This is a genomic window from Mucilaginibacter sp. P1_D10 (assembly GCF_056406215.1).
Genome location: NZ_JBFUAP010000002.1, coordinates 403,701 through 517,457, shown reverse-complemented (window position 1 = coordinate 517,457; position 113,757 = coordinate 403,701). Strand labels below are relative to the sequence as shown.

Below are 113,757 nucleotides of genomic sequence, written 5' to 3'. Positions count from 1 at the left end.
GATGACCAATGGTACAGAGTTCGTAGAAAAAGGGATACAAGACTATGAGAACAGGTTACAAGAACAAAAAAGAAAGCAACTTGAAAAAATGGCAGTGCAGTTCAATATGCAGCTAGTTCCTGTGTAAAAAGAGAATGTGTCCTCAGGATAGTAGTGGAAACCCCGGAATGAAGCACCGCTTCTATCAGCGGTGCGGAATGAGGAGTTGGAACGGATAGCGCGGGCCGCAGGCAACGCCCAAATCATTCTGAACCATGATGCGCTTGATTAAAGGATTCCACGATTCATAAAGCATCAAGAAATCATAAAATCCCATAAATCATGGTTCAGACAAAAATTGATTGCAAGCCGGAGACGCAAAATATTGCGTCTCTACAAAAAATCCTGTCCAATCTTTCAATCGCTAAATCCTGTCTGTAGTTAATTATTGTTAATTATCCCGCATAAACTTTTACCTTTAGGGCAGGTTTGTTATTTTCGCAAACTATGGTGATAGCTATGAGCCTGTTTGGTCTCATACCTGCCTGCCGGCAGGCAGGTCTAAAATCTTACATCTCATATCTAAAAATATGGAAGAATTCGAAACAAGCGCATCGGCCAGGAAAACCAAAACGATATACATTTCTACCGTTTTTGGTATTGCCATGGTTTTATTGATGATAGGGCTGCTGGGGCTGATATTGGTGAAAGCGAATAACCTCTCGCGCTATGTAAAGGAGAACATCGTGGTAAATATTTTTATGGACGATGCCGCCCACGAAACCGACGTGCTGCAATTTCAAAAACAACTGGAAGGCAACCCCATGGTGAAGCAAACCCAGTACGTAAGCAAGGAACTTGCCGCGCGCAACCTGCAGAAGGACCTTGGCGAAGATTTCGTGAAGTTCCTGGGCTATAACCCGCTGTCGCAATCGCTGGATGTGTACCTCAAGGCCGATTACGCCAACAATGCCGGCATCGAGAAATTCAAAGCCGAGCTGATGAAGAACCCCTTGGTGAAAGAAGTAAAATACCAGCAAAGTTTGGTTGACCAGATGAACCAGAACCTTAAATCCATCATCCTGGTGATACTGGCATTCGCCAGCATATTCGTGGTGCTATCGGTGGCGTTGATCAATAACACCATCAGGCTGGCCATCTATTCGCAAAGGTTTTTAATCAAATCGATGCAATTGGTTGGCGCTACGAAAGGTTTCATCCGCAAGCCGTTTTTGCTTTATGGTATATGGCATGGCCTGTTAGGCGGCTTGATTGCTATATTGATCCTTATCGGCACGCTTTACCTGGCTTACCAGCAAATACCCGATCTGGTTATCCTGCGCAACTATACCGAGTTTGGCATCGTGTTCCTGGGGGTTATCGGCATCGGCGTCATCATGTCGGCCGTGAGCACTTACCTGGCGGTAAACAAATTCCTGCGCCTAAAAATATACGACCTTTACAGGTAGTTTATTAGTTCACAGGTTCATTAGTCATTAGTTCATTGGTGTAGCTGAATCAACAAATCAGCCACTAATTCAATAAATCATTATTCAAAAATTGCTCATTCACTAATTAATAAAATGGCACAAGTATCAAAACCGGTTGCCCCGGCTAAAACAACCGCTCCGGCAAAAACACAGCCGGTAAGTACCGCCCCACAGGCGCAGTTCGTATTCGGCAAAGAGAACTACCTTTGGCTTATCATCAGCATTGCTGTAGTAACCTTAGGTTTCGTACTGATGAGCGGCAAAACAGATATTTACAGCACCACTAAAATAGTGATTGCCCCCGTGGTAGTGCTGGCAGGCTTTGGTTTAGGTTTTTATGCGATCCTAAAAAAACCAACCGCTAAAGCATGAACGATCTTTTACACGTAATTGTATTAGCAATAGTTGAGGGTATTACCGAGTTTTTGCCTGTATCGTCCACCGGGCACATGATTATTGCCTCCTCTATAATGGGTATCCAAAGCAATGATTTTATAAAGCTGTTTACGGTAGCCATACAGTTAGGCGCTATACTTTCGGTAGTGGTGCTGTACTGGAAACGTTTTTTCCAAACCCTCGATTTTTATTACAAACTGTTCGTCGCCTTCCTTCCGGCGGCTGTCTTCGGCTTGCTGTTCAGCAAAAAAATCGACGAGCTGATGGAGAGCGCCCTAACCGTAGGCATCACTTTATTTATTGGCGGTATTATATTGCTGTTTGTTGATAAATGGTTTAACCAACCCGATGTTAAAGAAGAAAAAGAGATAAGCTATTTAACTGCCCTTAAGATCGGTCTCTTCCAGTGCTTATCTATGATACCCGGCACCTCGCGTTCTGCCGCTACCATCGTAGGTGGCATGAGCCAAAAGCTGAGCCGTAAGGCTGCTGCCGAGTTTTCGTTCTTCCTGGCGGTGCCTACTATGTTTGCAGCAACTGCCAAAAAACTATTCGATTTCATTCACGACGGCCATGTTTTTACCGGCGAAGAAATAAAGCTGCTGGCCATTGGCAACGTAATCGCCTTTATAGTGGCTTTGCTGGCTATAAAAACATTCATCACTTTCCTGGAGAAACGCGGCTTCCAGTTATTTGGCTGGTACCGTATTTTGGTAGGCGGTATTATCATTATCCTGATCCTTACCAAACACGACCTGCAAGTTATATAAAGCCCTCTTAATAATATTTACTGATAGCGATGCGCCAAAAGCCATCGCTATTTTTTTGGTGGCTATTGGTCTGAACTCGAATTTTATGAAATTTATAGAACTTTACAGAATTAATGAATAACAGCAATGTGAGCACAAATTCTGGCTATTCTCAAAATTCCTTAAAATTCGAGTTCAGACACTTACCTTTGCCGCTTAAATTCTTACATTGAGCACTACTTCTTTTACCAATATACAGCAATTTGCCGATGGCCAGCTTTTGCTGGTAAACAAACCCTACCAATGGACCAGCTTTGATGTAGTTGGCAAACTGCGCAATGCCTTTAAGCCCTTAAAGCTAAAGGTGGGCCACGCCGGCACGCTGGATCCTCTGGCTACCGGCCTGCTCATCATCTGCACCGGCAAAATGACTAAGCAGATAGATACCTTCCAGGCCGAAGAAAAGGAATACACCGGCACCATGGTATTAGGAGCCACCACCCCCACCTACGATTTGGAGAGCGAACCGGAGATTAAATTCGATACCGCACACCTTACCGATGAACAAATAAGGGCCGCCTGCGCGCAGTTTACCGGGGATATACAGCAGTACCCGCCGGCCCACTCCGCCATAAAAATTGATGGCGAACGCCTGTACGAAAAGGCCCGCCGCGGCGAGGAAGTAGAGCTGCGCCTGCGCAACGTTACCATTACCCAATTTGAGATAACCCGCATAGAGCTGCCCGAGGTTGATTTTAGGGTAGTGTGCAGCAAGGGCACTTACATCCGCTCGCTGGCGAACGATTTTGGCGTAGCCCTTAACAACGGTGCCTACCTATCGCGCCTTTGCCGCACCCGCAGCGGTAATTACCATATAGAAGATGCACACGAAGTATTGGAATTGGTAAATACAATTAGGGAATTAAAAAGTGTTGGTTCGATAAGCGATGCATCAATTACGGGTCATTAATTTTGAGGGACAACAAAAACGTTTCTCGTTTAGGCTTTCTGCGGTTACATTTGCGCTAACACTACTATGAAGATTTACCATCACATCGATGAGTTCGTTCCAGTAAAAAATGCCGTGGTTACCATTGGCACGTTTGACGGCGTGCATATCGGGCACCGCAAAATCATTTCGCGCTTAAAAGAATTAGCCACAGCATCTGATGCGGAAACGGTTATCCTTACTTTTTTTCCGCATCCGCGGATGATACTACACCCCGAAGACGAAAACATCAAGCTCATCACCACCATTGCCGAAAAAGCTACATTGATGGAGCAGCTGGGGGTTGACCATTTGATCATCACCCCTTTTTCCAGGGACTTCAGCAATCAGAGTGCCGAAGAATACATCCGCGACGTGCTGGTGAAGAAAATTGGCACCAAAACCATCGTAATCGGCTACGACCACCGCTTCGGCAAAGACCGCAAAGGCGGGCTGGAAGATTTGCTGCGCCTTGCGCCCGAATACGGTTTCGAGGTGTTGGAAATACCCGAGCAGGATATCAACGATGTGGCTATCAGCTCTACCCGCATCCGCACTGCCCTGCTCGATGGGGAGATTGATATTGCTAACGAATGCCTGGGCTACCCTTTCTTCATCACCGGCAAGGTTATCCGCGGCGACCAATTGGGCCGGCAGCTGGGCTACCCTACCGCCAACCTTATGCTGGAAGAAAAGTATAAACTTATCCCATCAGACGGCATCTACGCCGTGCGCGTAAATGTGGAAGGCAAGGACTACAACGGCATGGCTTACATAGGCCACCGCCCCACGGTTAACGGCATGACGCGCAACATCGAGGTGAATATTTTCGATTTCAATCGGGAAATTTACAATAAGCAGCTCCGTATGGAGTTCCTTCACTTCGTCCGCGAGGATATCCACTTCGCATCGCTGGATGAATTGGTGGTGCAGTTGGGTAAAGATAAAGAAGATGTACTGGCCCTGCTGATTCTGGATAAACCGCAGTTTAATACCTAGGGCAAGGGCTACAAATAAATGGACAACGACAAATCTGCCCCGGTAATACTGCAAACAAAACAACACTTCCACATCCTCGACGGTTTAAGGGGCGTAGCAGCTTTATCTGTAGTTACCTTTCATTTTATGGAATGGGCCTATGGTGATTACAGTAAGGATTTCATAGGGCATGGTTTCCTGGCTGTAGATTTCTTTTTCTGCCTTTCGGGCTTTGTTATCGGGTACGCGTATGACGACCGTATAGGAAAAATGGGCGTGCTGGAATTCTTCAAATCGCGCATCATCAGGCTGCACCCGCTGGTTATATTAGGATCGGTATTGGGCCTGATGGCCTTTCTGTTCGACCCTTTTGGCGGCCACCCCGAATTATACAGTGCAGGCAAAATTGCCCTCACCTTTATCTGCTCGCTGCTGCTCATACCCCTGCCCGTAATAGCCGACCGTGGCTTTAACCTGTTCAGTTTCAATGCACCGGCGTGGTCGCTCTTTTGGGAATATATTGCCAATATTGCATATGCCTTCGTCCTTTGTAAAATAAACCGGCGCTACCTGCTGCTTCTAGCCATTTTGGCGGCGCTGGGTATTTGCCTTGTGGCCTACCGTTCGGGTAATTTAATGGGTGGCTGGAGCGGCCCAACCTTTTGGGATGGCAGCGCCCGTATAACCTATTCCTTTTTAGCAGGGCTGCTTATTTACCGCGCCAACTGGATCATCAAAAACAAGTTGGGATTTATCGGCATAGCCATATTGTTGTTCCTGGCTTTTGTGATGCCCTTTTCTAAGTGGAACTGGTTGTCAGAACCTTTGGTAGTACTCTTCTACTTCCCTTTGCTGATAGCCCTGGGCGCAGGGGCTACGTTAACGCCCGGCTTAAAAAAGATATGCATCTTCTCGGGGGAAATATCCTACCCCTTGTACATGACGCATTACGCTGTGCTGTGGATGTTTGGCAACTATTATGGCAGCCATAAACCGGGCACCTGGCAATTGGCGCTCATCATCATCACCTCATTGATACTACTAGTGAGTGCGGCGTACCTGGTAATGATAATTTACGATATCCCGGTAAGGAAATATTTGAGCCGGAAACGTAACGAAAAGCTTGCCGCAAAAATGCAGGATAGCGTATCTAAAACTGCAGTTAAATAAAAATAGCGATGGGCAAATCCATCGCTATTAAAAACTTCTGCTCCCCCTTGCGCCACCGCTATAGCTAAGGCGACACGCGGTTAGGGGGCCATGCCGCTAACCCCTCACCTCAAATCGCTCCTTTAAAAACTCCCCGGTAAAGCTATCTTCTTTTTTAATCAAATCTTCTGGCACGCCCTCGAATACCACGTTACCGCCGCGGTTGCCGCCGCCCGGACCGATGTCTATCACCCAGTCGGCGCATTTTATTACGTCCATATTGTGTTCTATCACGATGATGGTGTTGCCATGATCCAGCAGGGCATCGAATGATTTCAGCAGCTTCTTGATATCGGCGAAGTGTAGGCCGGTGGTTGGCTCATCGAATATAAAGAGCGTTTTATGCGTGTTATTGCCTTTCACCAGGAACGATGCCAGCTTGATGCGCTGCGCCTCGCCGCCCGATAGGGTATTGGATGATTGCCCTAACTGCACATAACCCAACCCCACATCAACCAGTGGTTTTATCTTGGCCAGTATTTTAGGCTCTTTGCCGAAGAACTCCAGTGCTTCATCAATAGTGAGCTCCAATACTTCGGATACGTTCTTTTCATTATAAGTAACATCCAATATATGCTGCTTGAAGCGTTTGCCGCCGCAGGATTCGCAGGTTAAAAAGATATCAGCCATAAACTGCATTTCTATCTTCACTTCGCCTTCGCCCTGGCAAACATCGCAACGACCACCTTCTACGTTGAAGGAGAACGCAGATGGCTTCAGCCCCGCCGCTTTGGCCACAGGTAGCGCTGCATACAGGTTACGTATCTCATCCCAGGCTTTAACATAAGTGACCGGGTTTGAGCGGGATGAACGACCGATGGGGTTTTGGTCAACCAATTCAACTTGTTCTATTTTTGCTATATCACCGTCGAGGCCGTCGAAGCTGCCGGTTTGCTCGCCGTTGTAGTTGCCCAATGCTTTCTGCAGTGCAGGGGCCAATACGCGCTTTACCAAACTTGTTTTACCCGAACCAGATACGCCGGTTACAACGGTAAGCACACCCAGCGGGAATTTAGCATCTACATGGTTCAGGTTGTTCTCGCGTGCGCCTTTAATCTCTATGTAATCGTTCCATTTGCGGCGATGAGCAGGGATTGCGATTGACTCGCGGCCGCTGAGGTATTTGCCGGTAAGGCTGTTATCATCTACGATAATCTGCTCATAAGTGCCGGTGAAGATGAGGTTGCCGCCATGCGTACCCGCTTCGGGGCCGATATCGATGATATGGTCCGCGGCCTTCATTATTTCCTCTTCGTGCTCTACTACCAATACCGTGTTGCCTACATCGCGCAGCGATTTTAACACCCCAACCAAACGCTGGGTATCACGCGGGTGCAAGCCGATGCTCGGTTCATCTAACACGTAAACCGAACCTACCAGGCTGCTGCCCAAAGAGGTAGCAAGGTTTATACGCTGCGATTCTCCGCCGGATAAGGTATTGGAGAGGCGGTTAAGGGTGAGGTAGCTGAGGCCTACATCATTTAAAAATTGCAGGCGGTTGTTAATTTCCAGCAGCAGTCGTTTGCCTATCTTAACATCGGTAGGGCTAAGGTTAAGGCTACTGAAGAATGCCAACGCGGTATCCAAAGGCATCAATACGATATCCGTAATCGATTTGCCATCGATTTTTACGTACGATGCATCCTTGCGCAGGCGGCTGCCTTTGCACTCGGGGCAGGTGGTTTTGCCCCGGTATCGCGATAGCAGCACCCTGTACTGTATCTTGTAGGTTTGCTCCTCCATCTCCTTAAAAAAGTCATCCAACCCACGGAAGTATTGGTTACCGCTCCATAGCAGTTGTTGCTGCTCGGGTGTAAGTTGGTTGTATTGGCGGTGGATAGGGAAGTCGAATTTTATAGAACTTTTCACCAGTCTGTCGTTCCACTCGCGCATCTTTTCGCCTCGCCAGGGGGCAATGGCACCTTCGTAAACGGTTTTGCTTTTATCGGGGATAACCAGGTCCTCGTCTATACCGATAACCTTGCCGTAGCCTTCGCAACGCTTGCAGGCACCATAAGGATTATTGAAGCTGAAGAAATTTGGCGATGGCTCCTCGAAACGAATGCCATCAAGCTCGAAACGGTCGCAGAAGAAACGCTCCTGCTCTACAGCCCCACCTAAATCCTCCCCGGTAGGGAGCACTTCAGAGGATTCGGGCAATTTATATCTTACATAGCAATCACCCTTGCCTTCAAAAAAGGCAGTCTGGATACTATCGCCAAGGCGGCTGATGGTTTCGTCCTCGTCGTTTTTAATCACACGGTCTATAACGATGCGCAATGCATCGTAGGTAGTAGTCTGCGAGTGGTCGGCTTCGGACTCTGCGGCAACTTTTTTGGTTTTTGCTTTCCCTTTTACCTGCTCCACTTCGCCTTTTGCGCCGAAAGCGGTATTATCGATACTGTCATCTTCCAGCATGCTCTCTATGCGGTTCAGCTGACCATTGTACTCTACGCGGATAAAACCTTTCTGCATCAATACCGCCAGCTCCTCTTTAAGGCTGCGGTTGTTGTGCGGATGCAGCGGGCAAAGGATGGTTACCTGCGTATCTGTAGGCAAGCCCATGATAAAGTTGATAACATCGGTAACGCTATCTTTTTTTACCACACCGCCCGATACGGGCGAAATAGTTTTGCCTATGCGCGAAAACAGCAGCTTAAGGTAATCGTATATCTCGGTACTGGTGCCCACGGTAGAGCGTGGGTTGCTGGTAATTACTTTTTGCTCAATAGCTATAGCAGGCGCAATACCTTTGATATAATCTACGTCGGGCTTATTCATACGGCCTAAAAACTGGCGCGCATAACTGCTCAGGCTTTCTACATACCTGCGCTGCCCTTCGGCGTAAAGGGTATCGAACGCCAACGATGATTTGCCCGAACCCGACATGCCGGTGATAACCACCAGCTTGTTCTTAGGGATGGCCACATCCATATTCTTGAGGTTGTGCACCCTGGCCCCTTTTATGATGATATGTTTCTGCGGGTCTTTTTCGGCTTCTTCGATCATATTTATGCGTTCATAGTTGATGGCTCATGGATAATGGTTAAGCACTGAAATTTAGTTGACAGGCGATTAAACCTTCTTGATAATCAGCGTCTAAACCATAATAACCAAAGAGCCATTAACTGATATTTTATTTGTTTTTTGGGCTATTAACTATGATCTATAAACCATGAACCGTGCCCAATCGCAAAAATCCTAAAATATTTAGCTTTTTCCAAATGGGTTGTACATCAATATAGCGATAATGTAGTGTTTGGGTGAATACTTGCAATGGGCTGACATGGGTTTAAAATGATGATGGCATGACATTGCACCCCCTTAAAAAATATTTGTTTTTATTTCTAAGATTATTATATTTGAGGGTAACATTTTTTAACCCCTAAAAGAAACGCTATAGACACAACTCTACTCAATAAATAACGATAAAGATTTTAATTTAGTTTATTAGTAGTTTCTATGGATTTTCAATTGAAAAGTGATCAGGATCTAATCCATCTCTATGTCGGCGGTGACGAAGCAGGGCTTGTAGAGCTCATCCGCAGATACCAAGCCAAAATTTATACTTCTATTTACCTGCTCGTTAAAGACGAAGCACTGGCCGAAGATATTTTCCAGGATACGTTCATAAAAGTTATTAATACGCTAAAAGCCGGCAAATACAACGAGGAAGGCAAGTTTTTGCCATGGGTAACCCGTATTGGCCATAACCTGGTGATAGACCATTTCCGCCGCGAAAAACGTGCGCCTATGGTAAGCAACGGCGACGACTTCGATATCTTCGAGGTGCTGGGCAATTACGATGAAAGTGCCGAGGACCGCCTGGTGCGCGAACAAACCCATAAGGATCTAAAATCGTTGATACAGCTGCTACCATCAGAACAGAAGGAAGTGCTGATTATGCGCCACTTCGGCGATATGAGCTTCAAAGAAATTGCCGATGTTACCGACGTTAGCATCAATACCGCCCTTGGCCGTATGCGCTACGCACTGAACAACCTGCGCAAGATGATGCAGACCAAAGAGTTGAGTTTGAAAAATTGAGGATTAGCCATTTGGCGAAACGATAAAACGCGATGGGATACCTGTAATGGCATTTCCATCGCGTTTTTTTTGCGTAGTGGGAACAACTCTAGCTACCCACCTTATAAAAAAACAATATCCTGCCATATTATGTGTGGCTTTAATTTGGAACGCTGCGTCTAAAAGAAAATCATGACCGACAGAATTGAAATAAAAAATATTGATGATTGGAATTCACTGTTAGCGAAAGCTGCAAATGGAGACAGTGAAGCGCAAAACGAAGTTGCTTCGTACTATGAAGACGGTTTAATAATTAACAACGCAATAATTGTTGAAATTGATAAACAACTAGCATTTAACTGGACCAAAAAATCATACGAAAGTGGCGATATACAAGGAATTGAAAGGTACGCAAACTATCTATGCGATGGAGAATACAAATATTGTGAAAAGGATGTTAATCTGGCAATGCAGCTTTACGAAAAAGCTATGGATGCTGGTTCGGGTACCGCGGCATACAATTTAGGACTTGAATACAGGAACAAACAAAATTTTGGAAAGGCGTTTGAACTTTACTCAAAGGGAAACCAATCAGAACTCACAACCGGTCTGTGTTATTATTACGGTATTGGCATAGAAAAAGACAAAGTTAAAGCGTTGGAATTTTTTAACGCAGTCAATAAAGGCTACAATACAGAATACGATATCAACGAAGCTAATTTTTTGATAGGCAAAATGTATTTAGACGGCGATGGTGTTGAGCGCTCAATTGAAAAAGCAAGGTACCATTTGGAACTTGCGGATAATGACCGTGATCATCGTTCAGCACAAGAACTCTTAATAGTTATTGGTCGCCGAAAAATGATAAATTAAATACTCTGCCAAAGTAGCGGGGAGCAGGAACGAACTGCCGACCGCATACCAGCGGATATGATCTTACGCACTAACCACCTGAGCCATCGAATTTTGTTTTGATTATGCCCCGTATGAAGGCCTGCCGAAGAAGTTTCAAGTTGTACCTATGTTGCCCCCCAAATTAAGAAGAGCGTCAACTAACCCCGTTCAATTACCCTGTACGGATACTTCTGCCAGTTTTGGGTTCCCGAAATAGCAAACTTTAATTCCCTAACCCATTCACCATATTATTGTTAATTGCGATAGCCTAATTGCTTGCATAAAAGCGTTCGCGCATTTTTTTCAAATACTTTGCAGCCGGTTTTTCTATTACATAATAAGTTATTGTACTAAACGCTAATGTTCCTATAGCTACGTAGCAAAAGCTAATAATTAAGTAGTTGTTAAGGTTAATGCCCAGTATTTTTAATACTTTATCAAAGGATTCAATAAACAAAAAGTGATTTACATATAACGAATAGGATATAAGGCCTAAAAAGTAAGCAGCTTTACTGGATAAAAACCGATTGATCATATTTCTTTCTGTTATATAAACGATAAAAAAGGGCATCGAAAGGATGATCAAAATGTCCGTCTTTTTAAAGAAAAGCAAAACAAATAGCGGAATGGCTAAGTATTTTACAAACACAACTTGTTGTTTTATTCTTTCAAAACTCAAATAGGCAAAAATACCTAATAGGTATGCTGCAATAGTCCGTAAAAAGCTAGCCGGACCCCGGGTGAATGAAATTACCGGATAAAAACCTTGATTTTTATATAAATAATAATAATTACCCCAGTTTAAAAAAGCATTCCTAAAAGTGCATATCGCTATAAATATGATAACTGATGCCATTAGTAGCATCCAGGCTTTGTTCCTAATTTTCCATATAAAATAAAACGCTATTGGAAAGAAAAAATAAACAACCCATTCGTTTGTTAATGACCAGCCTGGTGAAATCAGGGAGTCGTTTGAAAAATGAAATATCCCCTGTAATAAAGTTAAATTTACAATAAGGCTTTCAAAATCACCGGAATGAAAAAGGAGAAAATACAATAGCGTTACAACGATATATAAGGGAAATATCCTGGAAAATCGCTTATACATAAACGCTTTATAATCACTTTTAGATAGATGATTATTAAAGTTGGCTGATGATGTTAAACTTAATAAAAAGCCACTTAGCACAAAAAATAAATCGACCGATAGATAACCATGACCAATAAAAACCGCCAAATAATCGTTAATCGGCAGCGGTTTTTTATGAGAAAACACCCCATACCAATGGAAAATAATTACATAAACAGCAGCCAAGCCACGTACACCTGTTAAACTCTTTATTTCATTTGTGCCCATAGGTTTTGAACATTGGCGAGTTTAACGCGTAGACGGTAAACATAATCGTAATAACAAGAAAAGCCCCTTTTTCAAGGGGCCTTCTGCCAATGTAGCGGGGAGCAGGATCGAACTGCCGACCTTAGGGTTATGAATCCTACGCTCTAACCATCTGAGCTACCCCGCCGGGTGGTTATTTTCAGCACTCGTTTCAATGAGTACTACTTTTCGGAATATATTTCGATGCTTCCTGAAAAAGGTTTGCAAATATAGCAGAAATTAGTTTTCTTTAGAAAAAATGTTAACATTTACATTTTCACCGGTTGCTAACGATTAACCCGCCCATGTCCGAGAAGAAGAAATTCAATTTAGAATACGAGATAAAATCCTCTCCCAGAATACTGTACACCTTCCTGAACGAGGCTAACGGTTTATCGCAATGGTTTGCCGACGATGTTACCGTGCGCGACCAGATTTACACTTTTACATGGGACGATGAGAAGCAAAACGCCAAACTCGTTGCCATTAAAGAGAACAAACTGGTGCGTTTTAAATGGGTAGACGATGAACCGCAAACCTATTTCGAGATGGAAATCATCCAGGATGAGCTTACTAACGACGTGGCCCTGGCTGTTACTGATTTTGCCACGCCCGATACCCTTACTGAGCGCAAGCAGATATGGGATAACCAGGTAGATTACCTCATAAGCGTGCTGGGCGCATAACCCCTCCGTAATTTTCTGTATTTTTGCGGCCTTGATAACAATATGCACCAATAATTGCAGTTATGCATATGCAGTTGCCGTGCTGCCGAATTTGCCCCGATGAAGAAAATACACCTCCTGCTGCTCAAATCATTCATAAGGCCGTTTATCGTTACCTTGTTCATTGTGATGTTTGTGTTGCTGATGTTGTTTTTGTTCAAATACATCGATGACCTCATCGGCAAGGGCTTCCAGTGGTATATCATCCTGGAGCTGATGATGTACAACTCGGCTACCAACGTAGCTATGGCGCTGCCCCTATCGGTATTATTATCTTCTATCATGACCTACGGCAGCCTGGGCGAAAACTACGAACTGGTGGCCATTAAATCGGCAGGCATTTCTTTGCGCCGCGCCATGTACCCCATGATGGTTGTTGTGGTAATCCTGAGCATCGCCGCTTTCGCCTTTTCCGATTGGATGCTGCCTCGGGCCAACCTCAAATACTACTCGCTGCTGTATGATGTACGCAAACAAAAATCGGCTGATTTATTGCCCGAGAATATCTTTAGCAACCGATTCCCGGGTGCCTCTATCCGCGTAAAACGGAAGGATAAAGACGGGCAAACGCTGCACGACATCATGATTTACCAGCGCGGCGCCCTGCAGATAAACCATATCGTAACCTTCGCGAAATCGGGCCTGATGTACCGCACAAAAGATGACAAATTCCTGGTTTTAAGGCTTAAAGACGGCGTTCGTTACGAAGAAACCCCTAGCGATAATAATTACTTTCAACGCCAAAAGCTCACGCGGTTCCGATTTAAGGAAACCGAGCAAAAGTTTGACCTCTCGGATATAGGGATTCACCGTACCGACCAAAACGAGTTCAGGAGCGCATCTATGATGATGAATCTGAAGCAATTAGATCATTATGTAGATTCGGCAAGCCGTTACGTAGATAGCACCGTAAACACCAACTATACGCTCATCAGGCCCTATATCAAATATTTTGCTGTGCCCGATAAGTGGGCAGCTATAAAGCATGTTGCCCCTGCCGATAGCAATATACTGAATACCGTAAACGAAAAGCTTAACTCGTACAACAACGCCGCTATTGAGGTAAAGCAACTGCAGGATGTGCTGCGGAACCGTACCGACAGTTATAAGGATTCGTCCAAGAGCATCCGCCGCTATATCATGGAATACCAGCGGAAGTTCACGCTCGGCGCGGCCTGTATCGTATTATTTTTGATTGGCGCGCCACTTGGTGCCATCATACGCAAAGGGGGGCTTGGCCTGCCGGTGGTGGTATCGGTAATCTTCTTTTTAATTTATTACATCATCGGTACCATAGGCGAAAAATCGGCCAAGGAGGGCGACCTCTCTCCTATTGTTGGCGCCTGGATAGCCATTGCGGTATTGTTCCCGATAGGGCTTTTCCTCAGTTATAAGGCCGCTACCGATTCGGCTGTATTTGATATGGATCTGTACAAACGCTTCTTTAAACGCTTCCGTTTACGCAAGGCAAAGCAGCCCGTATAGTTTTACAAATTACCGACTGTATTCATTCAATTATCATCTAACTTTGTTGCGCCCCCCCGTTTATAGTTTTTAAGCACTTCGGGGCATCCATAAATATGCATACTTTGCTAAACACCATACCCGAAGCGATAGAGGCCATCAAGGCTGGTAAAACCATCATCGTAGTAGATGATGAGGATCGCGAAAACGAGGGCGATTTTTTAACCGCTGCCCGCAACGCAACGCCCGAAACCATTAATTTTATGGTACGCCAGGGCCGCGGGCTGGTTTGCGCGCCCATCACCACCCGGCGCGCCCGCGAGCTTGAGCTGGAGCCCATGGTGAGCCACAACACCACCTCGCATGAAACGGCCTTCACCGTTTCTGTAGATTTGCTGGGCCATGGCTGCACCACAGGCATATCTGCTACCGACCGCTCGAAAACAACCCTCGCGCTGATTGACCCGGCCACCAGACCCGAAGATTTGGGTCGCCCCGGGCATATATTCCCTTTGATTGCCAAAGATGGCGGCGTGCTGCGCCGTTCGGGCCATACCGAGGCGGCTATAGATCTTTCTGTTTTGGCCGGGTTTGAGCCCGCCGGCGTTATCTGCGAAATAATGAAGGAAGACGGCGATATGGCCCGCCTGCCCGAATTGCTGGAGATTGCCAAAGAATTTAACCTGGTTATTGTATCTATAAAAGATTTGATTGCTTACCGCCTGGACACCGAATCGTTGGTGCGTAAGGAGGTATCGGTAAAAATGCCCACCCAATGGGGCGATTTCGACATGATTGCCTACACCCAGCTGGATACCGGCGAGAATCACCTTGCCCTTGTAAAAGGTGAATGGCAGGTTGGCGAACCTATAATGGTGCGCGTGCACAGCAGCTGCGTTACCGGCGATATCTTCGGCTCCTGCCGTTGCGATTGCGGGCCGCAATTGCACAAAGCCATGGAAATCATCAGCAAAGAGGGTAAAGGAGTTATTATTTACATGAACCAGGAGGGCCGCGGCATTGGCCTGGTAAACAAGCTTAAAGCCTACCACCTGCAAGAGAACGGGCTGGATACCGTTGAAGCCAACATAAAGCTGGGTTTCGGCATGGATCAGCGCGATTATGGCATCGGCGCGCAGATATTGCGTAGTCTGGGTATATCTAAAATGCGCCTGCTTACCAACAACCCAAAGAAACGTGCGGGGCTAATTGGCTATGGTTTAGAGGTGGTAGAGAACCTACCGATAGAAATCCCTTCTAACCCGCATAACGAGGCCTACCTGCGTACCAAACGCGATAAGATGGACCACGCCATCATGCGCGAACATTAATCATCTGCGCCGTCGTCTGCGTCTTTATCATCAGGCGCGGTATTGGTAACTGTTGGCGCCATGGTTGCTGCAGGTACGGGCAGCGGCGTAGTCGGTGTTTTATTTCTCCGGCTCTGCCTGAAAATATTGCGGAAAAACTCGCCGATAGTATCAAAATCGCGTTGGTAAACCAAACCTATACCGTTTACATATTGTACCCCCAGTTGGTCGTTTATGGAATTGAGCGTAGTGCTGTTGAGCGCGCGGTACGAGTACCTTGCGCGCAGGTTGCCGTCTTTCCGTATCAGGTACTGTATTTCAAAATCTTTATTCAACGTGCGGAAATCTGAATTGAACAGGCTGGTACTGCTGTTAAAGATATCGCTGGTGCCGGTGTTAGAGTAAAAGCTGCCGTTCAGCAGTAACCGTTCGTTCAAAAACCTGAAGCCTAAGCTGGCATCGTTAAGCGAACGTATGTTCAAATCGAAATTTTTGATGTTTGATTGCGATATGAAGTTATTGAGCTTATTAAACGCAAACTCGCTTACGGCCTGGGTTGCTGTGCCCACTACCTGGTTGGTTAAGTTATTGCCCGTGCCCGATGCAAAATTGCGCCGCACAATAATGCTTAGCGCCTGCTGGCTGCGATTATTATTATCGGCCAGGTAAGTACTCAGGTCGTCTTTTATAGAGGGGTCTACCGGGAAGTTGAAGTTGAAATCGATAGTAGGTTGTATCAGCGATTTGCTTATGAGCAATTCTGCCTGCACCAATACCTGTTTTGCGCCATAGGGCGAGGTTAAGCCCGCCGCGTTGTACAAGGGGGCAATATCGGTACGTACCTCGTACAAAGCCTTTAAATTAATTTCGGCATTGGCGGGGTTGCCCGTCCATCTGATGGTGCCCCCCTGGCTCACCACGAAGTTCTTGCTGATAAAATCCTTGGCCGTAAATTCGAATTTGCCCGAGGTGATGAGGAAATCGCCAAACATCTCGAAATCGCCGAGGCTGTTGATCTTCAACTGTAGGTTTTTTGCCTGCCCGGTGCCTTCCAGCACGCCGTAATCGGTACTGATGCGCACAATGGTCTTCTCATCCACCGTAAGATCGAAGTTGAGGGTAACGCCATTGAAAGCGTTTACTTTGGCAATCACTTTACGGGTGGTATCGTTATGGTCTACGAATTTAATGAAGTCGTAATCGGCCGCGGTAGAAGAGGTGTTTAGCGGGATGTTGAAAATTGTACCAGCCTCGGTGCTGGCCGTTATATCAATTTTCATGTTATCCACCGGGCCTTTGAAACTGAAGGTACCCGAGCCATACGCTGTACCGTAATACAGGTGGTTATCTTTAAAGGTTGTATTAAGCGCCAACAGGTTTCGGGCTTCCAGCGTAATATCTATAGTGGGGTTTTTGATGTTATTGAGGTCTACCCTTCCGTTGGCTGTACCTGTTCCGCCTTTAAAATCTTTCAGCACCATGTTATCTATGTTGATAACGCTATTGGCCATGCTTAGCTTATGCGTTACGGTGTAGGCTGTTTTGAGGTAATCAACTGTAACGCCTGTGTTGTTGAGGGTAAGGTCTCCATTCAGCTCGGGGCTGGATGGAGAGCCTGACAGCTTGAGGTTGGCAGATACCGTTCCCTTGAGGTCGGATACGAGCCCTTTTACGAATGGCTCGAAGATGACGGCCTCGGTATGATCCATTTTTACGTCGAAATCGAGGTTGTCGCCTGCATCGTGCCCAAGCGTATATACGCCCGAAAGGTTAAGCGTTTCTAAACCATGGTGGGTAATGTTTACCTTAACATCGGCTTGTTCGCGCTCGTTATCCAGTTTCGACTTTACCTTTACATCACCCACCAACGTTTTGTTCATAATGAGCGAATCGATGGTGAGGTTGGCATCCACACCCGGTTTTTTAATAACCGACGAAAACACCACATCGCCGTTCAATGCGCCCTGCAGCAACACACCCGATGGCTTGGTAAGCTGGTTAAGGGTAGCCATGCTGAATTTTTGGAAGGTTACCTTAAGCTCATCTGCCGGGTTATCGGATATAAATCCGTTTATCTTCACTTTTTGCACGCCGTTGGAAAGCTCGAACCCCGACACCTGTGTTTTGCCATCAAGCAGGCGGATGCGTACCTGGTCTTGTATTTTCCAGTTCTGTCGCTCAAGCACCACATCCGATGGCAGCAATTTTAGTTTAGCAGTGGTATCGCGCCCAAACTCAACCAGGCCGTAAAGGTCCAACTGGTTGGTTGCATCTTTATCAGATAGCTTAATGTTGAAGTTGAGGCTATCGTTTTTCAGAAAGTTGGCAATGTTGATGTTTTTAATGTAGAGGCTATCCGTAAGGTCTATCCTGTTTAAGGATACGTTTAGGCTCAGCATATCGTCGCTGGTGCTTTCATCTATGATGAAATCGTGAAAAACGATTTTGCCCAGCTTTATCGTCTTTATCAAACCGCTAAGGGTGGCTGTTTTATCGTTTGAATTGAACTTGCCCACAAACGTACCCTGGTCGGGTATCTTCAGGTCGGGCCTGAAGATGGCCAACACCGGATCGAGGTTTTTCAAAGTCAGGTTAAAATCGAAATTCTGCGGCTTGGGCTGGGTAATATCTGTTTTTAACGACGGGATATACTTTTTGGCAATGGTTTTGAAATACGATGGCAGGGTAGCCAGGTTAAAGCTCCCTTTGATGCTGCCATCTGCCACGTCTGAGTGTAAGGAAATAGTGCGGGCATCACCCTTTCCGCTTGCGTTTATGGCGACCGTATCCACCACATAACTCTGCCGCGGGTCGGTAATCCTGATGCAGGTAAGCAATATGTGTCCGTCTAAATTCTCCAGGTTGTTGCCCGAAAAGTTGGTATTTAGTTGCGATGTAACCGTAACGGTATCTTTTATCAGTTTCAGCTCGCGCAGGCGGGCGTTATCTACGTTGCCCGTAAAATCAAAAATGGGCAGGGTGGGGTTCAGGTTAACACTGCCGGCAATGTCCAGCTTAACGTTCTTGTCTTTAATAGATAGCTTACCGGCGGCTATCTTTTTGATAAAGGTGCCGCTGGTTACCAAATTGCTATAATTATAGCCTTTATAGCCAATGTATTTTATTTTGGCGTTGCCCTTTACGTTAAGGGTTTTCAAATCATCGCCACTGCCGCTTAGGTTGCCTGAGAGGGTAGTGCGGCCGAGATCCTTATTATCCAGCAAACTGCCGAGGTTAAAATCGGTAGCGGTTATCTTGCCACTGTAGCTTGGGTCGCCCTTTTTATTTATTTTAAGGTTGATGTCCGGGTCGAAACGGCCCAAGGCGGTCTTGAACGTGCCGAAGGCAACAAAGTCATTTTGCAAACCGGTAAACCTACCGGTAAAGTTTACGTTGCCGAATTTGCCTACGATGGCCGGTATCTTTGCCGTGGGCTTGCCGGTGAAGTGGCTATACAGGTAATCCAGATCCTTCCTGTTGGTAGCCACCTGGTCGAATTTCAACTGCAGGAAAGTGTTCTCCCAATCGGGCAGGCCCGTGAGGTTAAAATCGCCTTTTACAAAGGTGGCCTGGCCGGCCGTTACAGTAAGGTTTTTTGCCCGCAGGTTATTCACCATGCCCTTTACGCGCCCATCAACTCCCAGTTCGAAGTTTATTTTGCCCAGCGAAGTGGTGAAATAGGTAATATCCTTTGATGACAGGTGCGATTTTTTGATGTCGGCATCCATGGTAATTCGGTTCTCGAAATCGTCGAAATCATCGAACGATTTGAACCTCATCTTAAAAAAGTTGCTCACCCTGGAGTTTGGGGTCGCTATAGCCAGGTTCTGCAGCAGTATCTGTGTAGTATCTATAGTGGTATTGGCACTGAAGTGGTTTACCTTAAATCCGCTTTTCTCCTGTAAGGTAAGCCCCGCAACATCGGCTTTAAAGAGGTGGTTCTTCAAATCCATGTTGTTTACCACTACGCTGAAGTGCTTTACGTCCAGGTCATCGAAATTAACACCGTTTATTACCTTGCTCCGCAATTGATTCTTATACCTGAAATGGAAGTTATTGAGAGCAATCTTCTGGAAAGTTAGCGACCAGGGCTTGCTCACCGTTTTCTTGGTGGTATCGCCGCCCGAGTTAAAATAATCTATAATGAATTTAAGGTTGGTGGTGCTGTCCTTTTGTTTTTTAAGGTTGATGCTGCCATTATCCAACTGGATTGATTTAAAATCGATCACCCGCCTTTTGATGCTATTAAATATGGAAAAGCCGCTAAGTTCTACGGATAACTTTGGCGTGCTAAGCAGGGTGTCCTGTTGCTTATCCAATACGTAAAAACCCTCCAGCACTACCGATTTAAATGGTACTACGTACAGGCTTTTGATATCAACCTTGGTATTGAGCTCTTTGGACAAATAAGCGGTCGCTTTTTTTGCTGCCCAGGTTTGCACCGGCTTATATTGGAATAGTATTAACACTATGCTGACAAACAGCAATAGGATCAGCACGATGCTTAACGCTATTTTGAGTAGTTTTTTAATAACTTTGTATTTAATTAAAAATTCAAAAGTAAAAATTCAAAAACGGATAAAGTGTTTTACTTCTGAATCGATTTATTAACCCAGAAGTAGGTCGCTCTTTTTCTGACTTTTGACTTTTGATTTTCTACTTTGTAAAGTGCCTGTAATATTAGCAATCGAATCTTCTTGTGACGAAACCTCCGCATCCATTTGCGTAGACGGCCGCATATTGAGCAATGTTATTGCCAACCAAACCATACACGAAGCTTACGGAGGCGTTGTGCCCGAGCTTGCGTCCCGGGTTCATCAGCAAAACATTGTACCCGCTGTGCAACAAGCCCTATTAAACGCAAAAGTAAACAAAAATGATATTGATGCGGTAGCTTTTACACGCGGGCCGGGGCTTTTAGGTTCTTTATTGGTTGGGGTATCGTTCGCCAAGGCTTTTGCGCTGGCAAAAAACCTGCCGCTTATAGATATCAATCACATGCAAGCGCACATACTAGCGCATTTTATTGCCGATGAAAAGCCTAAGTTCCCCTTTCTGTGCCTCACGGTATCGGGCGGGCATACGCAGATCGTTCTGGTGAAGGATTACTTCGATATGGAAATCATCGGCCAAACCTTAGATGATGCCGCCGGCGAGGCCATGGATAAAACCAGCAAGATATTGGGCCTGCCCTATCCCGGCGGCCCGTTAATTGATAAAAACGCCCGCAACGGTAACCCCGATGCTTATAAATTCCCCGAGCCGCAGATACCCGGGTACAACTTCAGTTTTAGCGGACTTAAAACGGCCATCCTGTATTTCATCAGAGATAACGTGGCCAAAAACCCAAACTTTATAGAGGAGAATATGGCGGATATCTGTGCATCGGTAGAGAAGCGCATTGCCACCATCCTGCTCAATAAACTAAAACGCGCCGCCCAGGAATACGGCATCAAAGATATTGCCTTAGCGGGCGGGGTATCTGCCAATACCGGCCTGCGCCAGGGGCTAACTAACCTCTGCGCCGAAAAAGGCTGGAACTGCTTTATCCCTAAATTCGAATACTGTACAGACAATGCCGCTATGATAGCCATTGCCGGTTACTATAAATATCTGAAAGGCGAATTTATAGGGCATGAAGTAGCGCCGATGGCGAGGATGCCATTTGGTTGATAGTTCATGGTTGATGGTTCATAGTAAAACCTTGCTTCGACTTTCAACTATCCTCTATAAACCATCAATTATGAACTATGATACCTCAACCATGATTCATTGACTATGAACCATTAACTATCAACTTAAAACTATGACCGCAGCATCGTATATCTTCTGGGCAATATTCGTATTGCCGCTTATCGCATTTTTAGTATGGGTTTTGCGCCAGGACAAGCGCAACGGCAAAATAGGCTTGTACGTTTTGGCCGCCATAGTCATCGGCGTAATTATTTATATGAACTGGCGCCACATGTTCCAGGCGGGTACTAATGCCGGGGACGCGAGCAGCCAATAAGAGGCCTGCCCTACGGAGGCGAAATGATTGATTCAGCAAAATAGCGAGGAGCACGAGGGGAGCCTTTGTAATTATATAATTACAAAGGCGGGTAACGCTTCAATGGTTTTTGCCTGGCACTTCTGAAACTGATAATTTCTATTTGCTTTGTTGCCCGGTTGAGCCGATAAGTTATTACGGTAAGCTTATTGATTGGCCCCCTGCGTACGTTTTCTTTTCTTGCTGTTCTTTGAAGTATTTCCGGAAATTGAGATAGAATCTCAAAAAAGCGATCGGTTTCGTTTATAAAACGTATTATTTCTTTTTCTGTCCAATTCTCTGATAAATAATTAATGATTTTATCAAAACCATTAATAGCCTGTTTGGTCCAGATTATTTTGTACGCCATTTATCGTACTTTCTCATAACTTCCTCATGCGGAACAGTCTCGCCTCTGTCAGCCTGTGCTAAACCTTCTTCTATATCGGCTTTTTCTTCGTCGGTTATCTGGTCCCACCAATCTTCCTGTTGTTTGTTCTTGAGCTCGAGAACGCTCTCTATAACCGCAGGTTCATCAACCTCTGCAAGCCATTTTATTAAGTTTAATTTTTCTGCCTGGATGTCCATACTCAAATATACAAATATTCGCTCCTACTTCAACACATCCCACTTCTCAATCTTCCTGTACGGTTTGCTAAAGAAATCGCCTATTACCTGGTTAAACACGTCGCGGTAGTATATTGGGGTAGAGTGCCCGGAATTAGGCAATATCCACAAATACGATTGGGGGATATTTTTGGCAATCAATAGGGTGTGCTCGGGTTGGATAACATCATGGTCGCCGCCTATAACTAATGTAGGGCAGGCAATTTTATGCAGGGCTTCGGCTTTGATATGCGGTTCGTAGCTAAGTAGGTGCAACAGCAGTAATTGATCTTTTATCTCCCTTGTTGGGTTCTTCATCCGTTTTACCGAGTCGGCACCAATCACGTTCTGTTTCAGGATAAAATCTTGTACGTAAGGGTAAACTGCCGTGGTATCAGGCCAGAGGTTGGCACCGGTTACGGCCAGCATTTTTACTTTATCGGGGTTGCGCATAGCTAACAGCAGGCCCTCTATACCGCCGTCGCTCCATCCTATCACATTGGCATTTTTGATATTTAGTTTATCCATCAGCGCGTTCAGGTCGTCGCTCAGCATTTCATAGCTTAACGAATCCTTATCGTTGTTTGATTTCCCTTGCGCACGGCTATCGGCCAATATTACCTGGTATTTTTTGGCGAAGTAGGGTATCTGGTACCTGAAGTCTTTTATAGAGCCGCCATTGCCATGGATGATGAGCAAGGGTTCGCCTTTGCCGTACACCTCATAGTACATCTTCATACCGCGTATATCGGCATATTTGCCTACTGCTTTATTGTTGCCGTAGGTTACGGTATCTAATTTAATGGTTTCTTTTTGCTGCGCAAACGCATGGATGGCGGATAGCGCCAATAAAACGACAAAGAAGAGTTTAAGGGCTTTCATGTGAGTGGTTATGTTGGCATAAAGTTATAAATTTATGCTGATTGCGCATTATTTTTTGATGGTTCATTTATGATAGCGTCGCCTTTTTGCGGAAGAAATGCAGCCTTGTTTTTAGAGGCAATTGCAAAAATGGAATATCCTTCATAAAAAACACATTGATTTTTAAGCTTTTACGGTTAAACTTGCGCTAAATATTGCCATAATGCTAAATTAATAAAACAGTATTGCAATTTGAGAATATTAAACGTACTTTTGCGCTCGATTTGGCGATGTAGCCAAATACGTTATTTAAATTCATGAACCCATTTATCAATCTGGGAATCCGTCATGATATTGTTAATGCCATCTCTGAGTTAGGATTTGAAAATCCAACACCAATCCAGGAACAGTCAATTCCGGTATTGTTAACAGGCAGCAACGATTTTGTCGGATTAGCCCAAACAGGGACCGGTAAAACAGCTGCTTTTGGACTGCCGCTATTAGAACTGCTCGATTTCGAAGTAAATCATCCGCAGGCGCTTGTTTTATGCCCAACACGTGAACTTTGTTTACAAATCACGAACGACATTAAGAACTACGCCAAAAAAATGAACAACGTTAATGTTGTTGCCGTTTATGGCGGTGCAAGCATTCAAGATCAACTTCGCGTTATCAAACGCGGCGTACAGATCGTGGTGGCCACGCCTGGCCGTATGCTAGACATTATTAACCGTAAAGCGATAGATTTTTCGCAGGTTAGGTTTGTAGTATTGGATGAGGCTGATGAGATGCTCAACATGGGCTTCCAGGAAGACATTGACAGTATTTTATCAACCACGCCCGACGAGAAAAAAACCTGGCTGTTCTCAGCCACTATGCCTTCTGAAGTTAGAAGGATTGCCAAGAAATACATGACCGACCCTTTCGAGCTTACAATGGGCGAGAAAAACACCGGTAATGTTAATATCGACCACGAGTACTACGTAGTACGTGCCCGTGATAAATATGCAGCATTCAAACGCATCGTAGACAATAACCCCGAAATCTTCGGTATCGTATTTTGCCGTACCAAGATAGAAACACAGGAAATTGCCGAAGCGCTGATCAAAGATGGCTACAACGCCGATTCTTTACATGGTGATTTATCACAGCAGCAACGCGATAAGGTGATGAAACGCTACCGCGAACGCAGCTTGCAATTATTAATTGCTACTGATGTTGCAGCCCGCGGTATAGATGTTAACGATGTTACGCACGTTATTAACTATAGCTTGCCGGATGAGATAGAGAACTACACCCACCGTAGCGGTCGTACAGCCCGTGCAGGTAAAACAGGTGTATCTATCGCTATCATCAACAGCAAAGAGCTTGGCAAAATACGCCAGATAGAACGCACCATTGGTAAAAAGTTTGTTAAAGGCGAAATACCTACAGGCTTTGATGTTTGCGAAAAACAACTTTTTGCATTGGTACATAAAGTACACAATGTTGAGGTTAACGAGCAGCAGATAGAGCAATACATCCCACGTATTATGGATGAGTTTGCCGAGCTGACCAAGGAAGAAGTTATCAAACGTTTTGCATCTTTAGAGTTTAACCGCTTTTTAGATTATTATAAAAACGCACCAGACCTTAACGCACCTGCGGATGATTTCCGCACCAGGGATGGCGAAAGAGGCGAACGTGCACCACGCGATAACGGTGGCAAAAGCGAATACACACGCCTGTTTATCAACTTAGGTAGTGTTGACGAGTTTAACCGCGGCGACTTGCTGGGTTACATTTGCAACAACGCCAAAATAAGCGGCCGTACTGTTGGCAAAATAGATGTTAAAGGTGTTTACTCCTTTTTTGAAGTAAACAATGCTGATGTTGAGATGGTAACCAACAACTTTAAAGGTGTTGAATTTAAAGGCCGCGAAGTTAGGATAGAAGTATCCGGCGAAGGTACCAGCACCACCCGTACAGGTGGTGGCGACAGGCGCGAAGGCGGCTACCAAAGGCGCGAAGGCGGCGGCGGTTACAATCGCGAAAGAAGTTTTGGTGGTGGTGAAAGACGTGAAGGCGGATTTAACAGAGACAGGAACAAAGGCGCCGCTGGCGGTGGTTTCCGCGATTTCTCTGGCAAACCACGCGAAGAACGCCCGGAACGCCGTAGAAGGTTCTAATTTAGTTTTTAGTTTTCATAAGCGCTTTTGGGGGGTAGTTTACCCGAAAGCATAGTTTTAGTTTAGTTTTGTTTACAAAGCCTCTCGTTTGCACCAGCATCCGGGAGGTTTTTGTTTAAACGTTATTGATGTTAATATATCCATAAGATACTGCACTTGTGAAACATAGTAAGTAAATTTATCGTTTATAGGATAGTAAGTATTAAATAATTTAGAATAAATCACCAAGAACATGGAAACAAACAAAAAGCATACGCTAAAGGGCGGCTCTGCATTTTTAGCGAAGGTGATGCAGGATAAGAAGGATATAAAGGATGCCTTAAAAAACAAAAAGCCGTTGAGCGACCTGGCTAAAGAAAAGGGTATTAATTTTGCAAAACCTTTATAATGTAGTTCCGTCCGAAGACGGCCTAACCTATACCTTTACTACACGATATAACATTATATATCAATTAGCGTTGATCAGCTATCAATTAGGTGAGATCAACGCTTTTTCTTTGTCGTTATACCCGGATACAGAACCAACCCATGTAGATTATTGGATCAAGAACACCGTCATTAAACTTATCGGAGATATCCTTGAAAAGGAGTCGAACGTGATATTTTATATTTGCGATTCGGAAGACAACCGCCACGATAAACGCCACGTAATATTTGAATATTGGTATCAGAGATCAGCTGAAGATTTTTACTACATAAGCAAATTCAATTATATTGCTATCTCGGAAAATGGATATCCAATTAACGCTTCGGTATTGTATAACAACCTAAACCCATTGGGAAACTTAATTATAGAAAGCTTTAAGTCGGAACTGGACAATTTTTGATCCGATTATTTCCTTTCTCTCTTGTATTGCAAATTAGCTCTGTTTAACGGCTAAATTCTACCGCAACCGAATCGGGGAACATCAGGCTAAGCTGCTTCTCGTCCAGCTTTTGTATCAGGAATTTGGTGTAGGGCAGGTTGCCCTCAAACGAAGTGAAGATGGTATCGCCTTTGGTAAAATAGTCCTCAGGCTCGTTATCCAGCGTAAACTGCTTATCGGTTATCTTAAGGTTGATTAGCCCGTCTTTAGATTTCCAGATGCCCTGAAGTTTTTTATCGGGTTGAGCTTTTTTTTGGCTGCATGCGGCGGTTGATAATATCAGCGCACAGGCAGCAATCGTAAATATTAAAGGATAGCTTTTCATGATGTTGATAAGGTAGCAAAAAAGCGCCTGTTTTGCAACAAGCGCTCCTGTTTATATTTCCAATGTTAGGGTTTGGCCACCAGTGCCGATTCTTTCACGTAAACGTGGCGACCCTTGCTGTTTACGTAGTAATAGTAGGAGTTTTTATCTATGTAGATGGTTTGGCCCTGCGGGCCCACCTTGCCGGCGTATTTTTTATCTACTACGGCAGCTGCGCCGGTAGAGGCTATCTGGGCGGTTTTGTTGCCCACTTTGCTGGCTGTTTTTTTGGTGGCTTTCCAGCCTTTTTTGGCGGTGGTGCCAACTTTTTGGGCTACAGTAGTATCTTTATGGGTTTGGGCAAAGCTTTGCGAGGCTGCAAATAATGCAACCGCAACTAATGCTGTACTGAATAACTTTTTCATGATAGCGCGTAAATTAAGTTTAACTGTTTAGCTTAACTCAATTTCTCTGCCAGTTTGCGCATTTCGGCCGCGGGCGATGCTTTTTTGTATAAAATAGCGTAAACGGCTTCGCATATGGGCATATCTACTTTATACTGCAGGTTTACCTGGTGTAGGCAATTTACTGCATAGTAGCCCTCCGCAATCATATTCATCTCCAGTTGCGCCGAGGTCACGGTATAACCCTTCCCAATCATATTGCCGAAGGTACGGTTGCGGCTAAACTGCGAATAGGCGGTAACCAACAAGTCACCCAGGTAGGCCGATTCTTTGATGTCGCGGTCTATGGGGTGCACCTGGTCTACGAAGCGTTCCAACTCGCGTATGGCATTAGATATCAGTACCGCCTGGAAATTGTCTCCGTAGCCCACGCCATGACATATGCCGCTGGCTATGGCATAAACGTTCTTGAGCACTGCACCATATTCGGTACCGTAGATATCATCAGATACGATGGTTTTGATGTAGCGGGTGTTCAGCATGGCGGCAAACTCGGTAGCCAGCCCCACGTCCTGCGAGGCGATGGTGAGGTACGATAATTTCTCCAATGCAACCTCCTCCGCGTGGCAGGGGCCGCTTATCACCATAAAGTCGCTGAAGGACACCTTGTATTTATCGTGCATAAACTCGCCGATAATCTGGTTCTCATCGGGCACGATACCTTTTACGGCAGATACGATCTTCTTACCTGCCAGATCTTCGGGCGTTATTCCTTTTAATGCTTCTTTCAAAAAGGCGGCGGGCACGTTCAATAATATGCAATCGGCTGCCTGTATCAGCGGCTTCAAATCGGCAGAGATATTTGCAGCCGGCACTTTTATTTCTACCGAACTTAAATAGTTGGGGTTGTGGCGGAATTTGCTGATATGCTCCACGGCCTGCTCGTTCCGCATCCACCAAAAAATTTCTTTTTCAATGGTGTTATCGGTAAGCATCTTAATATTGGCTGTTGCCCAGCTGCCGCCGCCAACAACGGTAATCTTATGTATTTGCTTAAGCATTACAGCGTATAATGTACTGCAGGGCTAATTGGTTTTCCCTTGCGGTACAAAGAAATGAAAAAAAGGCGAGAGGTGAAAGGTTAAGGGCAAAAGGTAATACCCACCGGTAAGATGGTTTAAAATAAAAAAGGGTGAAAGATTCTAAAACCTTTCACCCCTGACCTTTCGGCTTTTACCTTTAAAACTTAGTTCTTCTTATCGCCGGTGAATAGCTTGGCTTTATCTACTCTCTCTACCAGCATGCCATCGTTAAGCTCTTTAGAGATAGCCGCAAATGGTGCCGATACTACTTCTTCGCCGCCTTTCAGGCCGCTTAATATCTGTATGTAAGCATCATCCTGTATGCCGGTAGTTACCTGCACCTGTTTTACCTTGTTGGTTTTGGCATCGAATACATACACATATTCCTTGGCTACCGGGGTGCTGGCTGTCTTCTTTTTATCGTCTGTACCGTTACCGGTTGCGGTTGCTTTCTTGTCTTCGCGGGTAGTAACCGATTGTATAGGCACCGATAAGGCCTTTACGTGGTTGGTTTGGATATCTACCGTTGCGGTCAATCCCGGGCGGAAGGGTGAGTGATTTGCTGCGTTCTTCTTTAACAGATCCATGTACGATTGTGCTGTAATCCTCACCTTTACGGTAAAGTTGGTCACCTGGTCGGCATTGGTGCCTACCACGTTGGCCGAACTGCCTATCTCTATTACTTCGCCCTCGAATTTCTTGCCCAAAAAGGCATCGATTTCTATTTGTGCAGGGTTGCCGATGCCTATACGGTTGATGTCGTTCTCGTTCACGTCAACGTTTACATCCATTTTGTTCAGGTCGGATATGGTCATGATCTCGGTACCTGCAAATTGCTGGGTTCCTAAAACACGCTCGCCAATTTCAATGGATAATTTTGATACAACGCCATCAACAGGTGCGTAGATAGTTGTTTTGGCCAGGTTATCCTGTGCTTCTTTAACAGATGCTGATGACTGGGCCAGGCCGTAGGTAGACCCGATAACGTTTTGCTTAGCTGCTTCTAAAGAAGCCTTCGCGCCTTCGTAGTTAGCTTTTGCCTGCTCGAATTCGGCAGTGGTAAGTACTTTATTTTTGTAAAGCTCCTGGCTGCGTTTGTATATCGAAAGCTGGTTGGCAAAGGTAGCTTCAGATTGTTTCAGCATCTGCGATGAATTGCCCACGCTTGCTTTTTGCGAGTTGTAAGATGCCACGGCGCGGTCGTAGCCCGATTTTAAGATATCCGGGCGGATCTTACAAAGCAGCTGGCCTTTCTTAACCACGTCGCCTTCTTTTATAGGCAGTTCAACTACCTCGCCGCTCACCTCGGGGCTTATCTTAACCTCGATGTGGGGTTTTATCTTGCCGCTGGCAGATACGGTTTCGTTTATATCGCGCGTATCGGCTTTCTCTGTGGCAATCTGCGTTAGCTTCGGCTTGCCGATAACGCCGGCCATTTTAAGTATTATCAGCAAAGCAATCAGCGAGCCTAAACCGATGAGGATATATTTAGTAGTCTTTCCCATGATGTTTTATATTCAGGATTTTTTTTGTGAGTTAACGTTTATAATGTGATAGGGTTGCCAAGGTAATAATCGATTATTTTGCTGCGGAACACCAGTTCGTAGCGTGCCTGTATCAAATCGAACTGCGATTTGTTGAGGTTGGTAAGCGAGGTATTGTAATCCAGCGAGTTTACCAGCCCCACATTGTAGCGTTGCTGTATAATGTTGAAGGCATCTTTGTTGGCCTGGTAAGTTTGCGTGGTACTTGCCAGTTTTTTATTGGCGGCGCGCAAATCGAACACGGCTTGTATAATTACCTTGCTCAGGCTGTTCTTTGCCGACTGGGTATTCAACTCGGCGCCCTGGTAATTGATACGTGCTTTACGTACTGATGTGCGGGTTGCAAAGCGGCTAAAAATAGGTATCTGCAGCGATAACCCTATCGATTGGTTGAAGTTATCTTTAAACTGATCAAAAAACGGATAGTTGGCAGTTGGGTTATCGAACCTGATGCTCGCATCTGAATAACGCGAGTTGCCCGAGCCGAATAAAACCAGGCTTGGGTAATAGGCGCCCATGGCTACTTTTATGCTCTGCTGCGCTGCAAGTTGCCTGGTTTCGGCCAGTTTTACGTCGGGGTTTATTTCTAAAGCGGTTTTCAACACGGTTGCTTCATCGTACAGGGTGCGGATATCGGTAAGCTTGCTGATGTCCGGCTTCTCCACGGTAATTTGTTCCAGCGGGCCCATTTCCATATATTGCTTCAATACCAGTATCGATAAATCCAGCTGGTTTTGGGCGGTGGTAAGGTTAAGATCGGCAGTGTACTGTTGTGCCTTGGCCTGCGAAAGGTCGGCAAGGGTTTGGTTGCCCGCATCGAAGTTTTTCTGCACGCGGTCTAAAGCAATTTTGGCGACATCTATCTGTTGTTGGGCTGCGGTTACCAAATCCTGATTGGTTAATATGGCCAGGTATTGGATAACAACGTTCAGGATAAGGTCGTTCTTTATTTTCGCGGTGTTGCTTTTATCTACATCAACCAAAATACGGTTCTGGATGATCTGGTTGCGCAGTTGCCCACCCTGAAAAAGCGTTATCTGTGCATTTATGCCGGCATTTACGGTAAAAGTTCGTTGGTTTATGAACTGGTTGGTGGTTGGGTCGATGTTACGGCCAAAGTTGTAGCCCGCCTGCGGGTTTGCGCTTACGGCCGGCAGTTTGTTATAACGGCTTTGGTTGTAATCTTCGGTACTCAGGGCTTCGTTAAGCAGCGCCTGTTTTATAGTAAGGTTGCGTTCCAGTGCGCGGTCTACCGCTTTTTGCAGGGTAATCAATTCCTGCGCTTTAGCGGATATATTGGTTACCGAAATTAATATGAAGCAAGCAATAGTTACTTTTGTGAATGGTAATTTTAGTTTCATAATAAGTGTTGTACAATCGTAGTAAGCTAAAAGCTTTGCAAGCCTCAATTTCTTTGTTTAAAAATATGGAACAAATAACCTCTTTTTAGCATGTACCTGGTAAAAACTCCCCGCCTGCTTAAATGGCTGTATCCCGGTTTGATATGGAATGCTGCGCCCGATACCCGCTGTATTTATTTGACTTTTGACGACGGCCCTATACCCATTGTTACACCGTTCGTATTAAATATTTTAAAACAATACCAGGCCAAGGCAACTTTCTTTTGCATCGGCGATAATATCGGTAAGTATCCCGACGTATTCGCGCAGGTAAAAGAACAGGGCCACGCCATAGGCAGCCACACCTACAACCACCTTAAAGGATGGGCCACGGACAATGAAAAGTACCTGCAGAACTTTTTGAAAGCCGATGAATTAACGGGCACAAACCTTTTCCGCCCGCCATACGGGCGTATAAAGCGACAGCAGATTAAACTGCTTAAACAGGCCCGACCAGACTTAAATATTGTGATGTGGGATGTGCTGAGCGGCGATTTCGATACCAGCCTCGCCCCTGCCGATTGCCTGAAGAATGTGCTGAAACATACCGAAGCAGGATCGATAGTGGTATTTCACGATAGCCAGAAAGCCTTTGAGCGGCTGGAGTACGTGCTTCCGCGCGCGTTGGAAGAGTGGAGCAGGGAGGGGTATAGTTTCGAAAGTTTGCAGTAGGCGGTTTGCAGTTTACTTATTTGCCCCCCCAAGGAGGATTTGCACGCGGAAAGCGGCACCTTAATATAATCATTTACGATGAAAACGGTGGTGACACGATATTGACACCACCCTAAAATTTTTAAGTATTTGATTATGAATAATTTGAAAGTGTTCACGATGTTCACGCGGCGCGCGTGAACACTATATTGGGTTATTTTGGTTTGCTGGTTGCCAGGTTAATTGCTACATTTCGGCATGGTTCGTCAATTATTAATTATTGCGCTTTTTACCGTATGTGCGCAAAGCCTGCGTGCACAGAATGCCGATACGGCCCGCGTAGTCATCAGCCAAGTATCCATGCCGCAATTGGGCCGGGGGCGCACCATACGGGTTTTTTTGCCTGCCGGGTATGCTACCTCAAAAAGGAAATACCCCGTATTGTATATGCACGATGGGCAGAACCTGTTTACCGGCAACACCAGTTTTGCAGGCAGCTGGTTGGTAGATTCTACCCTGAAAACTTTCCCGGCCAATAAGCAGACGATAGTAGTGGGCATTGATAACAGCGGCCAATACCGCATGGCCGAGTATAATGCCTATACCAGCAAATACGCTACCAAGCCCGATGGCGATGCCTACCTTGCCTTTATGGTAAATACGTTGAAGCCGCATATAGATAGCCTTTACCGTACCAAAAAGGATGTGAAGCATACTGCTATTGCTGGCAGCTCGATGGGTGGGCTCATATCTATGTATGCTGCGGTAAAATACCCGGATGTGTTTGGGGTGGCGGGCGTGTTCTCGCCATCGTTTTGGATAGCCCCACAAATGTACCCGTTGACTACCAGCGCGAAATTAAGCCTTAAACAGCGCTACTTTTTAGCCTGCGGCGACCAGGAGGGCGACGAGGCTGATTATGTAAATAAGATGGATTCGGTATTGACCGGCAAAGGCTTCAATCGTAAAAATGTACCCGCACCGTTGATTATGAAAGGTGCCAAACATAACGAGGCGCAGTGGAAAGTTGCTTTTAAGGCATTTTACGAGTGGTTTGCTAATTAAGGGTTGAGCTATGCAACAAATTGCACAAATGCCTGTTAGCCAATTAACAGCCCCGGTAAACTTTAAAAATCATGAGAAAATGGATAGCCGCCGCGATTATCGCAACAGGCTTTTTTTGCTTTATCAATTGTAAAAAGAATACGAATGCTGTACCGCCAACAGAACCGGGCGATGCTACGCTTACCGATGTGGTGCTCACCCAGAATTTAAACTATCCTTGGGAAATTTTATGGGGACCTGATAACATGCTCTGGATAACCGAGCGAAACGGCAAAATAAGCCGTGTAAACCCTGCCGACGGCACAAAAAAGCAAGTGATTAATATTACCGAGGTAGTGCCCAATGGTGAAGGTGGCTTGTTGGGCATGGTGCTGCACCCTGATTTTGCAACTACACCCGAAGTTTTTGTTGCTTATAATTACGATAAAGCCGGTACATATACCAAAAAGGTGGTAAAATTCACTTATAACGGCACTACGCTGATAAACCCGGTAATACTGCTGGATAATATCCCCGCCTCCAACGTCCATAACGGCACGCGGCTGGCTATATCGCCTGATAAAAAACTATTTATCACCAGCGGCGATGCTTCGGTATCATCGCGGGCGCAGGATATAAGCAGTTTGGCCGGCAAGATACAACGCATCAATCTGGATGGCAGCATCCCTGCAGATAACCCTGTAGCCGGCAGCCCGCTTTGGACATTCGGGCACCGTAACCCACAAGGACTGGTTTTCGTGGGCGACAGGCTATACAGTTCGGAACATGGCGCCACTACCAACGATGAGATAAACATCATCCAAAAAGGCCGCAACTTCGGCTGGCCCAATGTAGAGGGCTTTTGCGATACGGGTACCGAACCTTCTTTTTGTACCACAAATAATGTGGTAGAACCCATCCAGGCCTGGTCGCCTACCATCGCGCCATCCGGTATCGATTATTATAACAACGATGCTATCCCGCAATGGAAGAATTCGTTGTTGCTTGCTGTATTGAAGGATTCGGAACTGCTACAGATAAAACTGAACGCCGCAGGCGATAAGGTAGATGCTGTAAACACCTATTATAAAGGCACCTATGGCCGCATGCGCGATGTTGCCATATCTCCGCAGGGCGACGTGTATATTATTACCAGCAATGGGGGAGGAACCGATAAGATAATTAAGGTGAGCAAGCAGTAGTTTAGCCCCTAAGATCATGACAGCTATATTATCGACGCGTCATTGAGGCACGAAGCAATCTCCCGATACGCAATGGCGACTTGCAACGGGCTATGCTTGCGTAGAGATTGCTTCGTGCCTCGCAATGATGTGGTGGAAAACAAACAGTAAATTTGCATCCCTCTCCCCTTCCCTTATTTATATCGCATCTAAATAACATTTGTACAAAGGGCTGACTGTGAATAAAGTTTATAATTTGTAAATTCGCGGCTACCCGCCCGAAATGGGCTGGCAAACCTTTTTTCCCACTAAAAAGATCAAACATTATGGCTTTTGATTTAGATATGATCAAAAAAGTTTACGATCGCTACAGCACCCGCATTGCGGCTGCACGCTTAGCGACCGGCAAACACCTTACGCTTACAGAAAAAATATTATACGCTCACCTTTCCGAAGGCGATGCTAAAAAAGCCTTCGAACGCGGTACCGACTACGTTGACTTTGCACCAGACCGCGTAGCCATGCAGGATGCCACTGCCCAGATGGCCCTTTTGCAATTTATGCAGGCAGGCCGCCCGCAGGTTGCCGTACCCTCAACCGTACATTGCGATCACCTTATACAAGCAAAAATCGGCGCTGTTGAAGATTTAAGCACAGCTGTTGATATCAATAAAGAAGTTTACGATTTCCTTTCATCCGTATCTGATAAATACGGCATCGGTTTCTGGAAAGCCGGTGCAGGTATCATTCACCAGGTAGTGTTGGAAAACTACGCGTTCCCAGGTGGTATGATGATAGGTACCGACTCACACACACCTAACGCAGGTGGTTTGGGTATGGTTGCCATAGGTGTTGGCGGTGCCGATGCCTGCGATGTGATGGCAGGTTTGCCATGGGAGCTAAAATTCCCTAAGCTTATCGGTGTTAAATTAACCGGCAAGCTATCGGGCTGGGCTTCTGCAAAAGACGTTATTTTGAAAGTAGCAGGTATCCTTACCGTAAAAGGTGGTACCGGTGCCATAGTAGAATATTTTGGCGAAGGCGCACGTTCGCTTTCGGCAACAGGTAAAGGTACCATCTGTAACATGGGTGCCGAAATTGGTGCTACCACTTCTATCTTCGGTTACGACGAAAAGATCGCTACCTATTTAACAGGCACTTCACGTGCGGAAGTTGCCGAACTGGCGAACGCCGTTGCAGAACACTTAACCGGTGATGACGAAGTTTACGCTAACCCGGCCGCTTACTTCGACCAGGTTATCGAAATCAACCTGTCGGAGCTTGAGCCACATATCAACGGCCCTTTCACGCCGGATCTGGCATGGCCTATCTCTAAATTCGCTACCGCTGTTCGCGAGAACAACTGGCCGGTTACTTTAGAAGTTGGCTTGATTGGTTCTTGTACCAACTCATCTTACGAGGATATTACCCGTTCGGCATCAATCGCCAAACAGGCTATTGATAAAAACCTGCAAACTAAAGCAGAGTTCACCATTACCCCTGGTAGTGAACTGGTGCGCTACACTGTGGAGCGCGATGGTTACTTAGGTACCTTCGAGAGCATGGGTGGCGTTGTATTGGCAAATGCTTGTGGTCCGTGTATCGGCCAGTGGGCCCGTCATACCGACGACCCAACCCGCAAAAACTCTATCATTACATCCTTCAACCGTAACTTTGCAAAACGCCAGGACGGTAACCCAAACACACACGCATTCGTAGCGTCTCCGGAAATTGTAACCGCTATGGTTATTGCCGGCGATCTAACTTTCAACCCACTTACTGATACCTTAACTAATAAGGATGGCGAGCAGGTAATGCTGGATGAACCGCTGGGTATAGAAATGCCGGTACGTGGTTACGCAGTTGAAGATGCAGGTTACCAGGCACCGGCCGAAGATGGCAGCGCGGTAGAAGTAAAGGTTAGCCCAACTTCTGCACGTTTGCAATTGCTTGATCCATTCTCTGCATGGGAGGGTACCGATATCACCGGCTTAAAGCTGCTGATAAAAGCAAAAGGTAAATGTACTACCGACCATATTTCGATGGCCGGCCCATGGTTGAAGTTCCGTGGTCACCTGGATAACATATCCAACAATATGCTGATCGGCGCTATCAACTACTTCAACCTAAACGCCGATAGCGTTAAGAACCAACTGACCGGCGAATACGGCCCGGTACCTGCTACCCAGCGCGATTACAAAGCGCATGGCATTGGCAGTATTGTTGTTGGCGACGAGAACTACGGCGAAGGCTCATCGCGCGAGCACGCTGCGATGGAACCCCGCCACTTGGGTGTACGTGTAATATTGGTGAAATCGTTCGCCCGTATCCACGAAACCAACCTGAAGAAACAAGGTATGCTGGGCATCACCTTTGCAGATAGCAGCGACTACGACAAGATACTGGAAGACGATATTTTCGATATCGTTGGCTTAACCACCTTTGCACCAGGCAAGCAACTAACCGTTGTATTGCACCATGCAGATGGTACCAGCGAAAGCTTCGCGGTTAACCACACCTATAACGCTCAACAAATTGAGTGGTTTAAAGCAGGTGGCGCGTTGAATATCATCCGCGCGCAAATGGCATCTTAATTTTAGAATTTAGTCCCGATAATCATCGGGATTAGATTAAGCCTTCCCGATTGGGGAGGCTTTTTTTATGGGGTTACACACAGGACGTTTGTAGTCTGCTATTAATATTAACCATCTGAAATATAACAATTACTTAACATTAAACTTATTTAAGCTATCTTCTTTCTCATTAGCTTTAGCTAATTTATACCTACAACAATGACGAAAGAGGAAATTACATTATGGCAGAAAATCCAAGCGTTCCAACTTGATGAACCGGACGCGGGCTTTAAGTTTTCTGCAAGGCTGGCCAGGGAGAATGGCTGGAGCCTAAACTACACTTACCGCGTAATAGCCGAATACAAGAAATTCATCTTTATGTGCTGCGTTAGCGAAAGTGGCGTCACCCCGTCAGACCCGGTAGACCAGGCCTGGCACCTGCATCTTACCTTTACCCGTTCTTATTGGATAGACCTTTGCAAAAACACAATCGAAAAGGAAATTCACCACAACCCCACAAAAGGAGGCACACAGGAGGCTGAGAAGTTCGACAAGTTTTACACCTCGTCGCAAACACTTTATACCGATAAATTCGGGGTAACACCGCCGGACGATATCTGGCATAATAACCAGCAGCGTTTTACGGATATCGATTTTCAGCGGGTAAACATCGGGCGATACTGGCTGATCAAAAAACCGAAGTTATCCGTAGCGGGGATTACTTTACTGATGTTATTGGTTGCCTGTGCCATCTTTATACAAGCGGCAGAGGATTACGGTACGCCATTATTGATGCTCGGCGTGGTAATTGCCGTTGCCATTGGCGTTTACAAATGGGAATTTGACCCAAACAAAGGGAAAGGCAACAACGACAGGGGCGGCAGTGGTTGCAGTACCGCCGGATGCGGTGGCGACTTTGGCTCCTCTCACCATGGAGGGCACCACGGTGGCCACGATGGCGGGCACAGTGGCGACGGTGGCCATAGCGGTTGTGGCAGCGGGTGCTCATCATCGGGTTGCAGCGGTTGTGGAAGCGGATGCGGAAGTGATTAAAACTTTACGAACAAAAAGTTCCCCTCTGGCGCTAGTGTCCGGGCGGCGCAATGAATGGGCTGCTCGCACCCTGCACCTACAGGCGTAGTAGTAACAAGTATAAATCCTGTGTAGGTTAGAAAGGCACACCCTGGCGCGAGTAGCGCCGCCGCTTCGCCGCCTGATAACCAAATTTATTACCTACCTTTAATCAAATTTAAAGGATTTGAAAAAGAGCGTATTGATTATTGAGAACGACCACGATATCCGTTTTATCGTGGAGTTTATTTTGCAGGAACATGGTTACGCTACCTTGAGCATACCTGAACCGGAAGACCTTTCCGCAATCATCGCATTCAACCCCGACCTGATTTTGCTGGACGAATTTATCAACAGCAAACCTGGGCATCGTTTATGCAGGAAAATAAAACAGATCCCCGACCTGGCTACCGTACCGGTCATCATCCTTTCTACCGCCAATGATATTGAACTGATTGCCAAGGAATGCGAAGCCAATGATTTCGTACGCAAACCTTTTGAGCTGGAAGACATGGTTGGCAAAGTACTCCGTTTTATCGACCATCAACCACTGGCGTTCTAAATAAGCTATACCGCGCCAGCCAATCGCTGGTATTTTGGCGGGGCAATGAGCTTATTTTAATATTACTAAAAAAGCGCCTGGCCAATATTGGCAGTTACCGAAATGAGTGCTGTCGCGGCCTTTTCTCCAAAATTGTACGTGAACGGAACCGTAAACCAAGTAGATTTTCCAACGAGTAATGCCAATTTCAGGTTAAGTGCAGGCTGCCGGTTTTTTTCCTTGGGTTTAAGCCCGGCGAATACGTAGTTATAACTACCTGTAACACTCGCCTCCAGCCAGGGTGTGGGTTCGGTTTTAGAAACCGATTTTATAATGCTGGATGCTAGCACCTGGTTAAACCCTATCTGATTGGTGATTTGGCGGCGGCTGGTGTTGATAACAGCAACAATGGTATCTGTACCTGCAATATAATTGAACTTGCCGATAGCCTGCGAATTGTGCCCTTTGCCAAAAATATTAAATCCCTTGCTGCCATTAGCACCAATATTTACTCCCTGGAAGCCACCATGCGTTAGATCGTAGGTTACCATGGGGTTTATATTTACGTTCCAGCCACGTGCAATCCGTGCGCTTACTTCGTTTATCTGTGCCTTCGCTTCATTAACCAATGTAATCAATCCGTCGAGGGATTTACCAGAACCGGCTGTTTGGTCAAAAAATGCGCGCAGGTCGGTGCTCATGTCTGTGTTTTTGCCTGATAGCAACAGTGCTGTAAGTTGTTTTAGCTGGCTATTAAATTGGGCCAGCACCTCATTTTTATAAGCGGCAATAATAGCCTTTCCTTCGGCAGACTCGGGGTCGAGCCCGTGCAACAGGGCATGTTGTACCTGCTGGTTGTTCATTTTTGTTTCAGCAGCATCGCGCAGCGCCTGCCTGAAATCTTTATCATAATCGTTTAGCGCGGCCAGGCTTTGCAACAGATCAGGGTTATTATTTAACAACTTGCTGTGTAGCGCATCCGTTTGATTAAAAACTGCGTATTTGAAGCCGGCAGAGGCATTGATATTTTTAAAATTATTTTTATACCCCATAATAACAACGGGTTGAAAATTATTGGCAAAGTAACTACCATCCGGGTGGGTTGTGGAACTATTAAACCCCGACGCAATAGCGTGCAAAGTGGCGCCGAAGCTGATTGATTTGCCGGTACCTGTAACATTGTTGAGGCTGAGCTGGTATAAGTCGGCTATGATATCCCAACTGGTATTGGTTTTGGCATCGGCAACTTTTTTATTTATGGCAGCCTTGGTAGCATTATCGATGGCGTGGACCTTGGTGGTGTCAAGCGCGGGTACGCGTAAACTATCCTGTGCAAGCAGCGGCAGGCTGGAGGCAAGCAAAAAGGCGAGGGTCAGTATTTTTTTCATGGCATCTGCATTAAATGATAAATCCGTCGTTCATTACAATTTGTTTTGGTGCGCAGGTATCGTTAACCAGTGTTTGGCCCCCTGCTTTCACATTGAGGGTGGCTGCAACTGCTGAAGTACCGGTTACTGAAATTTGATACAGCCCATTACCCAGGTCGAAGTCCCTGGAGTCGTTTCCGAAAATATTATATCCGGTGCTAAAACCGGCCGGGCCGATAAGCGACACGTTTGCCTGCCCTAATCCGGTATCTTTAAAGGTGATTGAAATTGTGGTTGTCATGGTTTGAGGTTTTATAGGAATTAATGACTATTCTATTTAAGCGTCATACTAATTGGCGCGTTACAGGTTAACAAGTTAGAAGGTGGCAACAACGCTGTTAAATGGATAGCGGCACCTGTGGCAGGGGTGTGCTTCAAATCGGCACTAAATACGTAATTTCCGGGCTGTACCTGGCTGAAACTGAAAACGCCATCCGGGTCTCCGGCATTGCGGGTACCGGTTATTATGCTGCTACTGGCAATGCCTCTAATGGTTACCATAGTGGTATTTAGTATGGCAGGTGTAATAGCGGCTATAGTATCTGCCGACAGTGTAGGATCTAAGCCTACTTTAACGGTTACCAACGGTATTGGCGATGCAGGTGTATTGGGTGTGGGTAACGTGCCGAGGCCGCTGTTGGGAAGCAGTACATCTTTAAGGCGGTCCATCAAGGCAATGATACGGCTGCTATAAAAGCCGCCAATGAAGGCAAATACTATAACGCCCTTGCTGGAGCTAATATCAACAATACTGGCATCCTTAAAATAATTGTAGCCAAACACTACCGATAAAGTACACAGCGGTGCATAAAATAATTTGGCAACCTGGCCATATATTTCGGAACTATCGAACTGCGATTTGGGGTTCCCCAAATCCGAAGTAGCGTTGCTACCAACCGCGCCTAAGGAAAAGAGCAAACTGGAGAGCACTCCAAATATCGCCCAAAAATAAACCTCCCAATACACGCTTGGGCCAATAAGCCAAAAGGACGAACGTATGCGAAAGCGTGTGCCATTCAGGAAATCAGTTGCTTCACGCGGAGTTGCTTCGCAGAGGAATTGATGTATTTTCTCCTCCTGGCATTTGTCAATTTTTCCGTCGAAGATATTATCAACATAGTGCATTACTTTGTTGCAAATGGATCCGTCGCTGGGAATTGCTTTTGCACAGGCGGTATCGGCTTTAGCCGCAGGTTTACCGGTAACTTTATTAGTATCTTGTTTAATTTTGGTCGAATCGACTTTACCGGAATTAATTTTTACGGTGTCTTTTTTACTTACGCTAGTTGAATCACCAATATAAATACGGTTGATTTGCTGCATCTGGTCCTGGCTCAGCCGGGCATACTCGTAATTGGAGTTGCCATTATACGTAATCGTAATAACGTGCAGGAGGACATAAATAAACGAAAACCCAAAGAGGGTGTAAATGAGAAAACGGAACCAGGTTTTTTCGTCGTAAGCTTTAAAGTCCCAGAAGCCTTTGTCTTTTGCTGCCATGATATTTAGTTTTAGGTTTTTTAAATATACCTACAACTTAAATGGCTTAGAGCGGGGTATTTACGGTAATTACACCGTTTTTTTACGGTAGGGAGAGATGATCATTACAGGGGTAAAGCTGATTGATCGAAATTCCCGGTAGGAACCTTTTCTCTTACTTCAGTCAAATAAGAGAAAAGGCCCTTCCGGGTTTATTTCACTACCGGGAATGCTGATATCCTCAACCTTGCGCCGCCCATGGGTACCAGCGTTAGTTGGGTTGCGGGCTGGTTGTTTATTACCGGGCTTTGCGGTAATACGCTGCACAGGCCGTATTGGTCAATCGTCCAGCCGGGGATTTGTTTGCCGGTGGCTACCAGTTGTATGGGTGCGCCGGCGTTGGTGAAGGGGTTGTTGTCCTTCGGCCAGGCACGGGTGATTATCTTGAACGATTTTGCAGGATCCTTCTCATCCAGTAGCAGGCCATAGTTCCATGCCGAGGCAGGGTGTATCTCGTACGACGGCCATTTGTTTGGGTCGGCGCCAGCCTGCCAGCGCGAATCGCCTATGGCGGTTTTCTTGCTGTCTTCCTGAATGTATTTCTCGTCTATCTTCAGCGAGTAGGTCAAAGGGCCGTAGTTTACGCTGACGCTGTTTTTGTTTTTGGTCCAGTCGCGTACCTGTATCTGCATAGGCAGTTGCAGGGTTACCACGTCGCCGTTTTTCCAGGTTTTAACCAATCGGATGTAGTCGCCGCTGGCATTGGCCACCTTTACGGGTATGCCGTTTACCTTTACGGTTGCGCCCTTGCTCCATGCCGGTACACGTAAATACAGCGGGAAAGCAACCGCTTTGGCTGTGCCTACCCTGAAGCTTATCATATCCTTAAACGGATATTTGGTGGTTTCGGTGATGGTTACCTGCGTGCCCTTGCCAACTTTCGCGCTCACCTGGCCTTCGGTATAAAGCTGTGCAGCCAGGCCGTTATCGGGCGTAGCCATCCAGCTGTTTTCGGCATAGTAAACCCAGCCTGCGGCGTGGTTATGCTGGCAACAGCGGCTGCTAAAGGGGTTCATCATTAAAAACGGGCCGTTGTTATCTATACCCGGACTATGGTTCTTGCCATCGCTAAGCACCATATTGGGTGCGGTTAAATACCTGAGCGATTTATAATCGGGCATAAATGCGGCCGAAAAGGTGTTGAAGGCCACGTCTTCGCAGTTCTCGGCCCAAAAACTATCGCCGGTTATGCCCAGCAGCATTTGGTCTGAGGTCATCTGCTCTACCATGCCGCAGGTTTCTACTGCCTGGCGTGGGTCATCGTAGCCTTTGCGGGCATTCTCATCGGCACCGAACATGCCGCCGGGTACCTGGCCATAGATGGAGCGGACGAGCTTGAAATCGTTATACGTAGCTGCCAGATCCTGCGGGTTGTTGCTCAGCAAATAGTATTGCGCAGGTTCGCGGAAGCATTGCGCTACGTTTACGTTGTGCCAGTTGGGCAGGTTGCCGGCCTGGCGCCAGTTGGCGGTGTTCTTATCCAGTTTGGTCACCAAATCCAGCAGAAACTTATCGCCGGTGCGGTTATACAGCCAGTACACGCTGGAGATATTATCGCCGCCACGACTGTTTTCCCAATAATCTTCCAGTAGTTTACTATCGGGCAGTGCCAGCTGGAACTGGAAATATTTGGTCATGAAAGGGATAACGCGTGGGTCCTTGCTGTACTCGTAGTACGATTGCAGGCACCAAAGCATCGGCATATTGGTCCACAGGTCGCGGTTACCGTTATGCTCAATGGAAGGGCCGAAATCGCCGTTATCGCGCTGGTTATTCAGCACGGCATCTATCCAGAATTTGGCTTCGGCAATCATCTTTTTATCGCCCAGCATATAGCCTATGTTGGCATAGCCTTTCAACCAATAGGGCAGTTCCTCCCAGCCGTATTCGCCTTTACCCTCTTTGTTGAGCCAGGCGTTATTGGTTTTTGATAGCCATATACTTATCTCGCCCAGGTTGCCGGTGAGGCCATCGCGCTGCAGTTCCAGCGCTTTCTTCAGCCAGCCGCCTGCTTTGATGCTACCCACCGGCAGCTTTACAAAGTAGGCCTTTTGCAAAGGCGCGCGGTTGCTTACGTAGTTGGCGTTTATGACGTTGTTATCAATCTTTTTAAGCACGGTGGCTTTAACGGACTGGGCCGGGGATGTTTCCATCCCGGCCCAGCTTAGCAATAGCGATAAACCAATTAGTTTACCGGTAGTATTTAAATTCTTCATCCAATCAGATTTTATTTTGCCAAATCGGGGTTATACAGCTTGATATTTTCGGCGTGCAGTTTCTCTACAGGCATCTTGATGAATTTCCTGTCGTAAGTAATAAAACCGTTCACCTCGCCCTCCACATCGGTAGTTTGCGTGTACACAGCTGCCGATAGGCCAAGCTTTATCAGCTCCTGCAAACGGTTGGTAAAAGTGACGTATTTCTTAAATACATCCTCGCCATTCTTAAAGTTTTGGTAGCCCCAGTTTTTGTTCGATTGCCAGTTGTGGCCATCAACCGGCCAGCCCAAACCACCGAACTCGCCCAATACTACCGCCCTTGTCTTGCCAAACAAAGCCGGGTCGGGCATGGCCGGGCTGGGGTAGTTATGCAAATCTACGATATGCCCGGTAGTATAAAAGTTACCGCCGCTGGCGCTGTTTACCAAACGCGAAGGGTCATTCTTCATGGTCCAATCGCTTATTTCTACGGTTTTGAACTGGCCCCATGCCTCGTTGAACGGTGTCCACACCACGATGCTGGGGTAGTTGTGCAATGATTTCATGATAGCAGCCCATTCCTTGCGGTAATAACCTTCAGATGCTGGGGTGCGCGGCTGATCTGTTGCCCTATCCAGCACGCCCGGGCGGTTTTCCCAGCCGTTGCCCAGGTCGCCGCTCGGCATATCCTGCCAAAGCAGCATACCCATTTTATCGCAGTAGGTGTAATAGCGTGCAGGCTCAACCTTAATGTGCTTGCGTATCATGTTAAAGCCCATGGCCTTCAGCTGGTCTATATCATATACCATGGCCTCTTCGGTAGGCGCGGTGTATAGGCCATCGGGCCACCAGCCCTGGTCGAGCGGACCGTATTGGAACACGAATTTATCGTTCAACATCATGCGCTGTATGCCATTCGCATCGGGCGCCAGCGATATCTTGCGCATGGCAAAATAGCTTTTCACCTCATCCACCGCTTTGTTGTTACGGATAACCGCAACCTTTAGGTCGTACAGGAAAGGGCTGATGGTAGACCATAGCTTCGGCTCCTTAATATTCAAAACCGCAGTGGCGTTCGCATCTACGGTTTGCTCGTCAACCACGGTGCCGCCGTCTAAGGCGGTTATCTTGATTTTGTCGCCGGGCTGTGCGTTGGCCACCCCGGCAGCTATAGTGAGTGTCTTATTGTCGATGTCGGGGGTTTGTTTGGTGGCATCAATATGCGTGCGTGACACGCCTTCCAGCCAAACGGTTTGCCATATGCCGGTAACCGGCGTGTACCAAATGCCCTCAGGTTTTTTAACCTGTTTGCCGCGCGGCTGGGGGCCATCATCTGTAGGGTCCCAAACGCTGATGGTAATATCTTGCTTGCCTCCTTTTAAATAAGGGGTAATGTTAAAGGAGAACGGATCGAAGCCGCCCTCGTGCGTGCCTACGCTTTTGCCGTTAACAAAAACTTCGGTGCGCCAGTCTACCGCGCCAAAATGCAGCAGCACATCTTTGCCTTTAAGGGCCTTGTTTAGGGTGATGCTGGTTTTATACCACAGCATGCTATCCTTGCCAACGGTTTTGCCCACGCCCGATAAGGCCGACTCCACCGCGAAGGGTACCAATATTTTACCCGAGTAAGCTGCCGGTGTTTGCGCCTTGGGGACGATGGTATAGTTCCACAAGCCGTTTAGGTTTTGCCAGTTCCCTCTTACCATTTGCGGCCTTGGATACTCTGGCAGGGGTGCCTTTGGGTCTACTTTATCGGCCCATGGCGTAGTAATATGGTCTTTTATTAAATGCCAATCGCCTGTTTGGGCGTTGACCTGCAAAAACGCAGACAATAAAAGAGACAAACAAAGTGTAATTTTCTTCATCGTTTTGAAGCAGTATATATAAACAGATTTTTTGGGAGAATGAAGGGGCAGGAAAAAAGGGGCCGCTTCCGCAGAAAGCGGCCCCCGGGTAGTTCATGTTAGAACGTCACTTTAGCAACGGGCGAGAATACCATATCCTCAACCCCTGCTATCTTGATGCCTATACGGGCAAAAACATAGTTTTGAGTAGGCACTATGGTAGGCACGGCCACGCTCAGGCTGATGTTGTTTAAGCTTGGCAGCGCCCCCCCGTCTACACTGGTTTGGGCGATGTTATAATCGCCGTTGCCCGATACGAACTGGGTTTTGTTAACGTACAGCGTTACCCGCTCGATATTCTTAGCGTTAGCATCGGTTACAATTTTGGCGATGTTGAACGTAGCGTTTACGTTGCTGCCTGCCTTGGTAAATACAGGCTGGCGCACTAAGTAAAACGGCATTACTTCAATATCCACGGTTTGATCGCCGGTGAGGTTTATGGCAACGGTATCGCGTTTACCTGCCGAAACCTCTTTCCATAAAAACGGGCCCTGGTTGGCAGAAATAGTGAATTTATAGTTGCCTGCAAATGTTAATACAGAGTATCCCCCATCCTGATCGAAGGTACCATTGATAGGGCCCGATAAACCGAACCCGGGTTGGTATAATTGAAAAGGCACCTGGTTAAACTCTACATTCACTTGCTCGCCCTGGTACACCAGATGCCCGCTCAGCTTTACCGAGGGCGCATCGTAGTTGTCCTTTTTGCAACCGGTGGCTGCAAAGAGGAGCGCGATGATGATATAATGAAACTTTATTTTCATGATTCTTAAGTTGAAATTTGGCTATTGATTTGGTTGTCTTACGATTTTAGGGTTGGCCGATATAATACCGTCGCCTATCTGTGAATAATAATTACCCAACTGGAACCTGTTAGCGCCGGTAACCGATGCCGGCTTGGTTTCTTTGAATATCCATTTGCCGCTGTTAGGGTTGCCCGGGTTAAAGTATTTGTAAGGCCACAAGCCAAATGGCTGGGTGTTGCGTTTGCGCGCATCGCCTATGTTGGTAACCAGGTCGATAACGCTCATTTGGTTACCATCCCATACTACGGAGGCAAGCCTCCAGCGTTTCATATCAAACAAAGTATGGCCCTCAAATACCAGCTCCACGCGGCGCTCATGCACAATCTTGTCGAACGTGATCTGGCCAACAGTAAGCGGTATAGTGAAGCCTGCACGGGCACGCACCTGGTTGATATAACCGGCTGCGGTGGCCGCATCGCCAAGCTCAAAAGATGCTTCGGCTGCGTTAAGCAATACTTCGGCATAACGGTAACGGATAAAGTTTACATCGCTACCACGGCCACGACGGCCCGACCCAACGGTTGGATCGAGGTACTTACGTACGTAGAAACCCGTTTGCGTACGGAACTCGCCACCGTTTACGATACCATCTTTACCAACAACCTGTATAGATGTACCTAAGCCCGGTACGTCCCTGGTTTGGGTAGCATCGCCGCTGGCAATAACGGTACCATCAGCTAGCTGATAGCCTGCAAAAACTTCGGTACGTTTGCCTTTAAATAAGCCATTTGGTAAAAGCACAGTACCTGCGAGCCTTGCATCCCTGCCTGCAAAAGCATCCAACTGATCAGTATAATAAATAGGAGCGCCGCCTGCAGTTTTAGTTGCTATTGGAGCATAGGTATTATCCAGCAGTTCGTAAGCTTCTACAAGATTCAGCGAAGGGTTTAAGCGGCCGGCATCCAAACCTTCGTCAGATATAGAGAAAGGTTGGTTGTTGGTTGTAAAGCCATGGGTTTTACCGCCGTTTGCTTTAAAATCTTCAACAAAGATACTTTCCGAGCTGTTTTTATCCAGGAAAAGGTTGGCGTAGTTATCGCTCAGATCGGGCAATTGCTTATACAAAGAGTAGCCGCCGCCGGTGATAATCTCCTGCGCAGCAGCAAGTGCTTTGGTATAATAACCAGTCGCCATTGACGATGGTATGCCCACTTCGCCGCCGGCTAAAGTTACCTGCGGGGTAGTTACGCCATACTTGGCAATAGATGCTGCATATAATGCTGCCCTGGCTTCCATAGCTAAAGCGGCACCTTTCGAGGCCCTCGATTTATCATTGATACCAGAGCTGAACAAGCCTTTGATGGCTTCTGCTTCGCTGATAACGAAATCATACACATCCGACTCTTTGTTACGTGGCTTTTGCAGCACCGCAACGTTGCCCGAGAAATCGTAATCCAAGGGTTCGGTAATCAGCGGCACGCCGCCCATTCTCTTCACCATCTCAAAATAATAGCTGGCACGCAAAAACCTGCCTTCGGCTATAAATTGATTCTTTTGCGCATCGGTAAGCGCGGTTGAAGCGGTTGCACGCTGTATGAACAAGTTTAACTCGCGTATATAGGTATAATCCCAGGTACCCCACTCGCCGTAGCCCCAGCCTGTGCGCTGTACAAAATAAGAGCTTCCGTTTTCTGAAGGGAACGCTTCGCTGAAATCTACGAATGATGCCCAGCCATTATCAAGGCCCGAAAAATCTAAGTAACGGTTATAAAGGTCGCCCAGGATCGATAACACGAGGTTAGGATCGGAGAACGCTAAATTGGCATCAACAACGGCTTTGGGCGGTACTTCCAAAAAGTCGCTGTCTTTTCGGCACGAGCCCGTAATTAACAGGCCGGCGCACATTAATATGATAGATATTTTTTTCATGTGTTTGAAACTTAAGGGATTAATTAAAAAGTTAAATTAACACCGAAGTTGACAACTTTGCTTTGAGGGAACTGAAGGCCGTTATCGTCCGTAGTCTCCGGATCAACACCGTACGATTTCAGGTTATCGAACGATAACAGGTTGTAACCATTCAAATACACCCTCGCTTTTTTCATTTTTACTTTGGCAAGCCATGCAGTTGGTAAAGAGTAACCCAGCTCTATGGTCCTTGCCCTCAGGTATTTTACGTTGTGCAACCAGAATGATGAGTTACGCTGGCCGTTCAACTCGTAGCTGGAGTAGCTTGGGCCGGGGTTCACCCTGTTTGCCGGATATTTACCCGGTATCCAGGCGCTGTTTACATCGTACATATCTGCACGGTGCCACCTGTCGGCAAAAATATTGTTGAAGTTACCGTTGTTTTGGAAGGCCCAGCGTGTTTCCCAGTTCTGGAACCAGGTATAACCGGCACCTCCCGAGAAATCGGCATGGAAATCAAAACCTTTGTAAGCAGCACCAATAGAGAAACCAAAGTTGATGTTAGGCTGTTTGCCGTAACCGAAACCGATAGGCCTTTCATCGTACTGGTCAATCCTGCCATCGCCGTTTTGATCCTTGTACTTCAGGTCGCCCGGTAATAACGATTTGTTGCCCCTGTTATCATTGTTTATAGTATAGTTGTTAATTTCTTCCAGGGAAGTAAACTGACCAATAACCTCATACCCCCAGTCGATATTGGCATACCGGTTGGTAACTGCGTTGCGGTATTGATCCAGCGAGTTATTGAACAAGGGGTTGTAAACATCCAGCGTTTTTGCACGGCTATAGGAGAAAGTGCCACCGATGTTGTAGTTAACTTCGCCGGCCCTGCCGTTATAATTAAGCGCCAGATCGAAACCCGACTGTGCATCGCTGTTCAGGTTTTCGAGCGGTAAGGAGTAACCTACTTCCTGAGGCAATACCACGTCGTTCCTGCGATCGAGTAAGCCGGTACGTTTACGGTAGAAGTAATCTACCGAACCCGACAACTTGCTGTTCAGGAGCGTGAAATCCAAACCGATATCGGTAATCTTACTTTTCAGCCAGGATATATTGGTGGTAACCAAACCTTTATCGGCCGATGTTACCAGCGGGTTACCGCCAATAATAGCCGTACCGGTGTTATAGTTATAACCGGGCAGGTATGCATACGCCGGCACGATGGAGTTGCCCGCGTTGTTAGGGTCGCGGTCATCGCCCAATACAGCATAAGATGCGCGTAGTTTTAAATCATTCAGGATGCTGTGATCGCCTAACAGTTTTTTCATGAAACCTTCCTGGGTAATCCTCCATCCTACTGAAGCACCGGGGAAGTAACCTACGCGTTTATCCGGAGCAAACAGGTAAGATGCATCGCGCCTGGCCGAAGCCTCCAGGTAGTATTTGTTATCGTAATTGTAGTTAATGCGGCCAATGTAGCCTATACGGGTTTCTTTGTTGTCGCTATCCTGGTATTGGTCAGCAGTTGGGAAATAAATCAACGGCAGGTTGTTAGATACCGGCGAGGCGTGTATCCAGTTGCGCAGGTGCTGCAGCTCTATACGCTCAGACACCAACGTTGCGGCCAGTGAGTTTTTGCCTAAGGTATTGATATAGTTTAACTGCAACTGTTGGGTTTTGGCAAACTCCTTGCGCTGCTCGCGCTCGCGCCATGGGTTGGTACTACCGCCGGTAACATCGTAAGTATCGGTAGCAGGCCTGTAGGTGTAAGCGTTATAGGTGTACTCCTGGTTGTTCAGCAGGTAATCTGCAACGTAGTAAGAGTACAATCCTTTGGCAGTTAAACCTTTAATGCCCGGTATCTGATATTCTGCACCAAAGTTGGTTTGCAGTACGCGCCAGTCGTTATGGTAAACGCCTGATAATTTCTTATTCAGGAACGCATAGTTACTCTCGGTGTGGCCTATATCGTTCAGGTAATCCGGGTTATCATTGGCGTAAGGGCGCTCGAGCGGGGTGTTCCTCAAAACAGCAAACTTGGCCAGGAAGTAGTCATCCCCACCCGGTACGCCGGGGTTTTCGCGGGTTTCTACGCGGCCGTTAATGTTTAGGTTAACCTTTAAGCCGTTGGCCACTTTCAGTGATACGTTCGATTGGATGTTAGAGCGGTTAAACAAATACTCCTTACCCAATTGCGACGACTGGTGTAAGTTTGTTGCCGATACATAGTAGTTAACCCTATCTGTAGAACCGGTAAAATTGGCGTTTACAGAGCTTATAGGCGCATTGTTGTTTTGGCCCAATACATAATCGCGCCAGTTAAAGCTACGGTAAGCAGGCTCAGTACCGGCTTTGTATTTATCCAGTTCGGCCTGGGTAATGTTGGTCGATCCATTCATGTTCATCTCCGCATCGGCGCGGTAGCGCATGTAATCGTAAGAGTTTGTTGCAACCTCGGGGAAGCGGTAGAAGTTTTGGAAGCCCTGGTAAGCATCAATGTTGACGCGGCCTTCGCCACTGCCTTTTTTGGTAGTTACCACTACAACGCCGTTTGCAGCACGCACACCGTAGATAGCTGCCGAGCCGTCCTTAAGTACCGAGATGCTCTCGATATCGTTTTGGGCAAGGTTGTTAAACTGGCCTTCGTCCTGCTGTATCCCGTCGATAACGTACAGCGGCGTACCCATGTTACGTATCTGGATGCTGGCGCTTGCGCCAGGGCGGCCTTCAGACTGCCTGAATGTTACGCCGGGGATTTTACCCGCCAGCGCGGTGCTCACCGTAGAACCGCCGTGTACGCGATCGATATCCTTAGCAGTAATGCTGGAGATAGCGCCTGTAAGCGATTCTTTCTTCTGGCTGCCGTAACCTGTTACCACAACTTCCTGCAAAGCGGTGTTGGTTGACTTAAGCCTTACGTTGAAATTGGTTTGGCCGTTCAGCGGCACCTCCTGGCTGGCAAAACCTACGTAGGTAAATACCAATACGCTGGCTGCCGAGGGGGCGTTGAGGCTAAACTTACCGTTAACATCGGTAGTGGCGCCAATTGCGGTGCCGCGGAATTTAACGGCTACGCCCGGCAGCGTTACGCCGGTGCTGTCTGTTACGGTACCGGTAACTTTTACCTGCTGTGCAAACGCACTGCCCGATAAAAGCACGCCGATGATAACAGCACACAATACGATTAATGATTTGGGGTACCGCAGGCCGTACAGCCAATGCGTACGCACGTACCCCTCCTGTGTGGGGAGTAAAGTTTTTCTCATAAGGGTGTAATTATTGTTGGTTAAATAGTTTATCTAAAGAGGCAAGAGCACCCGCTTTAAATTAAGTTCAAAGAAAAAGCTTTTATTACGCGGCAATTAATCAAATCATATCAATAGTTGGTCGAAATGTATCAAAGTACTTTTGGCCTAAAACCGCTGTGCCAATTGCCTATATTTGTCTTAACCCAACTGATTTGAAACCTGTTTATATCCTTTATTTATTGCTTTGGCTGCCGGCACTTTGCGGCGCGCAAACCTATTATTTTAAGCACTACCAGGTAGAGCAGGGCTTATCAAATAATACCGTTTATGCCACCATACAGGATAAAAGCGGCTTTTTGTGGCTCGGCACCAAAGATGGGCTCAACCGATTCGACGGCTACGTTTTTAAAACCTTCAGGCACGATGCCACCAACCCAAAAACCATTTCCAATAACATGGTGCACTGCCTTAGCCCCGATAAGGATGGCAGCTTATGGATAGGTACCGACCAGGGTGTTGATCACTACGACGCAGAATCGGAAACTTTTTCGCACCTCAACATCGGCGGTTTCGATGGCGTGCGCTGCATCGTACAGGATGCTTATGATAATTGCTGGTTTATAGCCGGGCCGGCGCTGATGAAGTATGATAAGAAAACAAAAAAGATAACCAACTACCGGCCTTACCAAACCTTCGAGGCAACGTCCATCGTTTTTAACAACGGCGACCTGTGGCTATCAACCACCAGCGGCGAGTTAAAAAAACTCAATCACTCCAGCCGCACGTTTACCAGCTTCGATATGTTCGGGCATTCCGGCCGGGCCACATCGCATTATATCGAGAAGATATTCGGCGCGGGCAACAACAAGATTTTTGTGGGCACCACCAACCAGGGCTTTAAAGAGTTTGATTGCATAAGCGGCCAGTACAGGGATATGCTCATCTACAACCCCGATAAAACAGAGGTGTACGTGCGCGATTTTGTGAAGTATAACGAAAATGAGTACTGGCTGGCTACCGAATCGGGCGTGTTTATCTACAATGTAAGTGCCGGCACCTTTACCAATATCAAAAAACATTACAATGACCCTTACTCCCTTTCTGACAATGCCATTTACACCCTGCATAAAGATATTGAAGGCGGCGTTTGGGCGGGCACCTACTTTGGCGGCGTAAATTATTACCCCAAACAGCATTCCCTGTTCAATAAGTATTATCCGGGCGAAAAAAACACCCTGCAGGGCAACGTGGTGCGCGAGATATGCAAAGATATGTATGGCAACCTGTGGATGGGTACCGAAGATAACGGCCTCAACAAGCTATCGCCCGATAAAACCACCTGGACGCATTACTATCCCGGCGTATCTAACGGTATCAGCAATACCAATATACACGGCCTGCTGCCCGATGGCAAATACCTGTACATAGGCACCTTTGAACGCGGGCTGAACGTGTTCAACATACAGACAGGCAAGGTAGAGAAGCTGTTTGTGGCCGGGGCGGCAAAAAATGCGCTTAAAAGCAACTTTATTGTGGGCTTTCTAAAAACCCGCTCGGGCATTATACTGGTAGGTACTACACATGGCCTATACCGCTTTAACACCGCCCAAAATGATTTTACGTTGGTAGACCAGATACCGCCGGGAGATTTCATCTACTCTATGATGGAAGACCATAACGGCAAGGTTTGGGTGGGTACCGTTAGGGACGGCATTTATTGCTATGACATCAAAAACAACAAAAGCCAAAAACTTGCCGATACCTATAAAGTAAAAGACGCGCTGAAAGTTTCTATCATCAACGGCATTTTTGAAGATAGCGACAACAACCTTTGGTTTGCGACCGATGGGCTTGGCTTGTGGAAGTACGATACCGGCAAGCACACGTTCAAATATTACGACTCTAATAACGGCCTGCCCAGCAACTACATCTTCAAGATGCTGGAAGACGACGATAAGAACCTTTGGATTACCACCACCGGGGGGCTGGTTTCTTTGAACCTTGGCAACGGCAACACCAAGGTGTACACCAAGGCCAACGGACTATTGACCGATCAGTTCAATTACAACTCGGCCTTTAAAGATACCGACGGCACTATGTACTTTGGCTGCGTGCGCGGCATGATCAGTTTCAACCCTGCCCATTTTACGCATAACGATTTCGTGGCCCCGGTTTATATTACCGGTTTCCAGGTACACAATAAAGAGATATCGGTAAACGGGCCCGACTCATTGCTCAAGCAATCCGTCATATCCTCCAAGGGCATCCAGCTTGCCTACAATCAATCTTCTTTCAGTATCGACTTTGCTTCGCTTAGCTACGCCGCCCCCGAAATGACCCAATACATGTACATGATGAGGGGGCTGGATAAGGGCTGGATACACCTCAAGACCAACCGCAAGGTTTACTTTACCCAACTGGCACCGGGGCATTATACCTTCATTGTAAAAGCCGCCAATAACAACGGCATCTGGACCAATAAGGAAACTACCTTCGAGATAGACATAGCCCCGCCTTTTTGGAAAAGCGTTTGGGCCTATATCTTGTACGCCCTACTGTTCCTGTTCAGCATATTTTACCTGTTCAGGGCCTATCACCGCAACGTGAGGCAAACCAACGAACGCCTGATAGAACTACTGGAAAACGACAAGGAAAAGGAACTTTATAACGCCAAGATCGAGTTTTTTACCAACGTGGCACATGAAATACGCACCCCGCTTACACTGATAAAAGGCCCCATGGAAAAGGTGATGAAAAAAGCCGACCAGGTGCCCGAGATACTGGGTAACCTGAAAATAATGGAGCGTAATACCGACCGTCTGCTCGATCTGACGAATCAGCTGCTCGATTTCAGAAAAACGGAAACCAATGGTTTCAGCCTCAACTTCGTAAAAACAGATATTACCGAATTACTGGCCGATACCTGCCAGCAGTTTAAGCCCATGGCCGAGCAAAAAAATCTGCAATACGAGCTAAAACAGCCCGGCAAGCCATTGTATGCCTATGTGGATTTGGAGGCTTTTACCAAAATCATCAGCAACCTCATTAATAATGCCATCAAATACGCCGATTCGGCAGTGGAGATACTGCTGCCCGAGCACGACGAGCGCGACCCATCATTTATGCTGATCATCAGGAACGATGGCTACCTGATACCGTCTGAACTGCGCGAAAGGATATTCGAGCCCTTCTTCCGGATGAAGGAATCTGAGAAGCAAACAGGCACAGGTATAGGCCTTTCCTTATCGCGCTCGCTTACCGAGCTGCATAAAGGTTCGCTTTTTTTGAAGGAACCTACTGATAATTTTAATACTTTCACATTAATATTACCAATTCACCAGGATAAAGAATTCGATTTCCAGAATACACCTGATAACTATGAGAACCATGGCGTGGTAAACCACGACGATAATTTTGACTTTATGAAGCCGATTATACTTTTGGTAGACGACAACCCCGAGATATTGGATTTTGTTGCCAATGAACTAAGCGAAAAGTACGCAGTGATAAAAGCCCTGAACGGGCAGGAAGCGCTTGATATGATCGATATCGAGAATATACAGCTCATCATTTCTGATGTGATGATGCCCGTGATAGATGGCTTTGAGCTGTGCAAACGCGTAAAAACCAATTTCGATCATAGCCATATCCCCATCATTTTGCTTACGGCCAAAAACACCCTGCAAAGCAAGATAGAGGGCCTGGAGGTGGGTGCCGATGCCTATATAGAAAAACCTTTTTCGCCCGAGCATCTGCAGGTGCAGATAGCCAACCTGCTTATCAACCGCAACAAGATAAAAGATTACTTTGCCAGTTCGCCATTGGCGCATATCAAAACCATGGCCTACTCCAAGCCCGATGAAAGCTTTTTGGATAAGCTGAACGCGGTGATCTATAAGAACATCCAGAACGCCGATTTGGATGTGGAGCATATTGCCAATTTCATGAATATGAGCAAGCCCACCCTGTACCGCAAGGTAAAAGCCATATCAAACCTTACCATAAACGAACTCATCAATATTACCCGCCTAAAGGCCGCCGCCAAGCTGCTGGAAGAAGGCGATTATAAGATATACGAGGTGGCCAATATGGTAGGCTACAGCTCGCAATCGCACCTGGGGCGCAACTTTTTGAAGCAGTTCGGCACCACCCCAACCGAGTACCAGCAAAACAAAAAGGCAGCTAAGGTGAAAAGTTTTTAACCTCCAACGTCATGCTGAATTTATTTCAGCACCCCACACGGCAGGTATAAAGTATGCAAAGCGGCTTTGCATTTGGCTACTTTTATGATGGGGGCTTGAAACAAGTTCAAGATGACGGTTTGATCTCACGTCATGCCGAATTTATTTCGGCACCCCACACGGCAGGTCAACGGCAGGCAAATCGGCTAAGCATTGTGGCCACTCTTATGATGGGGTCTTGAAACAAGTTCAAGATGACGGAGTGGTATCTACTTCCGCGTCTTCAATTTGCTTAACGCAAACTCACCTATCCTGCGGCCCTCATCAACCCCGTTTACGATGGATGGCATATAGTGGATACCCCCGTAAAACCTGCTGATGGATGCCTCGGCAGCGGCTGCTTTAAAGGACGGGAAGGTGCGCGCGGGGATATCAAACTGCACTTCGGTAGAATCGGTAAATGCCGTGTTATCTCCAAATAGTTTACCCAATACCACTGCGGATGCATTGGATACCACGCTGTGCCCGCTGGTATATTCGGGGAAGGGCGGAGTTTGCAGCAGGGGTGCCCAGCGCTGGTCGATGTATTGGTTGATATAGGTTTCGGGGCGTATTACCTTGCTTTTGTATTTCTCGTCCCAGCAATTGATAAAGCCATCGGCAATGGTTACGGCCAGGCAGGCGTAAGTTTCGGCACTGCGCACGTAGTTCGCCTTCTTCTGGCGGCAAACTTCGGCCGCAATATTTATCCAATGCCCCCCGGGCGATATCTTCTTGATGGCAAACATGGTGTGCCCGTTGTTATTCACCTTGAAGGGGTTATCGTCCCAAAAGATAGCGGTGGCGCTTTGTTGCGGCGTTAAGTGCAGGCCGGTATCGCGCACGGCCAGGGCCAGTTTGTAAAAATAGCTGTCGGGTTTAGTAGAAAAATCTACGGCCCTTGCCGGCTTAAACTGCTGTGCCGAATCGAGCAAAAAGGGCCGTATCTCGTTCCAGTGCGGCTCTACGCCTTTCATATAAGCGGGCGGTGTGGGTTTCCAGGAAGCATCATCGGTCTGCACGTCGTATTTGGAGAGGGAGCGGGTATGCTTGTAATTATCTTTCCCGGCCCATTTCAGTATCCTGTCGGCAATGAGTTTGCCGTATGCTATCGAGTTATCGTAAACGTCATCGGGCATGCCGGTTTCCCTGAATTCGGCCATCATTTTATCATGGTAACTCTCTATCCGCCCTTCAGACATGATCATGATTTTACCCACCGTAAGCGCGGCATGGGCTGCCGCAAGCGTATAGCAATATTGTTTGCCCGCCTCGGGTTTCGGCACCGAATCGAGGCCATTCAGCTGGCCCGAGAGGGAGATATAATCCTTGTCTCCATTAACCGCGGCCTCGTAAGCCGCCACGCTAACATAGGCATAAATGCGGCTGGCCACAGGGGGCGAATAAATATCATGCACCATTACATCGGTCACCTGCCTTACCGAACGATGGATAAATTCCGGGTTTTCGGCAAGTTTTTGCCAGTTGCTTTTGGGTTGGCATGCCGCAAGCAAAAATATCGCCGCAAGGGCGATGCATATCTTCTTCATAAACGGGTACAAATTATCAGGTTTGTTGCGGCAGGCGCAGCATTCAGAACGATAAAGCAAATATATATTCTTATGGTAGCTTTATTTGCCCCGATACATTTCTGCTAACTTTTGAGATTATTTGACGAATAGCATCATTTAAAATACGTTTTCTTTACATTTAAATACCAATTATTTACCCGCGGCATAAGGCCAACCCTCGCTTAAAAAGCAAGTTCAATCAGCCCTGTCGCGAATACCTTTTTTTGATAATTATCCGTCTGTAAATGTTCACCTGCAAGCAAAACCCCTGTATAGCTTTATTGGCCGCTGCGCTGTTTTTATTGGCTGCCTGCTCCCCAAAACCAGATGCAGACACCCTTTTCAAACTGCTCCCCGCCTCGCAAACCGGCATTGAATTCAAGAATACCATCACCGAAAGCGACAGCCTCAACATACTCAACCACCCCTACCTGTACAACGGCGCAGGCGTGGGCATAGGCGATTTTAACCGCGATGGCAAGCCCGATGTTTACTTCGCCGGCAATATGGTATCGAGTAAGCTGTTCATCAACAAAGGCGCTTTAACTTTTAAGGATGTAACCGCAGCTGCGGGCGTGGGCGGCAACGGGCAATGGTGTACCGGCATATCGGTCATAGATATCAATAACGATGGCTGGTTGGATATTTACGTTTGCGCTTCTTTCAAGAACGATCCGGCCCAGCGCAAGAATATGCTGTTCATCAACCAGGGCATAGGCAAGGATAGCATCCCAACGTTCAAAGAATCGGCAGCCGCTTATGGCTTGCAGGATACCGGCTACAGCACCCAGGCGATTTTCTTCGATTACGACCATGATGGTTGGCTGGATATGTACCTGCTCACCAACTTCCTGGGCAAGGATACCCCCGTTGCCTATCGCGCTAAACTCACCGATGGCAGTGCCGTGAATAACGACCGCCTGTACCACAACAATGGCAACGGCACTTTCAGCAATGTTACCAAACAGGCGGGCATCCTGCTGGAGGGTTTCGGCAACTCGGTTTTGGTGACCGATATCAACAACGATGGCTGGCCGGACATCTATGTGGGGAACGATTTTATTTCTAACGATATCCTGTACATCAACAATAAAAACGGCACGTTTACCAACCGTTCGTCGGAGTATTTCAAGCACACGGGCTGGAGTGTAATGGGCTCGGATATGGTGGATATCAACAACGATGGCATGGCCGATTTGATTTCTTTGGAAATGCTGCCAGAGGAGAACCTGCGTAAAAAAACCATGCTGGTAGGCGATAACTACATCACCTACATCAATAACGATAAGTACAAATACGACCACCAATACATCCGCAACGTGTTACAATTGAACCAGGGGCAATTGCCCGGAGGACATCCGCAGTTTAGCGAAGTGGCCTATGTGGCGGGCGTTTACCAAACCGACTGGAGCTGGACGCCGCTGGTGACCGATTTCGATAACGATGGCTACCGCGATATGGTGATAACCAACGGCTATCCCCGCGATGTGACGGATTTGGACCATGCCCTTTACACCAATGATCAGGGCCGCACCGTAAAAGAAAACACCACCCTTGCCGCAGCAGATTCTTTCCCGGTGGTAAAAACGGCCAGCTATGCCTTTCGCAATAAGGGCGGTTATATGTTCAACGACCAATCGAAAACTTGGGGGATAACCAAGCCTACCTTTTCTACTGGTGGCGTGTATGCCGATCTGGATAACGACGGCGACATGGACCTGGTAATCAATAACATCAACGATGATACCTTCGTTTACGAGAACACGCTCAACAGCAAAGCACATGTGGACAAGGCTCATAACTACCTCAAAGTTGCGCTGGAGGGCGACGACAAAAACAAAGGCGGCATAGGGGCAACAATCCGGATCTATTATCAGGGCAAACAACAATTTTACGACCAGCAGCCTTGTCGGGGCTACATGAGTACAGTTGATGCGCTGGCGCATTTCGGGCTGGGCGCATCAACCAATGTAGATTCTTTGCGCATCCGCTGGGCCGATGGCAAAACACAACTGCTGACCAACCTTAAAACCAACCAGGTAGTAAAACTCCAATACAAAAACAGCGCGGGCAATTACCCGCCGGGGATACCTGTTATCTCAAATCCTGTCTTCAGACCCGTGAATGCGGAGCTGGGCATCAATTACACCCACCAGGAAAAGGATGCTATCGACTACAATATCCAGCCCACATTGCCCCATAAACTAAGCCAATACGGCCCCTGTATAGCCGTTGGCGATATCGATAAAAACGGCTTCGACGATTTTTACGTGGGCGGTTCGGCAGGCAATAAAGGCGTGTTTTTTATGCAAAACGCAGGCGGCCATTTTACCATGGATAATAAACGCTTCCTGAACGAAGAGTTTAAAGAGGAAGAAGATATGGGTGCCTTATTGTTCGATGCCAATGGCGACGGCAACCTGGATTTGTACGTAGTAAGCGGCAGTTTCGAGTTCCCTAAAGGCCACACCACCGCGCAGGACAGGCTGTACATCAATAACGGCAAGGGGCAATTCGAGCGGGATTATGCGGCCATCCCTGTAGAATACGATAATGGTTCCTGCGTGCGTGCTGCAGATTACGATGCCGATGGCGATCTGGACCTCTTCGTTGGCGGGCGTTCGGTTTCGGGGGCATACCCCACCTCCCCGGCCAGTCACATCTTTCAAAACAACCACGGCGTATTTACCGATGTTACCGCCCAGCTATGCCCCGAATTGGTTCACGGCGGTATGATAACCGATGCCCTTTGGAGCGATTTTAATAACGACGGCAAGATAGATTTGGTTGTAGTCGGCGAATGGATGCCAATCACCTTTTACCAAAATACGGGCAGTAGCTTCAGCAATGCCAGCGCCACATCGGGCATCAGCAGCCATGTGGGCTGGTGGAACAGCATCGTGGCCGGCGATTTCAATAACGATGGCAAAACGGATTACATTGCCGGTAACCTGGGTCAAAACTCCAATTACAAGGCGTCCGCAACGCAGCCTATGAGCATCATAGGCAAGGACGTGGATGGCAACGGTTCCTTCGATGCCATGATATTCTGCTACATGAAAGCCGAGGACGGCACACAGAAAGCCTTCCCAATGCACACCCGCGATGACCTCATTAGCCAGGTGATCGGTATCCGCAAAAAGTACCCTACCTATAAAGGCTTCGGCCGCGCCACCATGCAGGATTTATGGAGCGCGCAGGATAAAGAGGGCGCGCTGGAACTTACGGCAACCGACATGAATACCAGTTACATCCAAAACCAGGGTGGTGGCAAATTCAGTATATCGGCTATGCCTTTAGCTGCCCAGATGGCCCCCGTTTATGGCATGGTAGCCGAGGATGTAGACCTTGATGGCAACCTCGACCTACTGATGAGCGGTAACGATTTTGGCATGGAGCCCTTCACCGGTCGGCACGATGCGTTTATGGGCCTGTATCTGAAAGGCAACGGCAAAGGCGGCTTTGTACCTGTTGATATGCCAAAAAGCGGCATATGCATCAATGGCGACGGCAAAGCGCTGGCCACCATAGCATCCGGCAATAAACAACTGTTCGTGGCCACCCAAAACCAGGGAAGCCTGCAGGTTTACCAAACAGCCGGTAATGCACAAGCAAAATGGCTGAAGCTGAATCCCGGGGATTTTTGCGCGGATATCACCTATAAAAATGGCAAGAAACAAAAGGTAGAGTTCTATTATGGTTCTACCTACCTGTCGCAGTCGTCCCGCGCATTTAAGTTAGAGCCGAGGATGGCCAAAGTAACCATAACCGCATTCGACGGTAAGAAGCGAGAAATTACAAACTAAACGGCAGCACGTAACCAGCTAATCGCTTGGATTCGCCGTTTTTATTGAAAATCATCCACCAGAAATGAAAATTACCAAAAAATTATGCCCCGGCCTGCTGATTTTAGCCATCAGTTGCTCAACGGCAACTGCGCAAGTTGCCCAACTACCTACCAAATGGACCGATCAGGCCATGAAGGCCGAAGTTCCCCTTGCCGAATACCCCCGCCCGCAATTACAACGCGAAGATTGGCTATGCCTCAACGGCAAATGGGATTACCTCGGCGGCAAAGGCGCGCCAAATGCCTTTTCGCCCGAAAAGCCTGCAACGTTTGATGGCTTAAACGGCAAAATATTGGTGCCCTATTGCCCGGAATCGATACTATCGGGCGTGCAGAAGAAACAGGAAATAAACATGTGGTACCGCCGCACAGTTGATATACCATCAGGATGGCAAGGCAAGCAGGTTATACTGCACTTTGAAGCTGTGGACCATGATGCCACCATCTTCGTGAACGGCAAAAAAGCAGGCAGTCATGCAGGCGGTTACGATTCATTTTCGTTCAACATCACCCCTTTCCTTAAAAAGGGAAGCAATACATTGGTGGTAGCTGCATACGACCCTAATGACGGCCGCGCACCATCGGGCAAGAACGGGCCACGTGGCGATTACACTTTTAACTCCGGCATTTGGCAAAGCGTATGGATGGAACCGGTAAGCAAATCCTATATCAAAAACATCCGCCTGTTACCCGATTTGGAGCATAACCGTTTGAAAGTATTGGTAAATACCGACGGTACCGGCAAGGTATCTGCCGAGGCTTTGGACGGCAAGAAAGTAGTGGCGCAGGTAAATTCTGCCGCCGGTACTTACTTTTATTTACCGATAGATAAGCCTAAGCTTTGGACACCGGATGAGCCTTTCCTGTACGACCTTAAGCTTACCCTGTACGATGCTGACGGTAAACCTACCGATGAAGTAAAAAGCTATTTCGGCATGCGAGATATTAAGCTGGGCAAGGTTGATGGGGTATTGCGCCCGCTCATCAACGGCAAATTCATGATGCAGTTAGGTTTGTTGGATCAGGGCTATTGGCCTGATGGCGTGCTGACCGCTCCTACCGAGGAGGCGCTGAAGTTTGATATAGAATACACTAAAAAAGCAGGATACAACCTCATCCGCAAACATATGAAAACCGAGCCCCAACGGTTTTACTATTGGGCGGATAAAATGGGCTTGCTGGTATGGCAAGACATGCCGGCCATTTGGTACCCAAACGAAGACACCCTGAAAACCCGTAAAGTTTTCCGCCGGGAACTGCAGGCCATTATAGACGACCATTACAACTCACCATCCATTATCACCTGGGTGCCTTTTAACGAGAACTGGGGCGCTTTCGACGTTAAAAACATTACCGATTGGGTGAAGCAGTACGACCCATCGCGCCTGGTGAACGGCAACTCGGGTTTTAACAATAATCCCGATTACCAAAAGGCCTATGGCGACCCCCTCAACGGCGATTATGTTGATACGCATATTTACGTTGGCCCATACTGTGCCTCAAAACCCGATGGGAAACGCGCTGCCTCGCTGGGCGAATTTGGCGGCGTGGGCCTGTTCGTTCGGGGGCACATGTGGCCCGTTGAAAACAATGCATATGATTATGCTGCAACCACCACCGCCCTTACCGACCGCTACGTGTTGCTCCTGAACCAGGTAGAGCAATTGATGCTATACAAAGGCTTGAGCGTTGCCATTTACACCCAAACCACCGATGTGGAGCACGAGGTAAACGGCCTGCTCACCTACGACCGGGCCGTTGAAAAAATGCAAACCGACAGGATAAAGGAGGTAAATGAAGCAGTGATAAGAGCGGGCTATATGCTTAACAAGTAGGACGTTTTGCAGCCTGCTTTAATAAACACCAAAATTTATCCCAGAAAGTACTATGCTTTGCTTTTAAACTTTTCGATAGCCTGTGGCGTAACCGGGGTGAAGAAATTCACCAGGTTGCCTTCCGGGTCGCGGAAGAGGAGCGATTTGTTGCCCCAGGGCATGGTAGTTGGCTTTTGCACCAGCAATACGCCCAGGAAATCGGCAAGGCGTGCGTAAGCTGCTTCCACATCATCAGCTATAAATTCGATGATAGCCGTGCGGTTTTGGGCCGCCTGCGCCACCTCATTGCCGCCGAAAAATTGCAGTGTATCGGTGCCACCAAAAGCCAGCGTTGCCGATGGTGTTTGCAGCTCGGCAAAGCTATCGGTGTACCATATTGCGGGGAGATTGGTTACGTGCTCATAAAAGCCTACCAATTTTTTAACGTCTGCTGTGATAATCCTGATTGAGACCAAATTCATAATCTTAAATTTTAGCTATTTGAAATTCGATAGCAAAACTAAAAGCTGCCCATGACAACCCTATGTCAGTAGGATTTTACGCTTTACTGTATAGTCCTGAAAAAATTACAGTTGCAGTACGGTGGGCTCCGTAGGCGCCATCTTTATAAAAGCGATTTCCCTGGGGTGAGTATTCATAACAAAGCGGTTACCGCACAAGGATGTGTCTTGCCCGGTAACCGCTTGTGTTGCTTGTCGCTTTAATAATTATTTACTCAGCTCTGTTTCGTAAAGCACCTTGCCCGAGTAATTTACGGCCTTAACCCTCAGCTTATCTGTATTGACAGAGAAATACATAAAGCCATGCTCCGATGCCTGGAACTTTGTATAGGGGATGCCTGTGGTAACCGGCGTAAGCTCAGACCCTGCGCCGGAGATAAACTGATGCGTAAAGCCTTCGGGTTTCAAATGCTGCAGGGAATGGTCGTGGCCGGAGAGGTACAGGTCGGCCTTGTATTTGTTCAGCGTTTCGGTAATGGTTTTGCGCACGGTGAGCGTATCGAAGTTTTTGATGCGCGGGCCAACTGTATAGGCCGGGTGATGGCCAACTACTATCTTCCACTTCACCTCTGCAGAGGCATTTTTTAGGGTTTCATCCAACCAGGCCATTTGTGTAGCTACATAGTCCTTCTTTTCTTCGAACAGCATCGGGTCGGTATCGATAAACACGAATAATATGGTGCCCTGTTTATGCTTATCCAGCTTTATTTCTTTGGCGTAGTAGCGCGCGGGCATGCACCAGCGGCGGCTTACTTTGCTGTAGCGTATTTGTGCATCCGGGTCGCTTAGGTAATCGTGGTTGCCCAGCACCGGGTACCAATCGCATTGCAGGGAATGCGCGGTGTAGATGTTCTCGAAAGAGAAGTTCCAGAGCGGGTCATGCTCGCTGATAACGCCTTTAGGATAAAAGTTATCGCCCACGGATATCACGAAATTGTTAGGATTGGCAGCACCCCACAGGCCCATTTGCTTACCTACTTCGGTTTGGTCGTATTCGCCGTTGCGGCCCCAATCGCCAAGGGCCATAAAGTGCAGGTCGTAACCGTCGTCATTAATGGGGCGGGGCGCAACATCTTCGCTATCCAAATGGGTAATACCGCTATCGGCCATGCCCTCCAGCGGGCCCAATAACGATACGCCGAAAGCCGTTAGGCCGGCATTCTTCACAAAATCTCTTCGCTTCATATTTATACTGTGCTGATGTTTAAAGTTACAACTATTCCAGGTATTTGGCTTTAAGGGTAGCAAGCTGTTTGTTGTTCAGCTTCAACTGGTCCTTGATGAAATTATCTACCGAGCCATACTGTTTGTTAATAGCTGCAAAGGTAGCATCCAAATACTCTTTCTTAGCACTCATCATCGATCGGGCGGTACCTTCGTCCATATGCATCATGCCTATCATGCCTTTTATCGAGCGGTCGTTATCGGCGGTACGGTAATAGTTGGTGGCGGTATAATCGGCCACTATGGTTTCATAGGGTACGCCAAGGCCGTATAGGAACAAGGCGGCGGCTATGCCCGTGCGATCCTTACCTGCGGTGCAATGGAACACCAGACTTTGATCGGCGGGTACGGCAAGTAGCTTATCAAAGAAGGGGCGGTAACGCTCGGTAAGGTAGCGCGTGTTGCTGTAGTAGGCCGTCATGATAGAGTCGCCGCTGTTTTTGGGTGCGGCGGCAATTTGTTTCAACCAATAGCTTAGGCTATCGCTGCCGGCCGGGCACAATACGTAATCGGTGCCGGGGTTCAGTTTATCGGGCTGTTGCTGCGCTTCCTGATGGCCACGCAAATCAACATCATAGGTTATTTTCTTATCGCGCAGCACAGCCAGATCGGCATCGGTAAGCCGGCTGATATCGGCACTGCGGTACACCTTGCCCCATTTAACCGTTTTGCCCGATGTGGTTTTATAACCACCCAAATCCCTGAAGTTTGCTGCGCCGTGCAGTACCACTAAGCGTTTGGCACTATCTGCAACCTGTGCCGCAGTGTTGGCCGCAAAGCCGGCCAGTAAGGCTAGTACTAAGGATATCTTTTTCATGTTTTTTAATTAAAAAAGCAGGGGTTGCTAAATGCAACCCCTGCGATATATGATAATGTTGATTATTTAATCAGCCACATGTCTTTAAACACATCTTCGCTGCCGCCATATTGGGTACCGATAGATGTTTTGTAATTGGCATTGTTCGCGTTGATCTCGTCCAAAGGATATAACCAACGATGTGGTATTTTGCCGCCTATTGTGCCCAAACCCGTGCCACCTTCGCTAAATGCAGGCAGACCGGTACGGCGGTGGTTCATGAAAGCTTCCCAGCCCGAGTTCATGAAGAACGCGATATACTTTTGCTGCAATATCTGCGCAAGTGCTGCCGATGGGTCGGCCACGTTGTAAGCTACGTTAGCCAAAAAGGTTGGGGTATCGGTAGTAACAGTGCCCAGGCTTTTGCCGCCAACGTCAGAAACGGTAAGGGTAGCGTTTGTATTAACGTTAAGGCCAAAGTTGGCAAACGATGCAGCGATACCTTTATCGTACCATGATTTAGCATCGGTAACGGTAAGTGTTGGCGCCCAGCCCCTGTTGATACCTTCGGCAATGTTGAAGCAAAGCTCGGGGTAACCCACCAGGAAGAATGGCTCGGCAGTTGCACCTAAGTTGTTGGTAAAATAACGTGCGCCGTTAAAGGTTGAATAATTAGCCGCAGTATTTTGCAGAGTAGCCAATGCAGTACCCGGATCGGCACCTACATAGCTGCTGAATGAAGCAAAACCAGCTGCTGTAACGGGACTTGCAATTACGAAGGTACGCGGGTCCTTTGTAGATGTGGTGATATCCAATACCGGTTTACCAACGTTTTGGAAGTTGTTGTAAGAGTTGTTACCGGTAGCAAACGGCGGGTATTGGTTAGAAGCTACCCATTTGTAAACCATGTTATCGCCGTTGCCGGTCATGATAGGGTTGGTAGCTACGTTTGCCAGGATTGCTGCAAACTGGGTTTTGATGCCCAGGTCGGCAGTATCATCGGCCCTTTTGCTCAGGCTGATAAGTATCCTTAAGCGGTAGGTATTGATTAGTTTTTGCCATTGCAGGTTGGTTAAGCCAAAGATATCGCCACCATCGAATATAACGCCGGGCTGGCCGGCTACGGTAGCGTTCATGATCGCGTTTGCATCTTCCAGCAACTTGAGTGAGTTTTTATACACGTCTTTCTGCGTATCGAAAACCGGGGTCAAAAAGTTAGGGTCGCCCGCCTGTGTCATCGGGATATCGCCAACACGTTGCGAAAGCCATACTGCCGAGTACGCACGGAAGAATTTGGCAACGGCAGCGTATTTGCTGTTTGCGCCAACCTGGCTTTGTGCCTGTATCTCCAGCTGGATAGCATATTTCAAAATCTCGTAGCTGTGTGCGCTGTAGCTCCAGGTATCCTCGTTAGTACCCCAATATTTGGCGTAGTTAGATACCTGCATCTGTGCACCCTTATAAGGTATATAGTCGCTGCTGGCAAAGGGCATCTCATCGGCACGTATCAGCGTAGCGGTAAGGTGGTTCAGTATCAGCGATACCGGAACAACCGAATTGGCGTTACCCGCATTCGGGTTAGCATCCAGGTCGCCTTTCTGGCAGCTCGATACCGAAAGTACCAGCAGCAGGCAAGCCGAAATTATTTTTACTGTTATATTTTTCATCTTAATTCTTTTAATGTTTTTATAAGCGGTTGTTTTAGAAGCTCAGGTTGATGTTGAAACCGAACCTGCGGAAGGTTGAGCTTTGTAAAGCACCGTTTGAAGGGGCACCGCCGGTTGTCCTGTCGGCAGAGTTGTAACCCGAAGCGTATTGGTCGATATCGAAATCTTTACGTGCTGCGAAGTACAACAGGTTACGGCCAACCAATGAAAACGTTGCCGTTTTGATGCCGGCTTTCTGCAGGAAGGTTTTGTTGAAGGTATAACCCAGGGTTACCTCGCGCAGTTTAGCGTAGCTCCTGTTGATCATGAACGCTTCATCAATACCTTTAACCGTACCGTTCAAATAACCCTGAACAGTAATAGGCGTGGTGTTTGGCGCGAAAGTAAGCTCATCAAGGTTGGTGATAACACCGTCCTGGTACTTAGGGGTACCGCCTGTTATCTTAACACCCGGGCCAAATTCGTTACCAAGCAAAGAAGGGGTAGGTGCCTGGGTGCCGGTTTTGGTAGAATTCCACTCTGCTAAACGTGCTGCGCCGATAACGCCCTGCACGGTAGATAAATCTGTACCACCCTGGCGTGCTGCGTAGTAGTTATAATCGTAGATCTTACCGCCTATACGGCCATCAAACTGGAAGCTGAAGCTCCACGCTTTGTATGCGAATCTGTTGCTGATACCGAAAGAGAAATCGGGGTTAAGGTGACCTAAAGAACCATATATCTGGCTGTTGCTGCCGGTTGCCTTCAATAAGTTACCGCTTGAATCGTAAACAATGTTGCCGCTCTTATCGCGCTGGAATTTGGTACCGAAAACCTCATCTACCCTATCGCCAACTTTAAAGTTGTGGTTACCCAAAGCAAGTTCGGTTAAACCGCCGCCCAGGGAAGAAATTGTTTCCTTGAAAGTAGAAAAGTTTGCGTTGATATCCCATGAGAAACCGCCAGGATTCCTGAAAGGTGCACCTGTCAACGAAATTTCGAAGCCCGAACGCTTGGTTGTAATAGCGTTAGCGTTACGTGAAGCGTAAGTGGTTGAAGGGGCAGCAAGCAATGGATAAATCTGCGGGCCGTTCTCGGTATCGAAGTAAGTTGCATCTAAACCTAAACGATTGTTCAGGAATTTAACGTCAACACCACCTTCGTAAGAGATACGTTTGTAGGCTTGCAGGTTAGCATCGGCAAGGTTGTTGCTGTAGTTTACCGATGGCAGGTTGTTGTAATAAGAGTTGAAGCTTACCGTGTTTTGGTTGGTGTAGCTTGGGCCATCGTAAGAGCTATATAACTCTGTACCGTAGTTAAGCAAAGTTGAAGTACTTATACCGGTTACCTGCTGGTAAGCTGTACCAACGGTAGGGTTTGTTAAACCACCTTTTACCATAGCGGCAGAACCCCTTACTTTTAAGAAGCTGATAGCAGTTGGCAGCTCAACATAATCCGAGATTGCCGATGAAATTGATACCGATGGGTAGAAATAACCACGTTTACCGGGCACAAATGTCGATAGGTTATCGTAACGGCCTGTGGTATTGATGTTGAAGTATTTATCGTAACCGATATCGAATGAGTAGAATGAGCTATAGATCTGCATCTTCGAATCCCAGGTGTACGAAAGCGGCGTTTGTACCGAGTTAGACAATACATATACGTTTGGTATAGCCAATGCACGGGTAGTACCGTAGAATGAAGAGTATTTGAACGAACGTGCGTTACCGCCAATCAAAGCGTTCAACGACCATTTGCCCAACGTTTTGCTGTAGTTGAACTGTAAGTCGGTGTTATTTTCGAACAGGTTACGGTCGTCTTCGCGGTAATCGCCGTACCAGCCGAATTTATACCATGGGGTATAAGCATTTAAGTTAGCAGATGAAGGCACCTGCTCTGTGCGTTTCTGGTCCCAGGTAGTAATCTGCGAACGCAAAGCAACAGTAAGGTCGCTGGTGATTTTGTAGTTCAGCCTTAAGTAACCGTATATGTCGGTTTTATCGTGGCCGCGCAGCCATTTCTGAGCCATGAAGTACGGGTTGTTCAAACGGCCATACTCCTGTGCGTATTGCACCAGGCCGGGAACGCCTTGCGGGCCTTTGTATATGTCGGTAAGATCCCTTACGTCATAATCTGCCGAGCCATAAACCTTGAACATGTAGATATAGCTGTTAGGGCCGTAGCTAACATCGGGGATATTTGGCGTGTACTGTTTATTTAAGTTTAAGTTACCCTCAACAGATAATTTTGGGGTGATATTGTAGCTTAAGCCGATGTTGAAGTTATCAGAGTTCAACTTGGTATTCGGCATTACGCCTTTCTGGTACATGTGCGTGTAAGAAGTCCTCAACGCATAGTTTGTACCACTGGCAGATACCGCTAAGTTGTTGGTAGTTATCAAACCGGTTTCGATAAAGTTGTCCCAGTTGTTAACGCCACGGGCCAACCATGGGGTTGCGGTACGTTTGCCGGTAAGCACATCATAAGGGCTATCGTACTGACGCAATAACTGGCCTTCAAAACGCGGGCCGTATTCACCCAGGCGGTTAGCGTTATCGTACAATACGTCGGCTGCCGGTGCATACACGTTTGTGTTATCTTTTGCCTGGTACTCGTAATGGTAAGCATTACCCCTACCGTATTCGGTTTGCGGTTGCGGCGAAGCAATCAGGCCACGCTCGAACAAAGTGCTGCTGTTGAAATCAACCTGCCAGCCTTTTGCATCTTTAGAACCTTTTTTGGTAGTGATCACAATGGCACCATTGATACCCCTTGCACCGTAAAGCGCAGCGGCGTTAGGGCCTTTCAGTACCGAGTATGATTCGATATCATCGGGGCTAACGTTCCAGGTATCAGAGTTAACCGGCGAACCATCAACTACAAAAAGTAAATCCTTGCTGCCACGCAGTACCAGTTCGGGCCTACCAAGCATCTCGGCGTTTGCGCCAACGGTTAAACCGGCAATCTTACCAACCAATGAGTTGATTGGGTTAGGGTCACGGGCTTTCACAAGGTCGGCACCTTTTATCTCCTGTACAGAGTATCCTAGCTTGCGTACTTCTTTTTTGATACCGTAAGCCGTTACCACAACTTCTGATAAAGCTTTAGAGTCGCTTTTAAGCGTAATAGATAAGTTTGTTTCGGTACCGATGGTAACTTCCTGGGTAATAAACCCGAGAGATTTGAAGGTTAACACCTGGCCCTTTTCGCCGGAGATGGTAAAACGGCCTTCAATGCCGGTGATAGTACCGAAGGTAGTTCCTTTGATCATAACAGTTATGCCGGGGAGAGGCTGGTTATGATCGTCGACAATGATACCTCTGATAGGCACACTATTCTGGGCGAATAATAGCTGGGGGATAACGAGGGTTATCAGCGCTAAGATCGTCCAGTAACAAGATTTGAGTAAAGATTGTTTCATGAATGTGATTTTTCCACGAAACTACCCCGGCTCTGTTAAGGCTATGTTTAGGCCATAATAAGAATACTTTATATAATTGTAACGATAAGCCTTAATATTAAGACAGAATGCAATAAAAGGCGCACAATGTTAACAGAATAAGAAAAACAAGTCTTTAAGCAATGTTTTAATTTATACTTACGCACAACATCTGTACAGGGCATGTAACCCTGATAACCAAATCAACGTATGTGGGCACAGTAAAAGAAACATGTCTGCGCTTATTCATTTTCCCGCTTAATCAAATCACAAAAGCATTCTCCCCTGCCTTAAGCACATAGCGTTTTGCTTTCCATATCAGCACACCTATGGTCTTTTGCGGTATGCTGATATTTATCTTCCATTTGCCTTTATCCAGCGTATAAGCCGCAGCAACTGTCCCGTTGGGATGCGGCATCGTTCCGCTTACGTCGGTTATTTTGCCCAGGTGCGGCTCTATCTTTATCCTGCTGAAACCCGGCGCATCGCTATCTATCCCCAGCACCGTGCGAAAGAATTCGATATTGGGGCTGGCTCCCCAGGCGTGGCAATCTGAGCGGGAAGTGTTTACGTCCGAATATTCGGCCCAGGTGGTGAGGCCCATCGCTATGTTTTCACGGTAGATGCCCAGCCAATCCTGGTATTGATTGCCCAGGCCGGCTTTTACCAGGGCCTGGTTCAGGTAGTATTTAAAGTACACCGAGCATTGTACCAGGCTGGTATCCTTAAGCATCCCATTGGCCACAGCTTTCATATCGGCAGTGCTTGCCACGTCGGTAAGTATAGCCAGCGAATTGGCATGTTGCGAGTACCCTTTCTTTTCTTTGGTGTCGGCATAAAGCTTTTTAACCGGGTCCCAATACTTGCGCTGTATGGTGGCCTTTAGCTGCGCGGCCTTCTGATTATATAAGGCAGCATACCCCGGCATGCCAATTTTGCTTTCCATTTCTGCCGCCCATTGATAGGCCCATAGCAATTGCAGGTCGTAAATAGCTGCGGTACCGTCCACGCGGTCCACGCCGCCGGCGAAATCGCCCGACCAATCTACAAAGGCCCAGTATGGCGTGTTTTTTACCGAGCCATCGGCTTGCTGGTACTTGCTAAAAAAATCGAGCACGCCACGGACGCCAAGCAGTTTATCCTTGATGAACTTATCTTCGCCACGGTACATCCAATAATCGTGCAGCATACCTATATACCATAACGAGAAGGGCGATATCACCTGCGTGCCCCTTGATGGGTAGCAGCTGGCAGTAATACCCTCGGGCAGGCGCGAGTGGTCCATCTGGGTGAGGGCATTGCGGACCAGCCGGTCATCAGTACTATTATAGTATGTTACCATGGCCTGTATGCGGGTATCGCCGATGTATTGCAGCTGCTCATAGTAAGGGCAATCGGTATAGGTTTCCCAGGCGTTGAGCCTTGCGGTGCGCCAGCCAATGTCCAGCATTTTGGTTATTTCGCTATCCGCAGTATTGAATACCGATGCGCGTTTGAAGGGATAACCGGTGAATGTACCATAAAGGTCATCAACCACCAGCGGCTCGTCCTTAGTTTTTACGATGAGTTTGATGTAACGGTACGTGCGGAAGTTGAGTGTGGTGAAGCTTTGGCCCTGGCTGCCATCGGCTATCAGGCTATCAATCCTCGCCACGAATTCTTTCCCATCCACGTCGTTTCGGTTGCCTTTGATTACGCCCCTGCTGCCCTTTTTATAAAGCGATTCGGCATAACCCAGCGAGATGCCGGCATCTTTACCCCCGCTAAAGTTGATGGTTACATAGGCGTTGGTTTCGAAGGTTTGGTCGAGTATTAAAGTAGCCATGGTATTCGCCGGTATAGTTATAGCCGCTTTTGCTGCGGGGAAGCCTGCCGGTACTGTCGTGTTCGTAGCGGCACGCAGGGCAACCAGGCGCTGGTAGGTAAGTTCCCTTGCAGGTAAGGTTGAGGGCACCATTGCCCATTCTATACCCCATGCCGAGCCTTTCAGCCTGCCATCTGCCAGTTTGTTTACCTGCGGCCAGGCGGTATCGTCGAAAGCGGTGGCCGCCCAGTCGCCTTTTACGGATTGGTTCATATCCACCATTTCGCCTTTGCTGGCGGCAAAAAAGTAGCCCGGTACGGGGTGGTGCCCCACATCGCGGATGCCTTTCCAGCCATCGTTGGTATTCAGTATATCTTCTGCCGGCGTGCTCCCTTGCAGTATAAAGCCGGTGCGCACGGTAATCTGCGCCGCCGGGCTGTATTGCGCTTCGTTCCATACTAAGGCCGCTATGGTGTTCTTCCCTGCGGTGAGGTACGGCGCAAGGTCTACTGTTTCGTAGTTCCAATTATAAGTGTCGCCACGCGCGGGGCCAAGGGATACCAGCACACCGTTCACGTACAGCTTATAGCGGTTATCTGCCGATACATGCACCATAAACGATGCTGGCTTTGCCACGAGGTTGATACTCTTGCGGAAATAAAACACGCCGTAGCTACTGCCGTTATCGCCCTGCGCACCTATCCAATAAGAATTCCATTGCCTTTGGGTGGCTGTTTGTTGGCTATAGGCTGGCTTGGCCAGAGCCATACCGTAAACGATGAGCAGGGCGGTAAAAAATATCTTCATGGCTGGTTCGTAATTAGTGCTGCTAATATAATAAAATAGTTATTAAATCGATTTAGCAAATTTTTTATAAATTGCCGCCGTAAATCGTTTACTTAAGCAGTTGAGTAGCCTCACCTAAACGGCGAGCCCTCATGAAATAATCCTCTCCAAAGGAGAGGACTTTAAGCCCCTCTCCTTTGGAGAGGGGTTGGGGGTGAGGCCATGCAGCGGGCCAACTCTTAAGTAAACGACATTGAAATTGCCCCCATAAATAAAACACCAATGAAACACCTCCTAAAACCAATCTTAGCTACCACCCTGCTAATTATATTGTTGCAAACCGCGCTACAGGCGCAGTCCATTAAACTCCATTGGAAATTATTCCCAAAAAATGATAGCCTTTTTAAGCTTAACCAGATAGCTCGGCCCGGCTATCGCACCCCTCAATGGATAGATGCGATAGTGCCTGGTACGGTGTTCTATTCCTACGTAAAAGCCGGTAAAGAGAGCAATCCCGATTATGCCGATAACATTTACAAAGTGGATAAAGCCAAATACGACCGACCGTTTTGGTATCGTGCCGAATTTGCAGGCGGGCAGCTTTTGGCCGGCAAACGCACCTGGCTCAATTTCAACGGCATCCATAAACGGGGCGAGATATATTTTAACGGGCATCATATCGGTACGGTTAAAGGCATCGTAGAAAGGGGTATTTATGATATCACCAGTTTGCTCCGCAAAAAAGGCAACAATGTTATCCTCGTACTGGTAGTACCGCCCCGTAACGACCCAGAGCATAACCACCCGCTGGCCAACTGGGAGGCCCCTACCTATATCAGCAGCGGCAGCTGGGACTGGATGCCCGCCGTGCCCGGTCTCAACAGCGGCCTTACCGATACCGTAGCCATCACGCAAAAAGGCCCCGTTTCAGTTGAAGACCCATGGATACGTACTACCGTGCCTGATATGAACCAGGCGGATATCACCGTTAAGGCCACGCTACGTAATGCCTCGGCCCTGCCGGTAACGGGAGTTGTACAACTTACCATCAACCCCGGCAATATCAAATTGAATAGTCCGGCCATCACTTTAGCTGCCAACAGCAGTCAAACCCTCAGCTACGATAAGAGCGATTTCGCGCAGCTGCACATCAACAACCCAATGCTGTGGTGGCCAAACGGCTATGGCGGCAAGGCCGATGGCACCCAAAATATGTACACCTGCACGGTGAGTTTTGCAGTTAAAGGCAATGCACCATCAGATGCCGTTACCAAACCGTTCGGCATCCGCAAAATCACCGCCGATACCACTACGCTTAATGGCCCCTTGCGCGTGTACGTGAACGATGTCCCCATCCTGCTGAAGGGCGGCAACTGGGGCATGAGCGATTATATGCTGAAGGTACGCGGCAAGGATTACGATACCCGAATACGTTTTCACCAGGATATGAACTTCAACATCATCCGCAACTGGACGGGCGAAGTTACCGACGAAGCCTTTTACGATTATTGCGACCGCTATGGCATTATGGTTTGGGACGATTTCTGGCTCAACAACTTCGGCCAGATAGATAGCCTGGACATCTTCAAAAGCAACGCCATAGAAAAAGTAAAGAAGCTGCGCAACCATCCCTCCATCGTTATCTGGTGCGGAGCCAATGAGGGCGTACCGGGCGGCAACCCTGCCGGTCCGCTGAATATGGCTATCAAAAACGCAGTACAGGAATACGATGGCGACGACAAGCTGTACCTGGCCCGCTCCAACGCCGGCGAAACCAACCCCAATTTTTCTATCCATGGCGGCAGCAAGGTGCTATCTGGAAGCGGATTGTGGAGCAATACCGACCCGAAAACCTACTTTACCGACCCGCATAACGGCTACCTGTTCTCGCATAATTCCTACGGCATGCGCAGCGAATTGGGCACGGCCACCTTCGTGAATATCGAAAGCTTCAAAAAATTTATGCCGAAGGAGTACTGGGTTGCCCCAACGCCCGATGCCGTGAACAGCAAAACCAATATGTGGGCCAGGCACTACTTCAGCACCGATGGCGCGCTTGGCGGCGGATCTGACCCGGTGAAGTATATCAACACCATCAGCGCCAGCTATGGCAAGGCCATTTCGATAGAAGATTTTTGCAAGAAAGCACAGATGCTGAACGTTGAAACCATGAAAGCCATGTACGAAGCCTGGAACGACCATATGTGGCACGATGCCAGCGGCATGCTGATTTGGATGAGCCAATCGGCCTATCCATCAATGATATGGCAAACCTATGATTACTATTACGACCTTACCGGTGCGTACTTCGGCGCAAAAACCGCCTGCGAGCCCATCCACATCCAATGGAACGCCGCCACTAATTCGGTCAAGGTAATCAATAATAAGCCCTACGCCCTACAAGGACTTACCGCACAAGCCACCGTTTACAACAGCGATGGCAAAGCCGTACCCGCATATCACATGATTAAAACATTGGACGTTGCCCCTACTTCGGCAACGGAAGCTTTTATTGTATTTAACGGCACCGACGAACTCCCCGCCCTGAGTGATGTACACTTCCTTAAGCTGAGGCTTACCGATAAAGCAGGCAAAGTGGTATCCGAGAATTTCTACTGGATGGGCAATACCTACCTCGACTACACCGCACTCACTAAAATGCCATCCGTCGGCGCAAGCCTTATCATAACTGCCCCCAAAAAATCTACTGCAAAAAACAAGACCAATAAATTGCTCGTTTATACGGTTACCAATAAATCAAAAACTACGGCGGCATTTGGTATCAGGGTACAATTGCTGGATGCTAAAGGCAAGCAGATATTGCCGGCAATTTATAGCGACGGCTATTTCTCGTTGATGCAAGGCGAAGCGAAGACGGTTACCTTAGAGGTCGACCCAGGAGTGCTAAAAAAGGGGTATAGGTTGCAGGTTAAGGCTTATAATGATTGATAGTCCCTCCGAAACGTGGTGGCGAGCAAACGGCGGTGAGGACACCGCCTATGGGGTCAGGTTAGTCGTTTATTCCCCATCCTTCTTGTTAATCCCTTCTCCTCCGTTCCGGTGTCCCCACCGGAACGCGGCGGCAAGCAAACGGCGATGAGGGCACCGCCTTTGTGGTTAAAGTTATCCATCCCGCCGATTCCGGTGTCCCACCAGAACGCGGCGACAAGCAAACGGCGGTGGGGACACCGCCTTAGGGGCTAAGGATTGTTTTTAAATTAACCTAAGAAGTTTTCTCCGTCATCTTCGACGACCCCCTGATATTGAAATCAGTCTTCAGGATGATGGATTGCGAGCTGATGTGCTGCGAGGAGGTGTTGAGTTTATTCAACAACACAGTTATTACGCTATCGGCTATGGCTTCAATCGGTTGGGCTATCGCGCTAACCGGCGGCGAAAAAAGCTTGAATACGTCGTAATCGTCGAAGGAAACCAGGGCCAGGTCGCCCGGTACTTTAAGGCCCAGGCTATTGATCACTTTCAGGCCACAGGTACCCACATGGTTGGTGCCAAAGAACAGGGCATCGAGATTCTTGTGTTTCTTGAGGAATGCTTTGATAGGGGCGATGATAAGTTCTTCGTCCGGGCTGAAGACGATTTCTTGTATATATTGCTTCAGGCCGCTCTCGTCTAGTGCATCTTTATAGCCCTGCAACCTGGCCTGCATCTGCGTTTGATTGGAGGCAAAAGTGATATAAGCGATATTTTTATACCCTTGCTGCACCAGGTGCATGGTGGCATTGTAGGTACTGAACCGGTTATCTATCTCTACGTAGTCGGTGTTTACCTTTGGCAGGTGCCTGTCGAACAATACCACCGGCATGCCATCCTTTATCAATGAACTGATGTCGTCTTCAATACCCTCGGGAGGGGCAATGATATAGCCATCTACATGCCTGTCGCGGAACATGCTGATGAGGTCGCGGGTTTTATTGGTATCGTTATCGGTGCTGCAATAGATAATTTTATAGCCGTTTTTGTAGGCGCGATCCTCTATAAGGCGGGCAATAGATGCAAAGAAAGGGTTAGAGATATCCTCCACCATCAACCCGATAATGTTGGATTTACCGGTGCGCAGGCTCTTGGCCAGGGAGTTGGGTTTATAGCCAACTTCATCCACGAATTTTTGCACGCGCTCTACCAGTTCCTTACCGATGCGTTTTTCCTGGGCGCGGCCATTCAGGATAAATGAAATGGTTGTTTTAGAAACGTTTAGGTGGTTGGCTATATCAACTATAGAGAGTTTTTTCACGTGCTGTCTTAATAAATTCAAATATAAAATAATATCGCAACAAGGTGCGCTGCCGGAGGCTGATAAATCGATTTATTGTAAAGATTTCCAATAAAATCAAGCCATCCTAATATTATTCCGGCATAAAATTATCCTAAACGGGATTTTTGTTCAAACGCCTGTAATTAAAGCCGAAAAAGAAGATAACTACGTAACAAATTATCGGCAGGTAATAAGCCTGCGCCACGCTATGGTTGGCAATAAGCCCCATCGCCAGCGGGAACAAGCCGCCGCCAACAACTCCCATCACGATGAAAGAGGAAGCCTGCTCGGTTTGCCTACCCATGTTCTTCAATCCCAGGCTAAATATGGTAGGGAACATAATGCTGAAGAAAAAATTAATCATAATAAGGGCAACAAAGGATACGGTACCGAAGTTTTGTGCTACGATGATGCACATGATGATATTGCAAAGCGCAAAAATCCAAAGCAGCTTGCTTGGGGCAATAAAGTAGCGCATCAGCAATGTGCCCACCAGCCTGCCTACAACCATCATCAGCATGCTGATACCAAAAAAGTAACTGGCCGATGCGGAGGAATAGCCCATAATATCGTGCCCGTAATTGATAAAGTAGGCCCAGGTACCGCCTTGCGCACACACATTAAAAAACTGCGCTACGGCGGCAAACACGAAGTGCTTATGCTGAAAGAGTTTTTTGGTTACGTTTTCTACACCCGCGTTTGCGTAAGATTCCGGTGAGGGTGTATGCGGATCTGTGAGTTGAGGTACTTTTACGAATGAGAACGCTAGGGCTACCGCAAGGATAACCGTTCCGATGATGAAATACAGGTTTTTTACTGCTATCAGGTCATTAGAATGTTCCTGTCCTTCCTGCAGGATAAAATAACCACCAATGAATGGCGCGATGATACCGCCCAAACCGTTAAAAAATTGTGAGAAGTTGATACGTTGGTCGCTGGTGCGCTGGTCGCCCAGGGAAGCTACGAAAGGATGGGCAACGGTCTCCAGCGTTGCCAGGCCGCAGGCCAAAACAAATAAGGCAATCCTAAAAAAGTTGAAAGATGAGGTATCCGCGGCCGGTATAAAAAGAAACGCGCCGGCGGCATATAAACACAGCCCAAGCAGCACACCCATTTTATACCCGAACTTTTTCATGAACAAACCCGCCGGGATACCCATCACTGCGTAAGCACCAAAAAGCGACAACTGCACATACGCCGACCGCCCTTTGGAGATATGAAGTACGTTTTGGAAGTGCTTGTTAAGCGTATCGCCGAGCGTCATGGCTACGCCCCACAAAAAAAACAGCGAGGTGACGAACAACAGCACTAACAGATATTTCCGTTCGGTAAACTTGGGTTTGGCATCCATCCGCTAAAGTTAAATTTATGGGGGTTATTGGTGCTGTAAATTAACCTAAATGTTTTGCAAGTACCAACAAGCGACTTCTATTTTACCGAAAACCACATTTTTTCCACAGATTTTTGAAGAAAAACACCGAAAATACTCCGGTAATTACTGCGGTTTGCTCAACGAAAATGGCTTATCCTCGGGTGCCAGACCGCGGGTTAAATTAGGCTTATCACCCATTTCCAGGTGCAAAATGCCACCGTTCATGATGTCTGTTTGGGTGATAAAATTGTGCGTGTAGGGCTTGCCGTTCAAGGTTGCCGATTGGATGTACACATTGGTCCTGCTGTTGTTATTGGCTTCGATGATGAACTTGTTGCCATTTTCCAGGGCAATAGTCATCTTCGGGAACAGCGGACTGCCGATGACATACTGGTCGGTACCCGGGCAAACGCTGTAAAAACCCGCCGCACTCAATACAAACCAGGATGACATCTGGCCCTCATCTTCATCGCCTGGATAGCCGTTCTCGGTAGCGTTGTACATTTTGTCCATTACCTCGCGCAGGTGCATCTGGGCCTTCCAGGGTTGGCCGGCGTAGTTGTACATGTACAGCATGTGGTGAATAGGCTCGTTCCCTTGCGCAAATTGGCCCATTTTGAACTCGGCCATCTCCGTCATCTCGTGGATAACCTGCCCGTAACCACCAACTTTGATGGTACCCGGCTCGCTGAATACGGAATCAATCTTGGCCGTAAAATTCCTATCACCGCCCATCAGGTTGATAAGTCCCTGCGTATCATGAAATACCGACCAGGTCCAATGCCAGGCATTGCCCTCGGTATAAGGGCCGCCCCAATCCATCGGGTCGAAGGGTTCTATCCAATCGCCTTTGGCATCCTTGGCGCGCATAAAGCGCGTCTTTGGGTCGAAGAGGTTTTTGTAGTTATACATTTGGCGGGCAAAAACATCTTCGTAAAACTTATTGCCGGTTGCCTTGGCCAGCTGGTAGGCGCAAAAATCATCGTAGGCAAATTCCAGCGTCCAGGCGGTAGCGCCTTCGGTTTGTTTGGTATAAGGCACAAAGCCGTTCGCATAGTACTCTTTCCAGCCGGGGCGGCCATTGGCACTGCCCCACGGGCCTTTGTTGGTAGCTTCGTGGTAGTATGCCTCGAGGGCTTGTTTAGGGTCGAAGCTGCGGATGCCCTTCATCCAGGCATCAGCCAGCAGCGATATGGAATGATTGCCCAACATCCCTCCCGTTTCCCCGGGGAACGACCATGAAGGTAGCCAACCGCATTGCTTCTGCGCATCCAGCAGTGCCTGCACCAGTTGCCCCTCCATTTTGGGGTGTAGTATAGTATTCAGCGGGAACTGCGCACGGAAGGTATCCCAAAAACCATTATCGGTGTACATGTACCCATCATGTACCTTGCCATCGTAGGGGCTGTAGTAGTAGGGCTTGCCATCCTTACCGTATTCGAAAAACTGGTGCGAAAACAGGTTCGCGTGATACATGCAGGAGTAAAAGGTGGCCTTTTCCTCCTCGGTGCCGCCCTGTACGGCCATGCGGCCAAGCAGGGTGTTCCAAACTTTGTCGGCCACTTTGCGGGTATCATTAAATGATTTGTAACCGCCCAGTTCGGTTTGCAGCGTAAGCGCTGCCTGATCCGGGCTGATGTAGGACGAGGCTACTTTCGCCTGCACGGTTTCGCCATCTTTAAATTGCAGGTACGCGCCAACGCCCTCACCCTCGGCGGTTTTGTTGCCGGCTGCGGTGGTATTCTTCTTATTCTCCCAGGTGCCGAACGCGGTAAAGGGCTTATCGAAAGTGATAACGAAGTAATTTTTAAACCCCTGTGGCGCCCAGCGGCAGTTGTTTACATAGCCAGTAACGGTGCGCGTTTTGGGGTCGATGCTTACCATACTCATTTTGGTGTAGCCATCAAGCACTAGATATGAGCCCGCGCCCTTCGGGAAGGTAAATCGCAAATGTGCGCCGCGCTCGGTTGGCGTCATCTCAGTGGTAATTTTATTATCCAGCTTTACCTTGTAGTAGCTGGGCTGCGCAATCTCATTATCGTGACTGAAGGTTGCCGCACGGTCATCCTCATTTACCACCAGTTTGCCGGTAACTGGCATCAGCGAAAAAACGGCGTAATCATTTACCCAACTGCTGCACTGGTGGGATTGCTGGAAACCGCGTATCTTTTTCTCGAAATACTGGTACTTCCACCCGTCTCCGTTTTTGCCGGTTTGGGCCGTCCAGGTGTTCATGCCGAAGGGTAGCGAGGCAGCCGGATACGTGTTGCCGTACGAAAACTCGTACTTGGTATTGGTACCCTGGCGGGTATCTACATATTTAACCAGATTAACTTCCTGCGCCGAAAGGACATTGCTGCCGACTAACAAAAGCGCACAGCTATATAGGATTTTTTTCATTGTCGAATCATCATTTTTACGGTGCAAGGAAACTGCATCCCACGGGGCGGATTTAAAAAAGGGAGGCGCTTCCGCCTCCCTTTAAACCAAAAATATAAACCAAAACCAGTATCCTATTTTATGAGCGACTGATACATCAAATCAGCCACTTGCTTATTGCCTTCAGCGTTCAGGTGCACGCCGTCAACGGTAAGGATGCCTTTATCCTTGTTTTCGGGGTTGTTCTTTACGCCGTATTCGTGGAATATCTTACGGAAATCAATCAGCCCGCAATTGTTTTGCGCAGCTACGTCTCGGATGATTTGCGAATACCGGTTAAGGTCGCCATCCAGCTCGTTGCTGAAATCGGTTTTCTCGCCTACCGATGCTGGGGTGCAAATGGTAACCTTGATGCCTTTAGCCTGGAATTTCCTAATAAGCGCGGTATAAAATTTGCCGAATTTATCCCAATCGGTACCGGTACCGAAGAGGCGCTTATGCCATACATCGTTCACGCCTACCCAAATCACCACTATATCGGGGTTCTTGGTCAACACGTCGTCTTCGTAGCGCAGGTACAAATCATATATCTTATTGCCGCCTATGCCCGCTCCCGCCGTTTCGTAGTCGCCAGCCTTGCCATTGTCTTTCAGTTTCTGCTGGAACAGTGTGATGTAGCCATCCGGCCTTACGCCATACTCCGTTATAGAATCGCCAAAAAACACAATTTTTGTCGGTTTTTTGGATTGAAAACTGCACATGACGACAACCATGGCAAACAGCAACATTTTCTTCATTTCAGTTTAATTGGAGGTAAATGCTAAATTGATTTAGCTAAAGTATTGATTATTTTTTAAGTTGCAAATTATTTTGAGAAAATGTCTAAACTCGAATTTTTCGTGTTTAAATGTTTTTTCAAGGCACTCAAGAGGGCTACGCCGTTTAAAGAATTAGTGGAATTTTGGGAATAGGGCTAATCAATTCTGGAAATTCTTTAATTCCATAAAATTCGAGTTCAGACAAAATCGCCAATTAATCAAACTTCACCCTTATAAACCTGGGCCGGTAGAGGTTGGGATGCACATTAAGATCTTTAATAAACTCAACAGAGTTGATATTATAGCTGATGATCAATTCGCCAGGGGCAGATAAGCTTGGATGCGCTTTGGCGTTGTAAACCACAAAGGTTTTTTCTATCAGGTCGGGTTTGCAATCCCATAATTTAATGATGGGGCCAAACGGTCCCACGGGGCTGGCGCCTATGCGCATGCCTACCGTAGTGCTCATGCCGCCATGCTGAAAAACAAGCGCGTACCGTCCATCGGGCAGGGCAGAGACACTCAGTTCGTTAGATACGCCATCGGTAATATTGGCTGCCCTGGTTATATCGTTCACCCAGTTCGCGCCATCCCAAAACGTCCATTTGCTCATATTTTCGAAATCGGTCGGCAGTACCCGTGCTGCCATCAGGTTTTTGGCCATGCCGCGCACGCCATAAGTATAAATATATCCATCGGGCTTAGGTGCACCGGCTGCTGTGGTGTTCACGTAAACGCCCGCGCCAAAAGAGCCGATATCGTCTTTCCCTTCCAGCAGGTATAGGTGGGTATCCATCTGCTTTAGATTGCGGTAGGGCGGTTTGCTGCCGGCAGGTATCTTTATCAATGTATTACCTACTTCCCTAAAACCAAATGCACCGCTGCTTACATTGCGTACCCTGTAGCCAAAAATGTAGGTAGCATGGTTCGCCTCGTTTACAAAGCCATCGCCCAGCCAGTAATAATCGGTGCTGTCGGTTTGCGGGGTTTTGGGTATGAACAGAGATTCGGCCTGGCCTTTGGCATCGGTATCCCAATAAAACTTCATTTTATTGCCCAGGGGTTTGTTGCCATCAAGTATGGCTACCGCGTTGTGTATCATCTTGTATCCCGGCTGCATTGCACCATCTTTTATCTCGCCAATCATGCTGTCGCTAAAGATGAACAGAATCTTATCCTTAGGGCTCGCCTGCCTGCCTTCCATGCCATTTAGCGGAATAGTGTATATACCATCGCCGCCAAACCAGCCCTTATCGCGTTTTAGCAGGGCCGACCATTCCGGCGCCTCTGTCACCGTGAATTTAATATCGGTAAGGTTTACAGCCGTGGTTTGGGCCGAGCCTTTGTGCATGGCGCAGCAAATCATTATACACAACAGCGCAAGCTTTCTCATATCGGGGAAGGGATAGTAATCAATTGGTTATGCAGTTATTTTGGGCGATATGTAACGTTTAAAGGCTATGATGGCCAAGCCTGCAAGGCCGCCTAACAGCATTAAACCGCCAATTAATTCTGCTTGTGTAAAAGTAAGGCCTAAATAGCTGTAATAAAAATTTATGCGGATATGTTCTATCAAAAACCGTTCGCCGCCGTTGAGTATGAGGTAGATGGAGAACATCAGCCCCGGTATCTTTATCTTTCTACGGAAGGCCCACATCAGCCCGAACATGCCTATGCAAAGCAGCAATTCATAAAGCGGCGTAGGGTACACGCCCTGCACCAGCTGGCTGCAATAATTGCCGGTACAACCGGGGATAGATACCCCCGCGTTGATGGAGTTATGCGGGTACTTAAAACTCCAGGCCCAATTAGGTAACCAACTGAGCCAGTGCGGTTTGATATGATGATTAATGATACCCCAATCGCCATCACCTGATAGCTGACAGCCGATGCGGCCGATGCCGTAGGCCAGCATCATACCAGGCGAACCGATATCTGCCAGGTGCACCTGTTTCATGCCGTGGCGGTAGCCGATGTACAGGTAAGTAAGCGCACCGAATATCAGTCCGCCATAATAGGCAAAGCCGTTTACCGAGAACAGCACGACTAAAGGGTTGTAAATGAACTGGTCGAGGTGCTCCAGGGTATCGAACAGTTTGGCGCCGATGAAGCCGAAAAAACCCACGCTGAAAACGATAAGCCCCATCAGCTGATACGGATGGCGGACCTGTTCAACAGCCTTAGGTTCAGGCAATTGCTGATTTTTTCTGTCGTAATAAATCCATAGCGCAAAGCCGAGGCCAGCTATGATACCGCCTGCCAAACTACCCTGCAAAGATGCCAGGTACCCCCGGGGATCAAACGCGAACTTGCTGTAATTGAGCGCTATGCCAATTGATTTGAAGCCGAATGCAAAGCCCAGCAAGAAATTTACGGCGATATCTAAAACCGTAGCAGACTGACCCACAAGCACTTTACGCTTAAAAGCATGGATTTTCCCGTTCGCTTCGTACCGTTTAAACTCCGATGTAAAGACCAGATAAGCCCCAAGAAAAGCCAGCGCGATAAACAGTCCCAGCGTTTGTATAGGGAACGTGAACCTTACATTAAAAACGTAATATACCAAATCGCCTATGGTTGGGAACATGGTACTAATGTATAAAATAACCGCTTGATAAGGGGCGGCCCGAAGTGCACAAAACGCAGAAAAAGCACTATTTTACTTGCGTTTATTTCCGTGTTTTTGCTACAATGCGATAAAAAAAGGTACAAAATGCTGCCTTTTTTTGCATCCGGATGAGTCCTAAAAACAGCAAGGGCCAAAACCGTTACCGGCCCTGGCCCTGCTGCCTAAATTTCAATCAAATTTAAAAGCCTATCTGTACGCCCAGGTTTATTACGCGCTGGTTGATGTAGGCATCGCCGGCGGTGTTTGTAGATATCTCCGGGTCCTGCTGATACTTGTTGTAGTTATCCCAGGTGAACAGGTTGTATGCACTCATGTAGATACGCGCATTGTTTATTTTAAACGGCAGCAGCTTAGTTGGCAACTGGTAGCCTATATCCACGGTTTTTAAACGGATGTAGTAGGCATTCACCAGCCAGTAATCGCTGAAGTAAGCCGACGGACTATTGATAGATGTTGGGTTAACACCCAACCTTGGGAAGTTGGCCGTAGCTGCCGTCGCCGGTGTCCAGCGCTCCTGGTGGATGGGCTGGAACTGGCTCTGGAACGGCTCGATACCCGTACCTATTACCGCGAAGCTGTAGTTGAACGATCCCTGAAACAGCAGGCTTACGCTGAAGCCTTTGTACACCGCCTGTAACGATAAGCCCAGGATGGTATTAGGCAGATTGGGTTTACCAATGTTACGTTTATCGAATACGTTTATGGTACCATCGCCGTTCAGGTCCTCGTAACGGAGGTCTCCTGGCTGCAACGGGATGCCGTTATCGGGTACGGCAATCGGGTTGCCTGCGTTAGAGCCGTTGTGGGCCGGGTCGGCTTTGTAAGCTGCAATGGCGGTGATATCAGCAGCAGTATAGTAGCCCAAAAAGTGGTAACCCTGCTGCTGACCGATTGGCCAGCCGGTTTGTGCCAGCCACGGGTAAGCAGGTGCTGCTTCGTCTTTATCCAATATCTTGTTTTTGGCGTATGAGAATACCAGGCCGGCATTGTATTGCACTTTGCCTGCATTGCCGTGGTAGCTTACGCTTCCGTCGAAACCCTGGTTTTGGGTGCGGCCAATATTTACGGCAGGCAATCCTACGCCCAGTACCAATGGCACGCTGCCCGGCGTAATAAGCTGGTTGTAGCGTATATCATGGAAATAATCTATCGTTACCGATACCTTATCCTTCAAGAGGTTCATATCCAAGCCTATGTCGAGCTTTTTGGCGCGTTCCCAAACCACATCGTTGTTGCCCAATGAACCTTCAAAAAGCGTTACGTAATTTTGTTGCGACTGGCCAAAGTTGTAGCCGCCGCCCCTGTTATAAACCTGGTTGTACACATAACGGTTACCCGGCGCAGCATCAGAACCAACCAAACCGTAGCTACCTCTCAATTTAAACAGGCTGAACATTGGCAAAGCTTTCGCAAAGAAATCTTCTTTCACCAGGTTGTAACCTAAACTCACGGCAGGGAAAATACCGAAACGGTGATTGGCGGCGAAACGGTCGGTACCATTATAGGCCACGTTCACGTCTATCAGGTACTTTTGTTTATAATCGTACCCTACCCTGCCCGAGGTGCCCCTGAATTTCTGCGGAACGCCCACGAGTTCGCCGCTGAGGAAAGGATTGGCAAAAAGCGTATTGGATGTTTGGTTAAACAAGGCAAGAGCTGTTATATGATGGGTATTGCTAAAGGTGCGGTCGTAATTCAGGTACACCTGCAGGTTATAGTTGTTGGTATTGATATCGGTATTACCGGTTAGCCCGTAGTTCTGGTAAACGTAGGTAGCGCCCGGGCGCAGCGCATATTGATTAGTAACCGGGTCATAATGGTACGCCGGGATACCTTCGTTGAATATCTGCTTGGTAAACTGCTCCACGCTGGAGTAAGCTATGCGACCGGTTAACGATAAACCATCGGTAATGGCATCCAGCTTTTGCGTAGCCCCAAACAGGAAGTTGAAATCCGTACGGCGCGAGTGCTGGTAGCCGCCGGTAGCCAACCTGGCGTTCAGCGTAGGCAGGTGATCGGGGTTAAAGGACGAATACGCGTAGCTATACGTACCGTTCGGGTTGATGTAAGGCGCGGTGAAAGGCGTTTCTTTGGTAAAGTTGTATATCTCTCCTACGGCATTCTGATTGTAGGGCTGGTTTAAATCGCTGAAACGGGTGGTTACATCCAGGCGCAGATCTAGCGTTTTGTTTACACGTAAATCTAAGTTCGAGCGGAAGTTATACCTGCGGAAATAATAGTTGGTGTTTACCAGGGCCTGCGGGTCGGCAAAATCACGTACCAAACCGTTCTGGTTAAGGGCACCGCCCGATATAAAGTATTTCAACACATTAGTACCACCCGATATATCGAGGTTGGTATTGGCCTGGTAGCTCTGTTTCTTGAATATCTTATCGTACCAGTTCACATCCGGGTGGCCGTAAGGGTCATCGCCGCTTTTGAAGTGGTCCAAATCTGCCTGGGTGAAACTCTGCGGGATGCCGTCGTTCAGCTGTGCCTCGTTTATCAGCGTAGCAGCGTCGTAAGAGTTGAGGAACTTCGGTGTTTTGGTAGGCTGCGCCATACCGCCCTCTGCCCTGATGTTGATTTTGGGCGTGCCGCTTTTGCCACGGCGGGTGGTTACCACCAATACGCCGTTAGCGCCTTTTATACCGTAGATAGCCGTGGTAGATGCATCTTTTAATATAGAGATGCTCTCGATCTCGTTTACGTTTATCTGCTGCAGCTGATCGTAGTTGTATTCGATGTCATCTACAATGATGAGCGGCTTGTTACCATCAGAGTTTAAAGAGCTTACGCCGCGGATGTAGAAGTCTGATGCATCCTTGCCCGGCTGGCCCGAACCCTGCTGCGAAAAGAAACCCGGCAGCTTACCCGTAAGTGCGTTTTGTACGTTGGCGGTTGGCACGGTCCGTATTTCGCCTGCGGATATGGAACTAACTGCACCGGTATTGGTGATACGTTTACGTGTACCATAGGCCACTACCGATACTTCATCCAAACCGTTGGTGCTGGTTTGCAGGATAACATCGAGCGCCTGGCCGTTGCGCACTTTTACCTCCTGGCTAATGTAGCCTATGAAGCGGATAACAACTACACCGCTTTGCCCTTTGAGCGTAAGCGTGAACTTGCCGTTAACATCGGTAATGACACCGTTGGTAGTCATCCCCTTTTCAACTACCGATACGCCCGGCAACGCGCCCGATATATCGCGCACCTTGCCCGTAATGGTTGTGCTCTGAGCATACAAAGCCACCGGAAGCAATGTTAGTATGATTTGAAAGAAAAGTATTATTTTTCTCATAGCTGCTTAATTAATTGGTTTAATTGATCTTTCAGGTATTACCATCCGGGGTTTTGTTTCATATTCGGGTTCTTCTGCACCTCATCGTAAGGTATAGGGTACAGGTACATCTTAGGCGATACGAACTTGGTGGCCAGCACATTTACCGGGTTATAATTCAGGCTGGTGCCTACTTTGGTTATGCTTATGCCGGTACGTGGCTGGTTCATCAGGGTTTCGGCAATCTTCCAGCGGCGGATATCCCAGTAGCGGCTTTCTTCAAAGGCAAACTCTATGCGCCTTTCGTTTTGGATGGTGGCGCGCATTTCCTCTTTAGTCATACCTGCTTTTAAGCCGTAAAGGCTGCCGGTGCCTGCTGCTATGCCTGCGCGTTTGCGTATGCTTATCATGGCGTTGTACACTTCGGGCGTTGCCCCTACCGATTCGTTAAGCGCTTCGGCATAACCTAAAACCATATCCGCGTAGCGCAGGATAATCCAGTCTGAACTGTGCGAACTGTAGTTGGCTGTGGTTTCGAAATTGCCCATAAACTTGCGCATGTAGTAACCTGTTTTGGTTTGCTGCAGCACGCCATTAGGTTTGCTTTGGCCGCCCTCGAAAGTTTGGATAGAAGTATTGAGCCATTGCGCGCCGTTGTAAATTACGTTGTAGGTAAGGCGCGGGTCGCGGTTGGCGTATGGGTTGTTTACGTCGTAACCAGATGCGGCATCGGTAATAGCCAGCCCGTTATTCATCGGGAAAGCATCTACCAGCTGCTGGGTCGGGCTGGTTTGGCCCTTGCCTGTTGCACCGGTAAAGCCTATAGGGCCGTTGGTGGTCTCGATACCGTTGTTGTTGCCGTTCTGGCGAAAAAACAATATCTCGGGGTTGTACTGGGTAATAAAAACATCCTTGTAATTGGCTACCAGCGCATATTTGCCCAGGTCCATTACATCTTTGCAGGCAGCGGCGGCGGCGGCCCAACGACCGGCATCGGCAGATGCATAACCGGTAAGCGGGTTACTGCCATCAATATTACCGCCGTTGAAAAGCGGGCTTGCAGCGTAAAGCAACACTTTGGCTTTCAGCGCCATTGCTGCGCCTTTGGTTGCGCGGTGGCTATCAGCTTCGGGGCTGGCCGGGTTGGTAAGCGGGTAGGCGTATAACGAGCTTTGTATGGCATCGCATTCGCTTACGATATATTTTACGCACTCATCAAACGAATTGCGCGGCAATGATACATCATCCGTAATGGTCAGTACCTTATCGCCCATCAGCGGTACGCCGCCATAGCGTTTGATCAGTTCGAAGTAGAAGTAGGCCCGCAGGAAACGCGCCTCGGCCTTCCACACAAATTTTTGCGATTTGCCATTGTATTGCGCCAAAACCGGCACCACATCAATATTGTTCACAAATTCGTTCGCCTGGCGTATGCCTGCGTAATAAGTACCCCACAAGTTCTCGTCGGCAGGAATGGTGTAAGAGTTATACGATGCGGTAGACAATACCGTAACCAGGTTGCTAGGCCCCGATGCCGATGAGATGGCGTCGTCGCTGGCGGCATCAAGATAATCGCCGCCCACGCGGTTATGGCCATTCTTCATTACAGAGTATATGCCGTACAGGTAATGCTGCGCGTTTACGCCCGCCGAATCCTTGCTATCGAATATCTTATCAATACCCACCTTATCCACCGGGAACTGCTCGTATTTTTTGCAGCCGGCAATGGCCAGTATCAGTATCAGCGCCGCTATAATATTTTGATGATTTTTCATGATCGTATTTTTTATGATGGCCAATGATTAAAGCTTAACGGTAAAACCTGCGTTCACTACCCTTTGTATGGGGTATGCCCCGTTGCTCACTTCCGGATCTATGCCCTTATAGCCATAAAACGTTACTAAATTCTCGCCGTTGGCAAACAGCCTCACGCCCGATAGCCTTAATTTCTTTACCCAACTGAAAGGGAGGTCGTAGCTCACTTGCGCATTTTTCAGCCTGATGTAATCGCCCGAGCGTACGTACAGGCTGCTGTAAGCAGTATTGTTGGCGTTGCCTGTGGTTAAGCGTGGCAGCGTTGCGGTTGCTGCGGTCTCAGGCGTCCAACGGCCGGTGAGGTTGTCTACACCCTGGCCGGCCTGGGTAAGCCCCAGGAAACCGATACCTGCAAAGCCGTTAACTGTTGAGTTATCGAACAGGAACTGCCTGTTCTCTACCCCCTGTATCAGCATGCTGAAACCGAAGCCTTTGTAGTTGAAGCCCAACGACGCGCCGTAGAAGATTAGCGCTTTGCTGCCGCCGATGTTGGTAATATCGAATTGGTTGATGACGCCGTCGTTATTCAAATCGGCATATTTCACGTCGCCTGCCTGGGCAGTGTAGCCAGTGGTAGTTGCGCTGGCCGCCGCATCCTGTGCGTTGGCAAAAAAGCCAAGGGCCTGGTAGCCATAAATTGCATTTGTTGATTGACCTGTATGGCGCAGCCATGGGTATGGCGTTGGGGTTTCGTCGCTAAATACGTTTTTTGATTGTTGTATAGAGGCGTTGCCCGATATGAAGTAATTGAAGTTGTTGATGTTGTTTTGATAGGTCATGGTAAGCTCGGTACCGGTATTCAGCACCACGCCAATGTTCTCTGCTGTGTAAGGCGTACCCAGCAGCAAAATGCTGCGTCCGCGTATCTGAAGCAGATTCTTATAGCGGTCGTGGTAGTAATCAGCAGCAATGCTCAGGTGGTTATCAAACAAGGCGATATCTGCGCCGATATCTATCTTATCCGCTTTTTCCCAGCTGATGAGGGGGTTGGCCAGCGCGTTGGCAAAAATGCCCTGCACATCGCTGCGGCTGGTACCTGTGCTGTATTGGTAGCCGTTTGGCGAACCGTAGGTTTGGATAAAGTTGTAGTAGCCAAAGTTATCTACGTTGCCGTTACCGGTGAGGCCGTAGGTGGCGCGCCATTTCCATGAGGTAATAAAGCTGAGGTTATCTTTGATAAAATCTTCTTTTCCCATTTGCCAGCCAAGGCCGCCTGCGTAAAACACGCCGAACTGCCTGCCGGGCGCATACCTGCTGTAGCCGCTGCGGTTTACCGCGCCCTCTACAAAGTATTTGCCATCGTAGCTGTAGCCTGCTTTAATGGCCTCGTTGGTGGTGGTGGCCGTTAAATCGAAGTTGAGGTTCATGCTGCGGGTATCGTACAGCAATTTGCCGGTGAAGTTGTGCTTGCCAAAGGCCCTGTCATAATTCAGTGCCAGCTGGCCGTAAAAATAGCGCGCGCTGGACAAGCTGTTGAAGTTATTCACCTGTGACGATGGCGAACCAACGCCGGCGTAGCTATTATCGGCCTTAATGAGGTACGTATTGTTTTGCAGCGACCTGTTTATGAGGCTTTGCGATGATAGCGCCAGGTTGCCCATGGCCTTGCCCGATAAGCCTTTGGTAACGCTGCTCATATCGTAAGTAAGATCCAGGTTGGCCAGCACATCGTTGCTGTTGGTGCGCATATAACCCGAGTATTCTGTTTGCGCTAAAATATTGTTGTTGTAAGTAGTAGTACCCGCAAAAGAGCCATCGGGGTTAAGCACAGGGTAGGCATTGTTTGGCGTAGAATAAAGCGCGCCGAGGATATTGTTGTACCCTGCCCCGGGCTGCGTTGCCGATTGGATACGACCGAACATCTGCAGATCTACCACTAATTTCTTGGTTACATTCACCGTTAAATCTGTATTGATGATGTAGCGGTTAAGGTTGAGATTGGTGTTGTAGGGTACATCTGTCGCAGTCTTGAACATCCCGTTCTGGCTAAGGTAATTGAGCGATACGCTGTAGCGGGCAATGTTGTTGCCGCCGTTTACGTTTAGCTTATAGCTGGTCATGGGCGAGTTTTTGCGGAGGACGGTGTTGTACCAGTTTACGTCGGGGTGGCGTATGGGGTCGCTGCCATCGCGGTAGGCCGCAAAATCGGATGCGCTGTAAATTGGCAGCTTGCCATCGTTCTGCAAAGCTTCGTTATACAAGTAAGCATATTGGTAAGAAGGCAGCGGGTTAGGCAGGCCCAATGGTGTTTGCGATGCGGTTTGCGCGGTAAAGGATATCCTTGGCGCACCGGCCTGCGCACGTTTGGTGGTAATCAATATCACCCCGCGCGAGCTGTTCTGGCCCAGCAGGATACTTGATAAGCCGTCTTTTAAAACAGATACAGATTCGATGCTCTCCGGGTCGAGGGAGGAAATCTCGCGCTGTACACCGTCTATAATCGTAATAGGCGCTTGTCCGCGAAGCGATACAAAAAACTCGGTATTATCATTTGCCTGGTAATTGTTGTGCAGTACCACGTTGCCAATAAAATCGGCCTGGGTTTGGCCGCTGGTTTGCGGGTTATTAAAGCCGCTGCGCTGCTGCGTGTACAAACCGGCCAGTTGCCCCGGCAAAGCGTAAGTATAAAGCGAAGCAGGCGTACTGGCTAACTGGTTGGTATATATGGTTGATACTGCTCCAAGGTTTTTATCCGCATCGGCAGTGCCGTACAGCACATTTATTTTGGCAGGTGCTTTAATGTAAGTATCTATCAGCCTTATGGTAAGGTCGGCACCTTTAAAACGGGCCTCGCGAACGTTGTAGTTTGCGGCTTTGAATACCAGCGTGCTGCCCGCTGGAGCACTAAGTTCAAAGTGGCCGCTTTTATCGGTGCTGGCGGTATCTGCTTTGCCCTTTACAGCAACCTTTACGCCCTTTAGCGGATTGCCGTACTCATCAAGCACAAGCCCACCGGCCATACCCGGGCGGGTACCAACCCTGGCGGTGGTATCCTGCTGCATGGCACGGCCGGTTGTAGCCAGCGCCAGCATCAGTATAACCAAAGCCGTAAAATATTTATTTAAGTAGCAATTAGCCATTGTATAAAGTTTAAATTGTTGGCAAAAAATATTATATCGTTTAAGCCTGGGCACACTATGGTCTTTGATAGGGCCCCAGCTATGGTCAAAAACTGGTTATCCGCATTTAAATGTGTACACAAATGGCGCATCGGTATTACCATAGCCTACCCTGCTGGTGCCCGCCTTGTTGGTAATATGGTATTCCATCTTTATTATCGTCTGCGCATCTGTAGTGTTGAAAAAAGCCTTTGGCCAAAACGTTATCTGGTACCTTTTGCTGGTAGCAGTTGTTTGCCTCATCAAGGTTTTGGCAGTTTGCTCGCACACCACTATGGTTTTACCATCGCTGGTGTAGGCCGTTGCACACAGGTAAACTTCAGGCTCGTTGCTTACCGGTGTGTTTACTACCGCACCATCAAAGGTTAGTGTTACTATATCATTATCCAATGATTTTGGCGGGTCTAAAACGGTTAGCTGGGGGTTGCAAAAATCTATCAGGTCGCCGGTGCCGCCGGTTACTTCAAAGCAATCGGTACTCCGTTGGCTGTAGTAGGTACCGTTTCCATCGCTGGTGAAACCGTTGCCTGTATCAGTAATTACGTAGCCTATTTTCACCAGTGTGTTGTTGCCATCGGCACCAACTTTCATCTTAATATTCAGGTCGCCGGTAATGGTGTGGCCGCCTTCGTGGGCATAAGGCTTATCGGTTTGGAAGGCTACCCATTCCATATCATCTATCAGGTTGCCGGCCAGGCCAAATGTGCGTTTCATATAAGCCGACCAGGTTAAGCCGCCGCCCTTGGTAGGCAACGAACCATCGGGTATCAGGCTCATGGTACCATTGCCAAGGGGGCTGGTGTAGGTAATGGTAGTGTTTTGCGCGGCTTTCCATCCTTTTGGTACCAGTATGCCCAGCACCAGGTAATCGGGCCCGCCGTTACCGGCAGTGGGTATGTTAACATGCACCGTAACAGGCAGTATATCGCCGGCTTTCGCAGTGGAGGGTTGGTCTATCCCGCTAATCTCCTCGCCGCAGCAGGCCAGTGCAATGCCTATGATTACACAGGCGCACATCCTCCATAAATTCTTGCCTTTTATATGTAAATATTGTCTCATAATCTCTTTTTATTCGGTTTAAGGCTGCTGGTTAATTGATTTTTTGGAGCACGTACACGTACGAATTATTGGTACAGCCCGGGCTAAAGGTTAAACTTAGCTGCCTTTTGCCGTTCACTATGGGGTAGGTAAAAGCAGTGGCTACGGGCGTTTTACCTGCGGCGGTAAAGGTAATTTTGTATGGGTACTCCGGGTCGTCCAATGCGAAGGTGCCATCCTGCTCTACCAGGAAAGGCATCTTGTTCACCAAAGCATAGCCGGTTGAGGTAAAGTTTATCTTAAAACCGCTAAAATCGATGATGGCGGTAAGGTCGGTACCGTTACGGGTGGCCTTTATCACCTGCCAGCTGCCGGTAATATCTTTTAATGCTTCTTTTTGCGGCAGCACCTTTTCGGTTCTGCAGGCTGTGGCCAATACTGCAACTACCATCACCAGCAGCAGTGTTTTTATTTGGTATATCCTTTTCATATTATCTTTTGATGCTTATTAATAACCGGGGTTTTGTATCAACTCTTCAGATTTAGCCACCTCGCTTTGAGGTATGGGCCATAAGTACATCGCCGTGCGGAAGTTGCGTTTACGCACCGGGAAAGTGGTGTAAGTTACCGCAGCGCCTGTACGGTTAACCTCCATTCCCATGGTTTGTATATTGTCGGTTACATCGGCAATTTTCCAGCGGCGCACATCCCAAAAACGTTGCTCTTCAAAGGCAAGCTCTATGCGCCTTTCATTGCGTATTGCCTGGCGCATTTCGGCCTGGCTTAAGCCCACAGGCAATTGATAAGGGCTAAGGCCTGCGCGCTGGCGTATAGCCTCTACGGCAGCATAAACCAGGTTGTTAGGGCCCTCGTATTCGTTGGCAGCTTCGGCGTAGCTCAACAATATCTCGGAGTAGCGAATGAGCGGTAAAACACGGTCGGTACGGTGGATAAAATCATTGGCAACCGCGCTTGGGGCAAGCATTTTATTGCCGTAGTAGCCGGTAACGGTACCCCTGTGCACAGCATCGGGGCCGGTGGGTACGCCATTAAAAGTGCCCTGGTAAATATTAACCGGCGACAGGCCAGACGAAAGCCTGTTTTGCAGTTGCGTTTGATCGCGGATGACGGTAAAATCCAAACGCGGGTCGCGGCCGGCGTAGGGGTTTTGCGGGTTATAGCCGGATGTTGGGTCGGTTATCACTTTACCGTTTTTCATGGGGAAGGCATCAACCAAACCCTGCAACGGGAACGCCCCATACTGGCCGGTACGCGATGGCGGCTGGTACAAAGCCTCCAGATCCACATTGCCTGTGCCGCTCATGTATTGGAAGATATATTCTGTATTGAAACGCATGGTAAACACGTTTTGGAAACCGATGCCGGGCGTAGAATTATCTGTGTAAAGTGTGTAAGCGTTCAGGCTTATTACGGCAGATGCCGCATCCCTGGCCGCTTTCCATCGCTCTTTGTTTTCTGATGGGTAACCTAAAACATCGTCGTTTTTGGTGCCGCTAAGTCTTTGGCCGTTGAACAACGGGCTGGCAGCGTATAATAACACCCGTGCTTTTAAAGCCAAACATGCCCCTTTTGAAGCGCGACCGTAGCTTACGCCGGTTTGTGTGGCCGGCAGATCCTGCGCGGCTGCATCCAGTTCAGATACGATGTAGTTTACGCATTGCTCGTAAGTATTACGCGCTGCGGGTATTTTATCGGTATAGTTATAAATGCTATCGCCCACCAGGTGGATGCCCCCGTAATGTTTAAGCAATATGGCATAGTACCATGCCCGTAAAAAGCGCGCCTCGGCTTTCATCTGTGTTTTAGTGAAAGTATTGATGGGCGATTTTGGTAGGTTTTTAAGCAACTGATTTACTGCACGGATATTGGTGTAAGATTTGCGGTAGGCATCATCCGTAGCTACAGCTGCATTGATGGTGCCGGTTTCCCAGGCCAGCGCGGTGGAGCCACCCGAGTTAAAAACCTCCGCCTCGTCTGAAGCGGCATCCAACCCGCCATTTGGCGTACCGAAACCATAAGTGAACCTGTTGGCCGCGAAACTGAAATTCACGTTGGCATAAATGCCCGCCAAAAAGCCTACGGTGTTGGCGCTATCCTTAAATACGGTTTCTTCGGTAAGGTTTGTTGTGGTGGTTTGCCCCAAAAAGCCATCTTTTTTGCAGGATGCCATGAGGAACAACAGCAGGAAAAAGGAATACGCGACAAACTGAAAGTAAAATTTTTTCATACTATAGGGTTATTATAACAAAGCGGCGAAGCTTCAATACTTTTTATATTTTTTGGCTTAAAAATCGTTTTAGCAAATCCTAAGAAAACACAGGCTCAACGGCTGGGATTACACTAAGGCAATAATTGGTTTATAATTCTGGTATTAATTATAACGCTAATATAGTTTGTAAAAACGATTTAGCAAACTTTTTCCGCGTTTTTTTAATTTTTAATAATTTGCATTGCTACAAGGCTATTGGTTAACATTTTAACAAGTTTTAAAACAGTTATTATCAATGTTTCAAACAAAGGATACCCGGCCTATTTATCGCCATTAAAATACCTGCTGAAAAACAGCGATTGATAGGTTATGGAGTTGCCCCAATATTCCCACGAGTGCCCGCCGGGCCGCACGGTGTAATCGTGTGGTATCTTACGCTCCAGTAGTTTCTCGTGCAGTTCCTGGTTGCCGCTGTACATACCATCATCGTATCCGCAATCAAAGGTGAGGGCCAATGCATTGGGTTTTATCAAATAAATAAGGCTTACCACGCAATGCTGCTCCCATACCTCGGGGTGTTCGCTGTATTTTCCCAACAGTTGCTCAATGCCATAGCTATCGGCAAACTGGCGTATATCCACAACCCCGCTCATGCTGCCCGCCGCACCAAACACATCCTGGTGCTTAAACGCCAGGAAAAGCGCGCCATGCCCGCCCATGCTCAAGCCGGTAATGGCCCTTCCCTTGCGGTTGGCAATGGTGGCGTAATGGCTATCGATATAACTTACCAGTTCCTTGCTGATGTAGGTTTCGTACATGAAATCCTTATTTACCGGGCTATCGAAATACCAGCCTGCGAAAGCGCCATCGGGACAAACGATGATGAAATGATAGGTATCGGCCAGTTTGGTAATGGCGGGTATCTTCTTAATCCAATCGGTATAGTTGCCGCTAAAGCCGTGCAACAGGTATATCACCGGGTATTTTTTTGTGGCGGAGTAATCGGCAGGCTTTATCACCACGGCCTTCAGGTCGCGGTTCATGGCCGCACTGTGGGTAAGCGCGGTATCAACCGTAGCCGCTGATGCCTTTAGGCCAAAAAATGCAGTGCAGATAAGCAGCAGCGCGATAATTCTTTTGATATTCATGGTATTAAGATATTTTTGAAAGCATAGAGTTTGTATTATAAATAAACCCGGTGTTAAACAACAAAACTAAATTTGGTCGAGATAGGCTTTGCGCCCTTTGCGCTAAACTATATGCCAATCTTTGTGGACTTTGTGGTTAAAATTTTACCACAAAGTCCACAAAGGGAGAAACACAAAGAACACAAAGCCAAATTTAGTTTTAAGTAAAATGTGTTTATGATACAGGCTCTAAAGGGCAATTGCTTCACTATATTATTTTGATACAGTTATCTCTATTCTGTGCGTTTGCGGTTTATTGATGGCGTATATCTGGTTAATCAGCACGTCCATCTCTTTTTGCCAGGCATCGCGCAGGCTTTTGTATCGGGCCCTGCTGTAATTATCCTTGTTGCCGTTTACGAAGATATTGGTGGCGGCATATTTTTTTACCGAATCCATCGCCGCGTTATTGTCCTTGTACAGCATGCCTTTTTCTTTCAGGAAATCGTACTCCATCCACATGTAATTCCGCAAGCGCCGTTCTATCTCCCAGCGTTCTTCGTTTAGTTCGCGTATCTGTATGGCCTGCTGGTATTGCGGGGTGCTGGTAATTTCGGCCAGGTTGATGCCGCCGGCGAGGGCACCGGCGCTAAAGGAGCCCATTTTTTCGCCGTCGATAAGCAGGTCGTAATTGCCGGCTGCCAGGTTTTTCACGGCAAGCATCTCGCGGTTGAAATCGTTTGTGAAGGGAATTATCTTCAGGGCTTCCGACTGTTTTTTGCGGTTGCCCCATGAACGCGGGATAGTATCGATAGGATAAGGCAGCGAGTTCGCTAAGTAATTGAAAGATATCGATTTAGCATTCGCAGACAAGTTGAGCACCCTGCTGTTTACGGCCTTAGTCACCGTTTTAGCGTATGCGTTGATAGCTACATCGGCCACTACGCTGTTTGCCAGGCCCTGCGTTTTCAGGAACAGGTAGGCCATCACCAGGTGACCATCGTTATCGGGGTGTATGCGGTCATTTGGCGTTAGGCTGAACGTGGTATCTTTCAATTGCTCGCGCTTGTTGATGGCATCCATCGGGTGGTAAAAATCAACGAATCCCCAGTTATTCTTTTTTGCCGATGCCTGCTGGTAGTCGATCACTTTAGAGAATGCTTCGGCCTTACCGGGATACAGGTTTTTAGTGGTGAACTTGCTGGTAAAATCATACGGCGAGCCCAGTATCAGTATCTTGCGGATATCGGTACGCTTCTTCAGCTTATCTACCAAATCCTCGTATGTTTTATAAGAGCCTGTAAGGCGGCTATCTATAAATTGCCGCCCATCCTTACGGTACCATTCAAAATAGCCGGTATCGTTCATGCCCCAGGTAAGGGTTAGCACGGTGGGATTCCTGCGCAGCACGTCGTCATCAAAACGGGTGGCTATCTGCCCGATGGCATCGCCGCCGATGCCCACGTTATAAAACGTAACGCGGCGGTTGGGGAAATGTGTCATGTAATACAGCCAGATGTACGAGTGGTAATGCCCGCCATCGGTAATGCTGTTGCCTACGAATGCTACGCGGTCGCCGGCTTTAAAAGGCGCCACCGTTTGGGCGTTTGCACCCGCGAATAGCCCGATGCTTATAAGAATTGAATAGAGTTTTTTCATATATTTAGTTGATTCCCCAGCTTTTATTCGGCTCTGCCCCCATGGTGAGCTCCAGCGTGCCGCCGGCTGCTATATCGGCGTAGTCGATGTAGCATTTGTTATAGGTTTTGCCGTTTAATTTGGCGCTTTGTATATAAACATTAGTGGCAGAATTGTTTTTGGCGATGACGCTGAATGCTTTGCCTTTGGCGTACTTAGGATCGAGTTTTAGGGTTACCTTATCAAATACCGGACTAGTGATTTCCTGCCGGGTATCGCCCGGAGTAACCGGATGCAAGCCGCTCGCTGCCAAAACATACCAGGCACTCATCTGGCCCACGTCCTCGTTCCCAACCAAACCTTCTACCGAGTTTTTATAGGCGCGGCGGCATATCTCGCGGGTCCATTTCTGGGTGAGCCAGGGCTGGCCAAGGCGGTTGTACAGGAAAGGCACATGATGCACAGGCTCGTTGGCGTGGTTGTAATAATCATTCCACATCATGTTATCGGGCGTTTTGGCGAAGAGGTTATTCAAATCGGCCAGTACTTTTTGCTTGCCGCCCATTAATTCTACCATGCCATCCACGTCCTGCGGAACAAACCAGCCTTGCTGGTATGGATTGGTTTCGAAAGTGCCATACCATTGCGTCATCCGCCCGGAATCGGGCCAGGCCTTCCATTGCCCGTCATCTTCTTTCGGGCGGAACCAGCCTTTATCCTTATCAAAAATATTTTTGTACGATTGCCCGCGTGCCAGGTATTTTTTGGCGTCGGCAGGGTGTTTCAGCCAGGTAGCTAATTGCCCTACGCACCATTCGTTATAAGCATACTCCAAAGTTTGGGCTATGCCAATGCCTCCGGGCGCGTAGCCTTTTTCGCCATTACCGAATTTCTCTACCGATCCAACGGCCAAATTGTATGCCTTATCCACATCGTAATTGCGGATGCCTTTGGCGTAAGCGTCGGCTAAAACGGAGGTCATGGGGTTGCCCAGCATGCAACCGCTGTAGGCGTTAAGCAGTTCCCAGCGTTCGAAGTAGTTCTTCTGTTTCTGATCGGCAAGGGTTACCATCGAGTTCACCAGATCGTTCACCAGCAATGGGTTGATGATGGTTTGCAGCGGCATCTGGCTGCGGAAAACGTCCCAACCGCTAAATATAGTGCGCTTTTTGAATATGGCGCTTTTATGCGCTTTACCATCGCCGCCGGGGTAGTTTCCATCCACATCGCTGATGATGCGGGGGTCTATCATCGTGTGGTACAGGGCAGTATAAAATACTTTCTTCTGCTCTAAAGTGCCGCCTTGTATGGCTATTTTAGACAGGGCATTGTTCCAAAGTGCAGTAGCTTTTTGGCGGAGAGCATCAAAATTCCAATCCTTTATTTCGGCAAGGAGGTTTGTTTTTGCTCCCGCGATGCTCACGAAAGAAATGCCCGCTTTCATCAACACCTGCTCGTTATCGGTGGTAGCAAAGTTGGTGTAGAAACCTAAGTGTTTCCCTTGCTTTTCTTTAATATTCTTTAAAATAGCGGCGTTGGCCACCACATCCTGGTATTTATCGCTGCCTACTTCTTCGCGCTTGCGCACCCAGCCGTCTGGGATACCCGCGCTCCAAACGCCGTAATCCTTAAGCGGTTTGCTGAACTTAGCATAGAAGTAAACCGTATAATCGGCATGGCCATCGCCATTGCCCCAGCCGCCGCCATCGGGTGTGCATTTCATCCAACCCTGGATGGTGTAGCTATCCACCACCTTTACGTATTGCAAGGTTGAGGTGCCCCCTACCCTGCGGGCCAAATCTATCTGTATGCGCGAAAGCTTGTTTTTGGGGAAGGTAAAGCGCAGCATGCCGCTGTGCGGGGCTGCGGTAGCTTCGGCCTTGATATTGTTATCGGTAAGCAGCACGCTGTAATAGCCCGCAGAGGCCTTTTCACTGGGCTTGGCGTACGAACTGCGGTAGCCGCCTTCGGGATGCGCGATGGTGCCAGCTTTGGTCCTGAGCGGGCCCGCTGTAGGCATCACCAAAAAATTGCCGAGGTCGCCATACCAGCCTATGCCGCTCATTTGCGTAAAGGCGAAACCTTCTATACTGGTTTGCTCGTAGCTATAGCCCGAGCCGTTGTCGCCGCCGGTTATGGTATTGGGGCTAAGCTGTACCATGCCATAAGGCGTAGCCGCCCCCGGAAAAGTTTTGCCGAGGCCGTGGTACACGCCCGCATCGGCAGTACTAGTGCTTGCCCCGATGAAAGGGTTAACGTATGATGCCGGATTTTGCGCGCGCAGCGTTTGCATGGCCAATAAGCCCGGCAATGCCATTAAGGCAAGATATTTTTTGACAGGATTAAACATTAAGCTCATTTACAATTGGTTTGCCGGGGCGGAAACAGCACGTGCAATTATTGCTTGTGCGATAATATCCCGGCGGGAATGCTGAAAAAATATAAAATATAAAATGCAGGCTTTGCTGCGTAATCGGTTTTATAATAAGCCCAATATTAGATAAGAAAAAACGATTTAGCAAGTTTTAGGAAAAATATTTTTTAGGGGTAAATTGCACACTAAGCGGGCGGGGTTATAGCTTTAAATGCATGCATTTGATGCACTGGAACGTAGCGATGGGTTTGAAACCCATCGCTATGTAAACTTATAATCGTCATGCCGAACTTGTTTCGGTACCCCATCTGATTAGTTCGCGGCGATGCTAAGCGGGTCAACATATCGGCCACTTTTATGATGGGGTCTTGAAATAAATTCAAGATGACGTTTGTAATTATTTCGAACGCTGAATTTTAAATTATTTCGAACTCCTCGCATTCACCAGCCTCACCGTCCTGATGCCGAATTTAGGCATGCTGAGGCTTGTGCTTATGCCGCCTGCTTTTAGCTTAGCTAACGGCAATGAAGCCTTAAGCCGGCCATCAAGTTCAACTAACTCAGCCTTATCGGCCTTCAAATTAAAAACCACGTTGCTTTTTACGTTGCCCACACCGGTATTGAAGAGACGCACCAGCATATCGTTACCATCAAAGTTTACCGCAGATATTTCATAACCTGTCGGCACCTGTAACAGCGAATTGGCGGATGCTGTAGACGATGCTACCGCAACCAGTGGCGCGTTCCAATTAGCGTTCTCAGCTTCTATGCCCGCCTTGTCCCAAACGCCGGCATGCGGCAGCAGGGCATAATGGATGGTGGTTGGGCCGGTTATGCTATGGTCGCGGTTCCAGAGGCCCATGCCGGAGTATTGGATGTTTAGGGCCAGCGGGAAATCCTGACCGTGGGCGTAATTGGTAGTATGGTCGGTAAACAAGGCCATGCCGTATTTGCCCGCCCCATCGGTAACGTCTACCCAGTTCAAAATCACGTTGTTTTTGATGCTGTCCCAACGGGTAAAAAAGGTGCTATCCAACCTGCTTTCGGTAACATCGAACGGAGCATTCTTATAAACCTTTTGCGCTTTGAGGTTTAGCGGGAAATAGGCCAGCAGTTTGCTGCGGTCGTCGTAAAAGGCTTTTACGGGATTATCCAAGCGGTAAGTGCCCTTCGGCGTAGCCACGCCGATGCCGGTATTGCTTTTCCAATCGATATTCAGCGTAACATCTATACGCGGCTGCCCCTGCGCCAGGGTTAAGGTTTGCGTATAATCCGTTCCATTGATGGTCCCCTTAATGGCGAGCTTTACCTGCAGCGGACCATCCTCCAATATCACAACCTTTGCCGGGTTATCCGCTGTCGATTTAAAGCCGCCGTCGTTATAAAAATCACCCCGCAATTCGTTAAAAGAGCGGGCGTTTGCCTGATCTATAAACTCTTTGCCAGCCAGTTTCTTAGCGATGATGCTTTTGATAGCGCCACCCTTGGCCGGGTCGATGATGATTTTGTAGAGGTCGGTTTCGATAAGGTATCGCCCATCGGTCAATTGCTTGAGCAAGCTGCCATCCCTATTAGCACTATCTTTTAAGGTTAGCCGGTAAGCAGTGTAACCCATGGCCGGCACAATTGCCTTGAACAGCACATTGGCCTTATCGGCAGATAGCTGGGCTGCTACCGGTTTGCCTTTTGCATCTAACAGCACCAGGCCGTAGGGACTAAACCCTGGTGGTAATTTAAAAGCGACTACTTCGGACCTATTGCTGCCTGTGGTATTGAAAACCGTTACGTACCGGGCTTTGCTTTTGCCCTTGCCAAGGCTTAGCTGCGCGTTATTGATGATGCTATCGCAGATGGCGTTGGTGTTATTCGTCCACTTGACTACCTTATTTGCCCAGGTATCGCCGGGCTTGCCATTGTAGGGTACTATCCAGCAATCATGATGCTGGGATAGCAGCAACGTGCGCCATGCCGAATCGAGCTGTGCCTGCGGCCATGGCGTGCCCTTGTATATTTTGGCCATGGCTGCCAGTTTCTCGGCCATTACCAGCTTGTTTTCTGATACCCTCACCTCCTGCGCAATCTGCTGCATCACCTGCGACCCCCAAACCAGGCTCACCAGCACATCCTCCTGCGTAAATCGCCAGTTCACGCGGGTGTCGTCCTTAGCAATGTTGCCAAAATAGTTGCGCCAGGTGGTGTAAATGCTATTGATACTGCCCTTTTGCCCATTGCCTATGAAGGGGCCTTCCTTCCAGCCGGCGTCCTGCAAAGTCATGCCTACGGGGTGCGGCATACCGGCGGCAATAGCAGCGTTGATGTATTGCGGCGCGTTGTTCCAGGCGATGGTTTGCCATGTAGATTTTGGCGAAAGCTTTTCCACATCGTACCGGGGCGAGGTGATGATACTGCTGCCATCGGGCCCAATCCAGTTCACTAATTCGCCGGCGTGGCTTTGCGTATAGCCACCCCAGCAGGTGTTTGGATTCTTGAGCGATGCATATTTGATGCCGAAAGAAGTGAGAATTTGCGGCAAGGCGCTGGTAAAGCAGGGTTCTTCGGAGGAATAACTGCTGAACACCGCCGTTGGGAAATGCTCCCGCACCAGCTTCATGCCGTAACTAAACTGCCTGATGATGCTTTCGCCGGAGATATTGTAATTATAGCTTTGTGCGTACGCGGGATTAACGTATTCGATGCGCCCATTGAGGGATTGGTCGGCAAACAGGGCTTTAAAATCCGCATAAGCGGCAGGGTCTACCACTTTGGCCCGAGCCCAGGTTTCGGGTTCCAGTTCGATGTTGATCTTCCAGTTGGGGTTATTCTTCAGCATATCCACCATAAAGCGCGTGTTCCAATCCGGATAATGCCCCCAGATGCCGCCGTGGTAGCCATCTATATAATAAGCCGTTTGCGCGGAAGCAGCGGGTGCAATCAAGGTAATAAGCGCCACTAATGCCACGCGGAGCGGGGAAATCGCTTGTAAATTCTTTGTTCCCCTCTCGAGAGGGGGCGCGGTGGCTTGTGTGATGGGTGGGGTGATTTCGCCACCTTGCAATGGCAGAATGCATAGCGTGCAAACACACCCCTCCACCCCTCTCGAGAGAGGAATCGCACATTCCATCGCGCGCAATATTTTTAAAAGCGATTTCCAAGTCGCGCGGATAATATTCAGATAGGATTTCATCAAATCAATTAACTAAAGTGATACGAAAGCGATGCGGCACAGGCTTGTTGATGGCGTACATCTCGTTGGTGAGCAGGTCCATCTCTTTTTGCCAGGCATCGCGTACGGCCTTAAAGCGCGACTTTTGATAAGAAGGCAGGGTAATGGCCACGAAGAAATCCTTTTTGGCGTATTTCTGCAGCGAATCTACGGTAGCATCGCCATCGTTGAACAGCAATCCTTTAGGTTTGAGGATGGAGTAGTGTATCCAGTAATATTCGCGCAGGCGGCGCTCTATCGTCCAGCGTTCTTCGTTGATGTGCATCACAGCCAGGGCCTGCTGGTACTGCGGGGTAGACTTTATAGACGCGAGGTTAATGCCCTGCTCAAATTCAGTGCCGCTGTAAATACCGACGGCTTTGCCATCGATGCTTAACTGGTACGACTTATCCTGCAAGCCTCTCACCTGCAGCATCTCCCGGTTGAATTCCTCGGTAAAGGGGATTATCTTCAGCGCTTCGGATTGCGCCTTATCCGGCCGACCGAAACCGCTGGGGATAGTATCCATAGGGTATGGCAGGGAATTGGCTAGATAAGTGAATGCGATATCCTTTGAGCTGATGGATGGCAGCGTAATTAAGCAGTTTTTTGCTAAAACGATTTTTTTATTTGCGGCGTTTATTGCGACGTTGGCGACATCTTTGTCCGCTAAACCTTGTGCCTTGAGGAACACGTAGGCCATCACCATTTGCCCGTCGTTAGTGGGGTGTATGCGGTCGCTGCCCTCCAGGGTGAACGTAGAATCCGTTTGCTGCCCGCGCCGATTGATGGCCGTCATCGGCTCGCCGAAATCTATGTAATCCCAGTTTTGTCTTATAGCTTCTGCCTGTTGCTTTGCGGCTATCAGTCGCATGGCGGCATTCTTTTTCAGCAAAGGCGCGGCCTTTATCTTAGCTGTTTCGTCGTAAGGCGAGGAGCCGATCATAATTTTGCGTACGCCGGGATGCTGTGCCAGTTTACTGCTTATTAAAGCGAAATTTTTTAAAGATTCGGCCACTTTTGCTGCGTAAACCGAGTCGGCCTTAGGGGCTTTGAGGTTTTGGTAGCCCGTATCATTCATGCCGAAAGTAAGCGTAACCACGGTTGGCTTTTGGGCGAACACGTCGCCGTCCAGCCGCTCGTACATCTGCCGCGCAACATCCCCGCCTATGCCTGCGTTGAAGAACTGCATACGCCTGTTGGGGAAATGCGTAAGGTAATACAACCAGATGTAAGCGTGGTAGTGCCCGCCATCGGTAATGCTGTTGCCGGTAAACACTACCCTATCCCCCGCTTTAAAGGGTTTGATTGTTTGCGCGTAAAGGCTGCTTGCAGTGTAAAAAACAAAAAGGATAGCCAGTAAACTTCGTTTCATGAAACAAAGTTATAAAAAGCTAAATCAATTTAGCTTTTCTGAATTTATTTTTTATGCTTGTAACGGGTTTGCTACTTAATCCAATGGATAACAAAAAAGAGGCTGTATCATAAATACAATTTGGGCATTTTACTCAAAATTCAATTTGGCTTTGCGTTCTTTGTGTTTCTCCCTTTGCGGACTTTGCGGTAAAATTTTAACCACAAAGTGCGCAAAGATTGGCATATGGTTTAGCGCAAAGGGCACAAAGTATATTTTGACCAGATTTAGTTTTGTTGTTTAACGCCGAGTTTTATTTATGATACAGACTCTTGGCAAATAATTTAAGGCTTTATTATGCTTTAAAAAAGGCCAGTAAATCTTTATTGATGGTGGCTGCTTCGGTAGTCGGCATGCCGTGCGGGAAACCGGGGTACGAAATCAAAGTACCGTTCTTCAGTAGTTTGATGGCTTTTACGGCGGTGAGCGGGAAAGGCACTATCTGGTCGTCTTCGCCGTGCAAAATCAATACCGGGATATCTACGCTTTTCAGGTCCTCAGTAAAATCAGTTTCGGAGAATGCTTTGATACAATCGTAATGGGCCTTTATGCCGCCCATCATGCCCTGGCGCCACCAATTGTCTTTAACACCCTGTGATATCTTCGCACCTTCGCGGTTATAGCCGTAAAATGGCGTGGTGAAATCCTGGAAATACTGCACCCTATTGGTGGCGGTACCTTCGCGGATACCATCAAATACCGACAGAGGGATGCCTTCAGGATTAGCATCAGTTTGTACCATTATGGGTGTTACTGCGCTGATGAGGACAGCTTTGGCCACGCGGCCTTTGCCGTATTTGGCTACATAACGGATAACCTCGCCGCCACCTGTGGAATGGCCAACATGTATAGCATCCTTCAAATCCAGCGCGGCTACCAGTTCGGCAACATCGGCTGCGTAGGTTTCCATTTCATTGCCGGTTGCGGTTTGGGTAGAGCGGCCGTGCCCACGGCGGTCATGTGCTATAACGCGGTAGCCTTGCTCCAGGAAAAACATCATCTGCCCGTCCCAATCATCGCCGGATAGTGGCCAGCCATGGTGGAAAACGATAGGTTGCCCTGTCCCCCAGTCTTTATAAAAAATTTCGGTCCCGTCTTTTACTGTAATCGTGCTCATTGGTTTTTGTTTTTTATGATGTGAACATTGAATTAGGGCATTTTTTGGTGATGGGGTAAGGACGGGGGGCAACAATACGGCCTTACGCAATCCATCAAAACGCCGGGAAATGGCCTGCCGGGAAATGTGCCGGCCCGTGCTAATGCCGGCTCCGTTTTACGAAACGAAATTAGCAAATAATGCGCAGCCATAGGTAAACACGCAAAAAAATCACATAAAGATTATACAAAAGCGCAAAAGCCGCGGGTTTGTTGAAAACCGGCTTTAAAAACCCGTTATAGCGCATAAAGCCAAGCAAACAATTTTAATCTTGATACCGGTTCACAGGCGGAATTTATAACATAGGGATAGCAGCCGAATGATTCTTTTTACTGCAGGCTGTACTAAATAGCCGTATAATTGTACTTTAGTTTATAAAGTAATGTACCGGCCCGCTACCATAAAAGACATCGCCGCAGCGTTGAACCTATCGCCCTCCACGGTATCGCGGGCGCTGCGCGACGGCTATGAAATAAGCGCCGAAACAAAGAAGATCGTAGTAGCTTACGCCCAAAGCGTAAACTACAAGTCGAACCCGAATGCACTGGGGCTAAAAAATAAACGAAGCTACTCTATAGGTATCGTAGTGCCCGAGCTGGCCAATAGTTTCTTTTCGCAAGCTATTGCCGGCATCGAATCCGTAGCGTACCAAAAGGGCTATCACACCATCATCACCCAAACGCACGATTCTACCGAAAGGGAAACCATCAACGTGAACCACCTGGCTAACCGCTCGGTAGATGGTTTGCTGATATCCATGTCATCGGGCACCACGGATTATGATTTCCTGACCGCCCTTTACGATAACGGGCTGCCGATTGTTTTTTTCGACAGGATAATAGATGGGATAGACACCTTTAAAGTTACCTCAGACAACCTGAGCGGGGCTTTCAATGCAACCGAGGCACTGATAGGCATGGGCTGCCGCCGCATTGCTTTATTGGCCAACGCGCCGCAGCTATCTATTACCAACGAACGGCTTGCAGGCTATAAAAACGCGTTGGCACATCACGATATCCCTTTTAACCAGGATTTGGTTAGGAACTGTTATAAAGGTGGCAGCGATTACCAGGAGGTAGAGGATGCCTTAAAGGGCCTATTGGCCATAGCCGATAAACCCGATGCGATATTCATCGGCAGCGACCGTATCAGTATCTCCTGCATCAGGGCTATCAAAAACCTGGGGTTGGATACCAGCGGCATCAAAATAGCAGGATTCTCCAACTCCGATGTGGTGGATTTGTTACAGCCATCCATCATTTACGTGCGGCAACGGGCATTTGAAATGGGCAAGATAGCCGTTGAAATGCTGCTGAAGCTAATCGAGAGCCGCTACCCCATAACCGAATTTGAAACCCGCGTGCTTGATACGGAGTTTTACTGCCCGTAGCCGGCACATCTCCCGCCTGCTTATCTTATAAATTTCAGTTTTTTGCCAACCTGCTTTATCCATTCGCGGGCAAATAATTCGTGGCCATTGGGCATGGGGTGTATGCCATCCCACATCCAGTATTCGGGAGGGCCGTGCTGCTCTGCTGCTTTGGTAAAATGTTCCTGCAGAGGCACGTAAATAGCGTTGAATTCCCCAGCCAGCTTTTTAGCGACGGCCTGCCTTGGCGTTACTTCGCCCAGGTATTTATCCCATTGCTCTTTTACTTTGCCAACCGGCAGTATGAATGGCTCACATATCACCAGTTGCACATCGGGCATTTTCTGCATGGTTTGGCTAAGCAGGGCCCTGAAGCTGGTTTCGTAACTTTCCGCTGTGAAATTTTTATCGCCCCGAATGGCATGCGTGGTATCGTTTACGCCTATCAAAATGCTCAGCAGGTTGGGTTTTAGGGCAATCGTATCTGTATCCCAGCGGGCGGCCAGATCCGGCACGGTGTTGCCGCTTATGCCGCGGTTAATAAAGTGGAAACCTTTCTGCGGCAAGTTGTACCACAAGCGGGCTGCTATCAAATATGCATAACCATGACCCAGGATGTGGTTCCAATCGTTATCTCGGGTGCGGTTACCATCGGTGATAGAATCGCCCTGAAACAGGAATGTATAGCCTTCGCCATCTTTATTGTACTCCGTTAAAGTGGTAGCGTTTAGGGCAGACGGTAAGGTAATAGCCGCTGCGCTTGCAAGGGCGGCATGTTTTATAAAATCTCTTCGCGATGATGGCATCTGTCAATTTGTTTTGATGCCGTAAGGTAGTATTAAAACGGAAAAGCTGCAATCGGTTGAATTGGCCTTCTCCCGCGCTAAGGATTGAAGTGGATATCGGCCATAGCGCGTAAGGCCTGCAGGCGTATAAACGGAAAGCCTGACCCGAAGGGAAGCGCCCTACGATAAAGACAATAGCATATTCCTCGTAAAAAAATCACTATCGTCATTGCGAGGTACGAAGCAATCTCTACGTAGGCAGAGCTGCTTTGCAAGTCCGCCCTACTAATAGGGAGATTGCTTCGTACCTCGCAATGACGTTTGGAGAGACTTCCCGCTAATTACTCAACGCCAACCTTATCGTATCTGCCTGCATGGCTGCAAAAATACCGTAGCCATTGGTGATGTTGCCGGGCGGATTGTTCAGTTGCTGCGAGTTGGTATTGGTGTTGCTGGTGAGGATATCTACGTACTCCTTATTCACCGTGTAAAGTATGGCACTATAATTCCCCGCATACCTGAACGGGCGGTAAGGCGCATCGTAATAAGCGGCTTGCTTGGCGTTGATGGTAAAGTTTGATGGATAGTTGCCGTTGCCGTTGGCGTACTGGTTGGCATCATCGTACTTAAACACCAGCACATGGTAAAGCGAATCGGGATTGTTCCAGCTGAACCTTATTGCCGTAGAATCAGATTCCGCCGGGGTGCCGCCAACCAATATGGCAAAACTGGTTTTAGAGGCTGTGTATCCGTTTGTTGCGACAGGCATCAAGCTGCTGGCAGATATGTCTGCATCCTTATAATTAAATCGCAGCGTATAGGTTTTGCCCGTTTGTAAAAAGGTGGAATCAGCATAAATGTAATTTCCCGTCGTAGTTTCGGTTAGCTGCACGGTTTGCGCGCCATCGCTCAATTGCAGTTGCAGGCCGCCGATGCGCGCGCCGTAAGCGGCGGTATCGCTAAAGGCTTTTTGTTCGTAAACGTTGACTTTCACGGGGTGGCCCATTACCAGGTAGCTGATAATTACCGGCCGCTCGGCAACGCTTGTGCTGCCATCTTTTTTGCAGCCCGAAAACAAGGCACCGAACAGCATGATGCTATATAGAATTCTCTTTACCATTATTTCAGTTTCAGGTTAAGGGTGATGTTGGGCGTAAGACCCAGGTATTTGATGGTGGTGGTAACCACCTGGTTGCCGCGGATATAGTACTCGTTGTACCAGGTATTGCGATGGTTGTACACGTTGAACAGCGAGAAGCTGATGCTGCCTATCTTGGTGGCATCGGTCTTCAACAAATCGTACGTGGCGGAAAGGTCAAGGCGGTGATAAGCGGGCAGGCGCTCGCCGTTTTTGGTGCTCACCGATAGGTAGCTGATCTTATTCCCATCGAGTGTGTTGACGTTATACACCCCGGCGGGTGCAGTGTAAGGGTGCCCGGTACTGAAGATAAAAGTTGCCGCAAAGCTCCAGCGCTGCAAGTGGTACATGTTTACCGATTTAAATTCGTGCCTGATATCCTGCGCAGCAGAAAAATAATCGGTACCGTAGGCATCAAACTTGTTTTTGGCTTCGGCCAGGGTATAGCTTACCCAACCGGTATAAACACCGGTTTTCTTTTGCAATAAAAACTCAATGCCTTTGGCATAGCCGCTGCCATTGTAAAAGTTTTCGGTAAGGGTTGTTGTGGTGTTCCCTCCGCCGCCCATCGGACCGCCGAAACCACCGCCACCGGGTGCGCCGCCGCCAAGCTGGCGTATAGAATACTCGGTAAGGCCGCTGAGTTTTTTGTAATAACCTTCTACATCAAAAAGAAACGCAGGTGTTTCGTAACTGGCTCCCGCTATAAAATGGTCGGACACTCCTACCGGGATATTGCTGCCATTGGCCAGCACCCAAAAGTTGCGATCTCCGCCACTAACGTCTTCGCGTATTACCCTATCAGTAAACTGGTAGAACCTACCCGTTGCGCCTTTGAGGTTGATGCGGTCGGTAATGTGGTAAATGGCCGATAGCCTCGGTTCGTAATAAAACTTGCCCGTGGGCGAAAAATAAGTGCTACGAATACCCGGCTGTAGGTGCCAGTGGTCGTTCGGTTCGTATTCCAGTTCGGCGTAGCCGCCTGCGGTAGAGCCGCTGTTATGCTGGTTGATGAGCGTGGTGGTATCGTTCTGCACGTAGGTATAATCGATTTTCACATTGGAGTTGAAGCCGCCGAAAAGCACCTTCAGTTTAGATACCGCGTTCCATTCCCAATCGGTTTTGATGCCGGCATCCTTTAGTCGGTTATTCTCTAATATGCCGTTGTTGATGGTAACGGTAGTGGCACTATCTACAATGGTGCCGCTGGTGCCACGGTCGCGGTCGCTAAAAAAGCTGGAATAGCTCAGCACCGTACTGCCGAATAGTTTCCGGCTCGGGGTGGCATTCCATTTTACGCTGGTGCCCAGGTTGCCGTAATGGGTATCGTCGCTGATGTTTAGCGTACCTCCAGATGAGGTAAGGAAGGAGGGCAGGGTCATCTCCCTGCTGTTATCCAGGTGATCGGTACCGTTGTACAGGCTCCAGCTAAAGGTATTTTTGGCTGATGGTGCCCAGGTGAACTCGGTATTCAAATCGTAAAAGTACGAGGAGGGCGTAGTTTGGTTATTGAAACCGCCGGGGCCGCCGCCGCCAAAACCACCGCCACCAGGGCCGCCGCGGGGTGCACCGCCGCCTGTATTGGCCGCCGTGGTATTGAATTGCCCGAACAACTTATTATACAAAGGTCCCTGGTACGAACGCCTGATGGCTATCAGTGCCGAGGCATTTGAGCCTACCGGCGTCTCGGCATATACGTTCGTACTCAGCAGGCTGATATCGCCGCCGACATTCACTTCTTTTTTGTTGCCATCCTTGCCGCGCACTTCGGTAACGCTGGAGAGGCGGCCGCCGTATTTGGCCGAGAAACCGCCTTTGTAAAGTTCCACATCGCGCACGGCGTTGCTGTTGAATGCACTGAAGAAGCCGTAAAGGTGATCTACCTGGTATATGGTAAAACCATCGAATGTAACCAGGTTTTGATCTGGCGTGCCACCGCGTACGTATATGCCCGATGAGGATTCGTTGGTTGCCGCAACCCCTGGCATCAGCTGGAATGCACGCATGATATCTTTTTCGCCGATGTTGGGTAGTTTATCCAGCAAGGCAGGCGTAAGCTGTATAACGCTCACTTTTTTACTATCGGTATTCAGTACGCCTTTCTTTTTGCCCGTTATCACCACCTGGCTAAGCGCATTCAGCGATGGGTAAAGCGAGAAATTAACGCCGCCCTTTACACTGCTGCTATCCAGACGGAACACATCGGGCTGGTAACCAATGAAGGAAACATCAACCAACGAGGTGTCTGAGGGGATATTGAGGATGGTGAAGTTACCGCTGGTATTGGTGAGCGCGCTAAGGTCGGTTCCACGAATGCGCACGCTGGCTCCGGGCAGCGATTCGCCTGTTTTTTGGTCGGTAATGCGGCCGGTTAGCGCAAACATGTAATGCTTTGGCGGTGCGGCGGGCGGTGGTATAATTACCGGCTTAAAGTTGCGGGCCGTTTGGTTAAGCTCGTACTTAAGCTTCAGGCGGGGTAAATCATCAGGTTGCTGCAGTATGTAAATAGTGCCATCGTTCTCTATCCAATATTGCAGGTGGTTCTCTTTGCACACAAATTTGAGCACTTTGGCCAACGATTCATCAAAAAAGTGTTCGGTAATATCCATCTGCACCAATGAATCGCGCTCGAAAACGATGGCAAGATCGTAGTTGGCCGCCAGGGTATCCATCATCTGGTCGAGCGTGCAGGTAAAAAAATGGTCGACTTTAATCCTCTTGAGCTTTTCGCGCGTGCTTTGGTGTTGCCCATAGGCACCCGCACTTATCAAAATAAACAGCAGCGTGTAACGTAGTTTTCTATCCATCAAATTAACATGATGCCGCTAATTTGGGTGATGATTATCCGGCTATCAAATAAATGAGATGAAGCAGGATTATGTATAGACCAATGGGGGATTGGGGCCCCACCTAAATCCTCCCCGGTAGGGAGGACTTAAAAAAACAACGACAAGAAAGTTAAAATCTCCCCTTCCGGGGGAGAATAGAGGGGGCTTAAAACGCCTTCCCCGTCATCCGGCTGATAACGTCGCGGTAGTTATCGGTATAAGGTACTTCGGCATCATTCAATTTGATGCGGCCCTTGCGTACCGATTGTACGTACCCCAGGTTTACGATGTATGATTTGTGGGTGCGGAAGAACTGGTCGGCGGGGAGTTGTTCTTCCAATGCTTTAATGGTAATGCGCGACAACAGCGGTTTGGCCACACCGGTGCGGTGTAGTTTTACGTAATCTTTAAGACCCTCGATGTAGGTAATTTCGCCGTGGTTTATCCGCACCAGGTTGTAATCGGCATATACAAACAGGTGGTCGCGGTTGCGTTCGGGCGCTGCCGGTGCGGGCTTGTTCTGCATATCGTACAGATGCAGCGCCTTGTTGCAGGCTTTTAGGAAACGTTCCAGGGGAACGGGTTTCAACAAATAATCTACTACATCCAGGTCGAAACCATCCAGCGCAAATTCGTGGTGGGCGGTTATAAAAATCACCATGGGTTTTTGCGCCAGGCTTTTGATGAATTGCAGCCCGGTGATGCCAGGCATCTGTATGTCGCAGAATATCAGGTCAACTGGCTCGGCATGCAAAATTTCCATGGCCTGGGCAGCCGAGCGGCAACTGGCTACCAATTGCAAGCGGGGTACCTGTTGTAAGTTATCTGCTAAAAGTTCGAGCGCAAGGGGCTCGTCGTCAATAATTATACACCGCATATCTACCTGTACAAGCATTAGGGGCTTGCGTTATCCAAAGAAACAGCATGCCGCGCGGATTATTATTTTTTTAACATTATTTAACGCGTTTGGTCTCGTCAATGCGGCTGTTGGTCGAGTGTTTTTGCAGATTATTGTATTTTCAAGTTAATTGCCGCATGAACAAGCCAAACTACAAGCCCTGGGTGTATAATTTGCTGCCGGTGCTGGTGTGGTTTCTGCTGTTGGTGCTACCTTTTGTAAACGGACCGCCCAACATCCCCGAGTGGATGCGGCACCGCTTCGTTACCAATATCGTTACGTCTAACATCGTATTGCTGGTGCTCTTCTACATCAATACTTACC

Annotated in this window: 76 protein-coding genes and 1 tRNA gene (1 of these 77 cut by a window edge); 28 read left to right on the top strand and 49 right to left on the bottom strand. The window is 47.9% G+C overall.

Annotated elements, in window-relative coordinates:
* Positions 1–569 precede the first annotated feature (569 nt).
* The 6 genes from AC1DYT_RS04570 (at position 570) to AC1DYT_RS04545 (ending at position 5,750) form a co-directional block, all read left to right on the top strand.
* A complete protein-coding gene (locus tag AC1DYT_RS04570; protein ID WP_477468467.1) occupies positions 570–1,448 on the top strand; it encodes a cell division protein FtsX in 879 nt (292 codons plus the stop codon).
* A 114-nt stretch (positions 1,449–1,562) separates the two neighbouring features.
* Positions 1,563–1,841: a DUF3098 domain-containing protein gene (locus AC1DYT_RS04565; protein ID WP_477468466.1), complete on the top strand. Its 279-nt coding sequence runs from the start codon at positions 1,563–1,565 to the stop codon at positions 1,839–1,841.
* Entirely contained in the window at positions 1,838–2,635 is a 798-nt protein-coding gene (locus AC1DYT_RS04560; protein WP_477468465.1) for an undecaprenyl-diphosphate phosphatase, read from the top strand. The genes AC1DYT_RS04565 and AC1DYT_RS04560 overlap by 4 nt, the downstream gene beginning before the upstream one ends.
* Positions 2,636–2,843: 208 nt before the next feature.
* Positions 2,844–3,584, top strand: a complete 741-nt coding sequence (truB, locus tag AC1DYT_RS04555) for a tRNA pseudouridine(55) synthase TruB (RefSeq protein WP_477468464.1) — start codon at positions 2,844–2,846, stop codon at positions 3,582–3,584.
* Between the two features lie 66 nt (positions 3,585–3,650).
* A complete protein-coding gene (locus AC1DYT_RS04550) occupies positions 3,651–4,601 on the top strand; it encodes a bifunctional riboflavin kinase/FAD synthetase (RefSeq protein WP_477468463.1) in 951 nt (316 codons plus the stop codon).
* 18 nt (positions 4,602–4,619) lie between these two features.
* Positions 4,620–5,750, top strand: coding sequence for an acyltransferase family protein (locus AC1DYT_RS04545; protein WP_477468462.1), 1,131 nt, complete (start codon positions 4,620–4,622; stop codon positions 5,748–5,750).
* A 96-nt stretch (positions 5,751–5,846) separates the two neighbouring features.
* On the opposite strand, the gene uvrA is transcribed toward AC1DYT_RS04545, so the two are convergent.
* Positions 5,847–8,798 carry an excinuclease ABC subunit UvrA gene (gene uvrA, locus AC1DYT_RS04540; protein WP_477468461.1) on the bottom strand — a complete coding sequence of 984 codons (2,952 nt, stop codon included), beginning with the start codon at positions 8,796–8,798 and terminating at the stop codon, positions 5,847–5,849.
* 453 nt (positions 8,799–9,251) lie between these two features.
* Here uvrA and AC1DYT_RS04535 point away from each other — a divergent pair, with 453 nt between their 5' ends.
* Positions 9,252–9,836, top strand: coding sequence for an RNA polymerase sigma factor (locus AC1DYT_RS04535; protein ID WP_133229196.1), 585 nt, complete (start codon positions 9,252–9,254; stop codon positions 9,834–9,836).
* 171 nt (positions 9,837–10,007) lie between these two features.
* Entirely contained in the window at positions 10,008–10,688 is a 681-nt protein-coding gene (locus AC1DYT_RS04530; RefSeq protein WP_477468460.1) for a tetratricopeptide repeat protein, read from the top strand.
* Positions 10,689–10,977: 289 nt separating this feature from the next.
* Here AC1DYT_RS04530 and AC1DYT_RS04525 read toward each other — a convergent pair whose 3' ends face one another.
* Positions 10,978–12,066, bottom strand: coding sequence for an acyltransferase family protein (locus AC1DYT_RS04525; protein WP_477468459.1), 1,089 nt, complete (start codon positions 12,064–12,066; stop codon positions 10,978–10,980).
* A gap of 92 nt (positions 12,067–12,158) precedes the next feature.
* Positions 12,159–12,232: transfer RNA gene (locus AC1DYT_RS04520), tRNA-Met, on the bottom strand.
* 157 nt (positions 12,233–12,389) lie between these two features.
* Here AC1DYT_RS04520 and AC1DYT_RS04515 point away from each other — a divergent pair.
* The 3 genes from AC1DYT_RS04515 (at position 12,390) to AC1DYT_RS04505 (ending at position 15,604) form a co-directional block, all read left to right on the top strand.
* Positions 12,390–12,770: an START-like domain-containing protein gene (locus AC1DYT_RS04515; RefSeq protein ID WP_477457162.1), complete on the top strand. Its 381-nt coding sequence runs from the start codon at positions 12,390–12,392 to the stop codon at positions 12,768–12,770.
* A gap of 99 nt (positions 12,771–12,869) precedes the next feature.
* Positions 12,870–14,294 carry an LptF/LptG family permease gene (locus tag AC1DYT_RS04510; protein WP_477468458.1) on the top strand — a complete coding sequence of 475 codons (1,425 nt, stop codon included), beginning with the start codon at positions 12,870–12,872 and terminating at the stop codon, positions 14,292–14,294.
* A gap of 95 nt (positions 14,295–14,389) precedes the next feature.
* On the top strand, positions 14,390–15,604 hold the full coding sequence (locus AC1DYT_RS04505; protein ID WP_477457160.1) for a bifunctional 3,4-dihydroxy-2-butanone-4-phosphate synthase/GTP cyclohydrolase II: 1,215 nt from the start codon (positions 14,390–14,392) through the stop codon (positions 15,602–15,604).
* On the opposite strand, the gene AC1DYT_RS04500 is transcribed toward AC1DYT_RS04505, so the two are convergent.
* Positions 15,601–20,082 (bottom strand): translocation/assembly module TamB domain-containing protein, encoded by a 4,482-nt coding sequence (locus tag AC1DYT_RS04500; protein ID WP_477468457.1) that lies wholly within the window; start codon positions 20,080–20,082, stop codon positions 15,601–15,603. The genes AC1DYT_RS04505 and AC1DYT_RS04500 overlap by 4 nt on opposite strands.
* Positions 20,083–20,251: 169 nt before the next feature.
* Here AC1DYT_RS04500 and tsaD point away from each other — a divergent pair, with 169 nt between their 5' ends.
* A complete protein-coding gene (gene tsaD, locus AC1DYT_RS04495) occupies positions 20,252–21,256 on the top strand; it encodes a tRNA (adenosine(37)-N6)-threonylcarbamoyltransferase complex transferase subunit TsaD (protein WP_477468456.1) in 1,005 nt (334 codons plus the stop codon).
* Between the two features lie 133 nt (positions 21,257–21,389).
* A complete protein-coding gene (locus AC1DYT_RS04490; RefSeq protein ID WP_477468455.1) occupies positions 21,390–21,593 on the top strand; it encodes a hypothetical protein in 204 nt (67 codons plus the stop codon).
* A gap of 79 nt (positions 21,594–21,672) precedes the next feature.
* Here the strand turns inward: AC1DYT_RS04490 and AC1DYT_RS04485 are convergent, their stop codons facing one another.
* From AC1DYT_RS04485 to AC1DYT_RS04475, 3 genes are read right to left on the bottom strand one after another with little or no spacing between them, the layout of a single operon-like run.
* On the bottom strand, positions 21,673–21,981 hold the full coding sequence (locus AC1DYT_RS04485) for a type II toxin-antitoxin system RelE/ParE family toxin (protein WP_477468454.1): 309 nt from the start codon (positions 21,979–21,981) through the stop codon (positions 21,673–21,675).
* On the bottom strand, positions 21,966–22,199 hold the full coding sequence (locus AC1DYT_RS04480) for a hypothetical protein (RefSeq protein ID WP_477468453.1): 234 nt from the start codon (positions 22,197–22,199) through the stop codon (positions 21,966–21,968). Before AC1DYT_RS04480 ends, AC1DYT_RS04485 begins: the two co-directional genes overlap by 16 nt.
* A 24-nt stretch (positions 22,200–22,223) precedes the next feature.
* Positions 22,224–23,099: an alpha/beta fold hydrolase gene (locus tag AC1DYT_RS04475; protein ID WP_477468452.1), complete on the bottom strand. Its 876-nt coding sequence runs from the start codon at positions 23,097–23,099 to the stop codon at positions 22,224–22,226.
* Positions 23,100–23,395: 296 nt separating this feature from the next.
* Between AC1DYT_RS04475 and AC1DYT_RS04470 the strand changes: the two genes are divergently transcribed.
* The 3 genes from AC1DYT_RS04470 (at position 23,396) to AC1DYT_RS04460 (ending at position 26,073) form a co-directional block, all read left to right on the top strand.
* Positions 23,396–25,246, top strand: coding sequence for a DEAD/DEAH box helicase (locus AC1DYT_RS04470; protein ID WP_477468451.1), 1,851 nt, complete (start codon positions 23,396–23,398; stop codon positions 25,244–25,246).
* 232 nt (positions 25,247–25,478) lie between these two features.
* Positions 25,479–25,634 carry a hypothetical protein gene (locus AC1DYT_RS04465; RefSeq protein WP_477468450.1) on the top strand — a complete coding sequence of 52 codons (156 nt, stop codon included), beginning with the start codon at positions 25,479–25,481 and terminating at the stop codon, positions 25,632–25,634.
* Entirely contained in the window at positions 25,618–26,073 is a 456-nt protein-coding gene (locus AC1DYT_RS04460; RefSeq protein ID WP_477468449.1) for a DUF6169 family protein, read from the top strand. The genes AC1DYT_RS04465 and AC1DYT_RS04460 overlap by 17 nt, the downstream gene beginning before the upstream one ends.
* A 43-nt stretch (positions 26,074–26,116) precedes the next feature.
* Here AC1DYT_RS04460 and AC1DYT_RS04455 read toward each other — a convergent pair whose 3' ends face one another.
* The 5 genes from AC1DYT_RS04455 to AC1DYT_RS04435 all read right to left on the bottom strand — a co-directional run bounded on the left by AC1DYT_RS04455 (position 26,117) and on the right by AC1DYT_RS04435 (position 30,807).
* Positions 26,117–26,437 (bottom strand): hypothetical protein, encoded by a 321-nt coding sequence (locus AC1DYT_RS04455; protein WP_477468448.1) that lies wholly within the window; start codon positions 26,435–26,437, stop codon positions 26,117–26,119.
* Positions 26,438–26,502: 65 nt separating this feature from the next.
* Complete coding sequence (locus AC1DYT_RS04450; RefSeq protein ID WP_477468447.1) at positions 26,503–26,841, bottom strand: hypothetical protein; 339 nt, start codon at positions 26,839–26,841, stop codon at positions 26,503–26,505.
* A 32-nt stretch (positions 26,842–26,873) separates the two neighbouring features.
* Complete coding sequence (locus tag AC1DYT_RS04445) at positions 26,874–27,881, bottom strand: NAD(P)H-dependent glycerol-3-phosphate dehydrogenase (protein ID WP_477468446.1); 1,008 nt, start codon at positions 27,879–27,881, stop codon at positions 26,874–26,876.
* A gap of 185 nt (positions 27,882–28,066) precedes the next feature.
* A complete protein-coding gene (locus AC1DYT_RS04440) occupies positions 28,067–29,407 on the bottom strand; it encodes an efflux RND transporter periplasmic adaptor subunit (protein ID WP_477468445.1) in 1,341 nt (446 codons plus the stop codon).
* A gap of 38 nt (positions 29,408–29,445) precedes the next feature.
* The gene (locus AC1DYT_RS04435) at positions 29,446–30,807 is read right to left on the bottom strand and encodes a TolC family protein (RefSeq protein WP_477468444.1); all 1,362 of its coding nucleotides are present in this window, start codon (positions 30,805–30,807) and stop codon (positions 29,446–29,448) included.
* A 90-nt stretch (positions 30,808–30,897) separates the two neighbouring features.
* Here AC1DYT_RS04435 and AC1DYT_RS04430 point away from each other — a divergent pair, with 90 nt between their 5' ends.
* From AC1DYT_RS04430 to AC1DYT_RS04405, 6 genes are all read left to right on the top strand, one after another.
* Entirely contained in the window at positions 30,898–31,518 is a 621-nt protein-coding gene (locus AC1DYT_RS04430; RefSeq protein WP_477468443.1) for a polysaccharide deacetylase family protein, read from the top strand.
* A gap of 237 nt (positions 31,519–31,755) precedes the next feature.
* Positions 31,756–32,562, top strand: a complete 807-nt coding sequence (locus tag AC1DYT_RS04425) for an alpha/beta hydrolase (protein WP_477468442.1) — start codon at positions 31,756–31,758, stop codon at positions 32,560–32,562.
* 71 nt (positions 32,563–32,633) lie between these two features.
* Positions 32,634–33,743 carry a PQQ-dependent sugar dehydrogenase gene (locus AC1DYT_RS04420; RefSeq protein WP_477468441.1) on the top strand — a complete coding sequence of 370 codons (1,110 nt, stop codon included), beginning with the start codon at positions 32,634–32,636 and terminating at the stop codon, positions 33,741–33,743.
* A 305-nt stretch (positions 33,744–34,048) separates the two neighbouring features.
* Positions 34,049–36,316, top strand: a complete 2,268-nt coding sequence (locus AC1DYT_RS04415) for an aconitate hydratase (protein WP_477468440.1) — start codon at positions 34,049–34,051, stop codon at positions 36,314–36,316.
* Between the two features lie 198 nt (positions 36,317–36,514).
* Positions 36,515–37,348: a glycine-rich domain-containing protein gene (locus AC1DYT_RS04410; protein WP_477468439.1), complete on the top strand. Its 834-nt coding sequence runs from the start codon at positions 36,515–36,517 to the stop codon at positions 37,346–37,348.
* 205 nt (positions 37,349–37,553) lie between these two features.
* Positions 37,554–37,928: a response regulator gene (locus AC1DYT_RS04405; RefSeq protein WP_477468438.1), complete on the top strand. Its 375-nt coding sequence runs from the start codon at positions 37,554–37,556 to the stop codon at positions 37,926–37,928.
* Between the two features lie 65 nt (positions 37,929–37,993).
* On the opposite strand, the gene AC1DYT_RS04400 is transcribed toward AC1DYT_RS04405, so the two are convergent.
* From AC1DYT_RS04400 to AC1DYT_RS04365, 8 genes are all read right to left on the bottom strand, one after another.
* Positions 37,994–39,295, bottom strand: a complete 1,302-nt coding sequence (locus tag AC1DYT_RS04400) for a hypothetical protein (RefSeq protein WP_477468437.1) — start codon at positions 39,293–39,295, stop codon at positions 37,994–37,996.
* Positions 39,296–39,305: 10 nt separating this feature from the next.
* Positions 39,306–39,575 carry a hypothetical protein gene (locus tag AC1DYT_RS04395; RefSeq protein ID WP_477468436.1) on the bottom strand — a complete coding sequence of 90 codons (270 nt, stop codon included), beginning with the start codon at positions 39,573–39,575 and terminating at the stop codon, positions 39,306–39,308.
* 32 nt (positions 39,576–39,607) lie between these two features.
* Positions 39,608–40,834: a hypothetical protein gene (locus AC1DYT_RS04390; protein WP_477468435.1), complete on the bottom strand. Its 1,227-nt coding sequence runs from the start codon at positions 40,832–40,834 to the stop codon at positions 39,608–39,610.
* A gap of 191 nt (positions 40,835–41,025) precedes the next feature.
* Positions 41,026–43,089, bottom strand: coding sequence for a beta-L-arabinofuranosidase domain-containing protein (locus tag AC1DYT_RS04385; RefSeq protein ID WP_477468434.1), 2,064 nt, complete (start codon positions 43,087–43,089; stop codon positions 41,026–41,028).
* Positions 43,090–43,100: 11 nt separating this feature from the next.
* Positions 43,101–44,936: a glycoside hydrolase family 2 protein gene (locus AC1DYT_RS04380; protein ID WP_477468433.1), complete on the bottom strand. Its 1,836-nt coding sequence runs from the start codon at positions 44,934–44,936 to the stop codon at positions 43,101–43,103.
* 98 nt (positions 44,937–45,034) lie between these two features.
* Positions 45,035–45,739, bottom strand: a complete 705-nt coding sequence (locus AC1DYT_RS04375; RefSeq protein WP_477468432.1) for a DUF3823 domain-containing protein — start codon at positions 45,737–45,739, stop codon at positions 45,035–45,037.
* Between the two features lie 21 nt (positions 45,740–45,760).
* Complete coding sequence (locus AC1DYT_RS04370; RefSeq protein WP_477468431.1) at positions 45,761–47,650, bottom strand: RagB/SusD family nutrient uptake outer membrane protein; 1,890 nt, start codon at positions 47,648–47,650, stop codon at positions 45,761–45,763.
* 23 nt (positions 47,651–47,673) lie between these two features.
* The gene (locus AC1DYT_RS04365) at positions 47,674–50,895 is read right to left on the bottom strand and encodes a SusC/RagA family TonB-linked outer membrane protein (RefSeq protein ID WP_477468430.1); all 3,222 of its coding nucleotides are present in this window, start codon (positions 50,893–50,895) and stop codon (positions 47,674–47,676) included.
* 194 nt (positions 50,896–51,089) lie between these two features.
* Here AC1DYT_RS04365 and AC1DYT_RS04360 point away from each other — a divergent pair, with 194 nt between their 5' ends.
* Positions 51,090–55,079, top strand: coding sequence for a hybrid sensor histidine kinase/response regulator transcription factor (locus AC1DYT_RS04360; RefSeq protein WP_477468429.1), 3,990 nt, complete (start codon positions 51,090–51,092; stop codon positions 55,077–55,079).
* Positions 55,080–55,327: 248 nt separating this feature from the next.
* On the opposite strand, the gene AC1DYT_RS04355 is transcribed toward AC1DYT_RS04360, so the two are convergent.
* The gene (locus AC1DYT_RS04355) at positions 55,328–56,647 is read right to left on the bottom strand and encodes a vanadium-dependent haloperoxidase (protein ID WP_477468428.1); all 1,320 of its coding nucleotides are present in this window, start codon (positions 56,645–56,647) and stop codon (positions 55,328–55,330) included.
* A gap of 266 nt (positions 56,648–56,913) precedes the next feature.
* Between AC1DYT_RS04355 and AC1DYT_RS04350 the strand changes: the two genes are divergently transcribed.
* Positions 56,914–60,474, top strand: a complete 3,561-nt coding sequence (locus AC1DYT_RS04350; RefSeq protein WP_477468427.1) for a VCBS repeat-containing protein — start codon at positions 56,914–56,916, stop codon at positions 60,472–60,474.
* Positions 60,475–60,538: 64 nt separating this feature from the next.
* Positions 60,539–62,350 (top strand): glycoside hydrolase family 2 protein, encoded by a 1,812-nt coding sequence (locus tag AC1DYT_RS04345; protein WP_477468426.1) that lies wholly within the window; start codon positions 60,539–60,541, stop codon positions 62,348–62,350.
* Positions 62,351–62,400: 50 nt separating this feature from the next.
* Here AC1DYT_RS04345 and AC1DYT_RS04340 read toward each other — a convergent pair whose 3' ends face one another.
* From AC1DYT_RS04340 to AC1DYT_RS04315, 6 genes are all read right to left on the bottom strand, one after another.
* Positions 62,401–62,811, bottom strand: a complete 411-nt coding sequence (locus tag AC1DYT_RS04340; RefSeq protein WP_477468425.1) for a VOC family protein — start codon at positions 62,809–62,811, stop codon at positions 62,401–62,403.
* Between the two features lie 246 nt (positions 62,812–63,057).
* Positions 63,058–64,035, bottom strand: a complete 978-nt coding sequence (locus AC1DYT_RS04335; RefSeq protein WP_477468424.1) for a metallophosphoesterase — start codon at positions 64,033–64,035, stop codon at positions 63,058–63,060.
* Between the two features lie 31 nt (positions 64,036–64,066).
* Entirely contained in the window at positions 64,067–64,891 is an 825-nt protein-coding gene (locus AC1DYT_RS04330; RefSeq protein ID WP_477468423.1) for a tyrosine-protein phosphatase, read from the bottom strand.
* A 62-nt stretch (positions 64,892–64,953) separates the two neighbouring features.
* Entirely contained in the window at positions 64,954–66,537 is a 1,584-nt protein-coding gene (locus tag AC1DYT_RS04325; protein ID WP_477468422.1) for a SusD/RagB family nutrient-binding outer membrane lipoprotein, read from the bottom strand.
* Positions 66,538–66,571: 34 nt separating this feature from the next.
* Positions 66,572–69,940, bottom strand: coding sequence for a SusC/RagA family TonB-linked outer membrane protein (locus tag AC1DYT_RS04320; RefSeq protein WP_477468421.1), 3,369 nt, complete (start codon positions 69,938–69,940; stop codon positions 66,572–66,574).
* Positions 69,941–70,220: 280 nt separating this feature from the next.
* Entirely contained in the window at positions 70,221–72,569 is a 2,349-nt protein-coding gene (locus tag AC1DYT_RS04315; RefSeq protein ID WP_477468420.1) for an alpha-L-rhamnosidase-related protein, read from the bottom strand.
* Between the two features lie 261 nt (positions 72,570–72,830).
* Here AC1DYT_RS04315 and AC1DYT_RS04310 point away from each other — a divergent pair, with 261 nt between their 5' ends.
* Entirely contained in the window at positions 72,831–75,497 is a 2,667-nt protein-coding gene (locus AC1DYT_RS04310; RefSeq protein ID WP_477468419.1) for a glycoside hydrolase family 2 protein, read from the top strand.
* Positions 75,498–75,771: 274 nt separating this feature from the next.
* Here the strand turns inward: AC1DYT_RS04310 and AC1DYT_RS04305 are convergent, their stop codons facing one another.
* The 18 genes from AC1DYT_RS04305 to AC1DYT_RS04220 form a co-directional block, all read right to left on the bottom strand.
* Positions 75,772–76,800: a substrate-binding domain-containing protein gene (locus AC1DYT_RS04305; protein WP_477468418.1), complete on the bottom strand. Its 1,029-nt coding sequence runs from the start codon at positions 76,798–76,800 to the stop codon at positions 75,772–75,774.
* 133 nt (positions 76,801–76,933) lie between these two features.
* The gene (fucP, locus tag AC1DYT_RS04300) at positions 76,934–78,172 is read right to left on the bottom strand and encodes an L-fucose:H+ symporter permease (RefSeq protein ID WP_477468417.1); all 1,239 of its coding nucleotides are present in this window, start codon (positions 78,170–78,172) and stop codon (positions 76,934–76,936) included.
* Positions 78,173–78,316: 144 nt separating this feature from the next.
* Positions 78,317–80,593, bottom strand: a complete 2,277-nt coding sequence (locus tag AC1DYT_RS04295) for a GH92 family glycosyl hydrolase (RefSeq protein WP_477468416.1) — start codon at positions 80,591–80,593, stop codon at positions 78,317–78,319.
* A 113-nt stretch (positions 80,594–80,706) separates the two neighbouring features.
* Positions 80,707–81,369, bottom strand: coding sequence for an SGNH/GDSL hydrolase family protein (locus AC1DYT_RS04290; RefSeq protein WP_477468415.1), 663 nt, complete (start codon positions 81,367–81,369; stop codon positions 80,707–80,709).
* 235 nt (positions 81,370–81,604) lie between these two features.
* A complete protein-coding gene (locus tag AC1DYT_RS04285) occupies positions 81,605–82,783 on the bottom strand; it encodes a DUF4185 domain-containing protein (protein WP_477468414.1) in 1,179 nt (392 codons plus the stop codon).
* Positions 82,784–82,810: 27 nt separating this feature from the next.
* A complete protein-coding gene (locus tag AC1DYT_RS04280) occupies positions 82,811–83,977 on the bottom strand; it encodes a prolipoprotein diacylglyceryl transferase (protein WP_477468413.1) in 1,167 nt (388 codons plus the stop codon).
* Between the two features lie 220 nt (positions 83,978–84,197).
* A complete protein-coding gene (locus tag AC1DYT_RS04275; RefSeq protein WP_477468412.1) occupies positions 84,198–87,323 on the bottom strand; it encodes a SusC/RagA family TonB-linked outer membrane protein in 3,126 nt (1,041 codons plus the stop codon).
* A 38-nt stretch (positions 87,324–87,361) separates the two neighbouring features.
* A complete protein-coding gene (locus AC1DYT_RS04270; protein ID WP_477468411.1) occupies positions 87,362–89,077 on the bottom strand; it encodes a RagB/SusD family nutrient uptake outer membrane protein in 1,716 nt (571 codons plus the stop codon).
* A 27-nt stretch (positions 89,078–89,104) separates the two neighbouring features.
* A complete protein-coding gene (locus AC1DYT_RS04265) occupies positions 89,105–92,197 on the bottom strand; it encodes a SusC/RagA family TonB-linked outer membrane protein (protein WP_477468410.1) in 3,093 nt (1,030 codons plus the stop codon).
* 96 nt (positions 92,198–92,293) lie between these two features.
* A complete protein-coding gene (locus AC1DYT_RS04260) occupies positions 92,294–93,295 on the bottom strand; it encodes a DUF4961 domain-containing protein (protein ID WP_477468409.1) in 1,002 nt (333 codons plus the stop codon).
* 31 nt (positions 93,296–93,326) lie between these two features.
* Positions 93,327–93,764, bottom strand: a complete 438-nt coding sequence (locus tag AC1DYT_RS04255; RefSeq protein ID WP_477468408.1) for a DUF5004 domain-containing protein — start codon at positions 93,762–93,764, stop codon at positions 93,327–93,329.
* An 18-nt stretch (positions 93,765–93,782) separates the two neighbouring features.
* Positions 93,783–95,522 (bottom strand): RagB/SusD family nutrient uptake outer membrane protein, encoded by a 1,740-nt coding sequence (locus tag AC1DYT_RS04250; RefSeq protein WP_477468407.1) that lies wholly within the window; start codon positions 95,520–95,522, stop codon positions 93,783–93,785.
* 302 nt (positions 95,523–95,824) lie between these two features.
* Positions 95,825–96,652, bottom strand: coding sequence for an alpha/beta hydrolase (locus tag AC1DYT_RS04245; protein ID WP_477468406.1), 828 nt, complete (start codon positions 96,650–96,652; stop codon positions 95,825–95,827).
* Positions 96,653–96,904: 252 nt separating this feature from the next.
* Positions 96,905–98,290, bottom strand: a complete 1,386-nt coding sequence (locus AC1DYT_RS04240) for an SGNH/GDSL hydrolase family protein (RefSeq protein ID WP_477468405.1) — start codon at positions 98,288–98,290, stop codon at positions 96,905–96,907.
* Positions 98,291–98,294: 4 nt separating this feature from the next.
* The gene (locus tag AC1DYT_RS04235; protein ID WP_477468404.1) at positions 98,295–100,628 is read right to left on the bottom strand and encodes a GH92 family glycosyl hydrolase; all 2,334 of its coding nucleotides are present in this window, start codon (positions 100,626–100,628) and stop codon (positions 98,295–98,297) included.
* Positions 100,629–101,064: 436 nt separating this feature from the next.
* Positions 101,065–103,578 (bottom strand): glycoside hydrolase family 38 C-terminal domain-containing protein, encoded by a 2,514-nt coding sequence (locus AC1DYT_RS04230; RefSeq protein WP_477468403.1) that lies wholly within the window; start codon positions 103,576–103,578, stop codon positions 101,065–101,067.
* 253 nt (positions 103,579–103,831) lie between these two features.
* Positions 103,832–105,220, bottom strand: a complete 1,389-nt coding sequence (locus AC1DYT_RS04225; RefSeq protein ID WP_477468402.1) for an SGNH/GDSL hydrolase family protein — start codon at positions 105,218–105,220, stop codon at positions 103,832–103,834.
* A gap of 334 nt (positions 105,221–105,554) precedes the next feature.
* Positions 105,555–106,376 (bottom strand): alpha/beta fold hydrolase, encoded by an 822-nt coding sequence (locus AC1DYT_RS04220; RefSeq protein WP_477468401.1) that lies wholly within the window; start codon positions 106,374–106,376, stop codon positions 105,555–105,557.
* A gap of 421 nt (positions 106,377–106,797) precedes the next feature.
* Between AC1DYT_RS04220 and AC1DYT_RS04215 the strand changes: the two genes are divergently transcribed.
* Complete coding sequence (locus tag AC1DYT_RS04215) at positions 106,798–107,805, top strand: LacI family DNA-binding transcriptional regulator (protein ID WP_477468400.1); 1,008 nt, start codon at positions 106,798–106,800, stop codon at positions 107,803–107,805.
* A gap of 20 nt (positions 107,806–107,825) precedes the next feature.
* Here the strand turns inward: AC1DYT_RS04215 and AC1DYT_RS04210 are convergent, their stop codons facing one another.
* The 4 genes from AC1DYT_RS04210 to AC1DYT_RS04195 form a co-directional block, all read right to left on the bottom strand.
* Positions 107,826–108,590: an SGNH/GDSL hydrolase family protein gene (locus AC1DYT_RS04210; RefSeq protein ID WP_477468399.1), complete on the bottom strand. Its 765-nt coding sequence runs from the start codon at positions 108,588–108,590 to the stop codon at positions 107,826–107,828.
* Positions 108,591–108,906: 316 nt separating this feature from the next.
* Positions 108,907–109,689: a DUF4249 domain-containing protein gene (locus tag AC1DYT_RS04205; protein ID WP_477468398.1), complete on the bottom strand. Its 783-nt coding sequence runs from the start codon at positions 109,687–109,689 to the stop codon at positions 108,907–108,909.
* Positions 109,689–112,514: a TonB-dependent receptor domain-containing protein gene (locus AC1DYT_RS04200; RefSeq protein WP_477468397.1), complete on the bottom strand. Its 2,826-nt coding sequence runs from the start codon at positions 112,512–112,514 to the stop codon at positions 109,689–109,691. Before AC1DYT_RS04200 ends, AC1DYT_RS04205 begins: the two co-directional genes overlap by 1 nt.
* Positions 112,515–112,701: 187 nt before the next feature.
* Positions 112,702–113,430, bottom strand: a complete 729-nt coding sequence (locus AC1DYT_RS04195) for a LytR/AlgR family response regulator transcription factor (protein ID WP_477468396.1) — start codon at positions 113,428–113,430, stop codon at positions 112,702–112,704.
* A 140-nt stretch (positions 113,431–113,570) separates the two neighbouring features.
* Between AC1DYT_RS04195 and AC1DYT_RS04190 the strand changes: the two genes are divergently transcribed.
* A protein-coding gene (locus AC1DYT_RS04190) for a sensor histidine kinase (RefSeq protein WP_477468395.1) crosses the window boundary here: on the top strand, positions 113,571–113,757 show its start. The gene runs 902 nt beyond the window's last position; 187 of the gene's 1,089 nt are visible here — the first part of the coding sequence; its start codon is at positions 113,571–113,573; its stop codon lies beyond the right edge, outside the window.

Excerpts from the sequence above, each read along its gene's own strand:
- AC1DYT_RS04515 (WP_477457162.1), top strand. The coding sequence starts at position 12,390 with ATGTCCGAGAAGAAGAAATTCAATTTAGAATACGAGATAAAATCCTCT.
- AC1DYT_RS04525 (WP_477468459.1), bottom strand. The coding sequence starts at position 12,066 with ATGGGCACAAATGAAATAAAGAGTTTAACAGGTGTACGTGGCTTGGCT.
- AC1DYT_RS04440 (WP_477468445.1), bottom strand. The coding sequence starts at position 29,407 with ATGGGAAAGACTACTAAATATATCCTCATCGGTTTAGGCTCGCTGATT.
- AC1DYT_RS04250 (WP_477468407.1), bottom strand. The coding sequence starts at position 95,522 with ATGAAAAAATTTTACTTTCAGTTTGTCGCGTATTCCTTTTTCCTGCTG.
- AC1DYT_RS04510 (WP_477468458.1), top strand. The coding sequence starts at position 12,870 with ATGAAGAAAATACACCTCCTGCTGCTCAAATCATTCATAAGGCCGTTT.
- AC1DYT_RS04415 (WP_477468440.1), top strand. The coding sequence starts at position 34,049 with ATGGCTTTTGATTTAGATATGATCAAAAAAGTTTACGATCGCTACAGC.
- AC1DYT_RS04475 (WP_477468452.1), bottom strand. The coding sequence starts at position 23,099 with ATGAAAGCCCTTAAACTCTTCTTTGTCGTTTTATTGGCGCTATCCGCC.
- AC1DYT_RS04255 (WP_477468408.1), bottom strand. The coding sequence starts at position 93,764 with ATGAAAAGGATATACCAAATAAAAACACTGCTGCTGGTGATGGTAGTT.
- AC1DYT_RS04370 (WP_477468431.1), bottom strand. The coding sequence starts at position 47,650 with ATGAAAAAAATATCTATCATATTAATGTGCGCCGGCCTGTTAATTACG.
- AC1DYT_RS04410 (WP_477468439.1), top strand. The coding sequence starts at position 36,515 with ATGACGAAAGAGGAAATTACATTATGGCAGAAAATCCAAGCGTTCCAA.
- AC1DYT_RS04420 (WP_477468441.1), top strand. The coding sequence starts at position 32,634 with ATGAGAAAATGGATAGCCGCCGCGATTATCGCAACAGGCTTTTTTTGC.
- AC1DYT_RS04340 (WP_477468425.1), bottom strand. The coding sequence starts at position 62,811 with ATGAATTTGGTCTCAATCAGGATTATCACAGCAGACGTTAAAAAATTG.
- AC1DYT_RS04245 (WP_477468406.1), bottom strand. The coding sequence starts at position 96,652 with ATGAATATCAAAAGAATTATCGCGCTGCTGCTTATCTGCACTGCATTT.
- AC1DYT_RS04435 (WP_477468444.1), bottom strand. The coding sequence starts at position 30,807 with ATGAAACTAAAATTACCATTCACAAAAGTAACTATTGCTTGCTTCATA.
- fucP (WP_477468417.1), bottom strand. The coding sequence starts at position 78,172 with ATGGATGCCAAACCCAAGTTTACCGAACGGAAATATCTGTTAGTGCTG.
- AC1DYT_RS04550 (WP_477468463.1), top strand. The coding sequence starts at position 3,651 with ATGAAGATTTACCATCACATCGATGAGTTCGTTCCAGTAAAAAATGCC.
- AC1DYT_RS04505 (WP_477457160.1), top strand. The coding sequence starts at position 14,390 with ATGCATACTTTGCTAAACACCATACCCGAAGCGATAGAGGCCATCAAG.
- AC1DYT_RS04350 (WP_477468427.1), top strand. The coding sequence starts at position 56,914 with ATGTTCACCTGCAAGCAAAACCCCTGTATAGCTTTATTGGCCGCTGCG.
- AC1DYT_RS04270 (WP_477468411.1), bottom strand. The coding sequence starts at position 89,077 with ATGAAAAATCATCAAAATATTATAGCGGCGCTGATACTGATACTGGCC.
- AC1DYT_RS04235 (WP_477468404.1), bottom strand. The coding sequence starts at position 100,628 with ATGAGCTTAATGTTTAATCCTGTCAAAAAATATCTTGCCTTAATGGCA.
- AC1DYT_RS04280 (WP_477468413.1), bottom strand. The coding sequence starts at position 83,977 with ATGTTCCCAACCATAGGCGATTTGGTATATTACGTTTTTAATGTAAGG.
- AC1DYT_RS04365 (WP_477468430.1), bottom strand. The coding sequence starts at position 50,895 with ATGAGAAAAACTTTACTCCCCACACAGGAGGGGTACGTGCGTACGCAT.
- AC1DYT_RS04320 (WP_477468421.1), bottom strand. The coding sequence starts at position 69,940 with ATGAAACAATCTTTACTCAAATCTTGTTACTGGACGATCTTAGCGCTG.
- AC1DYT_RS04225 (WP_477468402.1), bottom strand. The coding sequence starts at position 105,220 with ATGAAACGAAGTTTACTGGCTATCCTTTTTGTTTTTTACACTGCAAGC.
- AC1DYT_RS04265 (WP_477468410.1), bottom strand. The coding sequence starts at position 92,197 with ATGGCTAATTGCTACTTAAATAAATATTTTACGGCTTTGGTTATACTG.
- AC1DYT_RS04545 (WP_477468462.1), top strand. The coding sequence starts at position 4,620 with ATGGACAACGACAAATCTGCCCCGGTAATACTGCAAACAAAACAACAC.
- AC1DYT_RS04400 (WP_477468437.1), bottom strand. The coding sequence starts at position 39,295 with ATGAAAAAAATACTGACCCTCGCCTTTTTGCTTGCCTCCAGCCTGCCG.
- AC1DYT_RS04570 (WP_477468467.1), top strand. The coding sequence starts at position 570 with ATGGAAGAATTCGAAACAAGCGCATCGGCCAGGAAAACCAAAACGATA.
- AC1DYT_RS04470 (WP_477468451.1), top strand. The coding sequence starts at position 23,396 with ATGAACCCATTTATCAATCTGGGAATCCGTCATGATATTGTTAATGCC.
- AC1DYT_RS04295 (WP_477468416.1), bottom strand. The coding sequence starts at position 80,593 with ATGAAAAAAATCCTATATAGCTGTGCGCTTTTGTTAGTCGGCAGCAAT.
- AC1DYT_RS04430 (WP_477468443.1), top strand. The coding sequence starts at position 30,898 with ATGTACCTGGTAAAAACTCCCCGCCTGCTTAAATGGCTGTATCCCGGT.
- AC1DYT_RS04385 (WP_477468434.1), bottom strand. The coding sequence starts at position 43,089 with ATGAAGAATTTAAATACTACCGGTAAACTAATTGGTTTATCGCTATTG.
- AC1DYT_RS04290 (WP_477468415.1), bottom strand. The coding sequence starts at position 81,369 with ATGAAGAAAATGTTGCTGTTTGCCATGGTTGTCGTCATGTGCAGTTTT.
- AC1DYT_RS04335 (WP_477468424.1), bottom strand. The coding sequence starts at position 64,035 with ATGAAGCGAAGAGATTTTGTGAAGAATGCCGGCCTAACGGCTTTCGGC.
- uvrA (WP_477468461.1), bottom strand. The coding sequence starts at position 8,798 with ATGATCGAAGAAGCCGAAAAAGACCCGCAGAAACATATCATCATAAAA.
- AC1DYT_RS04485 (WP_477468454.1), bottom strand. The coding sequence starts at position 21,981 with ATGGCGTACAAAATAATCTGGACCAAACAGGCTATTAATGGTTTTGAT.
- AC1DYT_RS04380 (WP_477468433.1), bottom strand. The coding sequence starts at position 44,936 with ATGAAGAAAATTACACTTTGTTTGTCTCTTTTATTGTCTGCGTTTTTG.
- AC1DYT_RS04200 (WP_477468397.1), bottom strand. The coding sequence starts at position 112,514 with ATGGATAGAAAACTACGTTACACGCTGCTGTTTATTTTGATAAGTGCG.
- AC1DYT_RS04490 (WP_477468455.1), top strand. The coding sequence starts at position 21,390 with ATGACCGCAGCATCGTATATCTTCTGGGCAATATTCGTATTGCCGCTT.
- AC1DYT_RS04310 (WP_477468419.1), top strand. The coding sequence starts at position 72,831 with ATGAAACACCTCCTAAAACCAATCTTAGCTACCACCCTGCTAATTATA.
- AC1DYT_RS04455 (WP_477468448.1), bottom strand. The coding sequence starts at position 26,437 with ATGAAAAGCTATCCTTTAATATTTACGATTGCTGCCTGTGCGCTGATA.
- AC1DYT_RS04220 (WP_477468401.1), bottom strand. The coding sequence starts at position 106,376 with ATGAGCACGATTACAGTAAAAGACGGGACCGAAATTTTTTATAAAGAC.
- AC1DYT_RS04395 (WP_477468436.1), bottom strand. The coding sequence starts at position 39,575 with ATGACAACCACAATTTCAATCACCTTTAAAGATACCGGATTAGGGCAG.
- AC1DYT_RS04565 (WP_477468466.1), top strand. The coding sequence starts at position 1,563 with ATGGCACAAGTATCAAAACCGGTTGCCCCGGCTAAAACAACCGCTCCG.
- AC1DYT_RS04210 (WP_477468399.1), bottom strand. The coding sequence starts at position 108,590 with ATGCCATCATCGCGAAGAGATTTTATAAAACATGCCGCCCTTGCAAGC.
- AC1DYT_RS04425 (WP_477468442.1), top strand. The coding sequence starts at position 31,756 with ATGGTTCGTCAATTATTAATTATTGCGCTTTTTACCGTATGTGCGCAA.
- AC1DYT_RS04355 (WP_477468428.1), bottom strand. The coding sequence starts at position 56,647 with ATGAAGAAGATATGCATCGCCCTTGCGGCGATATTTTTGCTTGCGGCA.
- AC1DYT_RS04480 (WP_477468453.1), bottom strand. The coding sequence starts at position 22,199 with ATGGACATCCAGGCAGAAAAATTAAACTTAATAAAATGGCTTGCAGAG.
- AC1DYT_RS04240 (WP_477468405.1), bottom strand. The coding sequence starts at position 98,290 with ATGAAAAAACTCTATTCAATTCTTATAAGCATCGGGCTATTCGCGGGT.
- AC1DYT_RS04260 (WP_477468409.1), bottom strand. The coding sequence starts at position 93,295 with ATGAGACAATATTTACATATAAAAGGCAAGAATTTATGGAGGATGTGC.
- AC1DYT_RS04325 (WP_477468422.1), bottom strand. The coding sequence starts at position 66,537 with ATGAAAAATATAACAGTAAAAATAATTTCGGCTTGCCTGCTGCTGGTA.
- AC1DYT_RS04390 (WP_477468435.1), bottom strand. The coding sequence starts at position 40,834 with ATGGCAGCAAAAGACAAAGGCTTCTGGGACTTTAAAGCTTACGACGAA.
- AC1DYT_RS04315 (WP_477468420.1), bottom strand. The coding sequence starts at position 72,569 with ATGAAGATATTTTTTACCGCCCTGCTCATCGTTTACGGTATGGCTCTG.
- AC1DYT_RS04330 (WP_477468423.1), bottom strand. The coding sequence starts at position 64,891 with ATGAAAAAGATATCCTTAGTACTAGCCTTACTGGCCGGCTTTGCGGCC.
- AC1DYT_RS04375 (WP_477468432.1), bottom strand. The coding sequence starts at position 45,739 with ATGAAAATAAAGTTTCATTATATCATCATCGCGCTCCTCTTTGCAGCC.
- AC1DYT_RS04560 (WP_477468465.1), top strand. The coding sequence starts at position 1,838 with ATGAACGATCTTTTACACGTAATTGTATTAGCAATAGTTGAGGGTATT.
- AC1DYT_RS04195 (WP_477468396.1), bottom strand. The coding sequence starts at position 113,430 with ATGCTTGTACAGGTAGATATGCGGTGTATAATTATTGACGACGAGCCC.
- AC1DYT_RS04205 (WP_477468398.1), bottom strand. The coding sequence starts at position 109,689 with ATGGTAAAGAGAATTCTATATAGCATCATGCTGTTCGGTGCCTTGTTT.
- AC1DYT_RS04285 (WP_477468414.1), bottom strand. The coding sequence starts at position 82,783 with ATGAGAAAGCTTGCGCTGTTGTGTATAATGATTTGCTGCGCCATGCAC.
- AC1DYT_RS04535 (WP_133229196.1), top strand. The coding sequence starts at position 9,252 with ATGGATTTTCAATTGAAAAGTGATCAGGATCTAATCCATCTCTATGTC.
- AC1DYT_RS04450 (WP_477468447.1), bottom strand. The coding sequence starts at position 26,841 with ATGAAAAAGTTATTCAGTACAGCATTAGTTGCGGTTGCATTATTTGCA.
- AC1DYT_RS04465 (WP_477468450.1), top strand. The coding sequence starts at position 25,479 with ATGGAAACAAACAAAAAGCATACGCTAAAGGGCGGCTCTGCATTTTTA.
- AC1DYT_RS04215 (WP_477468400.1), top strand. The coding sequence starts at position 106,798 with ATGTACCGGCCCGCTACCATAAAAGACATCGCCGCAGCGTTGAACCTA.
- AC1DYT_RS04445 (WP_477468446.1), bottom strand. The coding sequence starts at position 27,881 with ATGCTTAAGCAAATACATAAGATTACCGTTGTTGGCGGCGGCAGCTGG.
- AC1DYT_RS04530 (WP_477468460.1), top strand. The coding sequence starts at position 10,008 with ATGACCGACAGAATTGAAATAAAAAATATTGATGATTGGAATTCACTG.
- AC1DYT_RS04275 (WP_477468412.1), bottom strand. The coding sequence starts at position 87,323 with ATGAGAAAAATAATACTTTTCTTTCAAATCATACTAACATTGCTTCCG.
- AC1DYT_RS04345 (WP_477468426.1), top strand. The coding sequence starts at position 60,539 with ATGAAAATTACCAAAAAATTATGCCCCGGCCTGCTGATTTTAGCCATC.